Genomic DNA, 115,343 nt, shown 5'->3' with positions numbered 1-115,343 from the left:
AATGCAAAAATACTGCCGATAAAATGCTGATAAATTACGCTGATAACAGCAACCAGCGTGACGACTAAGGCCTTTTTTGCATCTAATAATAAAGATGCAGAAAAGATGGTAATCACAAACAGCAGCCCGATTTGCAGATTAGGACCGTCGCTCGCCAAAGTCAGCAAACTTAAAATGCAGACATCGCTAAAGAAAATCATGACCAGCTGCGGCTGGATCAGTCGTCTGATCCATTTCAGCGCAAACAGCTGTACGGTATTGATCGCAACCCCGATTCCCAGCGCATAATAATACAGCTGCGGGTATTGATAATCGGTGGTGAGTTCAGGGTAGGTTAGCAGAAAAATCAGCAGCAGGCCGGTGCTGATTAGCAGGCGATAGGCGCTATACCAGATACCAAGATGATATTGATTGAGTGCAGAATAACTGGATTGTTGTGCCATATGCACCGCGACTCGTCAAAGGCTAAGGTTTAATGAGTCCATAGCGCATCGCCAGATGAGTCAGTTTGACATCGCTATCGATATTCAGTTTTTCAAAAATACGGTAACGATAAGTATTCACGGTTTTAACACTCACAAAGAGCTTGTCGGCAATTTCCTGGGCGCTGATACAATTCACCACCATCATCGCCACTTGCATTTCACGTTCTGACAATGCATCAAAAGGGGATTGTTGTGTATCAGAAAGGTAAGAGCTGGCTAACTGTTCCGCAATGTCGGCGCTGAAATATTTGCCGCCTTGCATGACTTTATTAATCGCACGGACCATTTCCGAAATCGGGGCCCCTTTGGTGATATAACCTTTGGCACCGGCTTTCAATAACAGGGACGGATAAGGTTCTTCTGCCAGACCGCTGACCGCTAGAACTTTGGTTTCCGGCGCACTCTGAAGTAGACGGCGCGTGGTTTCTACGCCGCCAATGCCCGGCATATTTACATCTAACAAAACTACATTAGGATGATGTTGACGAACCAGAGAGATCGCTTCTTCACCAGATTCAGCTTGTCCAATTACCTGAACCTCCGCATGGTCTTCTAGCATTCTGCAAATTCCAGTACGAACTAATTCATGGTCGTCCACAACTAAAACTGTGATCACCTACGCTCTCCCTCTGTTAAAAAAATCATTTTTTTGTTACATAAAGCAAAATAAGCTTGCAATGAAAGTACAAAATTAGCAATCCTATTCGCAAGATTAAATCTGAAACTTATCACACAGTGTCAAGAACAAAAAATGTTCGGCATTGTGTTTAAATGTAAGGCATATTAGAGGTAATACGCAAATCAATCTTACCTCTGTTAGTTGAGTGAAGGAATAGTGAAGAAAATAAACAAGTCTTTAAGGCATCTACTCGGCCTGTCCGTGTTAATCAGCATGAGCACGACAAGTTTTGCTGAAATCATTATGAATTCTGGCACGGCAGAGGGCGGTTCCAGCATTAGTTGGTCTTCTGAAGAAGTTAACCAGTTAATGAGCGATGATTTTAATGCGTCAGCCAATGAGCCTTCGCCACCCGGGTCTGCAACAGTGACCACCACTTTGCGTCAGGCCGGCACAGCAGCGCCAGCAGTAATCAAACCTGCTTATACTGCGCCGCAGATTATTGATACCAATCATTTTAGTAATCAACCTTCTGTCAATGCACGGGCTGCACTGGTCATGGATGCGCAAACCGGTGAAGTGCTGTTTAGCAAAAATACCAATACTGCCTATCCGATTGCATCGATTACCAAGCTGATGACAGCGGTGGTGATTTCTGATGCACGTCTGAATATGTCGGAAAAAATCACCCTGCAACAGGCTGATTTTTCCTGTTCAGGCTGTAAAAGCTCAAGCTCGACTTTAAGAGCAGGGGACAGCATGAACCGTGCTGAAGCTTTACTGTTTGCTCTGATGAAGTCCGAGAATCCGGCTGCAGCCGCTTTGGCACGGACCTATCCCGGTGGTCGATCAGCGTTTATTGCCAAAATGAATGCAAAAGCTAAAGAGCTGGGAATGAACTCCACTCGCTTTATGGAATCAACAGGTTTGCATCCGGGTAACGTGGCATCAGCTCGTGACTTGGGAATCTTGGTAAATACGGCCTCTCAATACGGCCTGATTCGTCAGTTCTCGACCACGCCAAGCTATGACTTTAACTTGGGTTATCGTGTATTGAAATCGAATAATACCAATGCCTTGGTACGTAATGGCGGATGGAATATCAATATTTCTAAAACCGGTTTTATTAATGAAGCAGGGCGCTGTGTGGTGATGCACACCACTCTGAATAACCGTCCTGTGGCAGTGGTACTTTTAGGTGCAAACAGCTCACAGGCGCGTACCAATGATGCGACCCGTTTAATGAGTTGGGTTAGCCAGCAACCTAAACGAATCTAATTGATTGGTTCATAAAAAAAAACCCTGCACTTGCAGGGTTTTTTTAATTCTGGCCGAAATTACATATTCAACAGAATAGAGTCTTTAACTTGAGTCATGGTCGCATCAATCGACAGCATCACAGCATCAGCACATTGCTTGATGGCAGTGTCTGGATCTTTCAGACCGTTACCCGTTACGGTACATACGATCACTGAACCTTCAGCAATTTTACCCGCTTTAATGTCACGGATCGCACCGCCGACAGACGCAGCAGACGCAGGCTCTACGAATACACCTTCATACATAGAAAGCAGACGTTGAGCTTCAAGAATTTCCGCATCAGTCAGTTCATCAAACCAGCCGTTTGAATCACGAACAACCGCTTTAGCATGATTGAAGCTTTGCGGATTGCCGATACGAATCGCAGTTGCAACAGTTTCCGGGTTTTCTACTGGACCGCCACGAAGGAACGGTGCAGCACCAGAGGCTTGGTAACCTGCCATGATTGGCAAGCCAGCCGGTTTAGGACCAGTGAAAGCATCAGTTTCAGCATCGTAAACGACTTGCTCAAATTCTTCTTTCGACTGGTTAGCCACCGCTTCGGTATAACCCATCCAGTGTGCAGTGATGTTACCCGCGTTACCTACAGGCAGGCAGTGATAATCCGGTGCACGACCTAAAGCTTCAACGATCTCGTAAGCAATGGTTTTTTGACCTTGCAGGCGGTACGGGTTGATTGAGTTTACAATCGTCACCGGTGCCTGATCGGCAACTTCTTTAACCAGACGCATACCGTCATCGAAGTTACCGCGAATTTGCATGGTGATCGCACCATACATCATCGCTTGAGCCATTTTACCCATGGCAATTTTGCCTTCAGGGATGAGCACGAATGCTTTGATGCCAGCACGCGCAGCATATGCCGCCGCCGCCGCAGAGGTGTTACCAGTAGATGCGCAGATGATGGCTTTAGAGCCTTCTTCAACGGCTTTGGTCACCGCCATAGTCATACCGCGGTCTTTAAATGAACCAGTCGGGTTTAAGCCCTCGTACTTCACATAAATTTCAACATCTTTACCAATAATGCGTGGAATATTCTCAAGCTTGATCAGTGGAGTATTACCTTCACCCAAAGAGATCGCACGAGTAGTTGCAGACACTGGTAAACGGTCGCGATAGCGGTCAACTAAACCAGTATAACGATTGGCATTCGACATGATGATGTTCCAATTGTGTGTAGAGCTTGGCAAGGGGAATCCTCCCCTCAACCCGATTAATTATCAAGCGATTCTAAACGAATTCGTACAATTTCGCCATGAATGACGGGTAATGCTTGAATTTGTGAAAGCGCTGCATCCATTTTTGATTCGACGATAGGATCGGTCAGAATCACGATAGGAATAAGGTCTTTGGATAAACGCGGTTGCTGCATGATTGCATCAATACTGATGCCGGCACGACTAAGAATCGTGGTGACATCAGCAAGCACGCCCATCTGATCTTCGGCATTAATACGGATGTAATAGCCGGTGGTCATTTGTTCACGACTCAAGATCGGTAAATCACTGAGCGCTTCAAAGGCCAGTTGTGGAATGGTACCTGCGCCGTCTTCTGTGTAAATGATGTCACGAACAATATCGACCACATCGGCAACAACCGCAGAAGCCGTTGGTCCTGCACCTGCGCCAGCGCCATAGTAGAGTGTTGGGCCGACCGCATTGGCTTGTACCAGAACCGCATTTTTTACACCATTCACATTGGCAATCAGCTGGTCATCTGGAATCAGGGTCGGGTGTACACGGAGTTCAATCCCGGCATCGGTACGGCGTGCAATACCCAAGTGTTTAATCCGGAAACCGAGGTCTTCTGCATATTTCACATCTTGTGCAGTGATTTTGCCAATGCCTTCAGTAAAGACTTTGTCAAACTGTAGTGGAATACCAAAGGCACATGAGGCCAGAATGGTGAGCTTGTGAGCCGCATCAATGCCTTCCACGTCAAAAGTTGGATCGGCTTCGGCATAGCCCAGTTCTTGAGCTTCTTTCAGCACATCTTCAAAAGCGCGGCCTTTTTCACGCATTTCACTGAGAATGAAGTTACCCGTGCCGTTAATAATACCGGCCAGCCATTCAATCTTGTTAGCTGCCAGACCTTCACGAATCACTTTAATAATCGGAATGCCACCAGCCACTGCGGCTTCATAAGCAATCTGTACGGCATTGTCTTCAGCCGCTTTAAACAGTTCGTTGCCGTGTTCAGCCAAGAGCGCTTTGTTGGCCGTTACAATATGTTTGCCATGTTTCATGGCTTCCATAATAATTTCAAAAGCAGGATGAATTCCGCCCATGACTTCAACCACGACGTCTACATCAGGTTGACGTACAATGTCCATCAAGTCGGCACTTTGTTTAACCGATTCTGGTAGATCCAGATCAGGACGTGGACGACGGGTGCCTACATGGGTAATTTCAATTTCACGACCGGTGCGACGTTTGATCTCAGCAGCATTTTCTTTTAATAGTTTCAAGGCACCACCACCTACAGTACCAAGACCGAGGATTGCCAGACGAACTGGTTTCACGTCACACTCCAAATTAAACAGTTTTTTACAAGAGCCTAGATCATAGCTAAAAAACCCGCCTGACTCTAGGGTCAATTCAGAATATCTTTATCTATAAAATAAAGTTAAATAACTTATTAAAATGAGTTATTTAAGCCGATTCAATAATTCCGATGTAGACAGGTAACCGCCTAGATAAGTACCTGCTGAATTATAAATGGCAGGGGTGCCATTCACGCCCATATTCAGACCCATTTGATATTGATCTTGAACAGGATTTTCACACTTCTCTGCACTAATCTGTGCGCCTGAAATCGCCTGGTCAAAGGCACTACGGCGGTCAGCACTGCACCAGATCGCTTCCATGGCCGGCATATGCTGTTCACCACGCGGCCAGGCGATATAACGCACTTCAATGCCTTTGGCATTCATCTCATCCATTTGCTCATGGAATTTATGGCAATACGGACAGCTGACATCGGTAAACACATAGACCACATGCTTGGCTTTGCCTTTGGCTGGATAGACCAGCAAGTCTGCTGGCTTGAGTTCAGCAAAGAGTTTATTGTTGATGCCTGCCTGCAGGTTTTCGCTGACATTGTGTAGCTGTTTGTCACCGAGACGGATCACATCGCCCTGAATCAGGTATTTACCGTCACTGGTGACATAGACCGCAGACATGCCTTCCAGACTCACCCAGTACAGGTTTGGCACTTCAGTGGCTTTAATGTCGGTAATTTTGGCACTGATGCCAGCAGTTTTGAAATGCTTTTCCAGCGTAGAAGCCAGACGCTGTTCTGCATTGCGTTCGGTTAGGGTAGAGGCTTCGCCCGTCGCCGGTGCGCTTGCAGTCAACTCTTGCTTTTTATCGTTGTTAGTGGAATTGGAACACGCAGTCAGACCCAAACCAGCAGCAAGTGTGCAAGCCATAAAAATTTTTGAGCGGGCAAATGTCATAAAAAACCCTTTTCTTCTTGGATTAAAAACAGAGCATTAGCATAACAAAAAAAAATACCCACACGTCAAACTTCTCAGTTTATTCCATCCGGATATGTTTTAAGCTCGTGGATGATGGGTTGCATGCAGTTGTTGCATTCGCACTTGCGCCACATGGGTGTAAATCTGCGTAGTGGACAGATCGCTGTGGCCCAGAAGCATCTGCACCACGCGTAAGTCTGCGCCATGATTGAGTAAATGCGTCGCAAATGCATGACGTAAGGTATGCGGTGACAGTTCGGACTGGATTCCTGCCTGCAAGGCATAACGCTTAATGGCATACCAGAAATTCTGCCGGCTCATGATCCCGCCATGCTGGGTTAAAAACAGATAATCGGTCGAAGTCTTATAGAGTTGCGGACGGGCTTCGTTCAGATATTTTTCTACCCATTCACAGGCCATTTGTCCCATCGGAACCAGGCGTTCTTTATTGCCCTTACCGACGATACGTAAATACCCCTGTTTTAAGTTGATCAGTTCCAGACGTAAGTTAATCAGTTCGGTCACCCGGAGTCCGCAGGCATACAGCACTTCGAACATGGCGCGATCGCGCAGCCCTAATGCCGTGTTGATATCCGGGGCGTGAATCAGGGCTTCGACATCAGCTTCGGACAAATCTTTAGGTAAGGCCCGGCCCAGTTTTGGGGTTCTATGTGCAGCCACCGGATTGTCACTACGCAGTTTCTGCTCACGTAAAAATTTATAAAATGAACGCAAGGCAGACAGGCAGCGGGCAATCGAACGTGGACTTTTTTGCTGTTTGGTCAGTGCAATCAGCACATCGGAAATATCATCATGATTCCATTCCGGCAGAGGCTTGCTCAGGCATTCTGCACATTGCACCAGGTCGGACAAATAGGCATTGCGGGTATGCGGGCTGACCGTTTGTGCAATCAGATAATCACGAAAACCCTGTAAATAACTGAACGCATCAGGAATCTGGACAGGGGCAGGAATACGGGGTTTTTTATTCAGCATAAGGTGAAAGGATCTGATCTGAAAAAGCGATAATCGGGATTGGTATTCTCCACTGTAGTTTAATTTTATGACGGTGTCGATGTGGTATAAGGCTAAATCGAAATGTAATTAATCTTATTTGTTAATTATTCTCATTTGTTTGTATACTGTACAAAATAGTTTAGGAATTTCACGGTGCGTTTGTCTGATTTAAAAGCAAAACAAATTGCCATCATTCGAAAAGTGAGTCGAACAGCTGATGGTGAAAGTGCTCTACACGATGTCGTCGCGAGTCGTTTGGAAACTTTAGGCTTTGTACCAGGTACAAAGGTACAGGTCATTACTAAAGGTATTTTTGGTGGAGATCCCATTTTGATTCAAGTTGGATTCACACGTTTTGCTTTGCGTAAATCAGAAGCAGCCAAAATTGAAATCGAACAGGCGGTGTCGGCATGAGTGATACATTACGTATTGCCCTTGTCGGTAACCCTAACTGCGGTAAAACTTCATTATTCAACCACTTAACCGGAACACGCCAAAAAGTCGGTAACTATGCGGGTGTCACGGTTGAACGTAAAGTCGGTACCTTTCAGCTTGCTTCAGGCAAAGCGGTACGGGTACTGGATTTGCCGGGGACTTATAGTCTGGATGCGACCAGTCCGGATGAAGAGATTACTCGCAACGTCGTACAAGGTAAAATTGCGGAAGAGCAGGAGCAGGATGCATTTTTGTGTGTGGTAGATGCCACCAATCTGAAATTACATCTGGGTCTGGTGCTGGAAATGATTCAGCTGGGTCGTCCGGTGCTGGTTGTGCTGAACATGATGGATGAAGCACGCCGTCGTGGCATGCAGATCAATACCCAGAAGCTGTCTGAGCGACTGGGCGTACCTGTGGTAGAAACGGTGGCTGTGCGCAATTCAGGGATTGAAAACCTGAAAAATGCGCTAGATCAAGGCAAGTATTCTTTACCACAGACCGAACTCAGCGGCTTGAAAGGTGACAGTTACCAGCGCGTGGAAAATATTCTGAATGACGTGGTCAATTTCGTCGATCAGGAAGATAAACGTACCGACTTCCTCGACAAGATTTTTCTACATCCGGTATTGGGTTTACTCAGCTTAGCCGTAATGATGTTCGTGATTTTCCAGGCGGTATTTGCTTGGGCTGCGCCGTTTATGGATGGGATTGAAACTTTCTTCGGCTGGCTGGGTGAATTCCTCGGTGAATATATTTCGCACCCATTACTGAATAGCCTGGTGGTGGACGGGATTATTGCCGGTGCAGGCGGAGTAGTCGTATTCCTGCCACAGATTCTGATTCTGTTCTTTTTTATTTTGGTCCTAGAAGAATCGGGTTATTTACCGCGTGCAGCATTCTTGCTCGATAAGCTGATGTTTAAAGCAGGCTTGTCGGGCCGTGCCTTTATTCCGTTATTGTCCAGCTTTGCCTGTGCAATCCCGGGGATTATGGCATCGCGGACCATCAGTGATCCGCGAGATCGTTTAACCACGATTTTTGTTGCACCTTTAATGACCTGTTCGGCACGCTTGCCAGTTTATGCCTTGCTGATTGCGGCATTTGTACCGGCACAAACCGTCTGGGGTTTCCTGAATCTGCAAGGTCTGGTGCTTTTCGGTTTGTATATGGCAGGTATCGTGAGTGCCTTGCTGGTGTCTTTTATACTAAAATTCTTCCACAAAGATAAATCACAGCACATGTTATTGATGGAACTGCCAAGCTACCGTTTTCCGGACTTGAAAAACGTCTGGATCGGCTTGTTGGATCGCGGCAAAATCTTCTTGAAACGTGTCGGTGGTATCATCTTCGCCTTATCGATTGTACTGTGGTTCCTGTGTACTTTCCCGCAGCCGCCAGAAGGCGCAACCCTGCCGGCCATTGATTATTCATTGGCAGGGATGCTCGGTCATCTGATGCAGCCGATCTTTGCACCGCTCGGTTTTAACTGGCAGATCTGTATTGCCCTGATTCCGGCGATGGCAGCGCGTGAAGTGGTCGTTGCAGCACTGGGTACAGTCTATGCGATGTCTGCAGTTGATGAAGATGCGATGTCTGAAGGTCTGGCTGCGCTAATCAGTGGTGGAGGCGATCTAGGCTGGTCAGTGGCGACAGGTTTGTCTTTGCTGGTGTGGTTTATTTATGCACCACATTGTCTGGCGACTCTGGCAACGGTTAAACGTGAAACCGGTTCCTGGAAAACTGTCAGTATCATGACTATTTACCTGTTTGGTCTGGCATATTTCATGTCATTCCTGACTTATCAAATTGCTTCATATTATTTGGGCTAAATCTCAACTTGGCCTTGGCCAATTGAATTTGCTGCATTGTATATGTATGGGAGATTGAGATGATTGAAATTCTAATTGTGACAGCACTGGTGCTTTGGAGCATGCTGGTTGTCTTTAAAAAGGTGTTTCCGAACACCTCTAACTCAGTCTTCCAGAAGCTGTCTGATGCCTGTGCAGCCAAGGGCTGGCAGCGTCTGGCCAAATGGCTGCAACCGGGTATGGCAGCAGGCTGCGGTGGCAACTGTGCCTGTCCGGTTTCAGAAAAAGGTTCAGACGTAAAGCCGGCTCAACAAGCGGTGAAATGGAAATAATTTCCTTTTCTGGCTAAATTTCAAAAACCGTCATGATCATGACGGTTTTTTTACGCATGGACACAAAAAAAATGTGCAGAAAAGCCAATCAGAAAAGGCATTCAAAACAGCAAAGTGCTACCATTTCGTCAGTTTCAAAATAGACCAAAATATGGGGCGAAAATGTTAATACAACGTGGTGGGTTAAAAGTCGTTGCAGGACTCGGAATATCAGGTGTTGCAGCAGTCAATTTCTTGCATAGTCAGGGCTACCGCGTTGCAGTAACAGATTCAAGAGCTAACCCGCCAGGGCATGACCAGATACCTGCTGAGGTTCAGACCAGTTTTGGTCAGTTTGACGCCGAACTGTTACTTTCTGCAGAAGAAATCGTGATTAGCCCCGGGCTTGATCCTAAACTTCCTGAAATTCAGGCAGCGATTAACAAGGGTATTTCGGTAGTCAGTGAAATCCAGATTTTACGCCGTGCTACGGATAAGCCTATTGTGGCGATTACCGGTTCTAATGCCAAAAGTACCGTGACTACCTTGATTGGCCTGATGGCAGCGGATGCAGGCAAAAAAGTTGCCGTCGGTGGTAACTTAGGCCGTCCTGCGCTAGACCTAACCAAAGATGATCCTGAGCTGTATATACTCGAGCTGTCCAGTTTTCAGCTGGAAACCACCTCAAATCTGGCGGCTGAAGTCGCGGTGGTGTTGAACATGAGTGAAGATCATCTGGATCGTCATGGCGATATGATGGGTTATCACACGGCGAAACACCAGATTTTCCAGGGTGTAAAAAAAGTCGTCTATAACCGTGATGACTCTTTGACCCGTCCTCTGGTGCCAGACGTAACACCGATACAAAGCTTTGGTCTAAATGCACCGGATATGAACCAGTACGGTATTCTCAAGGATACGGATGGCAGCATCTGGCTGGCGCGTGGTCGTGAGCGTCTGCTGAAAAGTACCGAGATGTATATGCAGGGCACGCATAATGTTGCCAATGCCTTAGCCTGTCTGGCGCTGGGTGAAGCGATTGGCCTGCCACTGGAAAGCATGTTGAATACCTTAAAGACCTTTAAAGGTCTGGAACATCGCTGTGAATTCGTTAAAGAAGTGCAAGGCGTACGTTATTATAACGACTCCAAAGGTACCAATATCGGCGCAACCTTGGCAGCACTGGACGGTCTCGGCATGGCCATTGAAGCCCAAGGCGGTAAAGTCGCGATTATTCTCGGTGGTCAGGGCAAAGGGCAGGACTTTAAAGCCTTGCGTGAATCATTAAGCAAATATGCCAAAGTAGCGGTATTAATCGGTGAAGATCGTCCCGTCATTGAAGCAGCGATTGCGGGTACGACTGAACTGATTCATGCGGACAGCTTGCAGCAGGCAGTAGAAATCTGCCAAAAGCACACTCAGGCACATGATGTCGTGCTATTGTCTCCTGCATGCGCAAGTTTTGATATGTTCTCGGGTTATCCTGAGCGTGGTCGCAAGTTTGTTGCGTATGTGAATGAACTCAATTAAGAATAACAAGGATTCGTGATATGGCTGGGTTTGCTCAGACTACGATCAATAAATTAAATCAATTTTATACGCAGTGGATACCTAGAATACCTGCTGAAGTGAATCCACGGAATGTATTGATTTTCTGTGTGTTGGCTTTGCTCTGCATTGGTTCGATCATGGTGGCATCGGCCTCGATGCCCTATGCAGAACGTATGCATGAAAATCCGTTTCACTATATTAGCCGACATGGGATTTCGATTTTTGTCGCTGCCGTAGCAGCTTTTCTGGCTTATAAAATCCCCTTAAAAGTCTGGTTTAATAACACTTTCTTTTTGTGGATTATTACCATCGTACTTTTGGTGGCCGTGCTATTTGTCGGGACGGAAGTCAATGGTTCCAAACGCTGGATTCGGATCGCAGGCTTTACCTTACAGGCTTCGGAAGTCGCCAAAGTGATGATGGCAATTTTTACTGCAGACTACGTGGTGCGCCGTGCGGAAGAAGTACGGAATAATATCAAGGGTCTGGTCCGTTTAAGTGCCATCATGGGTGCTACCGTCGGTTTGATTATTCTCGAGCCTGACTTGGGTGCAACCGTGGTAATTACCTTAACCATGCTTGGCGTGTTCTTTCTGGCGGGTGCGCCGTGGATTCAGTTCGGTGTGGCTTTTATGACCTTGGTCGGCGCATTTGCTGCCGCGATTCTGTTGGAACCGTATCGTCTGCAACGTCTGCTGTCTTTTTCGAATCCTTGGGAAGATCCCTTAGGCACCGGTTATCAGCTCTCTAATGCCCTTATGGCCTTTGGCCGTGGGGAATGGGCAGGGGTAGGCTTGGGGCATAGTATCCAGAAAATGTCTTATTTGCCTGAGGCGCATACCGATTTCATGCTGGCAATTTTGGGTGAAGAATTTGGCTTTTTAGGCATTTCAACCATCCTGATCTTGTCCTTCACCATGCTGGTTTGCTGTATCCGCATTGGACACCGCGCCTTGCAGCATCAATATTTGCGTGCCGGCTATCTGGCTTATGGCATCAGTATCATTTTCCTGTTACAGATTCTGGTGAATGCCGGTATGAATATGGGCATGTTGCCGACCAAGGGTTTGACCTTGCCATTTATTAGTTATGGCGGTTCATCCCTGATTATCTGTGCGGTCATGATCAGTCTGATTCTGAAAATTGATTCGACCACGCGTCAGGTCAATCCAAGCCGCGAAGAATCAAGCTTCTAGATTGGAGTTTCGTCCTGGCTCTGGCTGAGCATGGTCCAGTACCGTGCTCGGCATTGCGGTTCCACAATTGGAACAGGTCACAAAAGCAGATTTAGGCTTGGAAAGTGGAATCAAGGGTATAAAAAATAAAGAAAAATAATTACGCTGCTGTTTTAGCTCATAGCCCGAACGAGTACGGCAGACCGGACACAGAAACTGGCTTTTCTCAATGGTTTTGGTTTTAGGGCCGACGCCAAAAATAAAAAACATACTCTTCTTCCTATTAATTTTTCATTCTAGAAGTCTAGCTTAAGTGAAAAGCTGTTTTTATAAATAGTGACCTTGTAGCTCAGTTGTATGTGGAATCCGCTCAATGTCCCATTGTACTACCGCCTGTTGCAGCATCCGATCGGGAGTGTCCAAATCAACTTCAGCCTGATGCAAAGCCTGAAGTGCCTGTTTTAATAATTGGGGTGCCTGAGTTAAATCCAGTGCTTGGGCCAGATTCTGTTTTGACAGTTTTTGCCCCTGATCATTCATTGCCAGCGGTAGATGCATATAGCTCAGACGCGGATAACCGAGTAACTGTCCCAGATAGATTTGCCGTTCGGTATTATCTAAAAGATCAGCTCCACGTACCGCATGAGTCATACCTTGCAGATAGTCATCGACTACTACAGCCAGCTGGTAATTCATAATGCCGTCACGACGTTTTAAGACAAAATCGCCCAGATCTTTCTTCAATTCTGAACAGTGCCGACCTTGCAAGCGGTCTTCAAAGCAGATTTCAACATCTGCAACTTTTAAGCGAATGGCCTGATGTTCAAAAGCTAAACCTAAATCACGGCAGGTATCTTGATAGATATGATTGGAACCAAGCATTTTACGGGTGCATTGGCAGGCATAAACCAAGCCTTGCTGACGTAATTGCTGGATAACGTCTTCATAAATGTCTAAGCGGTCTTTCTGGAAAATGATTTCGGCATCAGGCTCAAGCTGAAAGGCATCCATGGCACGCAAAATATGTTCTTCGCTGCCGGGATAAATGCGGGGAATATCGGTGTCTTCAACCCGAACCAGCCATTTACCATGATTGGCTTTGGCATCGCAGTAACTGGCGACTGCGGTAATCAGGGAGCCAAAATGCAAAGGGCCGGTTGGCGATGGCGCGAACCGACCCACGTAATTCACTTCAGCTTTCCCTCCCTTTATTAAAGGGAGGGTCAGGGAGGGATTACTCAATGACATAATTAACCGTTATTTTGCTTCTCTTTGATCTCTGCAAGGGTTTTGCAGTCAATACATAAAGTAGCGGTTGGACGTGCTTCTAAACGACGCAAGCCAATCTCGATACCACAAGTTTCACAGAAACCATAGTCATCATTCTGGATCGCTTCGATTGACTGTTCGATTTTACGAATCAGTTTACGTTCACGGTCACGGGTACGTAACTCAATCGCAAACTCTTCTTCCTGAGTGGCACGGTCATTCACATCTGGAAGAGCAGTATTTTCGTCTTGCATCGTATTCAGGGTACGATCCACTTCTGACATCAACTCAGCTTTCCAAGCCAGCAAGATTTGGCGGAAATGCTGAAGCTGACCTTCAGACATGTATTCTTCATTTTTTTTAGGTTGATAAGGTTCAATACCAAATAAGCTAGCAGTAGAACCACCGTCAGTCGTTTTAGGCTTAGATTTGCGTACGCGCTTTGCAGCTTTCTCTTCTACAACATCAGTTTGATTGTCTAAGACTTGATTTTGGTTGTCATTCGCCATTTAGGGCATTCCTCATCTATGCGTATGATTGCTACGCAAAAAATATGGTGATATGCAGTTTTCTATCCACCCTGTAGAAAGATTATCCTCCTATGGGGGCCGTCATCATATAGACTTTTTATGCTTATTGATAGTCTTTGATGTCTGGACTATGCATATCACATTTCCTTTGGTTGCAATAAAGTAATGCAAAAAAAACAAATTGAAAAGTTAATAACCTGAAATTTCGGTATTAATATTTTGCTGGCTCAATGCCACCCGTTCAATATAGGTATCAAACTCACCATTTTGTTGCAAATGTAATACACGATAACCTGGTGCCGCCTGATCTAGCGCGAAATCTTCACTTTTAGGTTTAAACTGCACACTGGTCGATGGCGTGGATAAAAAGTAGATACCATGCCATTCGTTACAGGAATCCTGATGCACATGACCAAATAGTACCAGTTTGATATTCTGATGCCGAGCCAGTACATCTTTCAGATCTTCAGCATTTTTCAGCCGGTGCTGATCAATCCAGTGCGATTTCATCGCAAAAGGATGATGATGGCAAGCCACAATGACATGCTGATGTTTAAATTCAAGCAATAATTGGTCCAATTGATCAAGTTGAGCTTGTTCCACCCAGCCATCGATCTTGCCTTGAACGGCACTATTTAACAGGATCATGGTCCAGGTGCCAAAATGAATGGCATGTACCTGATTCGCATTCTGGTGAAAAGGGAACACCTGAGAATCGTCATGGTTACCTGGAATCTGATAATACGGCACGTTTAAAGACTGAATATATTCTAGATAGCGCTGATAAGTCTGTTCGACCGGCACCTGTGCCAGATCACCGGTATGAATCAATGCATCCATTTGGGGAAAGCGCTGTTGGATCTGCTGCATTACCTCATGAAAACTCTGCTCGGGATTCATCCTGGCAAATTCCAGCTCTTCCCGATCCATCAAATGGGTATCAGAAATCTGGATAATGGTCCAATCCGGCTGTGTGCTTGTGCTTGACTGCTGAAAACTCATGTCTTTCCCCTTAGACATATTCCTGCAGTATGAATATGTTGTTGCAACCATTGCAAGGCCATAATGACAGGCGCATTTCTTAAGCGACCATTCGTGAGCAAGAACGGAATATCGGCATAATCCAGAATATGCAGCTGGATATTTTCCCCTTCATCCGGCATGCCAAAAACACCACCCTGTTCAGGTAATTCGGTCTGGGCCACATATAAATGAAATAATTCGGAACATGCTCCGGCGGAAGGATAGAAGCTGAAAATGTGCTGTAGCTCATCCAGGGTACAGCCTGATTCTTCAAGTGCCTCGCGGCGGATGCACGCTTCAGGCGCTTCATTGCCATCCAGAACGCCAGCAATCACTTCGAGTTGCCAAGGAGAATCGATATCGTCCAGTCCACCAATCCGGAACTGTTCAATCAGGCCGAATTTCTGCTGTTGATGGTTGTACATCAGCACACCCGCTGCTTCTGGCCGGTGAATCAGCTCACGTTGCAAAACAGGGGTTGAGCTTTCCTGATTAAATAAACGGTGTTTCAGGCTGACTTGTTCTACCTGAATAAATCCCCGGTACAAGAACTCACGTGCCTCTACGCTAAAGTCTTTTTTATTATAAGAGGCCTGTTTAATAATATTCATATGCTCAGATAGAATGAATTGATTTATTTTCATCCTATCTGAGTTTTTTTTGAAGACAACTGTTTTTTTTACAGTTTTATAGTTTTTGGTATAAATTTTGACCAGATTTGTGGAAGCTGGCTTTCATCTGATCCATACCCGCTTCAATTTCGGCCTGAGAGCTTGCTGGCTGATCAGGATTAGCCTGTTGACTGGCATAATCACGAACATTCTGGCTAATCTTCATTGAACAGAACTTCGGTCCGCACATGGAACAAAAGTGCGCAGATTTATGCGCCGCTTTCGGCATGGTTTCATCATGCATGCTGCGCGCCGTGTCCGGATCCAGACTCAAGTTAAACTGGTCTTCCCAGCGGAACTCAAAACGGGCTTTGGACAGGGCATTATCCCGCGCTTGTGCACCCGGATGACCTTTGGCCAGATCGGCTGCATGCGCGGCAATCTTGTAGGTAATAATGCCGTCTTTGACATCCTTTTTATTGGGTAAACCGAGATGCTCTTTAGGTGTGACATAACACAGCATTGCGGTACCGTACCAGCCAATCATCGCAGCGCCGATGGCTGAAGTAATATGGTCATAACCCGGTGCGATATCGGTGGTGAGTGGCCCCAAGGTATAAAAGGGTGCTTCTTTACAGACTTCCAGTTGCAGATCCATATTTTCCTTGATCATATGCATCGGGACATGGCCCGGGCCTTCAATCATCACCTGAACATCATGCTCCCAGGCACGGTGGGTCAGTTCGCCCAAAGTTCGAAGTTCGGCAAATTGCGCTTCGTCATTGGCATCCTGCACACAGCCCGGACGTAGGCCATCGCCGAGACTAAACGATACGTCATAAGCTTTCATGATCTCGCAGATTTCATCGAAATGGGTATACAAGAAGTTTTCCTGATGATGTGCCAGACACCACTGCGCCATGATCGAACCGCCACGCGATACGATACCGGTCAAACGGTTGGCAGTCAGCGGTACATATCTTAAAAGCACGCCGGCATGAATGGTGAAATAGTCCACACCTTGTTCAGCCTGTTCAATCAGGGTGTCTTTAAAGATCTCCCAGGTCAGGTCTTCGGCCACACCATTGACTTTTTCCAGTGCCTGATAGATCGGTACGGTTCCAATTGGTACAGGAGAGTTGCGGATAATCCATTCACGGGTTTCATGAATATTCTGGCCGGTCGAGAGGTCCATAATCGTATCTGCGCCCCAACGTGTCGCCCAGGTCATTTTCGAGACTTCTTCTTCGATACTTGAACCGAGTGCAGAATTACCAATATTGGCATTGATTTTGACCAGAAAATTACGCCCGATGATCATCGGTTCCAGTTCCGGATGATTGATATTGGCCGGAATAATCGCGCGTCCTGCGGCGACTTCCTGACGCACAAATTCTGGCGTAATTTCAGTCAGGTTTTTTGCACCAAAATTCTGGCCCGGATGCTGGCGCATATCGACACCATCGAGTTGGCGCAGGTTTTCACGAATGGCGATGTATTCCATTTCCGGAGTGATGATGCCTTGTTTGGCATAATGCATCTGGGTGATATTGCGGCCACGTTTGGCTTTACGTGGTTTTTGGATATGCGCGAAACGGATCGCGGCGGTGCGGATATCACGTAAACGCTGGCGACCAAATTCAGAACTGAGCTGATCCAGAATTTCGCTATCGTTGCGCTGTTCAATCCAGCTTTCACGAACATTCGGCAGACCTTTGTTCAGGTCAATCGTCACGTTGGGGTCGGTATACACACCCGAAGTGTCATAGACCATCAAAGGTGGATTATGTTCGCCGCCCAGACTGGTCGGGGTTTCACTTAAGGAAATTTCCCGCATGGGTACCTGAATATCAGGACGGGAACCTTGCAGATAGACTTTACGTGAAGCGGGTAGAATTCGCGTTAAATCGCGTGCTTCCTGTTCATGAGCGGAGAGAGAAGTTTCAGAAGAAAGATTCGTTAACTGGTTCATGGCTATGATCCTTATGAATGACATCAACGAATCAAGCACGACCAAAAACGTAGGCAGATTTATCCTGAACAGATAAAGCAAGGGCTGGGTTTTTAGCTGGCTTGATTCCTACGCAGGTATTAACCTGATCAGGTTCAACGGTACTCATGCTCAATTCCTGATAATGATAAAAGGAATCACATAATCTCAGCGAGAAATTACTCGCGCTCCGTCAAGCGAGGCTAAAGCTTAGCTCAGTTTAGGCAGAATAGACAGGTCTAAATCGCTCAACTTTAAGCGGAGAGCGATTCAGGATGTTATATTGATTGAAGGTGAAACTGATCCCAACTAGATACAGATGGCATCGGTAAAGCAGTCTTTATCATATTTTTGTGAGGGCGGACTGATCTGGGCATAGTACAGAATCTGTTCTGCTTCCGAACGGTTTCTATAATCGGCAGGCAAGGCTTGCTGGCGCTGTTCCGGAGTCATGTCCAGAAATTCCAGAAATAAGCGTGCCTGTGTGGATAGTGTTGATTTCTGGCCGCTCGACAGTTCAATAATAGTTTCCAGATGACTGGTATCGACCGCATAACGGTCGCGATAGTCTTCCGACACTGGTGATTGTTCGGTACCTCTAAACAGAAAATAGGTATATTGCTTCAGCAGATATTCGGCATCGCGTTTATAACTGCTATTCGGATAAGTCTTGAGATAGTCTTCCCAAAGCAGGCTGCGGGCTGCAATATCAGCGGCTTCAATCTGCAGGCGTTTTTCCACCAGTACTGGTTCCATATTCTGTTCCGCCAGATTTTCAATAAAGGCTTTTTCAGCGGCCGGTAAATAAGGAGCAAAAATACGCGCTAGATATTCCGGACTGCGGCGATAATGTAAAGTGCCATCTCCCAGATCCAGGAGTTCTACATAAGCCTGCCCCTTGTGTTTTAACAGATACTGGTCACGTGAGGTAAGCTGTTGAAAATGCGCATGCTGAATGGTCGGATGCTGGGCCATTTCCAGTGCATACTGCTCAAAGGCGCGTTGCTGAAATTCGGTGCGATCTACCTTTAAAAAGCGCTGATACATTTCGGTAGAGCGCTGCATCAGGTGCTTCTGCTCAGCCAAGTCCATCAACGGCAGGCACACTTTAAGATCTTGATTAATCTGCTCCAGCGCAAACGTCGTGCGCTGGTCATTAATCTGGGACATATTTTTTTCAATATTCTGGCACATGAGGCTAAAGTCACTGACTGGACTTTGCGTTTGCTTCGCCTCAGTCTGTTCGACCTGGATCTGTGGATCTGAGGGCTGTTGGCAGCCCCCAAGAAGCAGCACGCTACCAGCAAACAAACAGGCTTTGAATATCGACGGGAATGGCATTAACACTATGCTTCAGGACTCTGTATATATAGGTGAATTCAGAAAATAACGGCCTTACTGGGAGATATTGTATAGATCAAACTAAAATACTATGTTTAGTATTGTGAATTGCTTTGTTACATTGCCGGTATGGGAGCCAGAAAATTGAATTAAAGATGGATAAAGATTGATCTTTATATTAAAAAATTAATAAAAATCATACGTAAAAATTCAAGAGATCTCTTTAGTATGGCTGAGCTTAAAGCGCCAGAATTTTTTGATCTGAATGGCTGTTAGGGGTTAACACTATAAAATGAAATTAAAACTCAGTGTCATGACCGGTTTATTGCTATTAATTAGTCCGGCGATTTTTGCCCTAGATTTACAAGAAGCCTATGCACGCGCCCAGCAAAATGATCCAAATTGGCAGGCGAATGTGTTGCAGTACCAATCCGATCAGCTCAATCTGGGGATTGCCAGCGGAAATTTGCTGCCGACCGTGACTTTATCTGGGAATGTGACCCGTAAAAACCAGTCGACCGATACACCGGCCGATCCACAATTTGCCAGTTTGACTACCTCAAGTACTACAACCCGTCAGGTGGCGGTTACTGCACGTCAGCCTTTATTTCGCTGGGATGCCTGGCAAGGTTATAAGCAGGTTAAAACCTCGGTCGAACTCAGTGAAGTCAATCTGCGTCTGCAAAAACAGCTGCATATTTTACAGGTGGCCGAAGCCTATTTTAATGTCTTGCGGCAGCAGTCTTTGACTACGGCTTATTTACAGGAAGAGCAGGCGCTGTCTGAACAGTTACGCATGATGAATGCTAAGCTGAAAGAAGGTTTGGTGGCGCGTAGTGAGGTCAGTGAAGCCAATGCCCAGTATCAAAGTGCCCAAGCCAACCGGATTTCGACTCAAGTTCAGCTGGTACTGGCCCAAGAACAGCTGGCACAGTTAATCGGCCCTTATCAGGAAAATCTGGCGGTATTACGCAACGATTTCCAGTTTCAGAAACCGGTTCCAAGTGATATGCAGTCCTGGACCGAATTGGCACAAAGCCAGAATCTGAATGTTCTGCAAGCGCGTCTGCAAAAGCGCTATTCTGAAGATGCCAAACGGGTCGAACAGGCTGCACTCTATCCGCAGGTCGAAGCGGTCGGAACTTATGGTTATTTAAAACAAAGTCCGGCCACGATTATGTCCAGCAATGGAGATTTCGACCAGATTGGGGTGGAAGTGAACTGGAATGTATTTAGCGGTGGACGCACACAAAAAAGTATCCGTCAGGCCGGCGTTAATGTGCAAAAAAGTGAAGCGCAACTGGATGCGGCCATCCGTAAAGCCAATACCGATGTGAAACAGTCTTTCATGCAGGTGGAAACCGATCAGACCAAACTGAATGCACGTAAAGCCGCGATGGATTCTTCGGAAATTGTCTCACAAGCGTCCAGAGCCCAATATCAGGAAGGCTTAAAGACTATGGTTGATGTATTGCTGGCACAACGTAATGCCTTTTCTGCCAAGACTGATTATTTAAATGCCAAATATGATTATCTGCTACATGTGCTGCAATTACAGGCTTCGGTCGGGCAGTTGACCGAAAAGGAGCTGGCAGAGCTGAATGCCTGGCTGATTGAGTATGATTCGCCTCAGTCTCTATGACACTACTATTGTCATCAAACTTTCATCATAGATATGCTTTAATATGATTTATTATTGATCATTGTCCTCTATCGTTCGGGAGTAGCTTTCCTTGTGTCCAAATAATCCTGTATTAAGTCATCACATTTCTTCGCAATTTAATGAAGAATTGCAGGACGTAAATACCAAATTCATGACGATGGGCGGACTGGTAGAACAGCAGGTGGCCAATGCCATTCATGCCTTATTGGACACAAATGTCTCAATGGCAGTAGATGTGCAGTTTCAAGATAATGTCGTCAATCAGATGGAACGAGATATCGATGAAGCGCTGACCCTGATTCTGGCGCGTCGTCATCCTGCTGCGATTGATTTACGTATGGTGCTTGCCATGTCCAAGGCCAATACCGATCTGGAGCGGATTGGTGATGAAGCCTCAAAAATAGGCCGGATTGCACAAAGCTTGTGTGAAGAGGGCAGCTCACCGCGCGGTTATATGGAAACCCGGCATATTGGCAACCAGGTGCGGGTGATGATTCATGATGCACTGGATGCTTTTGCGCGTCTGGATGTGGATCAGGCATTGAAGGTGATGTTAGCAGATGCGGATATCGACCGGGAATATCAGTCAGCCACACGTACCCTCATGACTTATATGATTGAAGATCCGCGGCATATCAGTCGTGTCATCAATGTATTGTGGGTGCTGCGTTCACTCGAAAGAATTGGCGATCATGCCCGGAATATTTCGGAACAGGTGATTTATATGGTTAAAGGTTTTGATGTGCGTCATACCAGTGTCGAAGAAATTGAACAGAAAGTTCAGCGTTAAATCTTAAAAAATTAAAATAAAAAGCCTGCAATTCGCAGGCTTTTTTAGCTCTAATTAAATGTTTTTTATCAAATCGGAAGCAAAATAGGTTTTAAAATAATCAAAATTTTTACCGATGAAATTTACAAAAAATGTGATTTAGTTATCAAAAAATATACAAAACGTATATATAATTATAAAATATGCAGGTTTTTTAAACAAAATAGAGTTTTTTCCCAGAGAAATTATCAGATGGATACATGTGGCGATGTGTATCTAAAGTGATCATCAACTGTTTTTAGTTATCCCATTTTAGGCAAGATAAACCTGCACAAGTTTTGTGAAATATCATATGTAAGAGAACATTTATGATTATTGATGAAAGTAAGAAAGAAGTTTCTCAAATTTACTTTTCTGTGCAGTTCAAGTTTGTTTTAGCTTTTATGGGAGCCTGTTTTTGGACCGTATTCTCGATTTGGATCGCTCAAGACTGGCTGCATGAGCTCAGCACATATATTGGCTATTTTATGGCTGTGTTTCTGATTTATGGCATTGCCATTATTCCAGGATTTATGAATTCGTTTGCGGCTTTAAGCCTGATGATAGATAGAAGACCGAAAAGGCAAGCATTAGCTACTTATCCTGGCCTGACTATATTGATCGCCGCCTATAATGAAGCTGTTTCCATAGAAGATACTTTAGTCAGTATTAGTGTGCAAAAATATCCTGGAAAATTGCAAGTTATTGTTATTAATGATGGTTCTCAAGATGACACTGCTGATATTGTCCGAAAAGCGGAATCGAGATTTCCCTGGCTGACCTTGCTGGATTTAAAGCAAAATGCAGGTAAAGCACACGCCTTAAATGAAGGCTTAAAGCTTGCGGAACATGATCTGGTGATTACCGTCGATGCAGATTCTTATTTACATCGTGTTGCCTTAATCAATATTGTGGAACGCTATGTAGCGGATCCACCCAATACACGTGCAGTTGCGGGTAAAATTCTGGTACGCAATTCTCGTGAAAACATGTTAACCAAAACTCAGGAATGGGACTATTTTCTCGGTATTTCCGCGACCAAGCGTATGCAGTCCCTATATCAGGGAACCTTAGTGGCCCAAGGTGCTTTCTCTATTTATGATCGAAACGCCCTGATTGAAGTGGGTGGATGGCCTGAATGTGTGGGCGAAGACATCGTACTTACATGGGCATTATTGAATGCAGGCTATCGTGTTGGACATTGTGAGGATGCCTGTCTATTTACCAATGCACCGACCACACTTAAGGTTTTTATCAAACAGCGTCAGCGTTGGGCACGTGGCATGATTGAGGCATTTATTCAACATCCCACTATTCTAATTAAGCCAAGACTGTCTACGTTTTTTATTTACTGGAATCTGCTTTTCCCTTGGTTGGATATTGCCTTTACCTTTGGCTTTATACCTGGACTCATTCTGGCATGTTTTGGACACTACTGGATCGCGGGTATTATGACCCTAGCTTTATTACCTATGGCATTCTTACTGGGGCTATTAAATTATTCAATTGAACGCAGAATGTTTGATGATCTGGAGCTCAGGGTACGGAAAAACTTCAGTGGTTTTTTCTTGTATGTTCTTGCCTATAGTTTCTTATTGCAACCTGCCAGTATTTTAGGATATTTGGATGAAGTACTGAGAACACGAAAAACATGGGGAACAAAATGAAAAATAACAAAATTGGGATCTATGCGGTTGTTCCTTTGCTTATAGGTATGAATGCAAGCAGCCTGGCCAAGGGATTAGAAGAAAACCTGGCCCAAAGTGAACGTGCGCTTGGAACAGAGTTTTTCTTTAGTGATGATAGTGAAGGCTTTCAAACCCGTAAATTATCAGCGGAATTTTTGCCTCAATATGAACATGCTGATGATTATCTAGGTATACGTGGCAGTGCTTATCAGTATAAAGCTGATGACTGGAGTCGAGATGGTCAAAAGATTTCATTGATTGGACGTAATATTGATTCTGCTACAGCGAATGGCTGGGCTTTGGAGGCAGGTATAGTTGATCAAGGAGATCATACATTATTCACCTTTGATGGTAGTTATCGTACGCCACTTGCAGAAAAAACAGCATTAGAAGTTTTTGCCAATCGGGATTGGGTTGAAACTCAGCCTGCTTTGGAGCAGGGAACGAATTTTACCTTTATTGGTGCTGCCTTGGATCAGGGTTTAGGTGAGCATGTCACAGTGGTGGGTGTTGCAGGATCGCAATTTTTTTCAGACGATAATCGCCGTGATCATGGTCGTATCAGACTGATCTATCAGCCTTCTCTGGACTTGGGATTGACGCTTCAGGCCCGATATCGCACCTACCAAAGTAGTGAAGAAGATGTAGGCAGGGAATATTTTAACCCTCAGGATTATCAAGAATCGATGCTGGCCTTAGGTTGGCGTCAGCGTTTTTCCGGCTGGTCAGCTGGTTTAACTGCTGGTTTTGGACGTGAAAAAATTAATCAGGATTCAAGTCAGACCACCCGGGTATTTGAACTGAACTTGCAAAGTCCTGTTCGCGGCTCGCAGTTTCTACGTATGAATGCTGGATATAATCGCAGTGCTTCCTTCTATGGGCCGGATTATGATTATCGTTATATCAGGGGTGAATGGATTGTGCAGTTTTAAATCTGGAAGATGAATCTTAATATTGAGCGGTCTTAAAAGACCGCTTTTCTTGTGTAGCAAATTTTTGATTCAGAGAAAGATAATTAATCCATATTAACTATGAGTTTCTTCCTCAGCATCCTCTTCAAAAGTTTTGGCAATTTTTTCAATATTCAGGCTTTTGGCCATCGCATCAAAGATTTCCTTATATACGCCTTGCTGATGATAAAGCTGGTCGTGTTCACCATGTTCGGCAATCGTTCCTTCTTTCATTACATAGGTATAATCTGCATCAATAATCTGCGACAGGCTATGCGAAATGATGATCACGGTACGGCCTTGCTTGATCTGGTCCAGACTTTGTTTGATCTGTTCCGTGGCAATTGCATCCAGACTCGCCGTCGGTTCATCCAGAAAAATGATCGGTGGATTTTTCAGGAACATCCGTGCCAAGGCAATCCGTTGCTGCTGGCCGCCAGACAGCATCAAGGCATCGCTGTTATAGCCATCCGGTAACTGTAAAATCTGCTCATGAATCGAGGCTTTTTCTGCCGCCTCAATTACATCTTCCATTGAGGCAGTAGTTTTGCCGTAACGGATATTGTCAAAGATGGTGCCCTGAAAAATATGGTTTTTTTGTAAGACCAGACCAATATGATCGCGTAGATATTGGGTGTCATAATCTTTCAGGTCAATGCCATCCAGTTTGATCTGGCCTTGCTGTGGTTCATAAAATTTATCCAGCAAACTGATCAGGGTGGATTTTCCGGCACCCGATAAGCCCACCAAGGCGGTAATTTTATTGGGACGAATTTCCATATCAATATCTTTCAGGGCATGGTGGCCATTTGGATAATAAAAATTCACGCCACTCAGTTCAAATTTTCCTTGGACAATCGGTTTCTGCTGACCGCTTTGTTCAATTTCATCATCGGCTTCCAGAATCTTGAAAAAGCTTTCTGAATAGATCATGGCGTCATTTACTTCATCATAAATCCGGTGCAGGGATCGGATTGGGGCAGAGACATTATTAAATAGCAACACATGAAACATGATCATGCCAATACTCATCTGACCATCCAGCACAAAGTAGGAGGTTAGAATAATGATCAGTACAATCCCGATCTGTTCCAGAAAAGTTTTCAGGCCATCAAACAGGAAACTGGTCTGGCGGGTTTTCATCTGATTGTCGGTCAGTTCACGCTGTAAACCGAGCTGCTTTTCCGATTCAATCGATTCGCGGTTAAAGGATTTGATCACAGTAATCGAGTTGATGATGCTGAGAATGCCCTGACTCTTTTTCTCCCGACCATCGCGAAGACTGCGGCGCCAGCCCCCCAGCTTTTGCGCCTGTTTATAGGTCAACCAGAAATAGATCGGGACAATGGCAGTCGCGACCAGACCGACATAAACATTGGCATAATACATTAACCCCAAAGCCACAATGGCACTGGTAAATAACGGTAAAATATCAATAAAGAAGATCTGAACGAGACGGGTCAGTGAACCAATACCACGGTCAATCCGGGTCTGTAATTTACCGGCCTGATTATTTTCCTGATTAAAAAATTCCAAACGATATTTTAAAAACTTTTCAATAATCCCTTGGGCCAGATCCTGAGAGACAAAAATTCGCAGTTTCTCTCCATAGAACTTCTGCCCGAACTGGACAAAGGCATTAATAATTTCTTTGCCGAGCAAAATTGCCGAAATCGTGATCAGAATATGCCAGCCTTGCTCCAATCCTTGACCGGCTTCGAGTAGCGAATTGATGCTGTCGACCGCATATTGCAAGGTAATGGCATTGACCTGTGCGGTGAATGAGCCAATCAGGGTCAGAATCAGCGTGGCAATCACCAGCAACCGGTAAGGCTGAACAAAGGGACGAAGTTTCTGAAACAGCTGCCATAAGTTCATAAAAGGATTATTTTTATTGTGAAAGTTGAATTCAGTCTAGGCAGGAATCATGCCAGCCACAAGCATAAATGTTGTAGTCATTTGTGAAGAGCAGTTGTAATCCTTTAGGTCGAATGTCAGTATTTTCATGTGGATACTGGATCTGATGGATATGACTTTCGATTTATTTGCACCCCAGCCGCAAGCCAATGTATTACCTTTTGATGGGGTAGTGGAGGATTATGGCTTGATTTTGGATGAGGAACAAAGCCAGCAGTATCTACAGCATTTTCTCAGTCAGCTGGCCTGGCAATATGATGAAGTGCATTTATTTGGCAAGCACCATGTCACCGGTCGCCAGGTGGTCTGGTATGGCGATGAACATTATCAGTATCGTTATTCTGGTACGCTTAAACAAGCTCAGGTATGGACACCCGGATTATTCCGTTTAAAGCAACATATTGAAATTCTGGTCGGTCATCCCTTTAATTCCTGTCTGGCCAATTTGTATGAAGATGGTTCGCAAGGCTTGGGTTGGCATAGTGATGATGAGCCGGCTTTATATACAGGTACTTCTCGGGAAAATGTCATCGCTTCTCTGAGTCTGGGAGCCACCCGCAAAATGAGCTTTAAGCATAAAATTCGCAGTGATAAAGTCGATGTGCTGTTACACAGTGGACAGTTGATTGTGATGCGTGGCGCGACACAGCAACACTGGAAGCACAGTATTAGCAAAACCAGCAAAGTTTTGACACCACGAATTAACCTGACCTTTCGTTATTTTTATCCTTAAGAAGCATTTTGGAGCATAAAAAAGCACCCTGAAGGATGCTGTTTTAAAAAATTTTCAAAACAGATTAAGGCGTGATCCCGGCAGGATGACGATACCAGCTTTCAATCAACAAGGCAGCCGCAATACTGTCGGCAGAGAGTTTCTTGCCGCGACCTTGCGCCTGATAATGATCCAGCTCATCGCGTGCTTCACGGGTGGTCAGACGTTCATCCACCATCCAGGTTTCAATATTGGTCTGATGACGTAAACGGCGGGCAAATTTTCGCGCCCGTGTCGACAGCTCGGATTCACTATCATCCATGTTCAATGGCAAACCGACCAGAAATAAATTCGGTTGATGGCTTTTCACGATTTTGAGCAGTTCATCCCAGTTGGGGATACCATCTTTCATGGGAAATAAGGGCAGGGGATTGGCACTTGCAATCAGGGATTGTCCAACTGACATTCCCATTTTTTGTGTACCAAAATCAAACGCCATAATGGTTTGTTGCACGTTTACATCAGGCATGTCCAATCTCGGAAGATAACCAGTTGCGGTCTACACCCATTTTTTTATAGGCAGCATCCCAACGGTCGTTATAAGGTAAGTTAAAAATCAGATCCATATCGGAATCACAAATCAGCCAGTCACCACGGGCAATTTCCTGTTCCAGCTGGTGTTTGCCCCAACTGGCATAACCGAGGGCAATCTGATAGCGACCGACACCTTCATTATGTGCAATGGCATCCAGAATATCTTTGGAGGTAGTAATGCAGACATTTTCACCCACGGCGATGGAGGAGTGCCAGGTCGGCTGACCGGTATGCAAGACAAAGCCGGCTTCAGGGCGCAAAGGGCCACCTTGCAATACCTCATGCGGATTGACATTATCTGCTTCAATATCCAGATCATTCAGCAATTCTTTAATTTGAATGCCGGCAGGTCGATTGATAATGATGCCTTGGGCACCATCTTCATCATGACGCGCGAGATAAATGACCGTCTGGGCAAAAAAATCATCATTCGCATGCGGCGGTGCAATCAGACAACGATGTGTCAGAAACTGTTTGGTCACCTGAGCAGTTCTCCCAAAGTCAGTATGCTATGCAGTCTGAAAAAGTGAAGCATGGCCTACGGGCCTAATTGTAATCACTCAAACAGCGGCTTTCTTCCTGCTAGTTATCCCATAAAATGCTTAGGCTGACAACTTGGATATGGGGTAAATCAGGCATGAACAGGTTAAGGCCGGGCGAATTCAAACATGAGGTGCGACAGTTTCAAAAGCCATATGATAATCAACAAGCTGAGCAAATTTCTCTAATGGTGTAAGCCAATCTAACGCCTTTCTAGGACGAGTATTCAGTGACATGGCAACTTGATTTAAATAATGCTGATCTGCCTGATTTAAATCAATCCCTTTAGGTAAATATTGCCTAATTAAACCATTCATATTTTCGCATGTGCCTTTTTGCCAAGGTGAATGTGGGTCACAGAAATATACATCTATGCCTAAATCTTCTTCGAGTATTTTATGTTCTGACATCTCGCGTCCACGGTCATAGGTCAACGTTTTACGCAGTTCTGCAGGTAAATATTTCAGAGCTTCAGTTAAAGCCTTGCGCACTGATTCTGCCTTTGCATCAGGTAATGTTGCCAAGATACAGAGCCGTGTATTTCGTTCAATAAGTGTTGCTATCGAACTTTTATTGTCTTTACCTTTAATTAAATCAGCTTCCCAATGACCCGGTATTTTTCTTTCTTGAACTTCGGCTGGGCGCTCATGAATAGTTTTAATATCCTGTAATATAGAATCTTTTTTAGGTTCACCGTTAGCTTTTCGCTTTTTATTTTCATGACGCAGACAGGATAATAAGTCTTTTTTCAACTCACCCTTGGGTAATGCTCGTATCGTTGAATAAATCGTTGTATGGCTTACATTCATTGTTTGATCCAAATCAGGAAATGTCTTTAAACGCTTTGCTATTTGCTGAGGAGACCATAAACAACGGATCGCTTCAACAATAAATTTCCAGAGGATTGAATCGATTTTGAGTTTTCTGTGACCACGTCTACGTCTAGCGAAGGTGTTATCAGAAGCATATCGAGCTTGATAAACGTCATTGATGCTATTTCTTTTAAGCTCACGATAGATCGTACTAGGATGTCTTTTAATGAGTTCAGCAAATTTTCTGGCTGAAAAGCCTTCTTTTCTTGACTCAAGCATTAATGCAGTACGATCTTCAAAGTTAAGATGATGGTATGACAATTTTATATACTCCATAAACCCTTTAAATTAATTAGGTGGTTTATGTCGCACTTCAAGTTTTACTCTGCCCCGGTTTTAAAATTCCTTTTAAAAAGACCTTCAGTGATTTTATTTAAATGATGGGAGGTAGTTTTAAGCGTTTTTTATTTATGCTAAAACAGCCAGATAAACCGAGTAAAAACTTACTTAAATTTTAATAAAAAATATTAAATATATTGTGGTGGAATGATAAATAATAACAATAGATCATTCATGGTTAAAAGTAGACTATATATAGTTTCTTGCTTTTAAATAGAATTTATCTGAAAACTAAAGGCAAGTTATTACAATCTCAGCTCATTAATTAAGCTCTAACTATATTTCGATACATAGTTTCTAGTGATTAAAAAATGGTCAATATTAGATAACAAACTATAATATTTGTTTATTTATGTAATAAATTTGCGATATATTGTACAGAATATTTCAATTATTATACAAAATATACATATTGAAACCATATTGCTTTGTTCGTAGAATGCAGAAATTTTCATCTTTAATTTATTTTTTTAATGGGGTTGTTATGCATCATATTTTAAAAGGGACTTTAATTTCTGCGCTATTTTCTGTGTCAGTCACTTCACAGGCAGCAGTATTTAGTAGTTATAATGAAGAAGGTAGTTTTTTCCGTAGTCATTTGAATAGCGCTTTATCTGAAAACCTCATTACTCAGTTTAAGGACAAAGCTGATTCAAAGGATGGAGTTTTATATTTACTTGAACAAGCCCGCTTATTACAAGTTAACCATCAATATGAAGAAAGCCGAGATTATTATAAGCAAGCCTTTACGCTGTTAGAAAAACAAAAAAATCGGGCCAAAATTAGTGTGTCCCGAATGGGGTTTAAGGCTCTTGCCATGGTCAGCAATGATTCTGTAGTGCCTTATCTGGTACCAGCACATGAGCAGGTGCTGGCGCATATTTCCCAAGCTAAAAACTATATTTTCTTAAAGGATCTGGAAGCTGCTGCGGTAGAAATGCGCGTGGCTCAGGGCCTCCAGCGTGAAATCGAATTGTTGCACCAAAAAGAACTAGAAAAGAAAAAAGACAAAGTAGCTAAAAACACGGAAGCAGAGAAGAATCTAAGTGTGCTGGATGAAGCTTTTGTCGGTCTGGACCCCATAGCCGGCAAGATTAAGAACAGCTATCAGAATGCCTACGCTTTTTATATGGCAGCCAATTTATGGGAAACCTTGGGTGAATACAATGATGCCTTGGTTGATTATAAGAAAGCTTATGAGTTACAACCAGATAAGCAAATTTCCGAAGACGTGAAACGTCTGGATCAACTGGTCACACAGCATAAGAAGGGTAGTGTTCCGGTGATTGTATTTATCGAACAGGGAATTGTACCGCAAAAGGTGGAAAATAAAATTGATGTCCCTACACCGGGCGGTTTAATCAATATTGCTTTTGCGACCTATGAACCAAGTACCTATGTGATACCAACTAGCCTGAAAGTGAAAGTCAATAATAAAGCTTTACAAGACAGTTATGTGATTAGTGATATTGGTGCTTTGGCCGTCAAGGACCTCAAAGAAAAAATTATGGCGAATGTGAGCAGTCAGGTGCTGCGCGCCACTGCAAAATATGCCGCACAAAAAGAACTTGGTAACCAGTTTGGTGTGTTTGGTCAACTTGCCGGTAACGTCTTAAATATGGCGACTGAGCGTGCTGACTTGCGTGGCTGGAGTACCTTGCCGAGTAATGCCCAGATTGCGCGCTTAAATTTAACGCCGGGCAAACATAATTTACAACTTTCTAGCGGGAGTGTATCTAGCTCTCCGGTCACCCTAGATGTGAAAGCCAATCAAACAGTGTTTGTCTATGCCCATCATGTTAATGACAAAATTACGGCTAGTGTAAGCACCATTCCACATTAATCATAAATAAGGGAACAATATGAAACGTCAATTTAGCTTTGCTGTACTTGGTTTAGGGGCGCTGTTCATGGTGGGTTGTACCGCACCGAATGCCTTATCTACCCAAACCAATGCCAATAATGAAATGAGTATCCGCACCATTACCAATAATCCGGTATTAACTACGGAAGTCTTTGTGGAACGTGTGAATATGAGCTTGGTTGGTGATTTAAAGCGTGCTTCAATCGCGATCAAAAACCGCCGTTTTAACAATAAAGATTTTAGCTACAAGATTGTTTGGGTGGATGCACAAGGTGTGGAAGTTAATCCTGAAGGTGCCATCTGGAAGCCGATCCAGTTAACCGGACGTGAAACCAAAGGTGTGCAGTCCTTGGCGCCAAATCCATCTGCTGTTGATGTTGTTGTGTATTTGAAAAAATAAGAGAGACTTGAAATGAACGCAAAATTGATTTTCGCCGCATTGGCAACTACGACACTGCTTAGTGGCTGTGCCTCTACTGGTTCAGTAAGTTATGGTGATGCCCAAGCAGTCGAAACCTTAACCACAGACTTTGGTTCAACTGACTTGCAAATGATTGCAGCCAAAATGGTGGATGACATGTTGATGTTCCCGCCAGTGGTGCAAATGACCCAAAACCGCCGTCCGGTCATTGTCCTTGATCGGATTCATAACAAAACCCAGGAACATATCGATACCGAATCGATTACTGACAGTATTCAGAACAAACTAATCAATTCTGGAAAATTTCGTTTTGTTGATATGAAATCGGTGAATGCGGTGGCACAGCAGCTAGCTTATCAAAAGCAAAGCGGTATGGTGAACCAGTCAACAGCAGTACGTGCCGGTGGTCATATTGGTGCCGAATTTATGCTAAATGGCAACTTGTCGAGTATTGTGAAGAATGCCGGTGGCAAGAGTGATGTGTATTACAAGTTCACTTTTAAATTGCAAAACCTGCAAACTGGTATCGTAGAGTGGACTGGCGAGAAAGAAATCCGTAAGGCAGGCAAACGCTCGACTTTTGGTCTGTAATTTCAATGAAGGTCACTGTGCTTTTGGCACAGTGACTGTAGAAGAATATAATATGAAAAAAATATTACTTGCAGGCCTGTTGTCTGGATTGTTGAGCGCTCCGGCCTTTGCAGCCATTAAAGAAGTGGTTAAAGAAGCCAGTGGAAGTGGTCCAACTCAACACCAGGCGATTTCTGAAGCTTTATTAATTGCTGTGCAATCGTTAAATGGTGCTTCAGTTTCTTCCCAAATGAATTATGAAGAGACTGTTTCTGTATCGGTGAATAATCAGGGCTGGAGTTATAACGGTAAAGTTTCACCAGTTTTTAGTGTGGCAAATCAAGGTTCAGGTTCAGTGACCAAGTTTCAGGTGCTGAGTGTGACGGGTGCAAAAAATAATTACCGTGCCAAAGTTCGCGCACATGTGGTGAAGTTTGAATCGACTGTACAAGACCAGCATTTGCGCAGGATTGCAGTATTGCCATTCCAGATGGCCGAGAAAAATAACCGACTGGCCAATGACACATCTGCCTATGAGTTTAGTCAGGAATTATCCGATACTTTAGGAAATTATCTGGCTCAAAGCGGACAGTTGAGTGTGGTAGATCGTCATTATCTGGATGAAATGCAGTCTGAAAATGCATTCCTGTATTGGGATGGTGCACCGCATGAGCTGGCGCGTATCGGTCAGAAAGTTGGAGCAGACTATTTACTGGTGGGACGAATTAATGATCTGTCTAGTGCCAGCCATCAGCAAATGTATGGTTTGAATGCCGGCGCTGAACAAGTGCGTTTAAGCTGGCGTGTCATTGAAGCCAATACCAGTAAAGTGGTAGCAGCGGGCACTTTCAATCGAACTCTGTCTAATTTAATGACACAGAATATTCTGACCAATAGTTTAAATGACAGTACGGCGGATAAAATTGCTCAGGGCTTAAACCCGGAAATTTTACAGGGCTTAAAATTACAGCCTGTACAGTCTCAGACTGGTCAATCTTATGATTCATCACCGGGCTATGAAATGACGCCAGGTTCAAGCGATCAACCTGTAAAATGGTAAGTTAATATTAGTTCGAATGATTTTTAACACATAAAAAATCTCTGACCTAAATGCAGGGATTTTTTATGTGTCGCTTTACAAGTAGCTCAAGCCTGCTGAAATTTCAGCTGACGTAACTGGCGGGCATGTTGCAAGGTGGTTTCACTAATCTCTACACCGCCTGTCATTCTTGCAAGCTCCTGAATAATTTCATTTTCCTCAAGGTCAATGATTGTGCTGCTGGCAGGATCAGTCTGCTGTTTTTTTACCAGTAGATGCTGATCAGATTGTGCTGCCACTTGTGCCTGATGGGTAATACACAGAATCTGTACATGCTGGGCCAGATCGGCCAGTAAACGCCCGACAATCTCTGCGGTACCACCACTAATCCCGACATCAATTTCATCAAAGACCAGCACTTCAGCTTCGGTTTTTTCCGCATTCATAACTTGCATCACTAGCGCAATACGCGAGAGTTCACCGCCTGATGCAACCCGGGCCAAAGGCTGTGCCGGAATGCCTTTATTGGCAGTAAACAGCAATTGAATAAAGCTGAGACCTTCACTAGAGGGATGCTCCAAAGGCTCAAACTTGAACTCAAAATGTGCTTCAGGCAATGCCAGTTGTTTGACCTGCTCAGTGAGCTGCTTGGCCAACGGTGCTGCGGCTTCACGGCGAATCTGATCCAGATGTTGGGCTTTATCCAGAAACTCCTGATAAGAAACCGCGACCTGTTCAGCCAGTGTTTCCGGATCTTCCAGTTGATGCAGCTGTTCTAATTCGGTTTGCCAGGCTTCATATTCTTCTTTGAGTAATTCTGGCTGGGTACGATATTTACGTGCCAGACGATGGAAGATTTCTAGCGTTGAATTCAATACTTCCATGCGTTCCGGATCAAAACTTTGCCGATCCATAAACTGGCGTAAATTCGCTGCGGCATCTTCAAGTTCGCTTTGTGCATTCAGCAGGGAAGTATAAATCCCGGAGAGCTGCTCACTGCGTCCGGCATGTGACTCAACCCGACGCATAATTGATGCCAGTTCCTGGGTGATATTCTGTTCAGCTTCATCCAGCACATTCAGGCTATAGACACAGTCTTGCATAATAGCTTCATGATGCGAGAGCCGATCAAATTCCTGCTCAATTTCAGGATAATCCGTCTGAACAATTTCTTCCAGTTCTTCGAGTTGCAGCTCAAGGGTTTCCAGACGCTGCTTGCGTGTCGCTTGTGCATCCAAAGCTGCCTGATGCTGGCGAATATTTTTTTGCCAAGTGCTGTACGCATCACGTACGGTTTGGGCCGGCGCATAAAAATGATAATAATGATCCAGCCAATGCTTTGGATAAGGCGGTTCTAATAATTGTTGCTGGCTATGCTGGCTATAGAGCTGTACTAGTAAACGCCCAATTTCTTTCAGTTCAGACAGGCTGCTCGGACGTCCATTGATCCAGGCCTTGCTGCGGCCAGTGGCAAAAATCACCCGGCGTAAATGAATTTCACCTGACTCATCATCCAGTTCATGTTCTTTTAACCAAGCGGCTTCAGGACTGTGTTCCTGATAGCTAAAACTGGCAGTGACATCGGCTTTTTCTGAGCCATAACGCACATAATTGGTATCGGTTCGCTCACCCAAACAAGCAGACAATGCATCCAGTAAGAGGGATTTACCTGCACCGGTTTCACCGGTTAAAACGTTAAAACCTTTATCAATATCAATAGCAAGATGTTCAGCTAAAGCAAAATTGATCAGAGTTAAATGTGTCAGCATAAACGCATCCGGGCTGCGAAAAGTTTGATTGAAATAGCCTGATGTCGGATTGGGGTCGCAACATGGCTGTGATTATTATAAATCAGGACGAATCAATTTCATTCTATCTTAAATTTTAACGATTCATATATGCTTATTTCACTGTATTTTCGCAAGAAGCTGACTCAGAAGTATGTTAATTCACTGCTGATTTTCATATTTTTGACATCCCCAATCTTTAAATTAATGACTTAATTGAGCCTGTTTCACAAAAGAATGCACAAATCGAAATTGAAGCCCATCTACCAGCAAAATACAGGCCAAAACATGCTGAAAATAGCAGAGGTTTAGACGATACAGAATATTTCATCGGCGTCGATAAACTTCGATTGATTAGTTGGGGGTGCACATTTAAACTACAGCAATCAAAATATTACAAAATGCTTTATCTGGAGAAATCGCATGTCAGCTCAGTTTGATCATGTATCGGTACTTAAAAAATCTAATGTATATTTCGGCGGGTTGTGTATTAGTCACATTGTACAATTTGAAGACGGGACCAAGAAAACGTTGGGTGTCATTCTGCCATCAGAAAATGCCTTGACCTTTGAAACACATGTTCCTGAGCGCATGGAAATTGTTTCTGGTGAATGCCGTGTTCAGATTGGTGATAGCGAAGAAAGTGAGCTGTTCCGTGCCGGTCAGTCTTTCTATGTGCCGGGCAATAGCCGTTTTAAAATCGAAACCGACGATGTGCTGGACTATGTCTGCCATTTTGAAGGTTAAGTCCAGATTCAAGATCAGTGTAAACCGGGCAAGAAATTTCAGTGCGAATCGGTTAAACTAATCAGCTATAGAAATCCTGTGAAGTCAGCTTTACGGGATTTTTCTTTTGTATATACAACTAATCTAGAGGTCGTTCATGGCAAAACCTGAATATTTTTATGGCGTACATTCAGTGGAGTCATTGTTAGAGCTTGAGCCTGAACGTGTCTTGACATTATTCACTCTCAAAGGACGCGATGATCAGCGTTTAAAGCGTGTACTGGAACTGGCTGAACCGTTTGGGATCAGTGTGCAGCAAGCCAGCCGTGACAAACTAGAAAAATTGGCCGGTCAGCCGTTTCATCAGGGGGTCGTAGCCGCAGTTCGTGCTCATCCGACCCTGAATGAAAAAGATCTTGAATCATTGTTGAGCGCAAATCCTCAAGCGTTGTTATTGGCCCTGGATCATATTACCGATCCGCATAATCTCGGTGCCTGTATCCGTACAGCCGCTGCAATGGGTGTGGAAGCGGTGATTGCGCCACGTGATCGTTCAGCTACCCTAACTCCGACAGCACGTAAAGTGGCTGCAGGTGGTGCGGACAAAGTCAAATTCATTCAGGTGACCAATCTGGCGCGTACTTTGGGTCAAATCAAAGAAGATTTTAATGTTCGTGTGGTTGGTACCATGCTGGATGAAAAAGCGCTGCCGATTCAGAATTTTGATTTTACCGGTACCGGGGTTTGTGTGGTGATGGGTGCGGAAGATACCGGCCTACGTCCAATTACCCAAAGCCAATGTGATCAGACCGTGTATATCCCGATGGCAGGTAATCTGCAAAGTCTGAATGTCAGTGTGGCTACAGGTATGGCACTGTATGAAGCCTGCCGTCAGCGTAACCTTTAATTGATGATGGCATTGTCAGACCGTACCCAAGGCTATGTTTTTTTAGTTGTTACCATGTGCATCTGGGGCGGTTTTACCTTAACGGCCCGCCTGAATGCACTTTGGCAGATCAGTGCCTGGGATATTGTGGCCTTGCGTTTTTCTCTGGCCTTCCTGATTCTGATGCCGATCTTGCTCTATCGTAAAGAGGCCGCTTTTTTACTGAAAAAAGAGCCTTTTATTTTAGCGATGATTGGTGGGGTGATTTACTGCCTGTTTGCCTATAGCGCTTTTCACTACGCACCTACCGCCCATGCTGCAATTTTCTTGAATGGCTGTATTCCAATCTGTACCGCGATTATGGCTTTTTTTCTGATGGGGCAGGCTTTTGATAAACATACCTGGGCCAGCCTGATCATTATGATCGTAGTACTATGTCTCATGAGTATGCTGATGTATAGGGAAACTGGTGTGGCCTTTGGGGCAGGGGACGGACTGTTTTTTATCAGTGCCATACTTTGGGCGATTTTTACTGTTTTATTGCGTAAATATCAGCTAACTGCATGGCAGGCAATGTGTGGTGTCGCGATCTGGTCGGCAGTGATATATGTGCCGATTTATCTGCTATTTTTACCGAAAAATTTGAGTGTGCCTGAACCCAAGCATTTACTGTTTCAGACCATTTTTCACGGCATATTTGTGGTGATTATTGCCACTTTAAGCTATGTAGAAGCCATCAAGCGTCTTGGTGCATTTAAGGCAGGCAGTATTACCAATCTTGCACCTTTTATTGCGGCAATTCTGGCTGTACCTTTATTAAATGAAACTTTAAGTCTGGCCATGGTGTGTGGCCTGATGGGTATGGCAGTCGGGGCCTTACAGCCGTGGCGCTGGTTACAGCATCAGGACAGTCTGAGCCGAAAATTAGCAGAACAAAAAAAGCAGTCTTAATCAGACTGCTTTTTTTATGCTTCAGCTGGCTGCCATGTTTAAATATTTTTGATGTAATGGTCTGAGATGAGCATAGAGATGATCCAGATGACCATCATTTAGGACAATATCATCGGCCATGGTCTGCTTTTGTTCGCGGGACATTTGGGCGGCAATAATATTGCGAATTTGTTCGATATTCTGGCCATCACGTTGTGAGGCCCGCTCAATTTGCAGTTCGATTGTGGCATCAATCAGTAAGGTATGCTGAGTCAGTTCATGCTGATTAGTTTCAAACAGCAGTGGTGAAACTAGAATAGCGTAGGGACTTTGCGCAGCATGTAGTTGCTGGATAATGGAAGTGCGAATTGCCGGATGGGTAATACTTTCCAGGGTCTTGCGTGCTTCAGGAGACTGGAAGATATGTTCACGCAAGGCACGACGATTCAGTGAGCCATCGGCAAGCAGTACCCAATCGCCAAAAGCCTGCTGGATCTGGGTAAGTGCAGGCTGACCAATTTCGACCACTTCACGTGCTACCACATCGGCATCGACTACCGTTATCCCTTGTGCTTCAAACCACTGACTGGCAGCAGACTTACCACTGCCAATCCCACCAGTTAAACCGAGTACAAATTTCAATTTATTGACCTAAATACACTTTCATAATTTGTTCACCCCAAAGAAAAGCAATCCAGCCGGCAATCGCGATATAGGGACCAAAGGCAAAAGGCTGATTTTCCTTGCGGACTTTTAGCAGAATGATGCCAATAATCGCACCTACCAGGGAAGACAGCAGCACAATTAAAGGCAGTAATAACGGACCCATCCAGGCACCCAAAGCGGCTAGCAATTTAAAATCGCCATAACCCATGCCTTCCTTGCCGGTAATGATTTTAAACAGGTAATACACTATCCATAGACACAAAAAACCAATGATATAGCCCCAGATGGCAGAGCTTGGGGAGGTATAGAGTGCATAACTATTTACCCCTAAACCTAGCGCGGCCAAGGGCAGTGTATAACGGTCAGGCAATAACTGAGTATCAAAATCGATAAAGGTTAGGGCAATCAGCACATAAGTGAGAATCAGGCCAAACAGCATTTGTGCAGTCGGACCAAATACTGCTACGACCATCAGTGCACAGACTGCTGTTAAAATCTCAACTAAAGGATAGCGTATGCTGATGGGATTCAGGCAGTTCGCACACTTGCCGCACAAGATCAGCCAGCTGATAATTGGAATATTCTGGTACCAGCGGATTGGCTGATGACATTTAGGACAAGTCGAAGCGGGTTTGCTCAGGCTAAGTTTACTTTTATCAATCACCGGCTGTTCCGGATGCAAGAACATCTGACAATCGGTACGCCATTCCTGTTCCATCATCTTGGGCGTACGGTAAATCACTACATTCAGAAAGCTGCCTATACATAAACTAAAAAGCCCAACTGCGATATACAGCGCCGTTGGGTTTTGAGTAAAATATTGAATAAGATCTTGCATTAAACCACAGAACCCATTTGGAAAATTGGAAGGTACATGGCGATCACTAGACCACCGACAAGCACACCAAGAACAGCCATAATTAACGGCTCCATCATCGAAGTTAAGCCGTCAACTGCATTGTCGACTTCATTTTCATAATGCGTGGCTACTTTGTCCAGCATGGCATCTAGCGCACCTGACTCTTCACCAATTGCGACCATTTGTATGGCCATGGAAGGAAACTTATTGGTAACCCGCATGGCAAACTGTAGCTGTTGACCAGTAGCGACATCTTCACGGATTTTCATCACGGCATCTTCATACACGACGTTATTGGTAGCGCCGGCAGTGGATTCCAGCGCATCAATCAAGGGTACACCTGCTGCGAAAGTCGTGGCGAGGGTACGGCTATAACGTGCAATAATCGCTTTATACACCAAATCTCCAAAAATCGGTGCTTTGAGTGCGGCCTTATCCAGAAAATCGCGGAATTTTTTGCTACGTTTTTTGGCTTCAAGAAAAGCGGTAATGATGGCGCCAATGGCAATAATCAGCAGGAACCAATATTTTTGCATCCATTCCGACATATTCACTACCATTTTGGTGAAAGCAGGCAGGTCGGCGCCAAATGAAGAGAATAAGTCCTGGAAAACCGGGACCACTTTAACCATCAAGATAATGGTAACAATCAGGGCGACTACAACAACTGTAGCTGGATACTTCATCGCTTTTTTGATTTTTTGCTTGAGCAGTTCGCTTTTTTCTTTATAAATTGCGACACGATCGAGCATAGTTTCAAGAGCACCCGACTGTTCACCTGATTCAACTAAAGAGCAAAATAAATTATCAAAATACTGTGGATATTTACGCAGTGCTCCAGCGAAAGTGTTACCCCCCTCGACTTCACCTTTAATTCCCAGTACAACTTCACGCATGGATGGATTTTCCAGACCTTCTGCGACAATCTCAAAGCCTTGTACCAGTGGTACCCCGGCTTTCATCATGGTCGCCAACTGTCGGGTAAAAATTGTAATATCCAGTGTTGAGACTTTTTTCTTCATCAAGCCTTCGAGAATATTTTTTTTCTTTTCCCGAATGGTCTTGATGCTGATACCTTGTTTTCGAAGGGTGACCTTGGCCAAAGCCATATTTTTTGCTGGCAATTCCCCCTTGATCTTTGCCCCTTTGCGATCAATTCCTTCATAGCTGAAGATCGGCATCATCTGGCCTTTCTTTACTGCTGCCATACCTTTATCCTTATTTTAGATCAGCGCCCGATCATTCGCTGGTGACACGATTGACTTCCTGTAAAGAAGTTACCCCCTGCATCACCTTGATTAAACCTGACCGGCGTAAATTATTAAAACCTGCACGTGCGGAAGCATCGGCAATTTCAAGTGCATTGCCGTCCTCCATAATAATTCTGGAAATTTCGGGTGTTACTTTCATGACTTCATAAATACCCACACGACCTTTATAGCCTTCACGACATTCATTGCAACCTACTGGTTCATAGATTTGGAATTCTGGTTGCTGCAGATCAGTTTCGGTAAAGCCCATTTCCAATAAGCTTTGTTTCGGAATATCGGCAGGTTTTTTGCACTGTGAACACAGGCGACGCGCCAACCGTTGTGCAATGACCAGGTTGACTGAAGTGGCAATATTGAAAGAAGGCACCCCCATATTGCGTAAACGGGTCAAAGTCTCAGGCGCACTATTGGTATGTAAGGTCGACATCACCATATGGCCGGTCTGGGCCGCTTTAATCGCAATCTCTGCAGTTTCCAGATCCCGAATCTCACCGACCATCACGATATCCGGATCTTGACGTAAGAAGGACTTCAGGGCGGCAGAGAAGGTCAGACCAACTTTATTGTTGACATTGACCTGATTAATCCCTTGCAAGTTAATCTCGACCGGATCTTCCGCTGTCGAAATATTGGTATCTTCACGATTGAGGATATTCAGACCGGTATACAGTGAAACGGTTTTACCGGAACCCGTCGGGCCGGTAATCAGCAGCATCCCTTGTGGTTTGTCCAGTGCTTGCATAAACAGTTCTTTTTGTTCCGGTTCATAACCCAGTGCATCAATACCGAGCATCGCGCTGGAGGGATCCAGAATACGCAGTACCAGCTTCTCGCCAAACAGAGTAGGGAGAGAGTTGACACGGAAATCAATGGCTTTATTTTTGGATAATTTTAGCTTGATTCGGCCATCTTGCGGGACCCGTTTTTCAGAAATGTCCATTTGCGACATAACTTTAAGACGTGAAGACAAACGATTTGCCAGCTGTAAGGGCGGGGTTGCAATCTGACGTAGAACACCATCGACCCGGTAACGTACCCGATAGATTTTTTCATAAGGTTCAAAGTGTAGATCTGAAGCGCCCATACGGATCGCATCAATCAGCAATTTATTAATATATTTGACAATCGGTGCTTCTTCACCCTTGTTACTGTCATCCTCTTCTTTATTTGGATCAGCAGATTCAACATCAACATCCAGATCAAAGTCTTCATCAAACTCAAAGGTGCTTTCTTCAGTAAAATTCTGCTCGATCAGTTTTTCAAGTTTATTGTGTTCAACAATAATGGTTTCAATATTGAGTTTAGTCGAAAAACGGACTGCATCAATTGCTTCGATGTTGGTCGGGTTGCTAGTTGCAACATATAAAATACTGGAATTTTTAAAAATCGGCAGGATGCGATGCTTGGTAATCAGCTTTTCATCAATCGCATCCCGCAAAATTTGGGCAGGATCATAGGCACTGATATCAAACAGCGGTTCGCCAAATTCAACTGAAATCGTTTCAGCAATGAGGGTCGGAGAAAGCTGCTGCTGATTAATTAACTCAGCCACAATATCGACTTTTTCCTGCTTGGCATGCGCCAACGCACTGCGCATATCTTCAGCCGAGATGACGCCTTCCTCGACCAAACGACGAATAAATCCGGTAAATCTTGGCGACCCCTGTAATGCTGTCATGCTATAAATGCCTATTCATGAAATTCTTTTAATTGCTATACTAAAATTATACGTTTGTTACGTAAAAATACCATAGCCAAGAGTGCTGCTCGCTTCCTCATCTCCAGTAAAAGCATGAACTGGTTAGAAAAAGTCCCCATTTTTTTAAGTGATAACAAAAAATAACCATTTTGGATAGTCTAAACCGAGAATGAGTGATAAGAAAACTATTCTTTTAATTTTCCAATTCCGTGTAGAATGTGCCCAATTCAAAATATGTAAATGAAATAGGTTAATTATGTCGGTTTCGACGATTACCCCTTGGGTGATAGGTAACTGGAAAATGAATCCGGTGCAGGAAGAGGCATTGAGCTTGGTGCGTGGTATTAAGAATTTGTTGGAAACTGCACCGATTGCTGAAGATCAATGTCATTTGGGTGTGGCACCGATTGCCATTGCCTTAAGCCAGATTCAGGCAGAGCTGTCATCTGCGGTTCGTCCGATTTATACCGTAGCACAAGATGTTTCACGTATTTCAGGAACGGGTGCCTATACCGGTGAAGTCAGTGCTGAATTGTTGGCCGATAGTCAAATTCACTATGTACTAGTGGGTCATTCTGAGCGCCGTGAAATATTTACAGAAAATACTGATATTTTAAATGCTAAAATCAAGAATGCCTTAAGTGCCGGTTTAACGGTAATTTATTGTGTCGGTGAAAGTCTGGAACAGCGTGAAGCAGGGCAGGCAGAAGCTATCGTATTGCAACAAATTTGTGATATCGCTGCTGTGGTTGAAGCGGAGCAATGGAAAAATATCGTAATTGCCTATGAACCGATCTGGGCAATTGGAACTGGTAAAACTGCTTCTCCTGAAGATGCGCAAGCCATGCATGCACAAATCCGTCAAGGTTTAAGCCAGATTACGGGCTATGGCGAGACTATGGCGATTTTATATGGTGGTAGTGTCAAGCCGGAAAATGCAGTAGAGTTAGCAGCCTGCCCAGATATCAATGGGGCATTGGTCGGTGGTGCATCACTCAATGCTGAGTCGTTCCATAAAATTGCTCATGCATTTGCAAATACACAATAATTAGGAGTTCAGCATGCAAACTTTTGTGCTGGTAGTACATATTATCTTAGCTGTTTTGATGATTGTCTTGATTTTGGTTCAGCATGGTAAAGGTGCAGATGCTGGTGCCTCTTTCGGTGGCGGTGGTGCAGCGACAGTATTCGGAGCATCGGGTTCGGGTAATTTTATGACCCGTTTGACTGCGATTTTTACTGCACTGTTTTTCGTGACCAGTCTGACTTTGGCGATTTTAGCCAAGCAACAAACCTCGAATGCGTATAGTTTGGGATCGGTTCAGTCTGCTCCGACCATACCTGTACAATCGAATGAAACTTCACCAACTGCACCAGAAACGACCGAATAGTTTTAATTAGCCCTTTCTTTTTTTCAGTGATGCGACTAGAATGCGTCACAGCTGCGGTGGTGGTGGAATTGGTAGACACGCTACCTTGAGGTGGTAGTGCTTTCGGGCGTGGGGGTTCAAGTCCCCCCTTCCGCACCAACTTATAATCCAGAAATTTAAGTTGGTGTATGCAGCTGAAAAAACTTCTGTTGATGCGGGATGGAGCAGTCTGGTAGCTCGTCGGGCTCATAACCCGAAGGTCGTTGGTTCAAATCCAGCTCCCGCTACCAATCAATCCTTTTTAAAGACGCAAAATTTCAAGAGGCAGCTTAAACAGGTTTTAAGTTGAGAAAATTAATTTGCATGTTGTTGCGGGATGGAGCAGTCTGGTAGCTCGTCGGGCTCATAACCCGAAGGTCGTTGGTTCAAATCCAGCTCCCGCTACCAATCTTTTAAAGATGCAAACTTTAAAAGCAGTTTAAGTACTTTAGACTGAAAGTTATTTGTACGCTGATGCGGGATGGAGCAGTCTGGTAGCTCGTCGGGCTCATAACCCGAAGGTCGTTGGTTCAAATCCAGCTCCCGCTACCACTTTTTTAGCGACAGATGACAAATATGCAGAATGATGTGGTTTTGATTGAAAAGTTCTCATCTTTTGTATATAATTTTTGCACGTTGATGCGGGATGGAGCAGTCTGGTAGCTCGTCGGGCTCATAACCCGAAGGTCGTTGGTTCAAATCCAGCTCCCGCTACCAAGTTTCTAAAAAGAGGCTCACAACAAGGTGGGCCTTTTTGCACAGTGGGATTTGAAAAAATCTTAAATTGTGCATTAATTGGGGCGATTTACGCCCTTTTTTATTGGCTATCGTGTAGTGTCGACATTATTTGGTCAAATCTCCATGTTTCACTACTACTATAGTTTGTATTGGTTTGTAGTGGTCAAATAGATCATAAAATCGCACCAGATGACGAGAGTAAATGAAGCTATCAAATAAAACTCAAGCACTTCAGGACTTGATTGCACCAGCAGTTGAAGCCTGTAATGTAAACCTTTGGGGGATTGAATTCCTGCCACAGGGTAAATGTTCGTTATTACGTATCTACATCGACAAGCCAGTCGATGAGAGCGTTGCACCAGCAATCAATGAAGATGGTGAAGAAGAGCAGGGGCGTGGTATTGGTGTTCAGGATTGTGTGCGTGTCACGCAGCAAGTGGGCGCAATGCTGGATGTTCATGATCCGATCTCGGGTGAATATTCACTTGAAGTATCTTCGCCAGGCTGGGACCGTCCATTCTTCCAACTCGAGCAGATGTCAGGCTATATCGGTCATACCGTAGCACTACGTTTGATCAGTGCGGTAGATAACCGTCGTAAATTCCAGGCCAAACTGGTTGCTGTCGATCTTGAAAATGAAATGATTCAGGTTGAAGTAGAAAAGCAACAGGTATTGGAGATCGACAGTCACAATATCGATAAAGCAAATTTGGTCTTCCAAGATTAATTGAATAAATAAAAATTTAACGAATAGGTGACGTATGGCACGTGAAATTCTGACCGTCGTTGAAACGGTTAGTAACGAAAAAGGTGTACCTCGTGAAGCGATCTTTGAAGCGCTTGAGCAAGCTTTAGTTGCTGCGACAAAGAAAAAATTCTACGAAGGAACACATTCGGAAGAAGCACGTTTACGTGTGGAAATCGATCGCAAAACAGGTGACTATCGTACTTTCCGTCAGTGGGAAGTGGTTGCAGACGAAGACCATGAAATGCCAGCTTGTCAGGATGCCATCTCTGATGTCGATCCGGCAAAATGGTCGATTGGTGACATTCGTGAGCTGGAAGTTGAGTCAATTGACTTCGGTCGTATTGCAGCGCAAATTGCCAAGCAAGTGATTGTACAGAAGATCCGTGAAGCAGAACGTGCGCTCGTAGCCGATGCTTACGAATCTAAAGTCGGCGAGCTGATTTACGGTGAAGTGAAAAAACAAACCAAAGACGGTTTTATCATTGACCTAGGGGACAATGCTGAAGCGTATCTTGCTCGTGAAGAAATGATTCCGAAAGAAATCCTTCGTCCGAAGCAACGCGTGAATGCGATTCTCTTCAATGTCAACCGTGAAGGTCGTGGTGCGCAGTTACAACTGTCACGTGCTAAACCGGATATGCTGATTGCATTGATGAAGAAAGAAATCCCTGAGATTTCTGAAGAAATCATTGAAATTAAAGCGGCGGCTCGCCAACCAGGTGTTCGTGCTAAAATTGCAGTGAAAACCAATGACCACCGTATTGACCCGGTGGGTGCTTGTATTGGTATGCGTGGTACTCGTATTCAGGCTGTACAGCAAGAGCTCAATGGCGAGCGTATTGATGTGGTAGTTTGGTCGGATGATCCTGCGCAATATATCGCAAGTGCATTGGAACCAGCAGATGTATCGAGTATTGTCATCGATGAAGATGCACGTACTGCAGACATCATTTTCGCAACCAGCGACCAGCTGGCACGTGCGATTGGTTCACAAGGTCAGAACGTTCGTCTGGCATCTGAATTGACTGGCTACAAGCTGGACATGATGCTGGAAGAGGAATACTACGCCCGTCAACAAAACGAAGCGCAACAATATTTAGACATGTTTGTTACCCGTCTGGATATCGCGGAAGATTTGGCGATGGCATTGGTAGAAATGGGCTTCACCTCGCTTGAAGAAATTGCTTATGTCCCTGCAGAAACGTTTGATGAAATCGAACTGGATGCGGAACTGGTTGAACTACTGCAAAGCCGTGCGAAAGAAATTGCACTTGCTGATGCATTACAACAGCAAGAGAACATACAAGCGCCAAGTGAAGAACTTGTTGCAATGGAAGGCATGACAGTAGAGATCGCGCAAGCGCTAGCAGCTCGTGGTGTGGTAACAGTGGATGATTTAGCAGATCAGGCGACTGACGATATCGAAGATATTGAAGGTTTGGGTGCTGAGAAAGCAGGTCAACTCATTATGAAAGCGCGCGAATCATGGTTTAACTAGGAGGTAGTATATGACGGACAAGTCGATTAAAGAGTTAGCCCTCAATGTGGGTCGTCCAGTTGAGAAGCTCCTAGAGCAGGTTCGTGAGGCAGGTTTACCACAGCGTAAAGCTGACGATATTATTACCACCGAACAACAAGACAGCTTGATGAGTCATGTGAAAAAGTCACAGGGTTCAGAAAGCCAAGCAGGGCAAATCACGTTGAAACGTAAAACGACTAGTACGGCTAAAGTAGCCAGTACTTCAGGTAAGGCGAAAACGATTAATGTAGAAGTTCGCAAGAAGCATACATTTGTTAAGCCGGATCCAGAACAGATCAAAGCAGAAGCATTGGCGAAAGCCAAGGCTGAGCAACAGGCCAAAGCTGCGCCTGATCAGAATACAGCGCAAGCTTCTGCTGAAGCTCCAACAACTGGCGTAAATAACGCCAATAAAGCTCTAGAAGCGATGCGTGCTGCTGCAAAGCAAACCAGCGACAAGCAAGAAGTTTCTAAAGCGGCAGTTGTGGTAAAACGCAAATCAACCAACAAGCCGATTGTGAAGCAAGTTGTTAAACCAACTGAAACTGCTGAACAGAAGAAGGCGCGTGAAGCAGAAGCAGCAAAATTGAAAGCTGTTGAAGAAGCTGCACGTCGTAAAGCGGCTGAAGAAGCGCAGCAACGTACGCTTGAACAGATGCGTCAAATGGCGTCTAAGTACACCGCGGAAGATACCACTGCAACCATTCGTGTTGTGGATGATTCTCCTTTGGCTGCCGGTCTGGTTGGCCAGGCATATGAAGACTCATTTGCCAAAGAAGACCGCGAAATCAAACGTGGTACGAATACGCCGAGCGCACGTGCACCGAAAAAAGGTGGTCGTCGTGGTCAGGAAGAGCAAAGCTTCAGCAAACAGCCTAAGCGTGGTTTAAAAACCAGCCAGGGCAACAAGCACGGCTTCGAAAAACCTGTGAAAAAACAGGTTTATGATGTTGAAATCGGTGAAACGATTGTGGTTGCTGACTTGGCTGCGAAAATGGCAGTTAAGGTTCGTGAAGTAATCAAATCACTCATGAAAATGGGTGAGCTAGTGACTCAGAACCAGGCAATTGATCAAGAAATTGCTGCTCTTGTGGTTGAAGAAATGGGCCATAATCCGGTACTGGTTTCTGATACACAAGCTGAAGATAACTTGCTTGAAGCAGCTGAAGAAGCACGTGGTGCACAAACCACTCGTGCGCCTGTTGTTACCATTATGGGTCACGTTGACCATGGTAAAACATCACTGCTTGACCGTATTCGCCGTGCCAAAGTGGCTCAAGGTGAAGCGGGCGGTATTACCCAGCATATTGGTGCTTATCATGTAACAACTGATAAAGGTATCATTACTTTCCTAGATACTCCGGGACACGCAGCATTTACTGCTATGCGTTCACGCGGTGCGAAAGCAACAGATATCGTGGTTCTAGTTGTTGCAGCAGATGATGGTGTAATGCCACAAACTGCAGAAGCAATTGACCATGCACGTGCTGCAGGTACACCAATCATTGTTGCAATCAACAAGATGGATAAAGAATCTGCTGATCCAGATCGCGTATTGAATGAATTGACTGTGAAAGAAATCGTGCCAGAACAATGGGGTGGTGACGTTCCAGTGGCAATGGTTTCTGCACATACTGGTCAAGGTATTGATGAACTTCTTGATATTATTTCGATTCAAGCTGAACTTCTAGAGCTTAAAGCATCGGAAGAAGGCGCTGCACAAGGTGTCGTAATTGAAGCACGTGTAGACAACAGCCGTGGTGCGGTAACGTCTATTCTGGTTCAAAACGGTACATTGAAAGTAGGTGATCTCGTTCTTGCCGGTTCATCTTATGGTCGCGTTCGTGCGATGACGGATGAAAATGGTCAGCGTATCAAATCTGCAGGTCCTTCGATTCCAGTGGAAATTCTGGGTCTTCCAGAAGCGCCAATGGCTGGTGACGAAGTTCTTGTGGTGAGCGACGAGAAGAAAGCACGTGAAGTTGCCGATGCGCGTATGGATCGTGAACGTCAAAAACGTCTTGAGCGTCAATCTGCAATGCGTCTTGAAAACATCATGGCGTCTATGGGCAAGAAAGATGTACCTATCGTGAACGTTGTGTTGAAAACTGACGTACGCGGTACCTTGGAAGCATTACACGTTGCACTTGCTGAGCTTGCGACTGACGAAGTTAAAGTACGTATCATCGGTTCTGGTGTAGGTGCGATTACTGAGTCTGACGTGACACTGGCTGAATCTTCAGAAGCAGTTCTACTCGGCTTTAACGTACGTGCGGACAATGCTGCGCGTCAAAAAGCAGATGCAGACAGTATCGACATTCGTTATTACTCAATCATCTATCAATTGATTGATGATGTGAAAGCAGCAATGAGCGGTAAGCTTGCACCAGAACATCGTGAAACGATTCTGGGTGTTGCACAAGTACGTGAAGTATTCCACTCAAGTAAGTTTGGTGCGGCTGCAGGCTGTATGGTACTTGAAGGCGTATTGCATCGTAACAAACCGATTCGCGTATTACGTGATGACGTGGTTGTGTTCCAGGGCGAGCTTGAATCTCTTCGTCGCTACAAAGAAGTGGTTGAAGAAGTTCGTGCCGGTATGGAATGTGGTCTTGCGGTGAAAGGCTATAAAGACATCAAAGCACTTGATAAGATCGAAGTGTACGATGTTCAACTGATTAAACGGAGTCTTTAATGGCGGGTAGTCAACGTCTGAAGCGTATGGCGGATACAGTACAACGCGAGTTGTCCGAACTGATCCGTCAGGAGCTGAAAGATCCACGCTTAGGTGGTCTCGTGACCATCTCTGCGGTGAAGGTGAGCCCAGACCTGGGATATGCGGAAGTTTATGTCACTGTGATGGGACGTGAACTTGGCGATGAGCAAAGCCAAGAAGCCAATAAAGAAACTTTGGATGTGTTGAACAAAGCATCTGGTTTCTTGCGCCACGAGCTGAGTCGTCGTATCAAAACCCGTATTACGCCTCGTCTACGTTTCCATTACGATAAGACCAATGCATATGGTAACTATATGTTTGGTCTGATCGCTGAAGCAGTGAAGGACTTACCTGAAGCTGAAGCAAAAAAAGATGATGAATAAGTCTTAGGACTAAAAAAGCCACCTTCGGGTGGCTTTTTTTATCTCTCTATTTTGAGATTTGAGAGAACTGGAATCGCTTGCTCAATTAATCTAAATCATCATTGCGATTGATTTTCTTTTCATAAAAGGTACGACGGCGTGAACGCTGCCAAGGCAGGGGGCGTTCTAGCGTTTCCGGTACTTCACCACTCAAAGAACGTAAACGCAAATGTAATGCAGCCTGTGCCATCAGATTGGCAGATACTGGCGCAGTGATAAAGGCGAACAGGGTAATCAGCACTTCAGCAAAACCGAAACGGCCATACATGGCAGAGAAAATCATCGCCGCAATTAAAAAACTGCCGAGGCCCAAAGTACTGGATTTGGTCGGTGCATGCAGACGCATGAACAGATCGGGCAAACGCACCATCCCAATTCCGCCGACCAGCATAAAGAAAGCACCAATCAATAGAAAAATCGACACCAGTATTTCTAAAATTAAAGACATTTAAAAACTCCTAGTCGATGACATGGCCAGTAGTGAAATAACGCGCCAAGGCTGCGGTCGAGACAAAGCCTAGCATCGCGACCAAGAGAGCGCCTTCAAACAGAAATGTGCTGCTCCAGTAAATGCCTAAAATCACCACCAGACAGGTAGCATTCAAAAACAGGGTGTCCAGTGCCAGCAGGCGGTCCACAATAGAGGGGCCGGTAATCAGCCGGATCAGACACAGTAACATGGAGATGGTTACCGCACCCAGACAAATCAATAATGCATAAGGTAGAATCGTCATGCTTTTTCTCCTGATCGTGCATTAAAAATCTCAATGAGCGGGCGTTCATAGCGCTGCTTAATCAGTTCGATTTCGGCCGCTTCATCATCTGTGCTTAAGGCATGCACCAGAATGTCACCACGATCCTGGTCAATCCCTGCAGATACCGTGCCCGGTGTGGTGGTAATAATCATCGCCAGCAAGGTGTTGACTTCTTCATGTTCGGTGTCTAAAGGCACTCTGAACCATTTCGGATGCAGGTTCTTGGTTGGTCCCAGTACCAGTTTGGCCACTTTAATATTGGCTACTACAATATCCCAAACTACGACAAAGAACAGGTGCAGGGCAGGAGTCCACTGGATATCGGGGGTATAGTCAATAAAGGGTTCGACCATACGTGGAATGATGACTGCGAGTAGCAAGGCCATCAGCAGGGTTCCAGCGTCCATGCTGTGTGCCAGTAAAATCCAGCTCAGTCCTACAATTACAGAAACCAGTGGATGCGGGAACCAGCGTTGAAATAAGGATTCAGCCATTAAGGTCCCTCCGCCGGTTTAAGTTGATTATCATCATATTCGGTCTGTTCAATGTGCTGTTGGTCAATCTGGCGTTGCTTGAATTCAGAAATATGTTCACCCTTCAAGGTCGCTTCTGAAATCACATAAGGAATCAGATGCGCATTGGGATCTATCACCTCACCACCATATTTGGTTTCTGGTAAATACTTCGGATCGAATGGCTGGACGCTAATAAACTGACCTTCTGCATCCGGTTTTAACAGCGCAGCTTCATAGACAGAATTGTTTTTGATCTGTTCCGCAGTCTGATAATTATATTGATAGATTGGTCCTGCAAACACCACGTAGGCGGTTAAGCTCGCAAGCAATATATAAATCACCCGGTCATTGCGTGCCGGCGCTTTACTCGGCAGGGCTTCATATTTATGAAACTCTTCAGAATCAAGATCATCTTCAGGTCTGCTCGAACGCCAGAACAGGATAAAACCGACCCGGGTAAAAGCCAGAATACTGAGAAAACTTACCAGCAAAATGGTCAGGATAATAATCATCTGATAATCTGAATTAGCAGAAGCCTGCAAAATAAAGATTTTACCGAAGAATCCACTAAACGGTGGCAGGCCTGCCATCATCAAGGCGATGATGAAATAGACAATCGAAACCAGCTTGTTCTGTTTCATCAGTGGGGCGATTTTAAAATGATCTTTAAATTCGCCACGCTGTGAGGTAATCCAACCCGACAGAATATAAAATGCGGCCGCAATCAGGGTGCTGTGTACCAGGTAATATAGCGCACCCGCCCAAGCCGCAGTATTATTCAGGCCAATGGCCACCAAAATCGTTCCGACTGAAGACAGCACCATAAAACCGACAAAACGGCGCAGACGTTCGGTGCCAATCGCACAGATCACCCCATAGACGGATGTGACCAGGCCAATCACTAGCAGACAGTTCATCAGAATCTGATGGCTATATTCATCATCAAAAACCGTGCCGTTGATCCGCAAAATCGCATAAACCCCGACTTTGGTCATGATGGTAAAGAGCGCGGCAACAGGAGTCGTGGCTACTGCATAGGTTTTGGGTAACCAGAAACCCACCGGCAGCATTGCTGCTTTGATTCCAAACACCACAAACAGCATCAAGCCACCAGCAACCGCCAGTTTATGCTGATCTTCTGCAAGGGTTGGCAGCAAACGGGCCACATCGGCCATATTCAGGCTGCCGACACTGCCATAAATCATCCCGAGTCCAATCAGGAACAGCGCAGACGCCAGCAGGTTAATGGTGACGTAATGAATTCCAAGCTGAAAACGTGCCTTACCTTGTCCATGCAACAGTAGTACATAGGACGCCATCAGCAAAATTTCAAAGAACACGAACAGGTTGAACAAGTCACCGGTTAGGAATGCCCCAGTCAAGCCCATCAGCAGGAAATGCACCATGGCATGGAAATAACGGCCGCGTAAGTCCCATTCTTTGCTGGCATACCAGACCACAGGCAAGGCGAGCGCATAGGTCAACACCAGCATCATGGCCGAGAGCTGATCCAGGACCAGCACGATTCCAAATGGTGCTGCCCATTCGCTGAGGGTGTATACGCTGATTTGGCCCTCGCTGCTGTTTATCAGATAGCTAACGGCAATGATCAGGCCCAAGATTCCCGAGAGATGGCTGATACCACGACGCCAGGGTTGACGCCAGTCCGTGATCAGAGAGCCTGCACCCGGATTGCCTAAAAGTACAAGGGCAAAAGCGGTAAAGGCCGGTAAAAGAATACTGAAAATAGGGGTGTGCTGAGTCCAGAAATTGAGAAGATCAGTCATTAAGGCTCATCCTCACGTGGATCAATCTGGGGGATATCTTCTTTTGAGTCAACGTGGTCTGTTCCTGATTCGTAGCGGCTACGCAGTGCCAGTTGGACAATAAAGGCAGTGGTGGCAAAGCCAATCACGATGGCCGTCAGCACCAGTGCCTGAGGAAGAGGATCGGTCACATTCGAAGCTTCGGTTAATACTGCAGGCGAATTCATCTGAATCCGGCCCATGGCAAATAAAAACAAGTTGACCGCATAACCAATCATGGCCAAGCCCAACACCACCGGGAAGGTACGCGCCCGCAGGATCAGATAGATGCCTGTGGCTGTCAGCAGGCCAATCGCGGAGGCTAATAAAAATTCTAAACTGATCATTCTATTATCCTCTTGGTACTGGGCCAGACATGCTTGAGTGACGTGAATCGCCCAAGACAGAAATCATCAGCATGGTGGCACCGACGACAGTGACATAGACGCCGACATCGAATAGCGCAGCCGAAGCTAAATGCATTTCTCCAATAATGGGCGGAGAGACATAAATATGTGCACTGGTCAGGAATGGACGTGACCAGAACCAGGCTGCGATTCCAGTCAATCCTGCAATCGTTAAGCCGACTCCAATCCAGATTTCATACAGGCGACCGGATTTGGCGCCAAGCAACTGTTCGGTTTTGTCCTGTCCCACTGCGATATATTGAATAATAAGTGCCAGTGAAGTCACTAGTCCGGCAATAAAACCACCGCCCGGCAGGTTATGGCCACGCATAAAGATATACAGGCTGACTACCAGCGCGACCGGCAAAATCCAGGATGCGGTAATACGCAACATCAGCGGGGATGGGTTAAAACGATAGGTCAGGCCCTGAGTCATGGTGGTACCATGCGCACGCATGCCATCCATCAGGCTCAGAACACCAATCGCCGCAATGCCGAGTACAGTAATTTCGCCGAAGGTATCGAAACCACGGAAATCGACCAGAATCACATTCACCACATTGGTGCCGCCGCCCAGAGGAATGGACTGTTGCAGGAAGAACCATGAAATGGAATTGTGATCACGGGTCATGATCAGCCAGGCAATTGCCGCAATCCCGAGACCGCCGCCCAAGGCAATAATGGCATCACGCCAGCGACGGGTCGGACTCGATTCATACGGTGTTAACTGAGGCAGTAAAGATAAACTCATCAGTAGTAGAACCGTGGTGACCACATCGACCGTAATCTGGGTCAATGCCAGATCGGGAGCCGAGAAGCCGATAAAGACCATGGTGACGACCAGGCCGACTGCACCGCTAATCAGTACCGCTTTAATCCGCTCATGATGGAACCACAGCAGCATCCAGCAGGCAGAGAACAGCAGTAACCACAAGATAATCGCCAGGGCAGGGGCATGGGTCAGCTCGCGTGTACCCGTACCCACTGCATTGCTGAGTAATGGGAACCCCACCAGCCCGACGGTAAAAATTACAATCCACAATAAATAGCTTTGCAATTTGCCATTTTCAGTGGCACGGCGGAAACGGCGTGAATTCAGCAGCAAATTTTTCAAAAACAGGTCGAACAGCACTCGGCCCTGTAAGCGGCCCAGTTTTGGATCCAGGTCGATTTCACGTAAGGCGCCACCTTTGGCGAGAGAAAAGTAAAAGATTATTCCGCCGAGCAGAGCAATCACACTCATCAGCAGGGGCAGGTTGAAACCATGCCAAAGCGCCAGATGAGTACCTTCAAAATCAAAATTTTGGGTCGTCGCTTGAGTGGTGCTATTGACAATTTTTTCCACCAGAAGAGCGGGCAATAGACCGACTAAAATACATAAAATTGCTAACAAAGTGGCCGGTGCGCGCATACCAAACGCAGGTTCATGTGCATCTTTATTCGGGACCTGCTTGCCTAACGGACCATCGAAAAAGACTCCATGCACCAGTCGAATGGAATAAGCCACCGCAAAAATCCCGGCCAGTGTCGCGACAATAGCGGAGCCGACCATAAGTGGGCCACTTAAACTGGCGACCAGTTCGGTAAAGAACATTTCCTTGGACAGGAAACCATTGGTCAACGGTACACCCGCCATGGATGCTGCCGTGATCATGGTCAATGTTGCGGTAAAGGGCAATAATTGCCATAGGCCAGACAGTTTACGTAAGTCACGAGTCCCGGATTCATGATCGATGATTCCGGCAATCATAAACAGTGCTGCTTTAAAGGTGGCATGGTTAATAATATGGAAAATCGCTGCTGCAACAGCCAATGGTGAACCAATCCCGAGCAGACACATGATCAGACCTAAATGGCTGATAGTTGAATAGGCGAGCAAGCCTTTCAGGTCTTCCTTAAAAATGGCAAAGAAGGCGGCCATGCACAGGGTAAACAGACCGACAAAGGTCACAATATTATGAAACAGTGCAGCACCGGCAAAGATCGGGAGCAAACGTGCTACCAGGAATAAACCGGCTTTGACCATGGTGGCCGAGTGCAAATAGGCAGAGACCGGTGTCGGTGCAGCCATGGCATTCGGCAACCAGAAGTGGAACGGGAACTGCGCACTTTTGGTAAAGGCACCAAGTAAAATCAGCAACAAGGTTGGAACAAATAAATGATGGGACTGAATCTGCTCAGTCATCGTCAGGATTTGGTCAAGCTGATAAGTGCCGGTAATTTGACCAAGCAGGACAAAACCGCCCAGCATCGCCAGACCACCCATTCCGGTAATGGTCAGAGCCATACGCGAACCACGTTGCGCCGCTTCGTAATTGCTCCAGTAACCTACCAGCAAGAAGGATGAAATACTGGTCAGTTCCCAGAAAACCAATAAGATAATCAGGTTATTCGACAATGAAATTCCGAGCATCGCCGCCATAAACAGCATCAGCAGGAGATACAGTTTGCTCAGTGAATTTTTTGGATTGAGATAATAATAGGCATAAATATAAATCAGGGTGCCAATTCCGCTGATCAGCAAGGCAAACAGCAATCCCAGAGAATCCAGGCGAAAACTGAAATCAATGCCGAGCTGGGGCAGCCAGGACCAGGTCTGGGTCATCACTGCACCATCAAAGATGGCAGGCGCCTGACTCAATAATAATAAGAAACTGCTGAGGCTGACACCAATTGCCCCTAAAGCCGTTACCCCGCGCGAAAATTGCTTCAGCCACGAGACAAGGGTTGTGCCTAATACTAACGGTAACAATATAATAATCGGCAGCACACTCGTATCCATTGTCATGATTTAGGTTTTGACTAACCTAAGGTGAATCTTTATCTTTCAAGGACTACAGGACCACAAGGAGCGACCCAAACTTCTCAATCTTGAAAGCCAAAAGAATATTCAAAAAGAATATAAAACAGTTGTATTGCGCAACTTATAAACGATAGCAAATTCCGATTTTACAATGAAATTCGCAAATAAAACCGATCATATTACAGGATAACAACAACATCAACGTTTTTATGTAGAACTTATAAATTATACGCCGGCTCGGATTTAACAGGCGCTGCATGCTTAAACAGATCATCCAGAAGTGACCGAAAATTAAGATTAAATTGCAGGCATTGATTGTAAATTTGACTCAAAACAGTTCAATCCTGGCAAAAACAGAATGCTGGAAAAGGCTCCCTTATTGACTCAAACAATCGCGCTTATTTTTGAATCTGTTTAGAGCGACTGAGGTAGCGTCGGATGATGCTCTTGAGTAAGTAAGACTCGTAGTTCCTGCTGCTGTTCCGGATTTAACTGTTGCTGGATCATTTGCAATACAGCAAGCGGTGTGACGGGTTCGGTGACCGTTTCCAATAAAGTATCTTCGGAAGATAGGTCTTTATTTCGCTGCAATTCCAGCTCTGCGTAGATCTGATCAAACTGGGTTTTCATACTTTCAAGATGAATGGGGTGCAGCTGTTTATTTTCCAGTTTCAGACATTGAAAGCCGTGCGCCTGTTCCAGTAATTCAGGCCGGTTGCCGGTCGCAATAATCTGCAAGTTGGGAAAAGCCTGATGTAGGCGTGACAGGATCATTGCTGCCATCTCCTGATCCAGTTGATGATCAATCGCATCAATCAGTAAAACACCTGTGCCTTCCTGACACGGAAATAAACTATTGGGATTCAACAGACAAAGCCGCCGTACAATATCGCCCACCAGTGCAATCCAGTTGCGGATACTGTTGGGCAGTTGCTGAAAACTAAAGGTCTGTTGCTGATAGGTCACCATCAGTTGCAGCTTGGGCTGATATTTTAAATACATCTGGCTGACTTCTGGCAAGATCAGCGATAGGGCCTGTTTTAAAGCGGTGAGATTCGGTGCATGCAGATGTGCCTGGGCTTTCTCGATCTGCCGGGCCAGTTCATTTCCTCGAATGTTCTCAGGCTGCTGCAAGGCACGCGCCAAAATCTGATCCATAATCTTGGCACTTTGCGCATTTTCAATATCACTGATTTCACGAAACCATTCAAAAAAACGGGCAAAAGTGGTGAAAGGAATCGCAGCTATTTCATAAGCATGTGCAGACTGGAGAATGACCGGGTTATTTTTGCTGAGCAGATTGACTTCATTGGTAAAGCGTTCAGCCGGATAATAGGCAATTAGCGGCAAACCGAGCAGGGGATCGTGCAAGCGGGCTTTGTGATACAGGCTGAGCACGCTTTCAAGCTGTGAGGTTTCTGCTTTGCTAAAGCCCAGACCCTGACTGTTTAGGGTCTTGTAGATTTGCCATGAACAGCTTTGTAGGTTCGTAGGCTCGGACGGACTGGATTCTGGCAAGCTGCCCATCTCTTCAGGAAAACCAATCCGGATATCGATTTTGGATTGCAGCCGGGTTTGCATGATGTCCTGATCTTGCATCACCAGACCCGCAGCACGGCTGTCGCGATAACGGGCTGCAAACCAGGTCAGTGCCTGATAGCTAAAACGTAAAAGCGTAGTTTTGCCAGTTCCCTGATTGCCCAGAATCAAGGTGACCGGGCATTGCGGATAATTAAACTGGAGCTGAATGTCGGAAAAATGCAGGGTATGTTTCAGTTGAAGCGCTTGGATGTGCATAGATTACCTGTCCTATGATATTTACATCCATGCCATGCACTTTAACCGACTGCCTGCCGAAGCGACTGCGGCATTTTGATCTTCAGTTGCTGAATCAGGTCATAAATGTGATGAATATTTAAACTCACTTTAGCACGTGTACAGGCCACGTAAAGTAATCTTAATTCTTCATCACTAATTTTATGGTCTTTTTCATTCAGTTTAAACTGATAGTCATCTTCAATATGAACCCGATCCCATTCCAGACCTTTGGCCTTGTGTGCCGTGGAAATAATATAGTCGGCCTGGGCAATTGGGGTGATTTTAGCCAGAGCTTTTTTCAACGGATCGGTGCCATGTTCGTCCACCAGTTTGACCAGTGGCTTGATGTCACTGCCTTCATTAGTTTCACAGTATTCATGGACATCATGCCAGGAGTTGAACCAGGCCAGTTCCGGCACATCAACCACACGTTTGCCCTGTTTCAGCATGGCAGCCGCATCGACAAAACGATTCAGTTTGACGTGATCGGCTTGCAGACTGACTTTATCCCCACGAACTAAACCTGCTAACAACAGTTCCATGGCGCGGGCATTAGTCCGGCATAAAATTGCATCCCGCATTTTGGTATGCTGTTTATTCACGACTTTAGAATCTAACAACGGATTGCCGAGTAAAGGCACAGTTTCATTTAAGGCACCTAAAATGGCATTGGCATTCAGGGCAATTTCAGGACCGAAACGAAATGAGGTGGTCAGACGTGATTCAGGTAAAGGTAGTTGCTGCATGGCATTGACTGCGCCACGCCAGGCATAAATCTGCTGATGCGCGTCTCCGACATAAATCACCTGGGTGCTGCGCTGTTTCAGTAGAATTCCCAGCATTAAGGGATCGGCATCCTGAGCTTCATCGAATAGTACATAATCGGCCGGGATATTTGGCTCGGACAGCGCCCAGAGCTTCAGATAAATGTCATGACCGATGCCGGCCTGATGATTTGGATCAATCGACTCTAGCCAGCGTCGTTCGACTGCCGGATAAAGTTTCTTCTGTAAAGTCTCGATATCATCCGGATGCAACCAGCTCGGCGCCTGAATATGCCGTGGGGCAGGGTATTGCGAACTGGTCGAGCAGAAATAGCCGACCGCATTGGCAACCAAACTTGCCAGACGCGAAGGCATCAAGACATATTTTTCATAACGCCCACCCATCATACGGCGCATGGTCATCGGTTCAAGCCGGTATTCTTTGGCAATAAAACTTGGACTCAAGCGTGGCAAGCGCAGTTTGTCGGTGACTCCACGTGGAACACTGCGAAACGCCAGCGAGTGAAAAGTACGGCAATCGACACCCCGGTGAAACTTGGCCTGTGCTTCACTGGCAATGGCCTTGTTAAAAGCCAGATACATGCCACGTCTTTGTGGCATGGCATCACTGATCATTTGCAGGGTCGTGGTTTTACCTGTGCCTGCATAGGCAATCACTTTAAAGGATTTGCCCAGACGTGCGTTATCAATGGCAGTGGCCTGCTCATAGGTCGCGGTCGGTTTTTTTAAATCAGACACAGATGAATTCAAGGCTTAATGCTGACGGTTGGCTTTTTCGACCAGACCGGACAAGCCTTGGCGGCGTGCCAGTTCATTTAATACCAATTGCACATCCAGGTCGAAATAACCCAGCATCACGATGGTATGGAACCACAGATCTGCCACTTCATAGATCAGATCATTTTTATGGTCTGCCGAAGCATCCTGATCAAAGTCTTTGGCTGCCAGCACGGTTTCAAAGCTTTCTTCACCGACTTTTTCCAGAATCTTGTTTAAACCTTTATGGTAGAGCTTGGCCACATAAGAGGAGTCCGGATCGGCCTGTTTGCGTTCTGCCATCATCTGACCCAGATAAGACAAGACTTCAACCTGTTCAGATTGAGCGGTTGAGGCTTCCATTGCCAGCGTATGCGGATTCGTAGATTTTTCGCCATAAATCGCAGATGGATCTTTCAACTGTGCATCGACAATTTCCCAGCCATTTGGCGTAAGCTTGCGATAGAAGCATGATTCACGGCCGGTATGACAGGCAATGCCACCATGCTGTTCAATTTGCAGTACAATCACGTCGGCATCACAGTCCAGACGGATTTCATGTACGGTCTGAAAATGTCCTGATTCTTCGCCCTTATGCCATAACTTGCTGCGTGAACGAGAGAAATACACTGCCTGATTTTTTTCGGCAGTTAAAGCCAAGGCTTCACGGTTCATCCAGGCCACCATCAACACACGTCCGCTTTGATGATGCTGGGCAATGGCAGGGACTAATCCTTGTTCGTTAAATTTTACTTCATCGAGCCATTGCACGTTGTTCATAAGGGTTTCCATCATTTCAATCAAAATATAAAAATACGGATAGGAAATATCCGCTGATAGTGTACGTGATCTCGCAGCATTTGCGGCAAAAATCTGTGTTGATCAGGACAGGCTGTGTCGTGGTTTTTTAAACCAGTCCACTTTATTCCAGATCGTGCAAAACTGAGACATAGAAAAGCCGCCCGGTCGGCGGCTCGTATTTCCATTAAATTATCCGTATGAAAACCGTATAAAAAATTACCAGTGTTCGCCCGGGAACAGACGCGCATATGCTTTTTGCACCAAGTTCAGTTTTTGCGGTTGGCCCACAGATGCAGTTGAACTTGGGAACAGGTTATAACCAATCGACATCAAGACATTGTTGATATCCGGTGCAATGGAATAGGTAATGGAAGCCAGACGGCCCAAACCGGTCGCCACTTTCTTCGGGCGTTTCACAATCGCATAGGCAATCAGGTCAGCCGCCTGTTCTGGAGAAAGCGTTGGAACATATTTATAAATTTTGGTTGGCGCAATCATCGGAGTACGCACCAAAGGCATATAGATCGACGTGATTGCGATTTTATGTGAATGCACTTCTGCAGACAGGCAGCGGCTAAAGGCATCCAGTGCAGCTTTTGATGCGACATAGGCCGAAAAACGGGTGGCATTGGCCAGTACGCCAATTGAGCTGATGTTAATAATGTGACCCGCACGACGAATCATCATTTGCGGCAGGATATTCATTACCAGACGCACCGCGCCGAAATAGTTCAGCTGCATGGTCCGTTCAAAATCATGAAAACGATCTACCGATTCATGTACGGCACGGCGAATCGAACGGCCCGCATTATTAATCAGAATATCAATATGATCGACTGAGGCAATAATCTGTTTGGAAACTTCATCAATCGCTTCCATATTGTTTAAATCACATGGAAAGATTGAGGCTTTGCCGCCTTTGGCTTCAATTTCTGATTTTACTTGTTCTAGGGTTTCCTGAGTACGGGCTACCAGTAAAACATGGGCACCTGCATCCGCCAGTTGATGTGCTGTCGTTAAACCAATACCGCTGGATGCACCGGTAATCAGGACGGTTTTACCTGCAACACGTTTTTCCAGTTGTTTGTGTAGTCTAGTTTTCACGTTTGTTATCCCTAATTTGAAGTCAGCGTTCAAATTATTTTTATTAAAGGTCTATGGCGCTCTAACAGAAGATGAGAGCGAAGGTGAGTCCAGATATGATAACCAATTCTTCAGGAAAATCTATAAATTAAAGTATTGAAATTAAAATAAAAATTAGAGTAATTGCTCTATTTGTGTTCACTCTTTCATTTAACTTTTAACATGAAAATAAAAAGTAAAGCAAGTGGCTGTTTTAGAAAATAAATAAAAAAACCTCACCAAAATGATGAGGTTTCGAAGCGGCTCGGGCACTTTTTAAACGGCCGCCAGCGCCTGTTCCAGATCGGCAATCAGGTCATCACTATGTTCAATCCCAATAGATAAACGCACCATATCCTCACTGACGCCTGCCGATTTTAACTCTTCGGCATTGAGCTGACGATGCGTAGTAGTCGCCGGATGGCAGGCCAGACTTTTAGCGTCGCCGATATTGACCAGACGTGTAAACAGTTGCAGGGCATCAATAAAACGTGTGCCGCCTTCGAGACCATGTTCTACCCCAAAGGTCAGAATGGCAGACGGTTTACCTTTCACATATTTCTGTGCCAAGGCATGCTGTGGGTGATCTTTCAGGCCGGCGTAATTAACCCATTTCACTTTAGGATGTTTTTGCAGATATTCAGCGACTTTCAGTGCGTTTTCGGTATGACGTTCCATACGCAAGCTTAAAGTTTCCAGACCTTGCAGAATCAGAAACACATTCTGCGGGCTGATCGCAGCGCCGGTATTACGCAGTGGCACTACACGCGCACGGGCGATATAAGCTGCTTCTCCCAAAACTTCGACATAGTTCACGCCATGGTAGCTTGGGTCAGGCGTATTCAGGGCAGGGAAACGTTCAGGGTATTTACCCCACGGGAATTTACCGCTATCCACAATAATGCCGCCAATTGAATTGCCATGCCCGCCGATATATTTGGTCAGAGAATGCACGATAATATCTGCGCCGAAATCGAAAGATTTTTGAAGTACTGGGGTGGCAACAGTATTGTCGACAATTACCGGTACGCCATATTCATGTGCAATTTTAGCAATGGCTTCCAGATCAATAATATTACCCAGTGGATTGCCAATCGATTCGACAAAGACCAGTTTGGTTTTTTCATCAATCAAGTCACGCAGACTTTCCGGCTTTTCATAATCAAAGAAACGGACTTCAATGCCCTGTTTTGGTAGGGTATGGGCAAAGAGGTTATAGGTACCGCCATATAGCGTTGACACAGAAGCAATGTTGTCACCCGCTTCCGCAATGGTCTGAATCGCATAAGTAATCGCAGCCATGCCAGAGGCCAAAGCCAGCGCGCCAATTCCACCTTCCAGTGCTGCGACACGTTGTTCCAGAACCGCAGTGGTCGGGTTCATAATTCGGGTATAGATATTGCCCTGAACCTTTAAATCAAAGAGATCGGCCCCATGTTGAGTATTGTCAAAGGCATAAGACGTGGTTTGGTAAATCGGCACTGCAACAGCTTTGGTGGTTGCTTCTGGGGTATAACCTGCATGAATCGCAAGGGTTTCTGCTTTATAACTCATTCTGTTTGATCTTCTTGTTTAAGTTTATGGCTTGAGTGTAGCATTTTCACATATGAGTAAAAGTGCAATTTTATTGAAATAAATATATGAAATATTCATATATCGACCTGGATTTGAGTCGTTTATTTTACTGAAAACAACTGTTTAAAAAAACATCATCAATAAACTTGTAACAATGCATTGAAGTTCATGGCAATGGCTTATGTTTTCGCAGCTTTCTGCGTATAATAGCCGATTATTTTTTCGCTCATTTTTGAGCTGGGGTGGTTGTTTTAACCCCATTTGGTTTTTCAGTTGAGGAGTCCTACGTGGCCCAATATATTTACACGATGAACCGAGTGTCGAAGATGGTTCCGCCTAAGCGCGAAATCCTGAAAGACATCTCCTTATCATTTTTCCCAGGCGCTAAAATTGGTGTGCTTGGTTTAAACGGTGCAGGTAAATCTACCTTGCTTCGTATTATGGCGGGCGTAGATAAAGATTTCTCTGGTGAAGCGCGTGCACAGCCGGGTACAAAAATCGGTTATCTTGAGCAAGAACCACCTTTAGATGAAACTAAAGACGTTCGTGGTAACGTCGAAGATGGTTTACGTGAACCGCTTGATGCCTTGGCACGTCTGGATGAAGTCTTTGCTGAATATGCAGCAGAAGATGCGGATTTTGATGCACTTGCGAAAGAGCAAGAGAAGCTTGAAGCGATTATCCAGACTTGGGATGCGCATAACCTTGCGAACCAGATGGATCAAGCAGCTGCAGCATTGAACTTGCCTGCTTGGGATGCAGATGTATCTAAGCTTTCAGGTGGTGAACGTCGTCGTGTGGCGCTGTGCCGATTACTTCTGTCTAAACCAGATATGTTACTTCTAGACGAACCAACGAACCATTTAGATGCTTCATCTGTATCTTGGTTGGAACGTTTCTTGAAAGACTTCCCGGGTACCATCGTCGCTATTACGCATGACCGTTACTTCTTGGATAACGTTGCTGAATGGATTCTGGAGCTTGACCGTGGTATGGGCATTCCGTATCAAGGTAACTACTCTTCTTGGCTTGAGCAGAAAAATGCCCGTTTAGAGCAAGAGAACAAGCAGGAAGAATCTTTTGCTAAAGCATTGAAAAAAGAACTTGAATGGGTTCGTTCTAATGCCAAAGGTCAGCAAAAGAAAAACAAAGCGCGTATGGAGCGTTTTGAAGAGCTTAACTCGCGCGAATTCCAGCAACGTAACGAAACTTCTGAAATCTACATTCCACCTGGCCCACGTCTGGGCAACAAGGTTGTAGAAGTTGAAGGCATCAGTAAATCGTTTGGTGATCGCTTACTGTACAAAGATTTAACGTTCACAGTACCACCTGCTGCAATTGTGGGTATCGTGGGTGAGAACGGTGCGGGTAAAACCACGCTATTCCGTATGATGACTGGCGAACAGCAACCAGATACCGGTACGGTAACGCTGGGTGAATCGGTTAAAGTGGCTTATGTCGGTCAGATCCGTGACACCTTAGATAACAACAAAACCGTTTGGGAAGAAGTTTCTGGCGGTTTAGATATCTTGAAGATTGGTGATTACGAAATTGCATCTCGTGCGTATATCGGTCGCTTTAACTTTAAAGGTCAGGATCAGCAAAAGCGTGTAGGTCAATTATCAGGTGGTGAGCGTAACCGTTTACAACTTGCGAAAATCCTGCAAATGGGCGCAAACGTGATTTTGCTGGATGAACCATCGAACGACTTGGACATCGAAACCTTGCGTGCACTTGAGGATGCCATTTTGGTATTCCCAGGTACTGTGATGGTGATCTCGCATGACCGTTGGTTCCTGGACCGTATTGCAACGCACATCTTGTCATTTGAAGGTGAAACACCTGAATTCTTCACCGGTAACTATGCTGAATTCGAAGAATATCGCCGTAAGCGTGATGGTGATGATCTTGTCGCGAAGCGTCAAAAATATCGCAAAATCGGTGTTTAATCATCTCCGACTTTTGTAAATAAAAAACCAGCCTCAGGACTGGTTTTTTTTATGTTTATTATATGGTGGAGGGTAAATTAGATTTCCCACTCATGGTTACATTCACGGCATTTCCATTTCTTTTGTGTTTGCATGAATGCCTGCATTGAAATTTTAAAATCAGGTAAGTCCTTATAGAACATAAAGCCTGCGATCAAAGAAAGAATAAAAACGATCACAGTTGCTGTCTGTAAAGTCGTACCTGCACCATCGCCAAAAATCCACATCGCAATGCTAATAATCACCAGCAATAACAGCAGGAATAGGGCGGGTACCAGAAACATTAGGCTTTTAGGAACCACGGGACGTGGAGCTGCTTGACCTGGCTGGGCCACCGGCATGATTTTCGGGCTTTGACACTTAGGGCAACGATATTGCATTACAACTCCAAAATTCTAAATTACTGATTATTTTATCGGAAGATGCGAAGAAACCGAAATATTGCCCAACATAAAATATACAGGCAATAAAAAACCCAAGTCGTAATGCTTGGGTTTTTTATAAGATGACCATAATATATTATGGTCATCTTGAATATGGCGTCCCTACGGGGATTCGAACCCCGGTTACCGCCGTGAAAGGGCGATGTCCTAGGCCTCTAGACGATAGGGACAATTGAGGCAAATAACACAGCTAAAGCAAGACTTGATTTGGTGGAGTCAAGGAGGATCGAACTCCTGACCTCTACAATGCCATTGTAGCGCTCTACCAACTGAGCTATGACCCCAGTCTGTGTGAGCGCTATATTAGGGATATCGCGCTCACACGTCAACACAAAAATTAATTAAGCTTGATCAACTGCTTCATTTTTCGGCAACTTTAAGCTTTCATTGAGTTTTTCCCAGACTTTCAGCTCTTTTTTGCTTGGACCACCGACAATTTCCAGCGCATGACGTAAACGTGCAAAGGTTAAATCAGGACCAATGGTCACCATCGTTTGCATCACGGGTGTAGACGCAGTCGAACCGGCGATCGCAATAAAGAACGCAGGCATGAAATCACGTAACTTGATTTCCATCTGTGTCGCCAAGTCCATCAAGGTCTGGCTCACCGTGTCGTTATTCCAAGTAAACAGGCTTTCTAAACGCCAAATTGCGAATTGAAGACTTTGACGTACCTGTTCATCCGACAGTTTCTTGCTTTCAAACTGTTCTTTAGACAGGGTCGGGAAATGGTTGAAATAATGTGCAGACCAGTTCACAGCTTCAGACAGCAGGTTAATACGCGGTTGAATCGCAGCTGCAATTTCTTCTAATTTGGCACGATCTGCTTTCCAGGCCAATAAGGTGTCTAGAAGTTCAGCCGGGCTGAGTGCCTTGATCCATTGACCATTTAACCAGTTCAATTTCTCAACATCAAAGATCGGACCACCGAGGGATACACGTTTGATATCAAAATGCTCAATCATTTCAGCCAAAGTGAATTTTTCACTTTCATCTGGCATTGACCAGCCCATACGACCCAAGTAGTTCAACAAGGCTTCAGGCAGTACACCGATGTCTCTGTAATAGTTAATTGAGGTCGGGTTTTTACGTTTAGACAGCTTAGATTTATCCGGGTTACGCAGCAGTGGCATGTGGCATAGTATCGGCATTTCCCAACCAAAATATTGATACAGCAACTGATGTTTCGGCGCAGATGGAATCCATTCTTCACCACGAATTACGTGGGTGATTTGCATCAAATGATCATCTACTACGTTAGCCAAGTGGTAGGTTGGTAGGCCATCGGTTTTCAGCAGGATTTGCATGTCTACTTGCGCCCATGGAATTTCCACTTCGCCACGCAGCATGTCATTGAATTTACATACGCCTTCAGTCGGTACTTTCATGCGAATCACATGTGGTTCACCAGCGGCCAAACGACGCTCCACTTCTTCTTCAGAAAGATTTAGACCACGACCATCATAACGTGGCGACTCTCCACGTGCCTGCTGTTCTGCACGCATTTGATCCAGTTCTTCTGCAGTTGCGAAACAGTAGAAGGCATGACCTTTCTCTACCAGTTCCAAGGCATAATTTTTATAGATATCCATACGTTCTGACTGGCGGTACGGCGCATGCGGGCCACCGACATCAGGACCTTCAGACCAGTTCAGACCCAACCAGCGCAATGAATCCAGGATCATTTTTTCAGATTCAGGCGTTGAGCGCAGTTGGTCAGTATCTTCAATACGAAGAATGAATTCACCGCCATGCTGTTTAGCAAAACATAAGTTAAACAAGGCGATATAGGCAGTACCTACATGCGGAAAACCAGTAGGAGAAGGTGCAATACGAGTACGAACAGTCATAGCCGGATCTAATCTTAGATATAAAATTGCAGCTATTATAGCGAAAAAGCCACATCACTTAATGCTTTATTCAACATTGAATGATGTGGCTTTTAAATCCGGGAATATTCAGCGCTGTTGAGGCTGATTAAGAATGAGCGCTCGAAAAAATACTTTGGACAAAGCGGGTGAAGCGGTAATTCTGTTCTGCAAAGAAATTTTGCGAAGGTGCGACTTTAAATGCAGTCAAGACTTTTAGATTATCTTCTGTTTGAAGTGTTTTTTCAGTTTTTTGTTGCTGAATCGCTTTTTCAATCGGCGAAGTCTTGCTTTCAACAGTGCTTACTGTAGGCTTCGGCAAATCTGTCTTCACAACAACGGCATGACCGAGTTGAATCGAGAACAACATAATCAGGCTTAGGATGCTGGCTGTGAATAATGTAAATTTCATATCCAAACTTCCTCCTTACTTCTGGTTGGTTTTATTTTGTTAAAAATGTTTTTTTAATACTCTGTCTACAATTTAATCACAGTTGATCATAAAGAAGTAGAACCAAGTCACATTTTTTACAAAAGAAATAATATAACTCTGTGGAAAATTACCAAAAATCGTAATTTCCTGTTTTGGTGGCCTATTTTTAACAGACAACTGTGAAGAGAACGTGAAGAACTGTCTTATATTGTAGCAGAAGATTACTTTTCTAGCAGAATATGTATCCGGATTTAATTGTTAGAAGATATCTCAAAATCAGAAATAGATTGTAGATATTGTTATAAATATATGATTGTTATGTTTATTTTTGATTTGTATAGTGCAGGTCATATAAACAATGAGTTACATCAAATGAAAAAAATAATAGCATCCGCAATCTTGACAATTTTAGTGGGAACAGCAGTACAGAATTCCATTGCCAAAGATTTCCTGAATGTCTCTTATGACCCGACCCGTGAATTTTATCAGGAATATAATGAAGAATTTGGCAAATTTTGGAAGCAGAAAACCGGACAAACGGTTAATTTTAAACAGTCGCATGGTGGCTCAGGCAAGCAGGCGCGTTCAGTGGTCGATGGTTTGCAGGCCGATGTGGTGACTTTGGCTTTGGCCAATGATATCGAAGAAATCGTCAATGCAGGTTTAATCGCGAAAGGCTGGCAAAAAGAGTTTCCGAGTAATTCGGCACCTTATACGTCTACGATTGTATTCTTGGTGCGTAAAGGGAATCCAAAGCAAATCAAAGACTGGAATGATCTGACCAAAGCGGGTGTGGACATTATTACCCCAAACCCGAAAACCGGTGGTGCACCTCGTTGGATCTACCTGTCTGCTTGGGGTTATGCACTGAAACAACCGGGCGGTAATGATGCGAAAGCCAGAGAGCTGGTGAAAAAACTTTATCAAAATGTCAAAGTACTCGACTCCGGTGCGCGTGGTTCACTGACGACGTTTGCCGAGCGCGGTATTGGTGATGTGCTTTTATCCTGGGAAAATGAAGCCTTGCTGGCGACCCAAGGTCTGGGTAAAGATAAGTACGATATCGTCTATCCATCCATTTCAATTCTGGCCGAGCCATCGGTAGCGATTGTCGATAAGAACGTGAATAAAAATGGTAATACCCATCTGGCAAAAGGCTATTTGAACTATTTATATTCACCGAAAGGGCAGGAGCTTGCTGCGAAATATTTCTTCCGTCCGCGGGATGCCAAAGTCGCTAACAAATATTCGGCTCAGTTCCCGAAAATCCAGACCTTTACTATTGATAAAGTCTTTGGTGGTTGGGCCAAAGCGCAAAAAACACATTTTGTGAATGGGGCGATTTATGACCAGATTTACAATGAAAAAAGATAAGTAAGCGGTCGTCTAAATATAATAAAGAAAATGGCTAAAGTGTTATCCATATTCTTTATATCTAATGCATAAAATTCTATATATTAGATATAAGTAGAATAATAAATAGTATTTTTCTTTTAAAAACAAAATATTAATGCAGAAAAACCTTTCATTTTATCGTGTTGTGATGTTGTAGGGTGAATTGCGATAAATGATTTTATTTCATATAGTTATATCTAATGAAGATAAACTCTGTGCTGCCATGAAAATTCAATTAAAATCGTTATTTAGTGCTGCCTTATTGGCGACTGGTTTAGGCATGACCGCGACTGCTTCACAAGCAGCAGACCGTCAGTTTCTGAATGTATCCTATGATGCTACGCGTGAGTTCTATGATGAATTTAACAAATCATTTGGCGCTTACTGGAAAAACCGCACCGGTCTGGATGTGAATTTCAAGCAGTCACATGGCGGTTCGGGCAAACAAGCACGTTCTGTGGTCGATGGTCTGAAAGGTGATGTGGTGACTTTGGCGCTGGCCAATGACATCGAAGAAATTGTGAAATCTGGTCAGATTCAGCCGGGCTGGCAAAAGGAATTCCCACACAACTCGGCACCTTATACCTCGACGATCGTATTCATGGTACGTAAAGGCAATCCGAAAGGCATCAAGGACTGGAATGACTTAACCAAACCAGGCGTGCAAATTATTACGCCTAACCCGAAAACGGGTGGTTTGCCGCGTTGGGTGTATCTGTCTGCATGGGGTTATGCCGAGAAACAGCCAGGCGGTAATAAAGCCAAAGCACAGGACTTTGTCGGCAAACTTTATAAGAACGTGAAAGTGATGGATTCTGCTGCACGTGCTTCAATGACCACCTTTGCCGAGCGTGGGATTGGCGATGTATTGCTGACTTGGGAAAATGAAGCTTTAGTAACGCAAAAAACCTTGGGTAAAAACAAGTTTGATATCGTTTATCCATCAATTACGATTTTGACTGAACCGTCAGTGGCGATTGTGGATCGTACGGTAGAGAAAAATGGCAATAAATGGTTAGCAACAGGTTATATCAATTACCTGTATTCACCATTGGGTCAGGAAATGGCAGCTAAACATTTCTATCGTCCACGTAATGAAAAAGTATTAGCGAAATATTCGGCACAGTTCCCTAAAATCAAAACCTTTACCATTGATGAAGTCTTTGGTGGTTGGGCCAATGCACAGAAAACCCATTTTGTGAATGGTGCAATTTTCGACCAGATTTATAACAGCAAACGTTAATTGATCTGCGAAGTTATCTAGATTGAAAAAAGCCTCCAAAACTGGAGGCTTTTTTGTATGAGAAAAATGCTAAAACGGTTTTCTCTATGGAAAGTAATATTTATCTACAAAAAGTCGTTTGGAGCTTTGCCTAAACAGGGTGATAATGTGCAGTTAAATTTTTCCCCCTATTGATTGAGTTTTTATGTCACATATTTCTGTATTACTTCACGAAACGATTGATGCCTTGTTGGCGGGTCGCAATACGGGAACTTATGTGGATGGGACCTTTGGCCGTGGTGGACATACGCGTTTATTGCTGTCCAAATTAGATGAAAATGCACGCGTCTATGCCTTTGATAAAGATCCACAAGCACTGGCTGTAGCAGCTGAACTCGAACAAGAAGATTCACGTTTCAAAATTATTCATGCCAGCTTTGCTGATCTGAAAGATGCCTTGGCTGAAGTGGGCATTGAACAGGTCGATGGGGTGATGGCTGACTTAGGTGTTTCTTCACCGCAGCTGGATCAGGCTGAACGTGGTTTTAGTTTTATGAAAGATGGCCCGCTGGATATGCGTATGGACAACTCGCAAGGTCCGACCGCAGCAGAATGGCTGACGCAGATTGAAGAAGAAGCACTGGCGAATATCATTTTTAAATATGGTGAAGAGCGTTATAGTCGCCGTATTGCCAAGGCAATTAAGGCTGCCGGATATATTGATACCACGGCAAAGCTGGCTGAGATTGTAAAAGTAGCACACCCGAAATGGGAAAAAAATAAGCATGCTGCGACCCGTACTTTCCAGGCGATTCGTATTGCTATTAATAAGGAATTAGAAGATATTGAAATCTTCTTGCCTCAGGCCGTTGAAATATTGAAACCTGAAGCACGTTTGGCGGTAATTAGCTTCCATTCACTGGAAGACCGTTTGATTAAACAATTTATTCAAAAAGAGTCAACGCTTGAAGAAGATTCAGGCTGGGGAATGCCACAACAACAGAAAGATACGCGACGTTTAAAGAAAGTTTCTCGTGTTAAAGCCAGTGATGAGGAGGTCAAAGCCAATCCTCGTTCACGTAGCGCATGGCTGCGGGTAGCAGAACGTTTAGCTTAATAGGCAGATCATGAAAACGGAAGTGGTTGATAAAAAAACAGAAAAATTGTGGCTGAAAAAAGTTACAATCTATCTCATGCTGATACTGATGGTCTTCATCAGTGCAGTATTTGTGGTATTTCAGGTATTTGAATACCGTCAGGATAACAGAAAGCTGAGTACCTATCTGCGTGAAAGGGATGACCTGAATGCAGAGTGGGGGCGTTTGCTGATTGAGCAGCAAACTTTCGGCGCGACGGCACAGATCGGTACGCGTGCAGTGACACAGCTGCGTATGTATTCACCTCCGGTTTCACAAAGTGTCGTGATTTCCTTACCACAAACTTCAGATGAGAAAAAATAAGGCTAGCGTTCCGACATGGTAGACAAGAGAAAGAAGCAACCGGTACGTAAAAAACAATCGGTCACCGACAAAAATGCCTCAAATGTTTATATCAATCGTTTTTACATCATGTGGGCGGTGGTGCTGCTGTGTTTTGTGACACTGATTTGCCGTGCTTTCTATGTACAGATTATTAATAAAGATTTTTTGCAAAATAAAGCCAATGCCAATATTTTAAGAACCAATACCATCAAGGCGATGCGTGGCGTGATTTATGATCGTAATGGCATTCCATTGGCGATCAGTACTCCGATCATGAAAATTGTGATTGATCCACGTGATTATTTTGACAATAAAAAACTCTATGACGAGACCATGCTGGCGCTGGAAAAAGAACCGAATAGCCGCAAGCTCAAACGTCAGTTACCCGATAAAAACCTGAATCTGGATGAGCTGGCTGATGCAGTCGGTATGGATCGGGCAGAACTGCGCAAAAAAATGGAAGAACGTCCGCGTTCACGTTATCTGATCCTGAAAAAAGAAGTTCCGCCACAACAGGCCGAACTGATCATTAAACGTAATTTTCAGGGCGTATATACCGAGAAAAACTATAAACGTTATTATCCGCAGCCACAGCCGAACTCTCAGATTATTGGCCTGACCAATAGCGAAGGCAGCGGCATTGAAGGTCTGGAAATGCAGCTGAATAGCCGTCTTTCCGGAAAGGATGGCGAGCAGCAGATCATTCGCGATAAAAAAGGTAACCGGGTCAAAGAACCGGAAGTGATTAAAGAAGTTGAACCGGGCGAAAATATTACCTTAAGTATCGACTCGCGTCTGCAATATATTATGTACCGTGAGCTGACGGCTGCCGGTGTCGCCAATAATGCCCGTTCAGCGACTGCGATCGCTGTTGATGTCAAAACCGGTGAAATTCTGGCGCTGTCCTCATGGCCATCGTATAATCCGAATGATAAAAACAGCCTGCTCAACAAGGATGCCATGCGTAACCGTGGTGCAGTCGATTCTTTCGAGCCGGGTTCGACCATGAAGCCGCTCACTGTAGCGATGGCGCTGGAAAGTGGCAAATATACGGCGAATTCAGTCGTGAATACTACACCAGGCAGTATGCGGGTCGGCAATCATACCATTCGTGATACGCATAACTATGGTCAGTTGACACTCGGGGGCATTCTGCAGAAATCCTCTAACGTTGGTGTAGCGAAACTGGCCTTGTCATTGCCTTATGAAACCTTACCAACCTTCTATAAACGTCTGGGTTTTGGTCAGCGTTCAGCAGTGAAATTCCCAGGTGAAAGTGCCGGTTTGATTCTTCCACCAAGTAAATGGAATGTGTCAGAAGTGGCAACCATGTCCTATGGTTATGGTCTGAATGCGACGGTACTACAGCTGGCTGATGCCTATGCCATGCTGGCCAATAAAGGCGTGAAAATGCCACTGAGCCTGTATAAGCTGGAAGAACAGCCCCAGGGTGAGCAGATGATCGATGCCAATATTGCCGATCAGGTCCTGCTGATGATGGAAACCGCAACCTTACCAGGTGGTACGGCAACTCGCGCCACCATCCCAGGTTATCGCGTGGCAGGTAAAACCGGTACTGCACATAAGTTGCGTGCCGACCGTAAAGGTTATTCGACCAGTGAATACCGGGCTTTATTTGCCGGCGTAGCACCAGTCAGTGATCCACGGATTGCCATGGTGGTGGTGGTAGAAAATCCACAAGGCACCTACTATGGCGGTACGGTATCTGCACCAGTCTTTGCCCGCGTGATGCAGGAATCCTTGCGTCTGCTGAATGTCCCTCTGGACAAACCTTTAGAACCTCCCAAAGTCCAGTAAATAGGTGATCAATGTCTATTACATTTCAAGATCTCTACACCCCTCACGATGTCGCTGACTGGATGAAGCAATCCTTTCAGGGCTTCGAGCTGGATAGTCGTAAAGTTAAACCGGGACAAATTTTTATTGCCCTGACCAGTCTGTCACAACCGGAAAAAACTACTCAATTTGCCCAGAAAGCTTTGGACCAGGGTGCATTGGCTGTGATTTCAGAAACTGAACTGGATGTATCTCCAAATTTGGTGTTAGCAGATGTACGCCATCTAATGGGACAATGGCAAAAGCAGTATTTGCAAGCAACCCAACCCGTCACTGCTGCGCGTATTCTTGCAGTCACCGGCACCAATGGTAAAACCACGATTTCTCGCTTGGTGGCTGAATTCATCATGCTGCAAGGTAAAGCCTGTGCGGTGATGGGCACAACAGGTAATGGAATTTTACCGAACCTAGAAGCATCTTCGCATACCACCCTGGATGCCTTGCAACTGCAAAATGCCTTGCATGGCTATGCGCAGGCCGGTGCGGAGTTTGCCTCGATTGAAGCCAGTTCGCATGGTCTGGAACAAGGCCGCTTGAATGGTTGTGATATCGAGATTGCGGGCTACAGCAATTTGAGTCGTGACCATCTGGATTATCATGGAACGCTACAAGCTTATGCAGAAGCAAAGTCTGGTTTATTCCGATTTAAATCTTTAAAAGTGGCTGTCATCAATATCGATGATGAACATGCACAGATCATGCTGGATGCTGCACAAACTAATCCGGCACAGCCTAAAATTTTGACTTATTCCACCCAGCAAAAAGCGGATTATCAGGTTCAGGATATTCAGTACAGCATTTCAGGGGCGACCTTTAAACTAAAATCTGCTTCTGCTGAATATATGGTTAACAGTCCATTGCTGGGCCATTTCAATATTGAAAATCTGGTCGCCAGTCTGATTATGGCGGAACAGGTCGGATTTGACTTGAACAGTTTGATTGCAACTGTTCCACAGCTTAAAGGTGCGCCAGGTCGCATGCAGGTGCTACGTGATGGTGAGCGCCTGTTTGTAGTGGATTATGCGCATACTCCGGATGCTCTGACTCAGGTTCTGGTGACCTTGAAGCGTCATGTTTCACAAAATCTCTGGACTGTTTTCGGCTGTGGCGGTGATCGTGACCGTGGTAAACGTCCACTGATGACTCAAGCTGCTTTAGATGGTTCAGATATCGCAGTACTCACTTCTGATAATCCACGGACCGAAGATCCGGCACAAATCTTTGCGGATATGAAAAACGGCATCGATTTTTCCGGCAAAACCTATCATGAAATTCATGACCGTCGTGAAGCGATCAAGTTTGCGGTTAAACACGCGCAGGTGGGTGATATTGTCGTGATCGCAGGAAAAGGGCACGAAAATTATCAGGAAATTGATGGTGTACGTCACTGGTTTGATGACGTGATCGAAGTACAAGCTGCCATTGATGCCCAGCATTGCAGTACAGATTCAGCCTATTCAGCGCATTAGGATTCAGATATGCATACCTCAACAACAAGTACTGCGGCGCTGGAGCCGTGGAGCATAGAACAATTACAACAGGCTACTCAAGGCTACTGGTTGAATGATAAAAAGCCTGCAGGCCAGATCAAGCGGATTTTGACTGATTCACGTGATGCAGAATCAGGTGATGCTTTTCTTGCGCTGAAAGGTGAGCGTTTTGACGCGCACGACTTTATTGCTCAGGTGGCCGCTCAAGGTTGTGAAATTGCCATTGTCAGCCGTCCGGTGGATGCTGATATTTGCCAGTTGGTGGTGGAAGATACCCGTTTGGCATTGGGACAGTTAGGTGCTTATCGCCGTCAGCAGAATCCTCAACTCAAAGTCATTGCCTTGACCGGCAGTAGTGGCAAGACCACGACTAAAGAAATGCTGGGAAGCATTCTGTCGCGTCTGGCACCGACCTTGGTTACGCGTGGTAATTTGAATAATGACCTCGGCGTGCCGGTAATGTTGCTTGAGCTGCGTCCTGAACATCAATATGCGGTGATGGAACTCGGTGCGAGTCATCAGGGTGAAATTGATTACACCTCGAAAATGGTGCAGCCGCATGTGGCTGGGATCATTAATATTGGGACGGCACATTTAGGTGAATTTGGCGGTCGTGACGGAATTTGCCGTGCAAAATCCGAGATTTATGCGCATATCTCTGAAACCTCAATTATTCCCGCTGCCGATGATTTTGCTGAAACCATTCGTGCTGCAGTAAAAACCGAAAAAAGCTTAAGTTTTGGTGCTGGCGGTGAAGTCTATGCCAGCGATATTGTGCTTGAAGCTCAATCTTCAAGCTTTACACTGAATACACCACAAGGCTCGAAAACAGTTCAGTTGCCGTTTGCCGGTGAGCATAATGTCGAAAATGCGACCGCAGCAGCAGCTTTCGCCTTAGCGATCGGTATTAATCTTTATGATATCGTGGCTGGCCTGGAACAGGCCGTGGGTGCGAAAGGTCGTCTGAACTTTATTCTGCACAAAGACTATTTATTTATTGATGATACCTACAATGCCAATCCGGGTTCGATGCGTGCAGCGGCTGAAGTTCTGGCGCAGCAGCAGGGCATCCGGGTGATGGTCACCGGCGATATTGGTGAACTCGGTTCATCTGCCGCAATCGAGCATTACAAGCTCGGTCGGGATCTGGTCTCGGTGAAAGGCATTAATTTTGTGGTGGCTGTAGGTGAATTTGCGCCTGCCGCACAAGAAGGTGCTCGTAGTACACAATATGGTAAAAAAATGCAGGCTTTCCTGAATCAGGAGCAGGCATTACCGTTTTTAATTCGTTTGATTGAAACACATCAACCTCAGCCGATGTCATTCCTGTTTAAAGGGTCGCGTTTTACCCATATGGAAACATTGATGGCTGCATTGATGGAGAAACTCTAAATGCTGTTATGGCTCTTTGAACATTTGGCGGGCTTTGACAGCACGTTTCAGGTGGTTCGTTATTTAACTTTACGTGCTTTGCTCAGTGTCTTGACGGCATTGACCATCGGTCTGGTGCTCGGTCCTGTAATGATTCGCAAGCTTCAGGCGCTGAAATATGGTCAGGCAGTCAGCTCGTATGCCCCTGAAAACCATGCTAAGAAAATGGGCACGCCGACCATGGGCGGGGTGCTGATCCTGCTTTCGATTGGTATCTCAACTCTACTCTGGGCAGATCTTTCCAATCCTTATGTCTGGATTGTGCTGGGTGTGATGGTGATTTTCGGTGCCGTTGGCTGGGCCGATGACTGGATTAAAATCCGTTATAAAGACAATGCGGGTTTGCCTGCGAAGAAAAAATTCTTCTGGACTTCAGTTGGTTCTTTGGGTGCTGGTATTGCTTTGTATGTCATTGCACAGCAACAGACCAATCCGGTGCATACCGCGAATATGCTGGATCTGCTGATTCCATTCTTTAAAGACCTAAGCATTCCATTATCGATGATCCCATTGGGCATTGGTTTTATTATCTTTACCTATTTCGTGATTAACGGTGCCTCCAATGCCGTGAACTTGACTGATGGTCTGGATGGTCTGGCAATCATGCCAATCGTGCTGGTTGCTACAGGTTTGGGCGTATTTGCCTATTTGGCCGGTGACGTGCGCTTTGCCAATTATCTGCATATTCCTTATGTAAAATATTCGTCTGAACTGGTGGTGGTCTGTGCTGCCATGATCGGAGCGGGTCTGGCTTTCCTTTGGTATAACGCCCATCCAGCCCAAGTATTTATGGGGGATGTCGGTGCTTTATCTCTCGGTGCAATGCTCGGTACGATTGCCGTCATGGTGCGTCAGGAAATCGTATTTGCGATTATGGCCGGTGTCTTTGTGGTGGAAGCGGTTTCAGTGTTCTTGCAGATTGGTTCATTAAGAATGCGCAATAAACGTGTATTCCTGATGGCACCGCTACATCATCATTATGAAAAGAAAGGCTGGCGTGAAACCCAGGTGGTGATCCGTTTCTGGATTATTACGATTATGCTGGTAGTTTTGGGTCTAATGACCTTAAAATTGCGCTAAGAAATGCATTGGAAAAAGTCGGCGCATGCCGGCTTTTTTGTTTTGGAGAAAATGATGAATTTACTCATGTGCCCAGTCTGTCGCCAGCAGTTGAGCTTAAATGAAAGAACATGGCGCTGTGAGAATCATCATAGTTACGATGTCGCCAAACAGGGCTATGTGAACCTGCATGTGGTTCAGCACAAGCACAGCAAAAACCCGGGAGATACGCCTGAGTCTGTGCAGGCACGTCGCGCATTTCTGAGTGCAGGTTATTATGCGCCTTTGCAACAGGCTGTTGTAGAAAAGATTCGCGAGTTGCGGATTGAAAACCTTTTAGATATTGGCTGTGGCGAAGGCTACTATACCGATGCCATGCAGGCCGAAGTGCTGCAATGTGTGGGGGTCGATATTGCCAAGAATGCGGTTCAGGTCGCAGCCAAACTGAATAAAGAGGTGACTTGGGTCGTAGGAACCGGAGCGACTTTACCAGTATTAGATGAGTTGATTGATCTGTGTACCAGCTTGTTTAGTCCAATTCCTAAACAGGAAATCCTGCGAGTTCTAAAACCAAAATCTTATTTGATGGTGGTGACACCGGCACCGCAACATTTATACTCGATGCGTGAAGCTCTATTTGAAGAAGTGAAACCACACGAGCCGCAGAAGTTTGTTGAGCAGTTGCAAGATGAATTTAATCTGGTTAGTGAGCAGGTGATTGATGCGCCAATGGTTTTGCCACAGGCTGATTTAAAAAACCTGATTGCGATGACGCCATATGCTTATAAGGCCAAACCTGAACGTCGTTTAGCACTTGAACAGCAGGATCAGTTTGAATTACTGGCGCAATATCAGATTTACCTGTTTCAGAAAAAATAAAAAATGCATATAAAAAAGCCCTCAACTGAGGGCTTTTTTATATCAGTCAGATTACTGGACTTCTTCAATCAGATTTTCCAGAGAATCTACCCGGTTCGGCTGAAGAGGCTGTTCTTGTGGTGCAGAACTTTCATCATCTGGTAAACGAATCGGTTGATCTGGTAAATCTTCAAAGTCAGTTTCTGTGCGTTTCGGGACGACCACAGGTGCAGGACGGTAAAGTGCTGTCGCCAGAGGCGGAGAAGATGGATCATTCTGTGCTTCATCAGCCTGAACCCCCTTGTTGCGATTTACCGGCGCCTTGGCATTGCGGTCTAAACGTACCCATGCTTCTGGCTGGCCTTTTAATGCCTTGCCCATAAAATCGGTCCAGATCGGTAGAGCTGCCACACCACCATATTCACGGCGACCTAAGGTGGTCGGCTGGTCAAAGCCTACCCAAGTCACGGTGACTAACTTACCATTAAAGCCAGCAAACCAGGCATCTTTGGCATCATTGGTGGTACCGGTCTTCCCGCCGATATCACTACGACCAATTCTTAATGCCGCACGACCGGTACCATGCTGAATTACATCACGCAAAATGTTGGCCATGTCATAGGCAGAGCTAGATTTTAAAATACGCTGTGCCTGACGATAATTACTGTCTTCGGCAGAGACTTTAGGTGCAGCCTGTTTTTGCTCTAAAGTTGTATTGTTGATTGCAATTGCTTCGTCATCTGCGGTAATAGGGTCAGTGGCTTGAACTGTTTCTTCTTTTTCATTAATACATGAAATGCAGGCATATTCAGGCTTGGCTTCAAAGATGGTATTGCCGTAGGCATCTTCAATGCGGGTAATAAAGTGAGGTTGGATTCGGTAACCGCCATTGGCAAAGGTGGCATAACCAGTCGCCATCTGAATCGGTAGGACCTGCGGGGTGCCTAAGGCAATGGTATAGTTACGTGGAATCTGACTGTCTTGTAAACCAAAATCCATAAATAACTGGCGTGTACGTTCAATCCCAACGGCCTGTAATAAGCGCACTGAGACTGTATTACGTGACAGATAAAGTGCACGACGTAGCGGGATCATGCCCAGATAACGGCCATCCGAGTTACGTGGCGTCCATTTGCCAATGGTAATGGGTGCATCATTGACCATAGTATGCGGCGTCATGCCACGTTCTAAAGCCAGGGCATAAACAAAAGGCTTAATGGTAGAGCCGGGTTGACGCCAGCCTTGGATTGCACGGTTAAATTTCGACTGATAAAAGTTATATCCCCCGACAATGGCTTCAATCGCACCATTATTTGGGTTGATGGCAATCAATTGTCCTTGCACATTGGGGATCTGCACCAATGACCACGAGGTTTTATTTTCATTGGGTCTTAAACGAACAATATCTTTGACTTTGACAATCTCGGACGCTTTGCTCGGTGCACCACCTACACTGTTGACGTTACGAAAGCGACGCGCCCAGGACATACCTGACCAGGGCACGGTCACGCTGCTTCCGTCCTGCATGAGTGCTTCAAAACTGGAATTACTCACCTGAGTTACTTGCGCAGGATAGGTGTTGGCATAGGCACGGAACTTATCGAGGGGTTGATCATGTGCTTCAGCACCACGCCAGCCATGTCGACGGTCATAGGCTTCTAAACCTTCCTGTACGGCTTGCTCCGCATAGGCCTGACGTTCACTATGGATGGTGGTATAGACTTTATAACCAGAATCTACCGCCTGTTCACCAAAGTTTTGTACCAGTTCAGAACGTACCATTTCGCCGACATACGGGAATTTATTACGGGTACTCCGATCAGGCATATCTAAATTTACCGGTTCAGCAATGGCTTGCTGATACTGGCTCTGATTTAAATAGCCCAGTTGCAGCATACGGCCCAGAATCCAGTTACGACGTTCCAGGGCGCGCTTGGGATTGGCGACCGGATTATATCGAGAAGGTGCTTTAGGCAGGCCAGAGATCATGGCCATTTGTGCAATTGAAAGCTCTTCTAAACTCTTATTATAGTAAATTTTAGCTGCTGCTGCGATGCCGTAAGCATTTTTCCCCAGGAAAATTTTATTGACATACAAGGTCAGAATTTCTTCTTTAGTTAAGTTTTGCTCAATTTTACGGGCCAGAAAAATTTCCGTCAGTTTGCGCTTCAGCGTCCGTTCAGGACTAAGGTAATAGTTTTTTGCCACTTGCATGGTAATGGTCGAACCGCCGGTCTGTACATCCGAGCCAGTCACCGTCTCACTGAGTGCGCGTCCCAAGCTTTTAAAGCTGATTCCGCTATGCTCAAAAAAGCTGGAATCTTCAGCGGCGAGGAAAGCATGAATAAATTCGGGTGGAATTTGTTCATATTTCACGGGAACAGAAAGCTTGCCTCCATATTCAGCAATTAATTCATTATCTGAACTAAAAACTTGTAAAGGCTTTAATAAAGGTGCCTTTTTAAGCGTAGACATTTCAGGCAAAGATGGGGCAATATAGAGATACATGCCATAGAAACCCATCGGAATTGAGATCAGTATAATGATAATGATCAAAAAAAATGGATGAACAAGGCCTGAACAAGATAGCTTTTTCATAACAAGTAAGTTTTAATAAGAGCTAATGGCGAACTAATTACCGGTCAGTATATCCTGTCGATATCCATATTGTTAGATGAGTTATTGTATCTATATAAAATTATAGACTGGACCAATTGGTAAGTTAGATTAAATTGGGGACAAAAAAATAATAGGAAGTATATTGTGCGCAGGTTATATCGTAAACCAAATAAGGGTTTAATAGGAGTCGATATTAGTTCGACTTCTGTTAAGGTTTTAGAACTTTCTGTAAAAAGTGGCCGTTACTGGGTAGAGAGCTATGCTTTGATCCCATTATCGGAAAACAGTGTTGTTGAAAAAAACATCTTAAACCCAGAAGCTGTCGCTGATGCCCTTGGGCGTGCAATTAATTTGGGTAATACCCAGTCGAATCAGGCCGCTTTTGCGATTCCAACTTCAATGGTCATTACCAAAATCATTGAGATGGATGCAGACATGTCGGATGACGAACGTGAAGTTCAGATTCGTGAAGATGCGGAACAATACATTCCTTTCCCACTCGATGAAGCGAGTCTGGACTTTGAAGTTCTGCCAGACCGTCTTACTAATCCAAACCGGGTCAATGTGCTATTGGTCGCTACCCGAATTGAAAATGTCGAAGCACGTTCTGAAGTTTTGGAAATTTCTGGTCTAACGCCTAAGATTGCAGATGTAGAAAGTTTTGCGCTGGAAAATGCCTTCAAAGTATTTTCGGATACTTTGCCGATGGGGGTCAATACGGTTGGTATCTTAGATATTGGTCATAGTATGACGACCTTGTCGGTGATGCAGAACAACAAGATTATTTATACCCGTGAGCAGGTGTTTGGCGGCAAGCAATTGACTCAGGAAATTCAGAATCGCTATGGATTATCCTTTGAAGAAGCTGGACGTGCTAAAAAAACCCGTGCTTTACCGGATGATTATGATATTGAAGTGCTAGAGCCATTCCTGGATGCCGTGGTACAACAGGCAGCCCGTTCATTGCAATTCTTCTTTTCATCTTCTCAGTTTAATGAGATTGACCATATTTTACTGGCCGGCGGGAATGCCAATATTCCAGGTCTGGCAAAATTATTACAACAAAAACTCGGTTACCGTGTCACGATCGCGAATCCATTTTTGCAAATGGGCTTTTCTCCTCAAATTGATATTAAAAAAATTGAAAATGACGCGTCATCACTCATGGTTGCATGCGGTTTGGCATTAAGGAGTTTTGATTAATGGCAAGAATTAACTTACTTCCTTGGCGTGATGAGCTAAGAATTAAAAGAAATAATGAATTCGTGGCAATCTGCGTGGGGGCGCTTTTCTTGGGATTAGCGGCAGCGGGTTCAACCTGGTTTTATTATGATCACAAGCTTCAAGATCAGGAGCAGGCCAATCAGCTGATTCAAAGTACTAACCAGAATCTGGATGTGCAGTTAAAGGCGCTTGAAGGTTTACAAGAACAGCGTAATGCGATTGTTGAACGGATGAAACTGATTCAGGGTCTACAAACTCAGCGTCCGATTGCGGTGCATTTGATTGATGAAATTGTACGGGTGACCCCAAGCAATATGTATATCACCAAATTCCAGCGTACCGGTGACAAGTTTACTATTGAAGGTCGAGCTGAGAGTCCAAATACGGTCGCAGAACTGCTCCGTAATCTGGAAGCTTCATCTTGGTATCGAAATGCCTTTATGAACGCTTTCCTAGTGGCTGAAGAAGCAAAAGAAAAGGCACCTAGCTCGATTATTCCACGTGTGGAAGAGTCCTATGGCAGTTTTACCGTGACGGTAGATCTGGATCAAATCGCTCAGCCAGTACTTAACGAAGAACAACAAGCAGTCGCTACAACTACGGGGGCATCATCATGAGTAATGAAGAATTCGATGAGTTCAGCCAGGATGTCGTCGCTGTACCCAAAAACAAAATGACTGTTGAAAAGTTTTTTCAGCAATTCAATACATTAGATCCAAACAATTATGGTAGCTGGCCTTTGTCGGTCAAAATTACCTGCTGGATCTTCATTGCTGCATTGGCATTTGCGGTGATTTACTTTGTCATGATCAGAAGCACGATTGAATCGATTTCACAAGCCAGTGCTCAGGAACAAAACCTGCTGAATGAATTTCGTGAAAAAGAATCCAAATTACGCAACTTACAACAATATCAAATCCAGCTTCAGGAAATGGAAGCTCGTTTTAACCAGCAGTTAGAACAGTTACCGAAAGAAACTGAGATTCCGGGTCTGGTTGAAGATATTAACCTGAGCGGTGTGAATTCAGGCCTGAAGTTTAAAAATATCCGTCTGGAACCTGAAATTAAACAAGAATTCTTTATTGAACAGCCGATTGCAATTGAAGCGACTGGGGATTATCACGCTTTTGGTTCTTTTGTCAGCAGTATTGCCGGCTTGTCGCGTATTGTCACACTGCATGATTTCACCATTACCGGTACTGAAAACAAAGAGAAAAAATCTGAAATTCCGGTCATTGATTATGTGGTGAAAGCCAAAACTTATCGTTATGTCGGTAATGCGGAAAGCGCTGCAGCTAATAGCACTACTCAGGGGGCGCAGTAATGAAGAACATTAAGATTACTTCGGCTTTAACACTTGGGTTTTTATTATTGGGATGCGATTCACGCATTGATGCTGTCAATCAGGAAATGGCCAATATTCGTAATCAGCCGCCTTTGCCGATTGAACCGGCTCCTGATTTTATGCCAGTTGAAACCTTCAGCTATGCAGCACATCAGATTAAAAGTCCTTTTTTACCAAGCTCTCTGGCGGCTGAACTGAAAATTATGGCGGGGAAACGGGTTTATCCAAACCTATCACGTCAACTGCAACCGCTAGAAAGTTATCCGCTCGAAACGTTGACCATGAAAGGCAGTATGCGCAATCAGGCAGGACAGATTCTGGCTTTAATCCAGACGCCTGATGGTGAGGTTGAGCGGATCCAACGTGGTAGCTATATGGGACTTAATCATGGTCGTGTGGTTGGAATTACACCAACACAGATCGATTTGATTGAGATTATTCCAGATGGCCGTGAAGGATATGTGGAACGTCCGCGAAGTCTGGTTCTTATCGGGCCGGCGCCATGAGTTTTAAAGGAATAACAATGAATAAGAGTATTAAAGAATTTATTTTTGGGGATGTTAATACAATGAATCGTGTGTTTCGTCAGTTTTCCATGGGTGCTGTTGCGATTGCAGTGATGCAAGCGGCCAGTGCGCAGGTTTCAATGACCAATGTAGTACCCATGCAGCTTCCTGGACAAGGAACTGAGATTCGGGTGATGTTCAATGGTTTGCCACCACAACCACAAGCCTACCAATTAGAATCACCGTCACGTTTGATTCTGGACTTTGACAAGGCCCAACAGAATTTAAAACAAAGCAAAATTCCGGTCGCAACGCGTGAAGCCAGTTCAGTGGAGGTCACTTCGGATGCACAGCGTGCCCGTTTGACGGTTAATCTGACAGATGCAGGTGCCTTTACCACTCGAGTAGAAGGCAATACTTTTATTCTTAAAATTAATTCGGCAACTCCTGTAGCCATAGCTCAACCTGTGCAGCAACAGTCGGCTCAGGGTATTAGCAATATTGGTTTCCAGCGCGGTGCGCAAGGTGAAGGCCAGGTCGTTATTGATCTATTAGGGAATAATACTCCTGTTGATGTACAGCAGCAGGGTACCAAGGTTATTGTGCGCACTTTAGGTTCCAAGATTCCGGCTCATTTGACCCGCCGTCTTAATGTGACTGATTTTGCGACTCCGGTATCAAGTGTGGATGCTGTGAATCAAAATGGTTCAGGAGTCATTACGATTCAGTCTGCGGAAAGTTATGAATATATGGCTTATCAGACTGATAACAAGCTGACCATCAGCTTGAAACGTCCGGAAGCTAAGAGCCCATTACGTCCTAAAACTGTGGCTTATACCGGCAAGAAAATTTCCTTAGATTTCCAGGATATCGAAGTCCGTCGTGTTTTACAGCTTTTAGCTGACTTCACTGATATTAATATGGTGGCCGCAGACAGTGTACAAGGCAATATTACTTTGCGCTTGAAAGAGGTACCTTGGGATCAGGCGCTGGATATTGTGCTGAAAACCAAAAATCTGGATAAACGGCGCAATGGCAATGTGATCTGGATCGCACCAGTTACAGAGCTGATAAAGGCTGAAGAGGAAGAAGCTAAGGCGATTAAGCAGAGTGTTGCACTTGCGCCTATCCAAACGGAATATATGCAGCTCAGTTATGCCAAAGCCGCTGATATTGAGAAACTGATTACGCAGAATAAAGGCGCATCTAGTTCAGGTAGTTCGAGTAACACTACAAATAATGATGAGAGAGAAAGCTTATTGAGTTCACGTGGCTCTGTGTCTATTGATGCACGAACCAATACTATTATTGTGAATGATACCCAGCTCTTTATTGATAAAATCCGGAATATGGTAGACTTGCTCGATGTACAGGTCAAGCAGGTGATGGTCGAAGCACGTATTGTGCGAGCTACCACTGACTTCACCAAAGAAATGGGAGTGAAGTGGGGGATTCTATCTCAAGGGATTACCAACAATGATAGCCTTCTGGTCGGTGGTAGTGACACGACGTTATGGGATCTCAGAGATCCCCAAGAAAGTGATTTAGGTGGATATACTTATGAGATTCAACGTCCACAAAACCTTAATGTAGACTTGGGTGTAACCAGTCCGGGTGCAAGTCGTATTGCTTTTGGTCTAATCAGTCTATCGGATTTTATGCTGGATCTTGAGCTTTCTGCACTTCAGGCAGATGGCTATGGTGAGGTGATTTCTACCCCTAAAGTACTGACTGCGGATAAGCAGAAAGCAACTGTTGCCTCTGGTTCACAAATTCCGTATCAATCTGCTGAAGGTGGAGGTGCTAATGCTGTGTCCACTACTGAGTTTATTGATGCCACCTTAAGTCTGGATGTGACGCCAAGTATTACGCCAGATGGTAAAGTGCAGATGGAACTCAATATTACCAGTGATTCGCCGGGTAATCCGACACCGACTGGACAGCTTACTATTAACAAAAACCAGATCAATACCAATGTCTTGGTTGATAATGGTGAAACAGTAGTTCTAGGTGGTATTTTTGAGCAGGAAACCCGTAATGCACAAACCAAGGTGCCATTCTTGGGGGATATTCCTTATGTAGGACGTTTATTCCGTAAAGATTTAAAATCGGATAACAAGCGTGAGTTGCTGATTTTCGTTACACCTCGAATTGTTAATGACAGTGTTTCAAGAAATCATTAATATATTTTGAATTTAACAAAACGAATAGGTGACTCCTTGCCAAGCAAAGAGTTTGAAACCCTACCAAATCTTTATTTGGTAGGGCCGATGGGGGCCGGTAAAACAACAGTAGGACGACATCTCGCAGAATTGTTAGGACGCGAATTTCTAGATAGCGATCATGAAATTGAACGTAAAACAGGTGCGACGATTCCCTGGATTTTTGAGAAAGAAGGGGAACAGGGTTTTCGTGACCGTGAAACTGCTGTAATTAATGAACTGACTTCACGCCCCCATTTAGTTTTAGCCACTGGCGGTGGTGCCATTACTCAGGTCTTGAATCGGGACTATCTGAAACAGCGCGGAATCGTTGTTTATCTTTATACGCCGGTTGAAATTCAACTGCAGCGTACCTATCGCGATAAAAATCGTCCACTCCTCCAAGTCGAAAATCCGGAACAAAAGTTACGTGATTTATTGGCAGTTCGTGATCCCTTGTATCGGGAAGTGGCACATCATATCATTGAGACCAATCAGGGTGCGGCACGAGATCTGGCGCAGCGGATTCTCAATCTCATTACTTCCAAAAACTAAGTTCATTGAATAAAGTGGTTAATCAAACATGCAAACCTTATATGTAGAACTCGGAGAACGTCGTTACCCTATTTTTATCGGGAGCGATCTTGATCCACAGGCCTTATTGGCTCCCTATATTCATGGCAAGCAAGTGATGATTGTGAGCAATACCACGGTTGCACCACTTTATTTGCAGCATTATCAAACTGCGATTGCAGCTTTAGACAAGCATGTTGCGACCTGTATTTTGCCCGATGGTGAAAAATATAAGGATAGCCAGCATCTGAATCTGATCTTTGATGCATTGCTTGAAGCTGGTTTTAACCGGGACTGTACGGTGCTTGCGCTCGGTGGTGGTGTGATTGGCGATATGGCCGGTTTTGCTTCGGCATGTTTCCAGCGTGGCGTGTATTTCATTCAGGTACCGACGACTTTACTGTCTCAAGTCGATTCCAGTGTCGGTGGAAAAACCGGGATTAATCATCCACAGGGTAAAAACATGATTGGTGCGTTCCAGCAACCGCAAGTGGTGCTGGCCGATATGTCGCAACTTTCTACTTTACCCGATCGTGAACTTGCGGCGGGTTTGGCTGAAGTGATTAAATATGCGCTACTCGGTGATGAATCATTTCTGCTCTGGCTTGAAGAGAATATGGATGCTCTGGTCAGTCGTGATGAGAAACTACTGGCTGAGGCCGTTTATCGTTCCTGTGCGCACAAGGCCCGGATTGTCGCCAATGATGAAAAAGAGCAAGGGGAACGTGCTCTATTGAATCTGGGGCATACTTTTGGACATGCGATTGAATCTTATCTGGGGTATGGTGTCTGGCTACATGGCGAGGCTGTTGCCACCGGTATGGTGATGGCTGCGGATCTGTCACAGCGTATGGGTTGGATTTCTCAAGAAGATTTAGAACGTACAAAAAAAATCATTTCTCGTGCCAAACTTCCTGTGGTTTGTCCTAAAATCCCTCTGGATGATTTTCTGGCCTATATGGCCCATGACAAAAAAGTCTTAAATGGACAATTGCGTCTGGTGTTATTAAAGCAATTAGGCGAAGCAGTGATTACCCGAGACTTTGATCTCGAGTTAATGAAACAGGCAATTTTAGCCAGTCAGGCATAGGTTTAGTTTTATGGCAGCATTACATACTCCTTGGCAAAAGATTCAGCATTATTTCTGGCTGGTCTGTGGTGTATGCTGCCTATTTGCTGCCTTGGTCTTTTGGGCGGTGACTGATTCAGATGATGTCGTCGAAATTGAAAAAAAGCCTGAAACTGAAGTTCAGTTGCAGATTCAACCAGAAAAAGTCGCCACAATGACCCATCTTGGTGCACTTTTTCAGGAAGTGAAACCACTGGACCTAAATACGCGTACCGTCGTGAATGCCAGTCATGAGCCGGAATTCCGTGGTACCAAATTTGTCAATGAAGCGAAAAACCAGCACGCCATTGAATTATTTCGTGTGACCAATGAAGCCATTTTAAAAAGTTTTCTTAAAAAACAGTCCGATCGTAAACCTTTTATTTATTTAAGAATCTCGGGTGAAAATCAGCCAGAACAATATGTATTGTTATATGGTCAATATAAGACGGCGGCGCAAGCCAATCAGGCTTTATCTACACTGAAGTTAAATTTACCGGCCTCAGTCAAGCCTGAAGTTGTAGCAATGCAGCAATATGTTAGTCTGGTCAATAATCTGGGTTCAGAGGAATTGGCTAGTAATCAAAAGCTTTACGAAATTCGTTTGAAAAATGTGCCTTTGCCGAAAGTAGATGAATCGGTACGACTTAGACAGCAGCAAACCCAAACTGAGTCCAAGCCGCGTAGCTCTGATGCTGCGACTACCAGTACCACAATTGTGCGCCGTGATTCATCGGGAAATGTGGTCGATGTACAGAAATCTGAAAGTGCTGTAGAAGGCACGCCTCAACCGCAAAATAACAATAATCGACCTGCTCAGGGCAGTAATCCTCGTCCTCAAAATAATGAGATTAGTGATCCATTTAATTAGTCCGGTCTAAAATAGCGCATCCAAAAAATTACAGAATTAAAAATGAGCGCTTTTGGTGCAAAAAATGCACATTAAAATTAACCCTTAGAGTGCTGTTCTGCGCTAAATCTTTGTCATCTGTATTGTTTTAATTTATGCGCTGTTTGTTGGCATGGAATTTGCTTTATTGGTGCATGAATTGAATTAATCTCCCTGTTTTAGCGCGAAAAATGATTCGATGACACCATATGAATGTCATATTTATTCCAGATTTTTATGTTATTCATGAGCAGAATAAACTTTATTTGTTATGCATTTAGTCTAAAAAAGGACTAGTCTGAAGAAATAAAGAAAAATAGTTTTGCTCTACCAAGACGGTCTTCGAAAGTCCATTAGACGCCAGCGCAGAGAAAAATTTAGATTGTTTAACAGCCTGTTGAGGCTTCGTGAAAGAAGGGTACGCTATGCACATGCCATCGCCTAACAATGTAGCTCCCGCTCAAGGTTTATACCAACCGGATGAGTTTAAAGATAACTGTGGTTTCGGTTTGATCGCCCATATGCAGGGTGATGCTAGCCATGATCTCGTCAAGACCGCGATTCATAGTTTGAGTTGTATGACCCACCGTGGTGGTATTGCCGCGGATGGCAAAACCGGGGATGGTTGTGGCTTGCTCTTGGCGATGCCGAAAAAATTCTTCCGTGAAGAAGCGAAACGCTTAAGTGATACCACCTTAAGTGAAGTGTTTGCTGTGGGTTCGGTGTTTCTAAATCTTGATCCGGCACTTGCTGCACATGCCAAACAGGTTTTAAACAAAGAGATTGAAGCTGAAGGTTTAATCGTTCTGGCTTGGCGTGTAATTCCGACCAATGTCGATGCACTGGGTGAAATTGCATTGCAATCGATGCCGGCATTTGAACAGATTATTGTTAACTGTCCAATGGGTGTGACTGAGGTTGAATTTAACCGTAAGTTATTCCTGGCACGTCGTCGTACAGAACAATTGTTGGTGAATGATACGTCTTTCTATGTCACTACTTTATGTTCAACAGTGATCAGCTATAAAGGCTTGATGATGCCAGAAGCGATTGCAGATTTTTATACAGATCTGGCTGATCCACGTTTGGAATCACATATTGTGGTTTTCCATCAGCGCTTCTCGACCAATACCTTGCCACGCTGGCCGTTGGCACAACCGTTCCGTTACCTGGCGCACAATGGTGAAATCAACACTATTACCGCGAACCGTAACTGGGCCATGGCGCGTGTGCCGAAATTTGAAAATCCATTATTGCCAGGTTTAACTGAACTAAATCCAATTGTGAACCGTACCGGTTCAGATTCTTCAAGCCTGGACAACATGCTGGAGATTCTGGTTGGCGGTGGCATGGATCTGTTCCGTGCACTCCGTATGCTGGTTCCGCCTGCCTGGCAGAACGTGGAAACGCTTGATGCTGATCTTCGTGCTTTCTACGAATTCAACTCAAAACACATGGAAGCCTGGGATGGTCCTGCAGGTTTGGTGATTCAGGATGGGCGTCATGCGATCTGTATGCTGGATCGTAACGGTCTGCGTCCTGCGCGTTGGGTGATTACCAAAAATGGTTATATCACGCTGGCTTCTGAAATTGGCGTATGGGGTTACCAACCTGAAGATGTGATTTCTAAAGGCCGTGTCGGCCCAGGCCAGATGCTAGTCATCGACACGCAGACTGGCAAGGTACTGGATACGCAAGATGTCAATAATCATCTGAAACGTATGCGTCCATACCGTGAATGGTTACGTGAAAATTCTGTGCGTTTGCAAGGCAGTCCAGAGCTGGAAGAATATTTATGTGATCAAGGCTTAAAAGGTGATGGCCTGAAAGCGGCACAAAAAATGTTCATGGTGACCTTTGAAGAGCGTGACCAGTTATTGCGTCCGATTGCTGAAAGCGGTCAGGAAGCTGTAGGTTCAATGGGTGATGATACCCCAATGGCAGTATTGTCTCGTCAGGTGCGCCATGTGTCGGATTATTTCCGCCAGCAGTTTGCACAGGTGACCAACCCGCCGATCGATCCGCTACGTGAATCGATTGTGATGTCACTGGAAACCTGTTTAGGTCGTGAACAAAACGTCTTTGAGCAAGGGTCTGAGCATGCAGACCGCTTGATCATTTCCAGTCCTGTACTTTCTAATTCGAAAATGCATCAGATCCGTACGCTGGGTCGTGCCGGTTATGAAATTGCAGATATTGACTTGAACTATGCTGAAACCGAAGGTCTGGAAGCAGCGATTACGCGTATTTGTGAAGAATCTGCACAAGCCATTCGTGATGGTAAAACCTTACTAGTGCTTTCCGACAAGAAAATCCGTGAAGGTTACTTGCCTGCCAATGCCTTTATGATCACCGGTGCGGTGCATCATCACCTGATCAAGACTGGTTTGCGTACCGATGCCAACCTGATTGTTGAAACCGGTTTTGCCCGTGATCCACATCAGTTTGCCGTGCTACTTGGTTTTGGTGCGACAGCCATCTACCCGTACCTGGCTTATGACGTGATCAATGATCTGGTCGCGAAAGGTGAATTATTGGGTGACCCGATTTATGCGCAAAACAACTTCCGTAAGGGTATTGAAAAAGGCTTGCTGAAAGTCCTGTCTAAGATGGGTATTTCAACAGTTGCCTCTTACCGTGGCGGTCAGCTGTTTGAAGCAGTGGGCTTATCCAATGAAGTAGTGGATAAATGCTTCATCGGTGTACCAAGCCGTATTCAGGGTGCAACCTTTATTGATCTTGAAAATGATCAGAAACAGTTGGCGGATATTGCCTGGAAAAATCGTAAGCCAATTGATCAGGGCGGTCTGCTGAAATTTGTATTCGGCAAGGAATACCATGCCTTTAACCCAGACGTGATCAACTCACTGCATAAAGCAGTACGTTCTGGGAACTACGCAGATTTTAAAGAATATGCAGAATTGGTGAACAATCGTCCGATCGCCACGATTCGTGACCTGTTCAAACTAAAAACAGATAATTCGATTCCAGTCGAACAAGTGGAATCTGTGGAAAAGATCCTGCCTCGCTTTGACTCTGCCGGCATGTCTTTGGGTGCACTGTCCCCTGAAGCACATGAAGCGATTGCGATTGCCATGAACACGATTGGTGGTCGCTCGAACTCAGGTGAGGGCGGTGAAGATCCAGCGCGTTACGGTACTATCCGCAACTCGAAAATCAAACAAATTGCATCGGGCCGTTTTGGTGTAACGCCTGCTTATTTAACATCAGCAGAAGTTCTCCAGATTAAAGTCGCGCAAGGTGCAAAACCAGGTGAAGGTGGTCAGTTGCCGGGTGGTAAAGTGAATGGTCTCATTGCCCGTTTACGTTACTCTGTACCGGGCGTTACCCTGATTTCGCCACCTCCGCATCACGACATCTATTCAATTGAAGATTTATCACAGTTGATCTTTGATTTAAAACAGGTTAACCCACAGGCGATGGTGTCAGTTAAGCTGGTTTCTGAACCAGGTGTCGGTACGATTGCGGCAGGTGTGGCGAAAGCGTATGCCGATTTCATTACCATTTCTGGTTATGATGGTGGTACAGCGGCTTCTCCACTTTCTTCAATTCATCATGCAGGTTCACCGTGGGAACTGGGGCTTTCTGAGGCGCATCAGGCCCTTCGTGTGAATGACCTGCGTGGTAAAGTTCGCGTACAGACAGATGGCGGTCTGAAAACCGGTCTGGATGTTGTCAAAGCAGCAATTTTGGGTGCAGAAAGCTTCGGCTTTGGTTCAACCCCAATGATTGCCTTGGGTTGTAAATACCTGCGTATCTGCCACTTGAATAACTGTGCAACCGGTGTAGCAACCCAGCAAGATCATTTACGTCAAGAGCATTATATTGGCGAGCCACAAATGCTGATCAACTTCTTCACCTTTATTGCTGAAGAAACCCGTGAATGGCTGGCAGCACTTGGGGTATCGAGTCTGAAAGACCTGATTGGCCGTACGGATCTGCTGGAAGTTTTGCCGGGTGAAACTGAAAAGCATGCACATCTTGATTTAAGCAAATTGCTGGAGTCGCATCCTGCTGCAGAAGGTAAAGCACAGTACTGCGAAGTACAGGGCAATGCGCCATTTGATAAAGGCATTCTGGCTGAAAAGATGGTAGATGAGATTCTGCCTGCGATTGAAGCGGGAACTGGCGGTGAATATAGCTTTACGATCGGTAACTGTGACCGTTCGATTGGTGCCCGTCTATCTGGTGAAATTGCGAAACGCTATGGCAACCTGAGCATGGAAGCCCATCCGGTGAAAGTTCACCTGAATGGTACTGCGGGTCAGTCGCTGGGGGTCTGGAATGCTGGTGGTCTACATATCAGCCTAGAAGGCGATGCCAATGACTATGTCGGTAAAGGCATGGCTGGCGGTCGCATCTCGATCTTCCCGCCAAAAGGTTCGCCATTCCAAACCCAAAATACCGCGATTATTGGGAATACCTGTTTGTACGGTGCGACTGGCGGTAAGTTATATGCAGCGGGTACAGCGGGCGAGCGTTTCGCGGTGCGTAACTCGGGTGCATTTGCCGTGATTGAAGGTGCAGGTGATCACTGCTGTGAATATATGACCGGTGGTATTGTGACAGTGCTGGGTAAGGTTGGGCATAACTTCGGTGCAGGTATGACTGGTGGTTTTGCTTATGTACTTGATCTGGATAATGACTTCGTTGATCATTATAACCACGAGCTGATTGAGCTGAATCGTATTTCTACGGAAGCGATGGAAGAGCATAAAGCCTTCCTGGGTCGTATCCTGGATGAACATATTAAAGAAACGGGTAGTGCTTGGGCGTACAAGATCCGCCATGAGTTTGACTTCTACAGCCGCAAGTTCTGGTTGGTAAAACCAAAAGCAGCCAATTTGCAAACGCTGTTAAAAACAACTCAAGCTGATCCACAATAATTCCACTACTGCAGAAACATAGGCAGATGTAAGGCAACTGTGAACCCCCTTACATCTCCCCACGGAGAGAGACATGGCAGAACGCCTGAATAATGACTTTCAATTCCTGGATGTCGCACGCCAAGATCCAGAGAAAAAAGAGATTGATGTCCGCAAAGCAGAATTTGTGGAAATTTATAAGCCTTATACCGCGGAAATTGCAGCCAATCAGACACATCGCTGTCTAGGCTGTGGTAACCCTTACTGTGAGTGGAAATGTCCGGTACATAACTATATTCCAAACTGGTTAAAACTGGTGTCTGAAGGCCGGTTGTTTCAGGCGGCTGAACTGTGTCACCAGACCAACACCTTGCCAGAAGTTTGTGGTCGTGTTTGTCCGCAAGACCGTCTGTGTGAAGGGGCGTGTACCCTGAATGATGGTTTTGGTGCGGTAACGATTGGTAATGCAGAAAAATATATTAATGACACTGCTTTTGCATTGGGCTGGCGTCCAGATATGTCTTCAGTAAAATGGACTGATAAAAAAGTTGCCATCATTGGCGCGGGTCCTGCAGGCTTAGGCTGCGCAGACATTCTGGTACGTAATGGCGTTAAACCAGTGGTATTCGACAAACGTCCTGAAATCGGTGGTCTGCTGACTTTCGGTATTCCAGAATTCAAGATGGAAAAAGACGTGATGAAACGCCGTCGTGAAATCTTTACAGGTATGGGTGTTGAATTCCGTCTGAATACTGAAATTGGTACAGATGTGACGATTGACCAATTACTGGCTGACTACGATGCTGTATTCATGGGTATGGGCACCTATACTTATATGAAAGGTGGTTTTGCCGGTGAAGATCTGGATGGTGTGTATGATGCACTAGATTTCCTGATTGCCAATGTCAATCGTTGCCAAGGCTGGGAAAAAAATCCGTCTGAATATATCAGTGTTGAAGGCAAGAAAGTCATCGTTTTAGGCGGTGGTGATACAGCTATGGACTGTAACCGTACCTCAATTCGTCAGGGTGCTGAGTCTGTTGTATGTGCTTACCGTCGTGATGAAGAAAATATGCCGGGTTCACGTCGTGAAGTAAAAAATGCGCGTGAAGAAGGGGTGGAATTCCAGTTTAACCGTCAGCCAATCGAAATCGTGGGTGAAAATGGTAAAGTGACGGGGGTGAAATTCGTTACGACTCAGTTGAGTGAGCCAGATAGCCGTGGTCGCCGTAGCCCGGAACCAATTCCAGGTTCAGAAGAAATTTTGCCTGCGGATGCTGTATTGCTTGCCTTTGGTTTCCGTACCAGCCCAGCGGACTGGTTTGCAGATGTCGAGATTAATCTGGATGGTTCAGGTCGTGTCGTTGCCGCTGAGCAGCAACAATACAAATTCCAGACCTCGAATCCAAAAATCTTTGCTGGTGGTGACATGGTTCGCGGTTCTGATCTGGTGGTAACCGCAATCTGGGAAGGCCGTCAGGCAGCTGAAGGGATTCTGGATTATCTGGATGTTTAACAGTTGAAAATTCACTGAAGTCATTCAAACAACCCGCTACGGCGGGTTTTTTATTTTTGGATATTGTCTAACTTAAAGAGAGGCCCTTAAAAAGATTATAAAAAGTAACAAAACTTTAGAAAATACTGTTTAAAATCAAATTAATTATATAAATATTAATAAAGAATTGAGGACAAGATATCATGCGTGTATTTAAACAATCTCTTATCGCCTTAATGCTAGCCAGTACCTTGACCCTGAGTGGTTGCGGCTATAACACCTTACAAGTCAAAGATGAAGCCGTAACGGCAGCCTGGTCTGAAGTGCAGAACCAGTATCAGCGCCGTGCCGATTTGGTGCCTAATCTGGTCAATGTGGTCAAAGGCTATGCCTCGCATGAAGAGCAGGTCTTAACAGAAGTGACCCAAGCACGTGCCAATGTTGCCGGCCTGAAAGTAGATCGTGAAGTACTAGAAGATCCTGAACTATTCCAACGCTATCAGGAAGCACAGGCCCAGATGACCAGTGCCTTGTCTCGTCTTTTAGCCGTCACTGAGAATTATCCAGATTTGAAAGCGAACCAGCAGTTCCGTGATTTACAGGTGCAGCTAGAAGGAACTGAAAACCGGATTGCAGTGGCACGTAACCGTTATATTACGACAGTACAGGACTTCAACTCTTATGCGCGCCAGTTCCCGCAAGTCATGACCGCCAAAGTGATTGGTATGGACACCAAACCGAACTTTAGCGCCGAGCAAAGTGCACAGAAAGCACCAACGGTTTCCTTTGAATAAGTAATATCTGTAGATAAGTGAGAGATCAGATGCCTGAAATACTGCTGAAATACTGTGCTAGTTTGATTCTTATGTTGGGCATGGGAATGACAACACTTGTTTCAGCAGAAACGGCGACGGCTACAGATACTGAAGAAGTCATCGTAGCCCGTGAAATCTTACAGCCTAAAAATAATCAAAATACTCCAGCCCAAAATACAGAAACTGCAGCAGCATCACAGCCGCAAATTGCCAATGACATGGCGGAAGGGCAGTTTCAGCGCGACTTACCAAGCCTGAATGAACCGGTCATTGATCAGGCAAATTTACTTAGTCCCGCTGAAAAACAGCAACTCAGTCAGCGTATTTTGAAACTTTATAATGAAGGCAAAGGGCAAATAGGTGTAGTCATTGTTCCGACCACAGGGCAAGAAGATATTTTTGATTATTCCATGCGCGTGGCTGACGCCTGGCAACTCGGTTCAGCCAAACGCGATAATGGTTTATTGATGACCATTGCTATTAATGATCGCCGTATTCAAATTTTGACCGGTTATGGCTTGGAGGGGATTCTACCCGATATTGTAGCTGGCCGTATTATTCATGACAAAATTACGCCATTTTTTAAGCAAGGTCAGTATGCACAAGGCATTGATTCCGGACTAACCGAAATTGAACGTATTTTAAATTTAGATCCTGAAATTGCTGCACAGGCAGCGGATGAAATCAAAGAGCGCCAGGAGCAAGCTTATCAAGCTCAAAAAGCATCGCAAGCTACTTTTGGGAGTGTCATCTTCATTATTATTGCGGGTGTCATGGGTTCCATGATTTTTGGCAGAAAACTCAGTGCTGCGACTGCCGCAGTTGCAGGGACAGCTGCCGGTCTGGTCAATGGCATGGGTTTAATTGCCAGTTTAATGATTGGTGCCGGGGTATTCTTTTTATTGGTCACCTCGCTTGCCCAGCTGATTTTACATGCCTTTATGGCAGGTGGTGGCCGCGGCGGTAGTGGTCGTGGTGGTTTTGGGGGCGGCGGCTTCGGCGGTGGCGGTGGTGGATTTGGCGGGGGAGGAGCATCAGGCTCATGGTAACAACTACAGATACAACAGAAATTGTCACGCGGCCGAAGTTGGAAGAACATGCGCAGCCGAGTATTAAGCGCTGGTTAAAACATTTCTTTTATATGCCGGCAACCAAGCGTTTTTTTTCCAAGCAGGATCAGCATGCGATTGCAGTGGCGGTTGAAGAGGCCGAGCATGGACATGTGGGGGAGATTCAGGTGGTGATTGAAGGCTGTCTACCTTCACGATCTGCTTATTATCAGGATACACTTTGTCGTGCCCGTCAGTTATTTGCTGAAATTGGGGTTTGGGATACCGAATATAACAGTGGGGTACTCCTGTATTTGAACCTCTGCGAGCACAAGGTTGAAATTGTGATTGATCGGGGAATTAAGAATGCGACAACCCAGCAGGTCTGGGATGAAATCTGTCAAAGCATCATTCAAAATCTGGCTCAGCAGAAGTTTAAAGAGGGTGTAATTGAAGGGGTAAAGCAAATTGGAGAGGTGTTAGATCAGTACTATGATCGAAAAATAGATGATTTAAAGAATGAATTAGGGAATAAACCGATTATTCTGGGGTGATTTTAGTCAATTAACTGACATTTTTTGTCAGTTAGTTACACAAAATAAAACATAAAAATTACAAAAATAAAAATATTTTTTTAAAGTGCTGTTTTTTCTGTTAATTTTATTATAATAAAACTTGGCACACTTCGTGCTAAATATAAAATTAAGCTAAATGAGCTTTTTCTTTAGGCTTATAAATAAACAAAAAACATTTGTGGAGAATGTTATGAATACAGTACAAAAGGGTTTTACCCTTATTGAATTAATGATTGTTGTAGCGATTATCGGTATTTTGGCTGCGGTAGCGATTCCTGCTTATCAAGATTATACAGTACGTGCCAAAATTTCTGAAGTAGTTGTAGCAGGTGCATCTGCTAAATCTGCAATTAGTGAAGGTTTTCAAACTAATGGTATGGTTGGTGTAGCATCTGCCGCAACAGCTGTAACTCAAGGCTCAGCAACAGCTCCCGTAAGCAAATATTTACAGTCTATTGCAGCTGCACCTCTTACAGGTACATTAACTCTAACTACGACTGCTGATACTAGTTTACCGACAGATGCACGTCAAAAAACAATTGTAATGGCGCCTTATATTAAAGCTACGGCTGGTAGTACAGCTGGCGCAGCATTAGCTGCAGGGCTTTCAGGCTCAGTACAATGGGCTTGTATGTCTTCTACTACTGGACAAGCAACTGCTCGAGGCTTTGCTAAAGGTGCTCCTGCTGCTGCTACTGCTTTACCAGCTAAATATGCTCCTTCAGAGTGTCGTTAATTTTTAGTTTTTAACTAGAGATTAAATAAAAGACTGGTTCGCCAGTCTTTTTAATTAATTATTTTAAAATAAATAGGAGAAAAATAATTAGAAAAGAATTATATCTATATCAGGGACTAAATTTTGAGATTAAAACTATTTCTAAAGCCAATTCTGTTGAAGATAGTGACTTAATTGTTGTTTTAAAACATAGTGAAAAATTATTAGAATTTTATCATGCTCACTCTGAAGTCGTAGGGGATTTTAAACACCAAAATAAAGCTGATTTAGAAGATCTTTTGTATGAAATTACAAAATCTGAAATTAAATCAAAGTTTTTTGAAATGCTAAGTACACAGTAGCAAGGTTGTAATTTGATCATATCTAAACGTATTCGATTCTTTCTTAGTCATTTGGGAATTTCCATATTTATTGTACTAGCAGTAATTGGATTAGTTTTTGGAGTCTGGTATCCACAGCCGTTAGCAACTGCAGTTGGTGTTACACAAATATTTTTGATGTTAATTCTAATTGATATTATTGTCGGACCTCTACTTGGACTTTTGGTTTATAGGGAAGGCAAAAAATCACTAAAATTTGATTTAAGTGTCGTTATTCTTTTGCAAATATCAGCATTGGTATATGGATTGTATAATCTAGAACAAGGTCGTCCTGCATGGTTGGTTTATAATGTAGATCGCTTTGAACTTGTACGCAAAAATGAATTAGTTGATATTAATATTCAGCAAGCCCAGCCACAATTCCAACAACCTTCATGGTTTAAACCGCAATATGTTTCTACTGAATTTGCAAAAGATACACAACAACGCAATAATGAAATGTTTGCAGAAATATTTGATGGTATTTCTGTTGCTCAACGTCCAGAACGCTATGTAGAACTGACTCAAGCCAAAACTCAAATTCAACAACGTGCATTGCCCCTTAAAGAATTGGAACAGTACAACTCAAAAACAGAAGTTGAAAAAACTTTAGCAAAATATCCAAATGCAGATGCTTGGGTACCGCTAAAAGCTAGTGCAGTCGATATGGTGGTTTTAATTAAGAAAGAAACAGCCGAAGTGATCAAAATCGTTAACCTCCGCCCATGGAACTAACTTATGTGTGAAGGATCAAAAAGCAGATTAACCCTTAATCTGCTTTTTTGTTTATCATGTGCCAAACTTCTACCGCCTGATATTTCCATGAAATTCACGCTTGCCCTTATCGCAGCAATCCTCATCTCCCTCGCATGGCTCATGCCGATCCATTACCGCCCTTGGGTGACTTATACGGGTGAATTGTATGCCTTCTTTGCGTTATTCACTCTTGCAGCTATCTGTCTAAAAGAAAAACTAAAAGTCCCAACTATTAGCTTACCTTTATTACTACTTGCCTGTGTACCATTTATACATTTTCTGGCAGGGCAGGTGTTCTTTTTTAGTATCGCCATGATGGGCTATATTTTCGTCTTAAGCTTTTGGCTGGCAAGTGTACTCGGTTATAACTTATCAACAGGAAACTATAACCGAGAAGAAACTTTCGCTAATCTGAGTTATGTGTTTCTGGCTTCAGGTACTGTCACGGGCATCATTGCACTTTGCCAGTGGACAAATCTGGATGCAACTTTACCGGGGATGGTGAATATCAGTGGTACTCAACGGCCCTATGCCAACTTCGCCCAGCCCAATAATATGGCGACTTTTCTCGTCATGGCATTGATGAGCTGTCTGTACCTTTATGAAAAGAAAAAAATCCAGACCAAATGGCTATTTGCCTGCGCTGCTGTGATTGTTATGGGAGTGGCTTTAAGCCAGTCACGTACTGCTTGGGTCGCTGCGATTGCGATTATGCTTTATCTGGCTTTTTATCAATTTAAAGGTATTATTCGCCTGAAATGGTATTACAGTATCGCTTGGTTTATCTTCTTTGTTGCTTGTATTGGTGCTTTTCCATTACTCAGTCAGCTCGCTGCACAGGCGATGGATACGGACGTGGTACAAAGCCGGGATGTGGTGTCGCGTGCCACCGGAGATATGTCACGACTTGCCATCTGGCAGCAAATGCTAGCGGCAATTCAGGCGCAACCATGGTTTGGCTATGGTTGGTATCAGACCAGTATCGCTTTTGTCTCGATTAGCGATACAGTACAAGGCCCGGTCTGGATTCGTAGCGCGCATAATTTTATTCTGGACTTTTTACTCTGGAATGGGTTGATCATCGGTCTGCCGTTTTTGGCGTACTTTGGTTATTTGGGTTATCAGTTGCAGCGCTGGGTCAACACGCCAGAGTCTGTCATCGGGATCTTGATGATCGGGGCTTTTGTGACGCATGCCATGTTTGAGTTTCCACAGCATTATGCCTATTTCCTGTTACCGGTGGGTTTTATTCTGGGTACAGTTCTGGCACAAAATCCAAAAATTAAAATAATAGTTATGCCATCAATCGGCATGAAATTCATTTTTGCTGTCGGATTGCTTTTATTGATTGTGATTTATCGGGATTATGACGTTGTAGTACCAAAACTTGGACAAAGTATTCGTTATGAAAAACAGCCGGAAAAAATCACCAATGAAAAACCAATTTATTTGCTGACCGAGTTTAATCATCGCATTGCCTGGATTCGTCTGAATCCTTATAGCAAGGCATCTGCTGATCAGATTCTGGAAGGTGAACAAATGGTCTTGAGTTATCCGACTAAATATAACCTGATCAAATATGCCAAACTTTTAGCTTTTAATGGATATGAGGCGGAAGCCAAGCACCAGCTGCAACGCTTAAAGACCATTCAGAAAACTGAAATGAGTTATGAAGAATTAACGCAGGATGTACCTCGCTAAATACAAAAAAGCCAGTAGATGCTGGCTTTTTCTTGTCTTAATTTTGAGTTTAGAGCTGACTTTGAATATAGTTTTCAATGCCAATGCTTTCGATCAGATCAATTTGTGTCGTTGTCCAATCCAGATAATTTTCTTCTTTCTCTAGAATTTCCTGAACCAGATCACGCGTCACATAATCCATTTGGGTTTCAGCCAGTGCGACAGCTTTCTGGATGGCTTCAATATTCTCTTTGACTTTGCGCACATCACAATGCAGCACTTCTTGAGTATGCTGACCGATATACAGTTTGCCCAGATTTTGTAAATTTGGCAGACCTTCCAAAAATAAAATACGTTCAATAATTTTATCAGCATGTTTCATCTGAACAATGGATTCTTTATATTCTGCCGAGCCCAGTTTCTCAATGCCCCAGTCATTAAACATGCGCGAATGCAGGAAATACTGGTTAATGGCAGTTAAGTGGTGATACAACACCTGATTGAGCTGATTAATCACATCACGATTGCCTTTCATCGCATAACTCCATTTGGACCTGTTTTATCTTTCTAAGAAAGCGCTCTAATCCTGATAGTAAAGCAAGTCAGGGGCAAATGGCGAGTAATTTATGGAACAGCAAATGAAAATCGACATCGAATCGATCCAGACTCAGATGAGTGGCAATAAAAACCCGCCAGAGTCAAAGGCGGGGGAGGAGTAATGATCGAAGATCATTGTTTTTCATTATGCTTATAAGGAGAAATATTTTTAATTTATGCTGCAACTGCCAGCCGTGCTGCAATTTGTGAAACTTCATCACTGATGATCATACGGGCTTCTGGTGCACAGCGGCCACAGCAAGTTCCCAAGTCCAACATATCGCGGACATCACGATAACTTTCAGCGCCATTTGCAATAGCATCTTTAATGTCTTGATCTGTAATGCCACGGCATAGACAAACGTACATAGGACACAACCACAGTGATTAAATAAGATAAGTAATATTATTGATAATTGTTATCGTTTGTCAATAAAAATCATTTGAAATAGCTTTTATCACGATTGATGATTTAGATAAAAAGTGACCATCTGAGCGGAAATCCAAGTGCTGCTCGGATTTCCACACAAAAGTGATTCGTGATTTAGAATGAGATATTGTGGGTAGATATTGAGTGATTTTTATAACTTATTGATTAATGATGACAATACCATCCATTTCAACCAAAGCATCTTTAGGCAGGCTTGCGACACCTAAAGCAGCACGTGCTGGATAGGGTTGGGCAAAATACTCACCCATAATTTGATTGACCAGTTGAAAGTGCGATAAATCGGTCAGGAAAATATTCAGTTTGGCGATATCTGCCAAAGAACCACCAGCGGCTTCACAGACTGCTTTTAAGTTATCAAACACCCGGCGAATTTGCGCTTCAATGCCTTCAACCAGTTCCATACTATAAGGATCCAGGCCAATTTGACCTGATAGATATAAGGTATCACCCACTAAAATGGCTTGCGAATAAGTACCAATCGCAGCAGGGGCATTTTCAGTATGGATTACTTGGCGGGACATTAATTTCTCCTTTTATCATCGACATACATCATATTCGATCAATTCGGCCGATAAAAGCACTATCGTTTTAAATGATCAACTCGCTTTAGAGGCTTCACTGAAAACGACGGGCTGAGCCAGACGGATAATTCGTGGGAAACCGAAATACATGCGTAAATCCCGGATAATCTGTGCAATCTGTTTACGGTTATGCACCACGATATTGACATAGGTTTTGTCATCCTGAGTACGCACCATTTCCACCCCGGAATGCGCTTTACGGCATTGGTAAATCAGGTCGGAAATCTGCTCGTCATTCATGTCCAAGTCAATGCTGAGATAGGCAGTAAAGCTGATATCTTCTAGATCATCAGAGGTCCACTGCAATAACATGATATTTTCTGGATGCTGATGCTGTTCGTGCAATAGGTTATGACAGCGCGCACGATGCACAATCAGACCACGACGGGTCAAATGACCCTGAATCGGATCACCCAGCACAGGATTGCAGCAATGTGCATATTTGACATCGACACCTTCCGTTCCCTGAATCAGACGATCTGAACTGGCAATATTCTGATGCTGATCTTGGGCAAATAAATGATTGGCCACCAGTTGTGGTAATAAATCACCGACTGCAATCTGTTCAAAGAGCTGTTCTTTGCTGGAAACATGGCGCCATTCCAAGAGGTTTTTCCAGTCTGCTTCAGTCAGATCGCGAATCGAACGATGAAACAGTTTTAGTGCACGATTGAGAGCCTGTTGTCCGACCAGACGCTGTTCGTCTGGGTCCTGATCACGCAGAATATTCTGAATAGCACGACGAGCTTTCTGGGTATTAATAAAACTGAGCCAATCTGGGTTCGGAGTCGCAAGGACATCGGTAATAATTTCGACCACCTGACCACTGACTAGAGGAGTCGACAGTGGTTTGGTCTCATTATTAATTTTTGCACCCACCGCATGGTTGCCCAGGAATAAACTCGCGGCATAAGCAAAGTCGACCGCCGTGGCACCTTGCGGCAATTCATGTAAATGGCCGTGCGGAGTATAGACCCAGATTTTTTCTTGGTGCAGATAATCCAGTAGTTCACTGAAAGTGGTTTTGGCACATTCACCATCGACCAGAACATTCAGATTTTGCATCGAGGCCTGAATCGCAGAGCGGCAGGCTTGCGGCGCACTTTCACCGAGTACAACGCCAAAACGTGCCGCTTTACGCATGAGTTCGGTTTGAATAGTCAAAGACAAAGTGGTCTTTTCGCCTTTCAGGCGCATCATCAAGGACTGGTTGCCTCCCGGTAATGGGCGGCGGATATGATCTTCATAACTCTGGATTTTAAAACTTTGTGTCAGGATTTCTGCCAGTCGGTCACAGTCCGCGATGCTCTGTAAAATAATTTCAAAAGCATGGCTATGAGTTAATTCTTGTAGATCGATATCATTTTTAACGAAGTGGCGCAGTAGCTCAATATTATTATTCTTCTTCTTAATCCGGCCCTGAATGGCATTCTGTTGCAGCAGTTCAGTCAGGTTCTTTTCCCATTTGGCCTGATATTCACAGCGTTTTGGCTTGGTTTCCAGCAGGGCGGCCTGCACATTGTTATACATATCCAGATCTAGATTCTGATAACAAAGATGTTCCAGGTTATCGGCCATTTCATTCATGCCGACAATACGCGCCATCGGAACAAAAATTTCAAAGGTTTCGCGGGCAATACGTGCCCGTTTGTCAGGGCGCAGTGCGTCCAAAGTGGTCATGTTGTGATAACGGTCGGCCAGTTTTACGATAATGACACGTGGATCTTGTAGCGTCGCTTGCAGGATTTTCCGGAAAGAAGCCGCTTTATTATATTCTTTATCACTGGAATGACTGAGTTTGGTGACACCATCGACCAGTTCAGCGACGGTAAAACCAAAAATCTTGCTAATATCATCTTTGTTAAATTCGGTATCTTCAATCACATCGTGCAGCAGGGCGGCCATTAAGGTTTCAGTGTCCAAACGCATATGCGCCAGAATACAGCTGACTGCAATCGGATGCAGAATATAAGGTTCACCACTTTTGCGCACAATCCCATCATGCGCCATATCTGCATAATCACAGGCCGCAAGCACACGTTCGACATCGCTTTCACTTAAATACGCATCGATAATGATCTCTAACTGCTGCTTGGCTTGACTGACCTGTGGGCCTGGCATAAAACACCTTTAAAACTGAAATTCTTACAAATAAAACATGAAAGCATTCTAGAAATGTAAATTTCGTGGCTTGATGGTTATTGGCGCTATAGAGCAAAAAACCCATACAAACTTGATAGCTACCCCTTATGTTATAACCGTTCTGGCATAAATATAAAAGTCACATAACAAAAAAAGCCTAGTTTAGAACTAGGCTTTTTGAGTGACGATCTCTTATTGGAAAGAAAAACCGTCTAAGTTTAGATTATTTGCAGAAAGTGCAAGATCCAGACTTGATGTTTGATAGTCTTGATCACGTTGTTTCAAAATGTCTTTTGATACATGACCTGAAGCGATTTCACGTAAAGCAACAACAGTCGGTTTATCATTGTCCCATTCTACAGTTGGTTCAATACCTTGACGTGCCAATTGACGCGCGCGCTTGCTTGCCACTAGTACAAGCTCAAAGCGGTTGTCTACATGGTCTAAACAATCTTCAACGGTGACGCGTGCCATAAGAATTCTCGTTTGAATAATAAATTTTAACAGACTGCACAGTATAAAAGGCTTTGTCTATAGACTCAAGTTTTAATCACTGCTCAGTCGGCGTTATCAGTTTCTGAATTAGTTTTTCATGACGGTTGGCTTGCTGAGACAAGACCAAACGATTGGCGATAATCACCGCTTCCAGGTCATGCAGTGCTTTATTAAAGTCGTCATTGATAATAATATAGTCAAAGTTGCTATATTGTTGCATATCTTCTACCGCGCAGCTGAGACGATGTTCGATCACATCCACCGTGTCGGTGCCGCGGTTAGACAGGCGTTCACGCAGGTCAAACTGGCTTGGTGGCAGAATAAAGATTTGTTTTGATTCAGGAAATAAGCGACGGACCTGCTGTGCACCCTGCCAGTCAATCTCGAGCAGGACATCATGACCTTTAGCCAGTTGTTCTTTTACAGTCGCTTGCGCAGTACCATAATAGTTACCAAAGACTTCAGCATATTCAATAAAGCCACCTTCATTGACCAGATTGAGAAAATCTTCTTTGGTAGAGAAGTGGTAATGCACACCATCGAGTTCGCCAGGTCGTTGACCGCGTGTCGTATGAGAAACAGAAACATGAAGATTGTTGACACGTTCAAGTAATGCTTTAACGAGGGATGTTTTGCCTGTTCCAGACGCAGCAGAAACGACAAACAAGAGACCCGACATGATATTTTTCCTGATATGATAAAATATCTTCTCTATTTTAGAGTAGAGCGACTTTAAACTAAATAGTTGTACGTCGATTGTTTTACATTTATTTCAATTGAACCGCTAAAAATGGTGTGAGTATTGAGGATTCTATGGAAATTGTTTTAGCCAATCCGCGTGGTTTTTGTGCTGGTGTAGATCGTGCCATTGCGATCGTGAACCGTGCCCTAGAATGCTTTAACCCACCGATTTATGTGCGTCATGAAGTGGTGCACAACAAATTTGTCGTAGATGACTTACGCCAGCGCGGTGCAATTTTTGTTGATGAACTCGATGAAGTCCCTGACAACAATATTGTGATTTTTAGCGCACATGGGGTTTCGAAAGCGGTACAGCTTGAAGCTGAGCGTCGTGGTTTAAAAGTCTTCGATGCGACCTGTCCGTTGGTGACCAAGGTGCATATCGAAGTGACTAAATATGCCCGTGAAGGTGTAGAGGCCATTCTGATTGGTCATGAAGGCCATCCAGAAGTTGAAGGCACCATGGGGCAATATGACAAGAAAAATGGTGGTGAGATTTATCTGGTTGAAGATGAAGAAGACGTTGCTGCTTTAACTGTGCGAAATCCTGAAAAAGTTGCCTTTGTCACGCAAACGACCTTATCGATTGACGATACGGCGAAAGTGATTGATGCCTTGCGTCAAAAATTCCCGCTAATTCAAGGTCCACGTAAAGACGATATTTGTTATGCTACGCAGAACCGTCAGGATGCAGTGCGTGACTTGGCAGAACGTTGTGATGTGGTACTTGTTGTGGGTTCACCCAATTCCTCTAATTCAAACCGTTTGCGTGAACTGGCTGAACGTATGGGGAAAGCTGCTTATCTGGTGGATAATGCTGATCAACTCAAACAGGAGTGGTTTGCAGAAAATGCCCAGATTGGGGTAACTGCAGGAGCCTCTGCACCGGAAATTTTAATTAAGCAGGTCATTCAGCGTTTACAGGATTGGGGTGCACAAGCGCCCAAAGAGTTGGATGGCCGAGAAGAAAATATTACCTTTAGTTTACCTAAAGAGTTACGTATTCCGGTAACTCAAGCCTAAAGTGTTAAGCATTTAACATTCTGAATTTTTTATGAATTGACAGATAATTGCTTTTTGGCAATTATCTGTTTTTTTATACCTTTTATCTGTTGTGTGTAGTTTTTGTAATTTTAATAAGTAATAGTTTACATGGGTCAGTCTAAGGCCTAGGGGAGGGGGGAATATGCGTAAAATTCAGGGGTTTACCTTAATTGAGTTAATGGTGACGATTGCTGTGGTGGCGATTATTGCGACGATGGCTGCTCCTTCGTTTGGGAATTTAGTTGCTCGTAAACAATTGGATTTGACAACGAAAGAATTTGCTTTGCTATTTGGTGAGACTCGAGGGCAAGCAATTGTATTAAGAAAACCTATTACTCTTAAGTTGGAGTGTCCTAGTGATGGAGCAGGTAAACCAAACTGCCCCCAAAATACTTCTACAGAACTTTATTGGGTTTCACCAAATGAAGCAATACAACTTACAAGTGATCCTATAGATGTCATATTTTCAGGGCTAGGTACTGCAAAGCAAAGGGAAAAGTTGGTTGATAATCCAGTTTGTAATCCTACACCACCAATCTCACCAACGCTTTGTGATACAAAGCCAGACGAGAATCCACGGAAAATTCCTCAAGCTGTACCATTAGAATTTACTTTATGTAATAAGAAAATTGGTGAAAGTCGAACAATCCATGTATCAAAAGTTGGAACAGTTGATGCAATAACTACAGGAACTTGCTCATGATGAATAAGTCCGCACAAAAGGGCGTAGGTTTAATGGAGGTCTTAGTAGCCTTATTGATACTTGCCATTGGTGTTTTAGGATTTGCGGCTCTTCAATTTAGAGCAATGGACGCAGCTCAGGAAGCAACAGAAAACACTGTTGCGATGAATGTTGCACGGGACTTAGCTGAGCGAATACGAATAAATCGTACAGCTTTGTCTGAATATAAATCAGCAATTAATAATAAAGCTACTAATGACACATGTTTGGGTGCTAATGATATTTCTACCCCTAAAATGCTGGCGATTCCAAAGTGCAACTCAACTGCTATGGCGCAATTCGATGCAAAGGAAATATTAGAAAAGACATCTCAGAGTGGTCAATCAATTATTGTTGCTGACTGTGTGAAAAGTAGTTTGAATTGTATTTATATTGCTTGGGGAAAAACTAAGATTACTAGTGATGATTTAAGTAATTGTATTGATTCAAGTACGGGCACATATGTGGTTGATTCCAAATGTTTAGTGATGGAGGCATTTTAATGAGAACTTCTACTAAACAAGGTGGTTTTACGCTAATTGAGTTAATGATTGCACTTGTTTTAGGTTTACTGGTGAGTGCGATAGCTGTTCAATTGTTTTTAACTAGTCAGCGTAGTGTGGCTGTGCAGCAAGCTATGATGAATTTACAAAATTCTTCAATTTTTGGTTTGGGGTCAGTTGTGGATTCGATTCGACTGGCAAATTTAAATTCATCTCAACCTTATATAAATGACAAAGTTTTATATGGTGGGGTTGTTCTAAGTGCAAATAATATTTCAAATAATATAGGTGCAGATGGGAGTCTGGATTTTGAAATAAATGAAGACTTTTTGACCCGCGGCGCAATAGGTGAATCAAATCTAAAAGATCAAAACAGTGATCAATTGGTGATTCAATATAAAGTGAATACCCCAAATCAATTTGACTGCGAAGGCACAGGACTTACCGTAAGTGATTACGTTGTAGAACGTTATTTTTTAAGAAAAGATACAAACCGCAATGATCCAAACGAACCACTTGCATTTGCTTGCAAAGCTACACGTTACACTGAAGAGTCAGCAAAAACAAATACGTCTTTAAGTGGTTTAGCTGGTAATGGAGAAATAATTATTCCACGAGTTGATCACTTTAGTGTGCGTTTAGGTGTTGCTTATGATGGTGCAAATGATAGTTGTTCTGCCATTACGACCACCATTAAGGATGCTGAAGATAAAGAGGTGATATCTGGAATTGAGGCAGACTCTAAACTTGACTGCTTTAGCTATATGAATATTGAAGAGTATCGAGCCCTTACAGGTGAAAAACCACAAATTGTCTCGGTGCAAATTGGATTGTTGGTCCGTTCTACGGACAGTGTGAATAATAATAAATTCTTTGATAACGAAGATAAATTTAATGTTTTAAATGTAAATTCTAAATTGTCCGAAGATGATCGAAACGCTTTGTATTTTAGGACAGTCGTTACTCAAACCATCGCTCTTAGAAATGGTTTTGGGATTGAGTGAGGATAAGATATGAAAGCTAATAATCTCAAATGGTCACAACAAGGTTCAGTATTAATCGTTGTTTTAATCATGCTTGTATTAATTACATTAATTGGAACTTGGGCTATACGGGGAAGCATTACTTCCTTGAAAATCTCTACGAATGCACAAGCACAAGCATTGCTTAAGCAGACTAGTGATGCAGTGTTTGTGACCATAGAAAATAAAACTGATGATGATTTGTCTTTAGCCAATATGCGAATTGGTGACGGGATGTTGAATTACACGTTAAGACCTGAAAACAAAGGGAAAGAACTAGTCTTTTGTATACGAGGGGAAACCGCGGATAATTTTGAAGGCAGCCGGTTAGCCAGTGTTGTTTATTGGGAAGGCTCTTTAATTAAGAATAGTGATATGGGTACAAATGGATTTTGTAAGTTGGATCGCTTGACTGATTTTATAAGTGGTCGAAATGCAGTTTTAACTCAAGTGACAGTACGCGCAGCTGAAAATAGTCGAGATTGGGAGCACATGATGGAAGGCGATGACAAGGAAAGCTCGAAAAGTACCGGTATCCAGAAAGTTGTAATTACAGCAACATCAATTCTTCCAAATCTGAGCGAGAGTTCAAAGACAGAAATTAATACATGCCTGAAAAGCTTCACAAGTTTTGTGGATGATGTAATTGATAATGAGACAGTAACAGACTGTTTATCTTCTAAAAATGTTCCATATAGTACGCAGGAAATGGAATATACCATGAAGCCTGTTCGTGCATCGTAATGGGAGAATAAATCATGAAAAAGTATGAAATGAAAAAATCTGACCTAGATGCACTCGAGCAAAAAGTGCAATTTAAAAAAGGGCTAAATCAATTTAAGGTTGGTACAATTGCTGCTGCAATTACATCTTTAGTTTGTGTCAGTATCCCTGCTTTTGCAGCTGATTTAGAAATTTATGTTCCTGGGAATAGTTCGCAAGGAGCAACAACAATTATGTTTTTGCTTGATATCTCTGGTTCAATGGATACACGTTCTATTGAACAGGACTATGGAAATATCTGTACTAAAGACCGTAGGGGAAATGCTACTTTTGAAGGAAATACTACAGATGGTGAATATTGTGTTGCTTCAGGTAACGAAATCACAAACCAGATAATTAAAGATTGTAACAAGTCTGGGAGTGAATATAAATGTTATGACCGTATTTCAAGGTTAAGACAAGGGATGTTAGCGGTTTTAGAGGGTGATACGGCTAAAGGAGTAAAAAAATTAGATGATGATCTGGTCATTGGACTCTCTACTTTAGGTGCATATACAACGACTTACCACGAGGCTGGGGCAGTTAAGGTTCCAGCTCGAGCATTGAACGAAACTGTATCAGGTACTTCAAAAACACAACGTGAAATTCTAATAGAGGAAGTTAAAAAACTTCGTGGTCAAACCAATACACCAACAACTCGTTCTTATGCTGAAGTAGTTGCATATTTGATGGGTAAAACAACACAAATAACTGGTGGTGAGTGGTATTTTGGAGGGGTTTATGATAGGCGAAATATTTATTCAGAATGTTTGAGTATGTCTGGAACAGGTACTTGTTTAACTTGGGGGCAGGTATATTATGGGTCAGTACCTAGTGGATTTACTCGAGGCGCTAGCAAGACTGTTGGTGGGTATCCTGGTAATGTTTATACTGCAAATAATGCTTATAGTGGTTTTGGCTATTCTAGTGACCTTACAAAAAATACTGGTAAAACAGCTTATGCAGCACCCACTACAATCTCCAGACAAATTAGCTATACCGATGATCAGAAAAAATGTAGTGGACAAGGGGTATATGTACTGACAGATGGTAGACCAAACTATGGTAATGGTACTTCGGGTCTAATACGTAAAGCATTGGGAGATAAAAGTGCAGGTTTTGAATGTACTGATAGTGAGGCTGGTTGGAATTGTACTTTAAATCTAGCATCAGCTCTTCTTGACTCTACTAAGAACCCCGCAAATATAAGTTTTAAAACAGCTGTGGTTGGTTTTGGAAGTGACTTTAATACAATCCCTTCATCTGTCCAAACTGAAGCGGGTGTTGATGCTTTGACGAATATTAGTGATGATATCAAACAAGCTGCAAAATGGGGCATACGTGGGAAAGGTGGCTGGTACTCAGGTTCAAATGCAAAAGATGTTGCAACCAGCATAGCTGATTTTGTAGATAAATCAGGTGGAGAAATTCCAAGTATCAGCACTGGATCATCTACAGTACCTATGGATGCATTAAACCCTGAAATTATTCAAAAATATGCTTATTTCCCACAGTTTGAACCAAAAGTTAAGTCAAGTGATAGTATTCAATTATGGTTTGGTAACTTAAAAAAATATTTTGTGGTGAAAGGGGGAGTTTATGCTGATGAAGATGGTAGTGCGAGTCAAACTGTTGTCTTAAAAAGTAAATTACAGGATTTACCAGATCAGTGGGCAAAATCAGGTATTACCTATCCTAAAAATGCACCTGTGTTTTCGAAAGGCGGTGCACTAAGCCAGTTGGCTTTAGGCATTAAGACAACGACAGATAATAATGGTGATTCTATAACGACTGCAGGACGGAAATTGTTAACGAATTATGATTATGATGGTTCTAAAGCCGAAGATGAACGAATTGGGCAAAGTTTTGATTTAAATCGCATCGATTATACCTACACAACGGATACTAAAACCAAAACTGATAATGCAGCACGAGTTAGAGGTTTGATGACATTACTTGGCTATAATATTAGTACAGAAACTGCAACTGAGGGTCTGGATCTTACAAGTGCAATAGCCAGTATTCGACAAATGGGTAGTGTTTATCATTCATTGCCAGTTTTATTGACCCAAGAGGGCAAGGCTGTCGCAACACGAAATGCTATAACCCAAAAGGTAGAAATTAGCTCTGTTGACCGAAAAGATTATGTCATGTTTGGTACAACTCAAGGCTTATTGAGCGTTGTAGATGCTGTAACTGGTATTGAAGAGTTTAGCTTTGTTCCAAAAGAGATGATTGAAAAGCAAGCTGAAACTTTTAGAGCGAATGCGGGTAATCTTACTGGTGGTAAGGATGCTTTGTATTACGGAATTGATGGAGAGTGGACAGCTCATACAGTTTATGTGACTAAATCCGATGGTACTCTAACGGTAAATCGAGCTGTACGTAATGTTATTGGTGGCTCTAAAGATGATGTTGAAAATCTGAATGGAAAACAATGGGTCTATGGCGGTTTACGCATGGGGGGGCGTAGTTATTATTCTCTTGACTTAACAGATTTAGCTAGTCCAAAACTGAAATTCCATATTGATCCAACGACAGGGAAAGTGTATTCGAAAGCTAATGCAAGTGGAAAAGCTTTTAAGGCCATTGAAAATATGGCGCAAAGCTGGTCTAAACCTAAACTGGATTATGTGAACTGGAAAGGGCAACGTAAACTCGTGATGTTTGTTGGTGGTGGTTACGATGCGGGTGGTGATCATGGTGATGGTTTATATGCTGATGACATTCGTACCGGTTATGCGGGTTATGAGCACTATAATTATGAACAAGATAACAAAAAAGGCTCTGGCGTTTATATGTTTGATGCTGACAATGGCGACCTACTTTGGTATGCGGACTCTTCAGATGAATCTGCAGACGAAGGGGTGCAACATTCAAAGAATACAAATTTAAAATACAGTGTAGCTAGTGACATCAAAACGATTGATCGAAATAATGATGGTATCGTTGATCATATTTACTTTGGTGATTTGGCTGGTCAAGCATTCCGAGTAGATTTTCAAAATGATGGAGATGCTACGAATTTTTCATCTCAAGTTACTCAAATTTTAGATTTACACCAAACTAACGGTACCAGCCCTAGATTTTATATGTCACCTGTTTTTACAGCACACCATAGTGCTGGTAAAAAAGAAGGTGCGAATATTGTTGTTGTTAGTTTTGTTTCTGGAAATAAAAGTTCGCCTTTATTAGCGACAGATGATTCTCCTGCCACTACAGGAAAAAAAGATTCTTTAGGGCTGCAGTATGATGCTGTTTATGCTGTTTATGACTATGATATTCATCCGGATGGTAGTTTTTCCCCACAATCGCATATTGGTGCTCGTACATTAGCAACAGAAGATAGTGAGAATGCGTCGCTTAGCCAATTGAAATTTATTGATAATGAAAATGTAGTGCGTAGTGATAGTACCGAAGATCTTATATTAGGTGCAAATGCAAATTCATCTACAGGATGGGGGGGGTGGTACTACCCATTTAAGAAGAAATTTAGTGCTACGCTTGAAGATAGAGAGGATGCTGGTGCGAGCATTATTAAAGGATTGACTCCACTCATTGCTATGGAGGGAAGTCTATATGTTACTCAATATGATGCTTCGAATAAAGGTACATCCTCAACTTGTGGGGCTGGGGTAAAAGGGCACAGCTTTACACAACGACTTTGTTTACCAACGGGTGTATGCCCACAAAATGCTAATTATGTTTACAATTTAGGAGCGGGAATTGTAAATTTAAATGTGGGACCTTATGGGGATTCAGGTAAAAAATCTATAGTAGTTCCAGATCCAGCTGATATCGGTGTTGGTTGTATTGGTGATGATTGTAATAATGATAATAAGTTTATTACTGCTGGAGGTTCTATAAGATTTATCCCTAATCGTTGGTTTGAACGTTATGCAAAAGCGGATTAAGCCTATGATTAAGCTTTGTAAAAAAAAATTAAAACTGAATCAGTTCAATCAAGGTTTTACCTTGATTGAACTGATGGTAGTAGTTGTTATCATCGCAATTCTTGCTGCAATCGCCATTCCAAGTTATCAACATTTTGTACGTCGGGGTGTTGCAGCTCAAGCACAGCAAGAAATGCAAAAGATAGCTGAACAGTTAGAACGCCATAAATCTCGAAATTTTAGTTATCGTGGATTTAATGCAAGCTATTTGTACCCAACACCGAGTGCACCTAAAGTATCTTCATTTGATGCTAGTAAACAATTGTTGACACTGCCATTAGAAAGTTCAACGATCAAATATACATTATCTCTTGTTGATAGCATGACAGGTAACCCACTTTTAATATCTAGCACTTCTACTGGACAAGGTTGGGCTATTAAAGCTGTAAGTGAAGATCCTCAAAATTTTAATTTTTTACTTACGAGCACAGGGGTGCGTTGTAAGCAAAAAGCTACCATAACGGGTTATGCGTCTTGTTCTGCGGGGGATAATTGGTGATGTATAAAACTGGTTTTACATTAATTGAGCTTATGATTGTTGTTGCAATTATTGGAATTTTGGCTGCAATTGCTTATCCATCATATCAAAATTATAAAGTTCGTACTCATCGCACAGATGCTCAAGCTGAAATGATCACTATTGGTAAAACTTTAATGCAATTTAAAGTAACTAAAGGAAATTATTTAAATGCAAACATTACAAATATATATGGAGCAGCGGTAACACCTATATCTGGAGCTGCTTTATATGATTTAACATTAGAGACGAATGCTTCTACTTGGACACTAATTGCAAAACCTATATCAGGAACGATTCAAGCTGATAATGGTTGGATTTGCTTTAATGAACAAGGACAGCGTTCTTGGGAAAAAGGCGTAAACAATTGTAATGGGCTCTCAGCCACCTCTAACTGGGACGGCCGCTAACTAAATCCAAAATTGTAGCTAACCTATTTTTCATCTTTCATTCAGGGCAAAGTTCAAGTAAAATACTGCCCTCTATGAAAGGGGTTTGAAATGTATCGGTGGTCGGTACAGGGATAATCCGTAAAAACTATAAGGTTCTATCATGGTTGTTATTCGTCTTGCACGCGGTGGTGCTAAAAAACGTCCGTTCTATCAAATCATTGTGACTGATAGCCGTAATGCACGTGACGGTCGTTTCATCGAACGTATCGGTTTCTTCAACCCTACAGCTCAAGGTAAAGCAGAAAAACTTCGTTTAGATGCTGACCGTTTTGCTCACTGGGTTTCTCAAGGTGCTCAACCTTCTGATCGTGTTGCTTCTTTAGCTGCTCAAGCTAAAAAAGCTGCAGTTGCTGCATAATTTTTATATAAATTAGGTAGTAGCTTGCCCATGACACCAACACAGAATGTTCCCGAAGATCGTATTCAGATTGGACAGTTGCGTTCAGCATATGGATTAAATGGGTGGCTCTGGGTCTATTCCAATACAGAACCTATGAGCAACATATTTGACTATCTGCCTTGGTACATTGAGACCAAAGCAGGTTGGCAAATTGTCGATG

General features: G+C 44.2%; 103 protein-coding genes, 7 tRNA genes and 1 riboswitch (2 of these 111 cut by a window edge). Of the genes, 65 read left to right on the top strand and 45 right to left on the bottom strand.

The genetic code is table 11. From position 1 onward, the window contains the following. On the bottom strand, positions 1 to 443 hold the 5' portion of the coding sequence (locus tag J7649_RS09325) for a sensor histidine kinase (protein WP_219310093.1). Its footprint begins 1,123 nt before the window's first position; the window shows 443 of its 1,566 coding nt (coding positions 1–443); it begins with the start codon at positions 441 to 443; the stop codon falls past the left edge of the window. A gap of 22 nt (positions 444 to 465) precedes the next feature. After that, complete coding sequence (gene gacA / locus J7649_RS09320) at positions 466 to 1,101, bottom strand: response regulator transcription factor GacA (RefSeq protein WP_005108454.1); 636 nt, start codon at positions 1,099 to 1,101, stop codon at positions 466 to 468. Between the two features lie 219 nt (positions 1,102 to 1,320). Here gacA and J7649_RS09315 point away from each other — a divergent pair, with 219 nt between their 5' ends. Further along, on the top strand, positions 1,321 to 2,382 hold the full coding sequence (locus J7649_RS09315; protein ID WP_005249689.1) for a serine hydrolase: 1,062 nt from the start codon (positions 1,321 to 1,323) through the stop codon (positions 2,380 to 2,382). 59 nt (positions 2,383 to 2,441) lie between these two features. Here the strand turns inward: J7649_RS09315 and thrC are convergent, their stop codons facing one another. From thrC to xerD, 4 genes are all read right to left on the bottom strand, one after another. Then, positions 2,442 to 3,581 (bottom strand): threonine synthase, encoded by a 1,140-nt coding sequence (gene thrC / locus J7649_RS09310; protein ID WP_219307581.1) that lies wholly within the window; start codon positions 3,579 to 3,581, stop codon positions 2,442 to 2,444. Positions 3,582 to 3,637: 56 nt separating this feature from the next. Beyond that, a complete protein-coding gene (locus J7649_RS09305; protein WP_180037291.1) occupies positions 3,638 to 4,945 on the bottom strand; it encodes a homoserine dehydrogenase in 1,308 nt (435 codons plus the stop codon). A gap of 126 nt (positions 4,946 to 5,071) precedes the next feature. Continuing rightward, entirely contained in the window at positions 5,072 to 5,881 is an 810-nt protein-coding gene (locus J7649_RS09300) for a DsbC family protein (protein ID WP_005101478.1), read from the bottom strand. Positions 5,882 to 5,980: 99 nt separating this feature from the next. Continuing rightward, positions 5,981 to 6,898, bottom strand: a complete 918-nt coding sequence (xerD, locus tag J7649_RS09295; RefSeq protein WP_005248421.1) for a site-specific tyrosine recombinase XerD — start codon at positions 6,896 to 6,898, stop codon at positions 5,981 to 5,983. A gap of 174 nt (positions 6,899 to 7,072) precedes the next feature. Between xerD and J7649_RS09290 the strand changes: the two genes are divergently transcribed. The 5 genes from J7649_RS09290 to ftsW all read left to right on the top strand — a co-directional run bounded on the left by J7649_RS09290 (position 7,073) and on the right by ftsW (position 12,223). Then, positions 7,073 to 7,333, top strand: coding sequence for a FeoA family protein (locus J7649_RS09290; protein WP_005101473.1), 261 nt, complete (start codon positions 7,073 to 7,075; stop codon positions 7,331 to 7,333). Further along, a complete protein-coding gene (feoB, locus tag J7649_RS09285; RefSeq protein ID WP_219307579.1) occupies positions 7,330 to 9,186 on the top strand; it encodes a ferrous iron transporter B in 1,857 nt (618 codons plus the stop codon). The genes J7649_RS09290 and feoB overlap by 4 nt, the downstream gene beginning before the upstream one ends. Positions 9,187 to 9,245: 59 nt before the next feature. Then, the gene (locus J7649_RS09280) at positions 9,246 to 9,497 is read left to right on the top strand and encodes a DUF6587 family protein (RefSeq protein ID WP_005101469.1); all 252 of its coding nucleotides are present in this window, start codon (positions 9,246 to 9,248) and stop codon (positions 9,495 to 9,497) included. Positions 9,498 to 9,659: 162 nt separating this feature from the next. After that, positions 9,660 to 11,006, top strand: a complete 1,347-nt coding sequence (murD, locus tag J7649_RS09275; RefSeq protein WP_219307576.1) for a UDP-N-acetylmuramoyl-L-alanine--D-glutamate ligase — start codon at positions 9,660 to 9,662, stop codon at positions 11,004 to 11,006. Between the two features lie 20 nt (positions 11,007 to 11,026). After that, on the top strand, positions 11,027 to 12,223 hold the full coding sequence (gene ftsW / locus J7649_RS09270; RefSeq protein WP_004281069.1) for a putative lipid II flippase FtsW: 1,197 nt from the start codon (positions 11,027 to 11,029) through the stop codon (positions 12,221 to 12,223). On the opposite strand, the gene J7649_RS09265 is transcribed toward ftsW, so the two are convergent. The 7 genes from J7649_RS09265 to J7649_RS09235 form a co-directional block, all read right to left on the bottom strand. Next, positions 12,212 to 12,472, bottom strand: coding sequence for a zinc ribbon domain-containing protein (locus J7649_RS09265; protein WP_004281070.1), 261 nt, complete (start codon positions 12,470 to 12,472; stop codon positions 12,212 to 12,214). The two genes, ftsW and J7649_RS09265, sit on opposite strands and share 12 nt — an antisense overlap. A gap of 57 nt (positions 12,473 to 12,529) precedes the next feature. Next, positions 12,530 to 13,450, bottom strand: a complete 921-nt coding sequence (gluQRS, locus tag J7649_RS09260) for a tRNA glutamyl-Q(34) synthetase GluQRS (protein WP_228738637.1) — start codon at positions 13,448 to 13,450, stop codon at positions 12,530 to 12,532. A gap of 2 nt (positions 13,451 to 13,452) precedes the next feature. Continuing rightward, a complete protein-coding gene (gene dksA, locus J7649_RS09255) occupies positions 13,453 to 13,980 on the bottom strand; it encodes an RNA polymerase-binding protein DksA (RefSeq protein WP_004281072.1) in 528 nt (175 codons plus the stop codon). A gap of 210 nt (positions 13,981 to 14,190) precedes the next feature. After that, entirely contained in the window at positions 14,191 to 15,003 is an 813-nt protein-coding gene (gene cpdA, locus J7649_RS09250) for a 3',5'-cyclic-AMP phosphodiesterase (protein WP_180180655.1), read from the bottom strand. Continuing rightward, positions 15,000 to 15,635, bottom strand: coding sequence for an NUDIX domain-containing protein (locus tag J7649_RS09245; protein WP_180180654.1), 636 nt, complete (start codon positions 15,633 to 15,635; stop codon positions 15,000 to 15,002). Before J7649_RS09245 ends, cpdA begins: the two co-directional genes overlap by 4 nt. Before the next feature lie 76 nt (positions 15,636 to 15,711). Next, positions 15,712 to 17,607 (bottom strand): phosphomethylpyrimidine synthase ThiC, encoded by a 1,896-nt coding sequence (gene thiC / locus J7649_RS09240; protein ID WP_219307554.1) that lies wholly within the window; start codon positions 17,605 to 17,607, stop codon positions 15,712 to 15,714. An 88-nt stretch (positions 17,608 to 17,695) separates the two neighbouring features. Then, positions 17,696 to 17,828, bottom strand: a riboswitch (TPP riboswitch). A 106-nt stretch (positions 17,829 to 17,934) separates the two neighbouring features. Then, on the bottom strand, positions 17,935 to 18,966 hold the full coding sequence (locus J7649_RS09235; RefSeq protein WP_219307552.1) for a hypothetical protein: 1,032 nt from the start codon (positions 18,964 to 18,966) through the stop codon (positions 17,935 to 17,937). 292 nt (positions 18,967 to 19,258) lie between these two features. Here J7649_RS09235 and abuO point away from each other — a divergent pair, with 292 nt between their 5' ends. The 4 genes from abuO (at position 19,259) to J7649_RS09215 (ending at position 24,057) form a co-directional block, all read left to right on the top strand. Further along, complete coding sequence (gene abuO, locus J7649_RS09230; RefSeq protein ID WP_219307550.1) at positions 19,259 to 20,608, top strand: multidrug efflux outer membrane protein AbuO; 1,350 nt, start codon at positions 19,259 to 19,261, stop codon at positions 20,606 to 20,608. A 91-nt stretch (positions 20,609 to 20,699) separates the two neighbouring features. Then, on the top strand, positions 20,700 to 21,419 hold the full coding sequence (phoU, locus tag J7649_RS09225; RefSeq protein ID WP_148334355.1) for a phosphate signaling complex protein PhoU: 720 nt from the start codon (positions 20,700 to 20,702) through the stop codon (positions 21,417 to 21,419). Positions 21,420 to 21,766: 347 nt separating this feature from the next. Further along, positions 21,767 to 23,104, top strand: a complete 1,338-nt coding sequence (locus J7649_RS09220; protein WP_228738636.1) for a glycosyltransferase family 2 protein — start codon at positions 21,767 to 21,769, stop codon at positions 23,102 to 23,104. Beyond that, positions 23,101 to 24,057, top strand: coding sequence for a hypothetical protein (locus J7649_RS09215; protein ID WP_219307542.1), 957 nt, complete (start codon positions 23,101 to 23,103; stop codon positions 24,055 to 24,057). Before J7649_RS09220 ends, J7649_RS09215 begins: the two co-directional genes overlap by 4 nt. A 93-nt stretch (positions 24,058 to 24,150) precedes the next feature. Here the strand turns inward: J7649_RS09215 and J7649_RS09210 are convergent, their stop codons facing one another. Continuing rightward, the gene (locus tag J7649_RS09210) at positions 24,151 to 25,953 is read right to left on the bottom strand and encodes an ABC transporter ATP-binding protein (protein WP_219307540.1); all 1,803 of its coding nucleotides are present in this window, start codon (positions 25,951 to 25,953) and stop codon (positions 24,151 to 24,153) included. 151 nt (positions 25,954 to 26,104) lie between these two features. Here J7649_RS09210 and J7649_RS09205 point away from each other — a divergent pair, with 151 nt between their 5' ends. Beyond that, positions 26,105 to 26,725 (top strand): alpha-ketoglutarate-dependent dioxygenase AlkB family protein, encoded by a 621-nt coding sequence (locus tag J7649_RS09205; protein ID WP_219307538.1) that lies wholly within the window; start codon positions 26,105 to 26,107, stop codon positions 26,723 to 26,725. A gap of 64 nt (positions 26,726 to 26,789) precedes the next feature. Here the strand turns inward: J7649_RS09205 and ruvX are convergent, their stop codons facing one another. From ruvX to J7649_RS09190, 3 genes are all read right to left on the bottom strand, one after another. Continuing rightward, entirely contained in the window at positions 26,790 to 27,233 is a 444-nt protein-coding gene (gene ruvX, locus J7649_RS09200; RefSeq protein ID WP_219307536.1) for a Holliday junction resolvase RuvX, read from the bottom strand. Next, positions 27,226 to 27,780, bottom strand: coding sequence for a YqgE/AlgH family protein (locus tag J7649_RS09195; RefSeq protein WP_004281085.1), 555 nt, complete (start codon positions 27,778 to 27,780; stop codon positions 27,226 to 27,228). Before J7649_RS09195 ends, ruvX begins: the two co-directional genes overlap by 8 nt. Before the next feature lie 180 nt (positions 27,781 to 27,960). Beyond that, positions 27,961 to 28,986, bottom strand: a complete 1,026-nt coding sequence (locus J7649_RS09190) for an IS30-like element ISAba125 family transposase (RefSeq protein WP_004994718.1) — start codon at positions 28,984 to 28,986, stop codon at positions 27,961 to 27,963. A gap of 547 nt (positions 28,987 to 29,533) precedes the next feature. Here J7649_RS09190 and J7649_RS09185 point away from each other — a divergent pair. From J7649_RS09185 to J7649_RS09170, 4 genes are read left to right on the top strand one after another with little or no spacing between them, the layout of a single operon-like run. Beyond that, complete coding sequence (locus tag J7649_RS09185) at positions 29,534 to 30,892, top strand: COG3014 family protein (RefSeq protein ID WP_034438391.1); 1,359 nt, start codon at positions 29,534 to 29,536, stop codon at positions 30,890 to 30,892. A gap of 19 nt (positions 30,893 to 30,911) precedes the next feature. Continuing rightward, a complete protein-coding gene (locus tag J7649_RS09180) occupies positions 30,912 to 31,313 on the top strand; it encodes a YcfL family putative periplasmic lipoprotein (RefSeq protein ID WP_005248406.1) in 402 nt (133 codons plus the stop codon). 12 nt (positions 31,314 to 31,325) lie between these two features. Then, complete coding sequence (gene lpoB, locus J7649_RS09175) at positions 31,326 to 31,925, top strand: penicillin-binding protein activator LpoB (protein ID WP_005108476.1); 600 nt, start codon at positions 31,326 to 31,328, stop codon at positions 31,923 to 31,925. Between the two features lie 52 nt (positions 31,926 to 31,977). Continuing rightward, on the top strand, positions 31,978 to 32,964 hold the full coding sequence (locus J7649_RS09170) for a CsgG/HfaB family protein (RefSeq protein WP_219307534.1): 987 nt from the start codon (positions 31,978 to 31,980) through the stop codon (positions 32,962 to 32,964). 86 nt (positions 32,965 to 33,050) lie between these two features. On the opposite strand, the gene recN is transcribed toward J7649_RS09170, so the two are convergent. Further along, positions 33,051 to 34,712, bottom strand: a complete 1,662-nt coding sequence (gene recN, locus J7649_RS09165; protein ID WP_219307532.1) for a DNA repair protein RecN — start codon at positions 34,710 to 34,712, stop codon at positions 33,051 to 33,053. A 441-nt stretch (positions 34,713 to 35,153) separates the two neighbouring features. Here recN and ppnP point away from each other — a divergent pair, with 441 nt between their 5' ends. The 3 genes from ppnP (at position 35,154) to J7649_RS09150 (ending at position 37,293) form a co-directional block, all read left to right on the top strand. After that, positions 35,154 to 35,477, top strand: coding sequence for a pyrimidine/purine nucleoside phosphorylase (gene ppnP, locus J7649_RS09160; protein WP_004281089.1), 324 nt, complete (start codon positions 35,154 to 35,156; stop codon positions 35,475 to 35,477). 136 nt (positions 35,478 to 35,613) lie between these two features. Further along, the gene (gene rlmB / locus J7649_RS09155) at positions 35,614 to 36,363 is read left to right on the top strand and encodes a 23S rRNA (guanosine(2251)-2'-O)-methyltransferase RlmB (protein ID WP_005101440.1); all 750 of its coding nucleotides are present in this window, start codon (positions 35,614 to 35,616) and stop codon (positions 36,361 to 36,363) included. 6 nt (positions 36,364 to 36,369) lie between these two features. Next, the gene (locus tag J7649_RS09150) at positions 36,370 to 37,293 is read left to right on the top strand and encodes a DMT family transporter (RefSeq protein WP_004644926.1); all 924 of its coding nucleotides are present in this window, start codon (positions 36,370 to 36,372) and stop codon (positions 37,291 to 37,293) included. Positions 37,294 to 37,314: 21 nt separating this feature from the next. Here J7649_RS09150 and coaE read toward each other — a convergent pair whose 3' ends face one another. From coaE to pilB, 4 genes are read right to left on the bottom strand one after another with little or no spacing between them, the layout of a single operon-like run. Continuing rightward, on the bottom strand, positions 37,315 to 37,914 hold the full coding sequence (coaE, locus tag J7649_RS09145) for a dephospho-CoA kinase (RefSeq protein ID WP_219307530.1): 600 nt from the start codon (positions 37,912 to 37,914) through the stop codon (positions 37,315 to 37,317). A gap of 1 nt (position 37,915) precedes the next feature. After that, positions 37,916 to 38,776 carry a prepilin peptidase gene (locus J7649_RS16910; protein ID WP_219307528.1) on the bottom strand — a complete coding sequence of 287 codons (861 nt, stop codon included), beginning with the start codon at positions 38,774 to 38,776 and terminating at the stop codon, positions 37,916 to 37,918. Further along, positions 38,776 to 40,005, bottom strand: a complete 1,230-nt coding sequence (locus J7649_RS09135; RefSeq protein ID WP_219307525.1) for a type II secretion system F family protein — start codon at positions 40,003 to 40,005, stop codon at positions 38,776 to 38,778. Before J7649_RS09135 ends, J7649_RS16910 begins: the two co-directional genes overlap by 1 nt. Positions 40,006 to 40,036: 31 nt before the next feature. Beyond that, entirely contained in the window at positions 40,037 to 41,746 is a 1,710-nt protein-coding gene (gene pilB / locus J7649_RS09130; RefSeq protein ID WP_219307524.1) for a type IV-A pilus assembly ATPase PilB, read from the bottom strand. 277 nt (positions 41,747 to 42,023) lie between these two features. Here pilB and tpiA point away from each other — a divergent pair, with 277 nt between their 5' ends. From tpiA to J7649_RS09075, 11 genes are all read left to right on the top strand, one after another. Beyond that, complete coding sequence (gene tpiA / locus J7649_RS09125) at positions 42,024 to 42,815, top strand: triose-phosphate isomerase (RefSeq protein WP_219307522.1); 792 nt, start codon at positions 42,024 to 42,026, stop codon at positions 42,813 to 42,815. 13 nt (positions 42,816 to 42,828) lie between these two features. Beyond that, complete coding sequence (gene secG, locus J7649_RS09120; protein ID WP_219307520.1) at positions 42,829 to 43,158, top strand: preprotein translocase subunit SecG; 330 nt, start codon at positions 42,829 to 42,831, stop codon at positions 43,156 to 43,158. A 53-nt stretch (positions 43,159 to 43,211) separates the two neighbouring features. Continuing rightward, positions 43,212 to 43,296 (top strand) — tRNA-Leu (locus tag J7649_RS09115). Between the two features lie 54 nt (positions 43,297 to 43,350). Then, a tRNA-Met gene (locus J7649_RS09110) sits at positions 43,351 to 43,427 on the top strand. 80 nt (positions 43,428 to 43,507) lie between these two features. Next, positions 43,508 to 43,584, top strand: a tRNA-Met gene (locus J7649_RS09105). 67 nt (positions 43,585 to 43,651) lie between these two features. Further along, a tRNA-Met gene (locus J7649_RS09100) sits at positions 43,652 to 43,728 on the top strand. A gap of 88 nt (positions 43,729 to 43,816) precedes the next feature. Next, positions 43,817 to 43,893: transfer RNA gene (locus J7649_RS09095), tRNA-Met, on the top strand. 223 nt (positions 43,894 to 44,116) lie between these two features. Beyond that, positions 44,117 to 44,641 carry a ribosome maturation factor RimP gene (gene rimP, locus J7649_RS09090; protein ID WP_004281103.1) on the top strand — a complete coding sequence of 175 codons (525 nt, stop codon included), beginning with the start codon at positions 44,117 to 44,119 and terminating at the stop codon, positions 44,639 to 44,641. A 34-nt stretch (positions 44,642 to 44,675) separates the two neighbouring features. Further along, positions 44,676 to 46,160: a transcription termination factor NusA gene (gene nusA, locus J7649_RS09085; protein WP_004281105.1), complete on the top strand. Its 1,485-nt coding sequence runs from the start codon at positions 44,676 to 44,678 to the stop codon at positions 46,158 to 46,160. A gap of 10 nt (positions 46,161 to 46,170) precedes the next feature. Then, positions 46,171 to 48,876: a translation initiation factor IF-2 gene (gene infB, locus J7649_RS09080; RefSeq protein WP_219307517.1), complete on the top strand. Its 2,706-nt coding sequence runs from the start codon at positions 46,171 to 46,173 to the stop codon at positions 48,874 to 48,876. Next, on the top strand, positions 48,876 to 49,280 hold the full coding sequence (locus tag J7649_RS09075) for a ribosome-binding factor A (protein WP_004281108.1): 405 nt from the start codon (positions 48,876 to 48,878) through the stop codon (positions 49,278 to 49,280). Before infB ends, J7649_RS09075 begins: the two co-directional genes overlap by 1 nt. 85 nt (positions 49,281 to 49,365) lie before the next feature. Here the strand turns inward: J7649_RS09075 and J7649_RS09070 are convergent, their stop codons facing one another. The 11 genes from J7649_RS09070 to J7649_RS09020 form a co-directional block, all read right to left on the bottom strand. Beyond that, a complete protein-coding gene (locus tag J7649_RS09070) occupies positions 49,366 to 49,767 on the bottom strand; it encodes a Na+/H+ antiporter subunit G (protein WP_005108489.1) in 402 nt (133 codons plus the stop codon). 10 nt (positions 49,768 to 49,777) lie between these two features. Next, complete coding sequence (locus J7649_RS09065; protein ID WP_005108490.1) at positions 49,778 to 50,053, bottom strand: monovalent cation/H+ antiporter subunit F; 276 nt, start codon at positions 50,051 to 50,053, stop codon at positions 49,778 to 49,780. Beyond that, complete coding sequence (locus tag J7649_RS09060) at positions 50,050 to 50,568, bottom strand: Na+/H+ antiporter subunit E (RefSeq protein ID WP_219307515.1); 519 nt, start codon at positions 50,566 to 50,568, stop codon at positions 50,050 to 50,052. Before J7649_RS09060 ends, J7649_RS09065 begins: the two co-directional genes overlap by 4 nt. Beyond that, on the bottom strand, positions 50,568 to 52,376 hold the full coding sequence (locus tag J7649_RS09055) for a monovalent cation/H+ antiporter subunit D (protein WP_180086796.1): 1,809 nt from the start codon (positions 52,374 to 52,376) through the stop codon (positions 50,568 to 50,570). The genes J7649_RS09060 and J7649_RS09055 overlap by 1 nt, the downstream gene beginning before the upstream one ends. After that, positions 52,376 to 52,741 (bottom strand): Na+/H+ antiporter subunit C, encoded by a 366-nt coding sequence (locus J7649_RS09050; protein WP_219307513.1) that lies wholly within the window; start codon positions 52,739 to 52,741, stop codon positions 52,376 to 52,378. The genes J7649_RS09055 and J7649_RS09050 overlap by 1 nt, the downstream gene beginning before the upstream one ends. A 4-nt stretch (positions 52,742 to 52,745) precedes the next feature. Further along, complete coding sequence (locus J7649_RS09045) at positions 52,746 to 55,583, bottom strand: monovalent cation/H+ antiporter subunit A (RefSeq protein ID WP_219310090.1); 2,838 nt, start codon at positions 55,581 to 55,583, stop codon at positions 52,746 to 52,748. A 435-nt stretch (positions 55,584 to 56,018) separates the two neighbouring features. Continuing rightward, positions 56,019 to 57,401, bottom strand: a complete 1,383-nt coding sequence (locus tag J7649_RS09040) for an ATP-binding protein (protein ID WP_219307511.1) — start codon at positions 57,399 to 57,401, stop codon at positions 56,019 to 56,021. A 41-nt stretch (positions 57,402 to 57,442) separates the two neighbouring features. Continuing rightward, the gene (locus J7649_RS09035) at positions 57,443 to 58,945 is read right to left on the bottom strand and encodes a UvrD-helicase domain-containing protein (RefSeq protein WP_219307508.1); all 1,503 of its coding nucleotides are present in this window, start codon (positions 58,943 to 58,945) and stop codon (positions 57,443 to 57,445) included. 15 nt (positions 58,946 to 58,960) lie between these two features. Continuing rightward, positions 58,961 to 59,743 carry a bifunctional phosphoribosyl-AMP cyclohydrolase/phosphoribosyl-ATP diphosphatase HisIE gene (gene hisIE, locus J7649_RS09030; RefSeq protein ID WP_219307506.1) on the bottom strand — a complete coding sequence of 261 codons (783 nt, stop codon included), beginning with the start codon at positions 59,741 to 59,743 and terminating at the stop codon, positions 58,961 to 58,963. Between the two features lie 237 nt (positions 59,744 to 59,980). Further along, positions 59,981 to 60,868 carry an SDR family NAD(P)-dependent oxidoreductase gene (locus tag J7649_RS09025; protein ID WP_004644933.1) on the bottom strand — a complete coding sequence of 296 codons (888 nt, stop codon included), beginning with the start codon at positions 60,866 to 60,868 and terminating at the stop codon, positions 59,981 to 59,983. 294 nt (positions 60,869 to 61,162) lie between these two features. Beyond that, positions 61,163 to 62,440, bottom strand: coding sequence for an O-acetylhomoserine aminocarboxypropyltransferase/cysteine synthase family protein (locus J7649_RS09020; protein WP_219307504.1), 1,278 nt, complete (start codon positions 62,438 to 62,440; stop codon positions 61,163 to 61,165). A 308-nt stretch (positions 62,441 to 62,748) separates the two neighbouring features. Between J7649_RS09020 and ettA the strand changes: the two genes are divergently transcribed. After that, a complete protein-coding gene (ettA, locus tag J7649_RS09015; protein ID WP_004281122.1) occupies positions 62,749 to 64,410 on the top strand; it encodes an energy-dependent translational throttle protein EttA in 1,662 nt (553 codons plus the stop codon). A 77-nt stretch (positions 64,411 to 64,487) separates the two neighbouring features. Here the strand turns inward: ettA and J7649_RS09010 are convergent, their stop codons facing one another. From J7649_RS09010 to J7649_RS08990, 5 genes are all read right to left on the bottom strand, one after another. Then, positions 64,488 to 64,829: a membrane protein gene (locus J7649_RS09010; protein WP_004281123.1), complete on the bottom strand. Its 342-nt coding sequence runs from the start codon at positions 64,827 to 64,829 to the stop codon at positions 64,488 to 64,490. A gap of 157 nt (positions 64,830 to 64,986) precedes the next feature. Beyond that, positions 64,987 to 65,062, bottom strand: a tRNA-Glu gene (locus J7649_RS09005). A gap of 38 nt (positions 65,063 to 65,100) precedes the next feature. Next, positions 65,101 to 65,176: transfer RNA gene (locus J7649_RS09000), tRNA-Ala, on the bottom strand. A gap of 57 nt (positions 65,177 to 65,233) precedes the next feature. After that, positions 65,234 to 66,742, bottom strand: coding sequence for a glutamate--tRNA ligase (gene gltX / locus J7649_RS08995; RefSeq protein ID WP_219307502.1), 1,509 nt, complete (start codon positions 66,740 to 66,742; stop codon positions 65,234 to 65,236). A gap of 127 nt (positions 66,743 to 66,869) precedes the next feature. Beyond that, complete coding sequence (locus tag J7649_RS08990) at positions 66,870 to 67,172, bottom strand: hypothetical protein (protein WP_004281126.1); 303 nt, start codon at positions 67,170 to 67,172, stop codon at positions 66,870 to 66,872. A 393-nt stretch (positions 67,173 to 67,565) separates the two neighbouring features. Between J7649_RS08990 and J7649_RS08985 the strand changes: the two genes are divergently transcribed. The 9 genes from J7649_RS08985 (at position 67,566) to J7649_RS08945 (ending at position 78,007) form a co-directional block, all read left to right on the top strand. Further along, complete coding sequence (locus J7649_RS08985; RefSeq protein WP_219307492.1) at positions 67,566 to 68,567, top strand: sulfate ABC transporter substrate-binding protein; 1,002 nt, start codon at positions 67,566 to 67,568, stop codon at positions 68,565 to 68,567. Positions 68,568 to 68,811: 244 nt separating this feature from the next. Beyond that, complete coding sequence (locus J7649_RS08980) at positions 68,812 to 69,831, top strand: sulfate ABC transporter substrate-binding protein (RefSeq protein ID WP_129717172.1); 1,020 nt, start codon at positions 68,812 to 68,814, stop codon at positions 69,829 to 69,831. 184 nt (positions 69,832 to 70,015) lie between these two features. Then, positions 70,016 to 70,927, top strand: a complete 912-nt coding sequence (gene rsmH, locus J7649_RS08975) for a 16S rRNA (cytosine(1402)-N(4))-methyltransferase RsmH (RefSeq protein WP_129717174.1) — start codon at positions 70,016 to 70,018, stop codon at positions 70,925 to 70,927. Between the two features lie 76 nt (positions 70,928 to 71,003). Further along, positions 71,004 to 71,270 carry a cell division protein FtsL gene (gene ftsL, locus J7649_RS08970; RefSeq protein WP_370940785.1) on the top strand — a complete coding sequence of 89 codons (267 nt, stop codon included), beginning with the start codon at positions 71,004 to 71,006 and terminating at the stop codon, positions 71,268 to 71,270. A gap of 15 nt (positions 71,271 to 71,285) precedes the next feature. After that, positions 71,286 to 73,109 (top strand): penicillin-binding protein PBP3, encoded by a 1,824-nt coding sequence (gene ftsI, locus J7649_RS08965; protein WP_219307490.1) that lies wholly within the window; start codon positions 71,286 to 71,288, stop codon positions 73,107 to 73,109. 11 nt (positions 73,110 to 73,120) lie between these two features. After that, positions 73,121 to 74,617, top strand: coding sequence for a UDP-N-acetylmuramoyl-L-alanyl-D-glutamate--2,6-diaminopimelate ligase (locus tag J7649_RS08960; protein ID WP_219307488.1), 1,497 nt, complete (start codon positions 73,121 to 73,123; stop codon positions 74,615 to 74,617). Between the two features lie 9 nt (positions 74,618 to 74,626). Continuing rightward, the gene (locus J7649_RS08955; protein WP_219307485.1) at positions 74,627 to 76,030 is read left to right on the top strand and encodes a UDP-N-acetylmuramoyl-tripeptide--D-alanyl-D-alanine ligase; all 1,404 of its coding nucleotides are present in this window, start codon (positions 74,627 to 74,629) and stop codon (positions 76,028 to 76,030) included. Then, complete coding sequence (gene mraY, locus J7649_RS08950; RefSeq protein WP_004644946.1) at positions 76,031 to 77,149, top strand: phospho-N-acetylmuramoyl-pentapeptide-transferase; 1,119 nt, start codon at positions 76,031 to 76,033, stop codon at positions 77,147 to 77,149. Positions 77,150 to 77,203: 54 nt separating this feature from the next. Then, on the top strand, positions 77,204 to 78,007 hold the full coding sequence (locus tag J7649_RS08945; protein ID WP_219310088.1) for a putative RNA methyltransferase: 804 nt from the start codon (positions 77,204 to 77,206) through the stop codon (positions 78,005 to 78,007). A 51-nt stretch (positions 78,008 to 78,058) separates the two neighbouring features. Here J7649_RS08945 and ponA read toward each other — a convergent pair whose 3' ends face one another. Continuing rightward, a complete protein-coding gene (ponA, locus tag J7649_RS08940; protein WP_219307483.1) occupies positions 78,059 to 80,584 on the bottom strand; it encodes a penicillin-binding protein PBP1a in 2,526 nt (841 codons plus the stop codon). Positions 80,585 to 80,749: 165 nt separating this feature from the next. Here ponA and J7649_RS08935 point away from each other — a divergent pair, with 165 nt between their 5' ends. The 16 genes from J7649_RS08935 (at position 80,750) to J7649_RS08860 (ending at position 100,823) form a co-directional block, all read left to right on the top strand. Beyond that, the gene (locus tag J7649_RS08935; protein ID WP_180037253.1) at positions 80,750 to 81,808 is read left to right on the top strand and encodes a pilus assembly protein PilM; all 1,059 of its coding nucleotides are present in this window, start codon (positions 80,750 to 80,752) and stop codon (positions 81,806 to 81,808) included. Beyond that, positions 81,808 to 82,446, top strand: a complete 639-nt coding sequence (locus tag J7649_RS08930; protein WP_180180631.1) for a PilN domain-containing protein — start codon at positions 81,808 to 81,810, stop codon at positions 82,444 to 82,446. Before J7649_RS08935 ends, J7649_RS08930 begins: the two co-directional genes overlap by 1 nt. After that, on the top strand, positions 82,443 to 83,153 hold the full coding sequence (locus tag J7649_RS08925; protein ID WP_005248371.1) for a type IV pilus inner membrane component PilO: 711 nt from the start codon (positions 82,443 to 82,445) through the stop codon (positions 83,151 to 83,153). The genes J7649_RS08930 and J7649_RS08925 overlap by 4 nt, the downstream gene beginning before the upstream one ends. Then, positions 83,153 to 83,680 carry a pilus assembly protein PilP gene (locus J7649_RS08920; protein ID WP_005248368.1) on the top strand — a complete coding sequence of 176 codons (528 nt, stop codon included), beginning with the start codon at positions 83,153 to 83,155 and terminating at the stop codon, positions 83,678 to 83,680. Before J7649_RS08925 ends, J7649_RS08920 begins: the two co-directional genes overlap by 1 nt. Positions 83,681 to 83,697: 17 nt before the next feature. Next, the gene (locus J7649_RS08915) at positions 83,698 to 85,863 is read left to right on the top strand and encodes a type IV pilus secretin PilQ (RefSeq protein ID WP_219307481.1); all 2,166 of its coding nucleotides are present in this window, start codon (positions 83,698 to 83,700) and stop codon (positions 85,861 to 85,863) included. 36 nt (positions 85,864 to 85,899) lie between these two features. Further along, a complete protein-coding gene (gene aroK / locus J7649_RS08910; protein ID WP_005094320.1) occupies positions 85,900 to 86,436 on the top strand; it encodes a shikimate kinase AroK in 537 nt (178 codons plus the stop codon). A 28-nt stretch (positions 86,437 to 86,464) separates the two neighbouring features. Beyond that, positions 86,465 to 87,544: a 3-dehydroquinate synthase gene (gene aroB, locus J7649_RS08905; RefSeq protein WP_219307479.1), complete on the top strand. Its 1,080-nt coding sequence runs from the start codon at positions 86,465 to 86,467 to the stop codon at positions 87,542 to 87,544. A 10-nt stretch (positions 87,545 to 87,554) separates the two neighbouring features. Next, a complete protein-coding gene (locus J7649_RS08900; RefSeq protein WP_005108518.1) occupies positions 87,555 to 88,433 on the top strand; it encodes a hypothetical protein in 879 nt (292 codons plus the stop codon). Positions 88,434 to 88,882: 449 nt separating this feature from the next. After that, positions 88,883 to 93,358, top strand: coding sequence for a glutamate synthase large subunit (gene gltB / locus J7649_RS08895; protein WP_219307477.1), 4,476 nt, complete (start codon positions 88,883 to 88,885; stop codon positions 93,356 to 93,358). Positions 93,359 to 93,431: 73 nt separating this feature from the next. Then, positions 93,432 to 94,853, top strand: a complete 1,422-nt coding sequence (locus J7649_RS08890; RefSeq protein ID WP_219307474.1) for an FAD-dependent oxidoreductase — start codon at positions 93,432 to 93,434, stop codon at positions 94,851 to 94,853. 182 nt (positions 94,854 to 95,035) lie between these two features. Continuing rightward, positions 95,036 to 95,626 (top strand): LemA family protein, encoded by a 591-nt coding sequence (locus J7649_RS08885; RefSeq protein ID WP_005108521.1) that lies wholly within the window; start codon positions 95,036 to 95,038, stop codon positions 95,624 to 95,626. 29 nt (positions 95,627 to 95,655) lie between these two features. Continuing rightward, complete coding sequence (locus J7649_RS08880; protein WP_219307472.1) at positions 95,656 to 96,696, top strand: TPM domain-containing protein; 1,041 nt, start codon at positions 95,656 to 95,658, stop codon at positions 96,694 to 96,696. Further along, on the top strand, positions 96,690 to 97,250 hold the full coding sequence (locus J7649_RS08875) for a TPM domain-containing protein (RefSeq protein WP_219307470.1): 561 nt from the start codon (positions 96,690 to 96,692) through the stop codon (positions 97,248 to 97,250). Before J7649_RS08880 ends, J7649_RS08875 begins: the two co-directional genes overlap by 7 nt. A 211-nt stretch (positions 97,251 to 97,461) precedes the next feature. Beyond that, complete coding sequence (locus J7649_RS08870) at positions 97,462 to 98,007, top strand: pilin (protein WP_219307468.1); 546 nt, start codon at positions 97,462 to 97,464, stop codon at positions 98,005 to 98,007. Between the two features lie 359 nt (positions 98,008 to 98,366). Further along, on the top strand, positions 98,367 to 99,101 hold the full coding sequence (gene tfpZ, locus J7649_RS08865) for a TfpX/TfpZ family type IV pilin accessory protein (protein ID WP_219310086.1): 735 nt from the start codon (positions 98,367 to 98,369) through the stop codon (positions 99,099 to 99,101). Positions 99,102 to 99,188: 87 nt separating this feature from the next. Next, positions 99,189 to 100,823 (top strand): PglL family O-oligosaccharyltransferase, encoded by a 1,635-nt coding sequence (locus J7649_RS08860; protein WP_219307466.1) that lies wholly within the window; start codon positions 99,189 to 99,191, stop codon positions 100,821 to 100,823. A gap of 49 nt (positions 100,824 to 100,872) precedes the next feature. Here the strand turns inward: J7649_RS08860 and bfr are convergent, their stop codons facing one another. From bfr to gmk, 6 genes are all read right to left on the bottom strand, one after another. Further along, positions 100,873 to 101,337 (bottom strand): heteropolymeric bacterioferritin subunit Bfr, encoded by a 465-nt coding sequence (bfr, locus tag J7649_RS08855; protein ID WP_005101322.1) that lies wholly within the window; start codon positions 101,335 to 101,337, stop codon positions 100,873 to 100,875. 236 nt (positions 101,338 to 101,573) lie between these two features. Continuing rightward, positions 101,574 to 101,768, bottom strand: a complete 195-nt coding sequence (locus J7649_RS08850) for a bacterioferritin-associated ferredoxin (RefSeq protein ID WP_004644972.1) — start codon at positions 101,766 to 101,768, stop codon at positions 101,574 to 101,576. A gap of 219 nt (positions 101,769 to 101,987) precedes the next feature. Further along, positions 101,988 to 102,371: a RidA family protein gene (locus J7649_RS08845; RefSeq protein WP_004644973.1), complete on the bottom strand. Its 384-nt coding sequence runs from the start codon at positions 102,369 to 102,371 to the stop codon at positions 101,988 to 101,990. Between the two features lie 75 nt (positions 102,372 to 102,446). Then, complete coding sequence (locus J7649_RS08840) at positions 102,447 to 104,552, bottom strand: RelA/SpoT family protein (RefSeq protein ID WP_191111828.1); 2,106 nt, start codon at positions 104,550 to 104,552, stop codon at positions 102,447 to 102,449. A gap of 213 nt (positions 104,553 to 104,765) precedes the next feature. Beyond that, positions 104,766 to 105,047 carry a DNA-directed RNA polymerase subunit omega gene (gene rpoZ, locus J7649_RS08835; RefSeq protein ID WP_004281186.1) on the bottom strand — a complete coding sequence of 94 codons (282 nt, stop codon included), beginning with the start codon at positions 105,045 to 105,047 and terminating at the stop codon, positions 104,766 to 104,768. Between the two features lie 76 nt (positions 105,048 to 105,123). Next, positions 105,124 to 105,747, bottom strand: coding sequence for a guanylate kinase (gene gmk, locus J7649_RS08830; RefSeq protein WP_064094584.1), 624 nt, complete (start codon positions 105,745 to 105,747; stop codon positions 105,124 to 105,126). Between the two features lie 134 nt (positions 105,748 to 105,881). Here gmk and ispH point away from each other — a divergent pair, with 134 nt between their 5' ends. From ispH to rimM, 10 genes are all read left to right on the top strand, one after another. After that, a complete protein-coding gene (ispH, locus tag J7649_RS08825) occupies positions 105,882 to 106,832 on the top strand; it encodes a 4-hydroxy-3-methylbut-2-enyl diphosphate reductase (protein WP_219307463.1) in 951 nt (316 codons plus the stop codon). Positions 106,833 to 106,995: 163 nt separating this feature from the next. Next, complete coding sequence (locus J7649_RS08820) at positions 106,996 to 107,556, top strand: pilus assembly FimT family protein (RefSeq protein WP_219307461.1); 561 nt, start codon at positions 106,996 to 106,998, stop codon at positions 107,554 to 107,556. Beyond that, positions 107,556 to 108,077 carry a type IV pilus modification protein PilV gene (gene pilV / locus J7649_RS08815; RefSeq protein ID WP_219310085.1) on the top strand — a complete coding sequence of 174 codons (522 nt, stop codon included), beginning with the start codon at positions 107,556 to 107,558 and terminating at the stop codon, positions 108,075 to 108,077. The genes J7649_RS08820 and pilV overlap by 1 nt, the downstream gene beginning before the upstream one ends. Then, a complete protein-coding gene (locus J7649_RS08810) occupies positions 108,077 to 109,081 on the top strand; it encodes a PilW family protein (RefSeq protein WP_219307459.1) in 1,005 nt (334 codons plus the stop codon). Before pilV ends, J7649_RS08810 begins: the two co-directional genes overlap by 1 nt. A 9-nt stretch (positions 109,082 to 109,090) precedes the next feature. Next, on the top strand, positions 109,091 to 109,843 hold the full coding sequence (locus J7649_RS08805; protein WP_219307457.1) for a pilus assembly PilX family protein: 753 nt from the start codon (positions 109,091 to 109,093) through the stop codon (positions 109,841 to 109,843). Between the two features lie 14 nt (positions 109,844 to 109,857). Further along, positions 109,858 to 113,775: a pilus assembly protein gene (locus J7649_RS08800; protein WP_219307455.1), complete on the top strand. Its 3,918-nt coding sequence runs from the start codon at positions 109,858 to 109,860 to the stop codon at positions 113,773 to 113,775. A gap of 4 nt (positions 113,776 to 113,779) precedes the next feature. Further along, positions 113,780 to 114,313 carry a type IV pilin protein gene (locus J7649_RS08795; protein WP_219310084.1) on the top strand — a complete coding sequence of 178 codons (534 nt, stop codon included), beginning with the start codon at positions 113,780 to 113,782 and terminating at the stop codon, positions 114,311 to 114,313. Further along, a complete protein-coding gene (locus tag J7649_RS08790; protein ID WP_276530808.1) occupies positions 114,313 to 114,741 on the top strand; it encodes a type IV pilin protein in 429 nt (142 codons plus the stop codon). Before J7649_RS08795 ends, J7649_RS08790 begins: the two co-directional genes overlap by 1 nt. Before the next feature lie 142 nt (positions 114,742 to 114,883). Then, positions 114,884 to 115,141: a 30S ribosomal protein S16 gene (gene rpsP / locus J7649_RS08785; RefSeq protein WP_004281198.1), complete on the top strand. Its 258-nt coding sequence runs from the start codon at positions 114,884 to 114,886 to the stop codon at positions 115,139 to 115,141. Between the two features lie 30 nt (positions 115,142 to 115,171). Further along, on the top strand, positions 115,172 to 115,343 hold the 5' portion of the coding sequence (rimM, locus tag J7649_RS08780) for a ribosome maturation factor RimM (RefSeq protein ID WP_004281200.1). It continues 377 nt past the right edge of the window; 172 of the gene's 549 nt are visible here — the first part of the coding sequence; its start codon is at positions 115,172 to 115,174; the stop codon falls past the right edge of the window.

The organism is Acinetobacter lwoffii (assembly GCF_019343495.1).
GTDB classification, from domain to species: domain Bacteria; phylum Pseudomonadota; class Gammaproteobacteria; order Pseudomonadales; family Moraxellaceae; genus Acinetobacter; species Acinetobacter lwoffii_P.
Note: the sequence above shows the minus strand (reverse complement) of the source record. Positions and strands in the feature narration are given on the sequence as shown.

Excerpts from the sequence above, each read along its gene's own strand:
- gltX (WP_219307502.1), bottom strand. The coding sequence starts at position 66,742 with ATGACTGTTCGTACTCGTATTGCACCTTCTCCTACTGGTTTTCCGCAT.
- J7649_RS09075 (WP_004281108.1), top strand. The coding sequence starts at position 48,876 with ATGGCGGGTAGTCAACGTCTGAAGCGTATGGCGGATACAGTACAACGC.
- J7649_RS08960 (WP_219307488.1), top strand. The coding sequence starts at position 73,121 with ATGTCTATTACATTTCAAGATCTCTACACCCCTCACGATGTCGCTGAC.
- J7649_RS08840 (WP_191111828.1), bottom strand. The coding sequence starts at position 104,552 with ATGCCAGGCCCACAGGTCAGTCAAGCCAAGCAGCAGTTAGAGATCATT.
- recN (WP_219307532.1), bottom strand. The coding sequence starts at position 34,712 with ATGCTGACACATTTAACTCTGATCAATTTTGCTTTAGCTGAACATCTT.
- J7649_RS08820 (WP_219307461.1), top strand. The coding sequence starts at position 106,996 with ATGCGTAAAATTCAGGGGTTTACCTTAATTGAGTTAATGGTGACGATT.
- J7649_RS08955 (WP_219307485.1), top strand. The coding sequence starts at position 74,627 with ATGCATACCTCAACAACAAGTACTGCGGCGCTGGAGCCGTGGAGCATA.
- J7649_RS09280 (WP_005101469.1), top strand. The coding sequence starts at position 9,246 with ATGATTGAAATTCTAATTGTGACAGCACTGGTGCTTTGGAGCATGCTG.
- J7649_RS09170 (WP_219307534.1), top strand. The coding sequence starts at position 31,978 with ATGAAAAAAATATTACTTGCAGGCCTGTTGTCTGGATTGTTGAGCGCT.
- rsmH (WP_129717174.1), top strand. The coding sequence starts at position 70,016 with ATGTCACATATTTCTGTATTACTTCACGAAACGATTGATGCCTTGTTG.
- J7649_RS08880 (WP_219307472.1), top strand. The coding sequence starts at position 95,656 with ATGCCTGAAATACTGCTGAAATACTGTGCTAGTTTGATTCTTATGTTG.
- J7649_RS09070 (WP_005108489.1), bottom strand. The coding sequence starts at position 49,767 with ATGTCTTTAATTTTAGAAATACTGGTGTCGATTTTTCTATTGATTGGT.
- lpoB (WP_005108476.1), top strand. The coding sequence starts at position 31,326 with ATGAACGCAAAATTGATTTTCGCCGCATTGGCAACTACGACACTGCTT.
- J7649_RS08945 (WP_219310088.1), top strand. The coding sequence starts at position 77,204 with ATGAATTTACTCATGTGCCCAGTCTGTCGCCAGCAGTTGAGCTTAAAT.
- pilV (WP_219310085.1), top strand. The coding sequence starts at position 107,556 with ATGAATAAGTCCGCACAAAAGGGCGTAGGTTTAATGGAGGTCTTAGTA.
- J7649_RS08810 (WP_219307459.1), top strand. The coding sequence starts at position 108,077 with ATGAGAACTTCTACTAAACAAGGTGGTTTTACGCTAATTGAGTTAATG.
- hisIE (WP_219307506.1), bottom strand. The coding sequence starts at position 59,743 with ATGAACAACGTGCAATGGCTCGATGAAGTAAAATTTAACGAACAAGGA.
- infB (WP_219307517.1), top strand. The coding sequence starts at position 46,171 with ATGACGGACAAGTCGATTAAAGAGTTAGCCCTCAATGTGGGTCGTCCA.
- J7649_RS09190 (WP_004994718.1), bottom strand. The coding sequence starts at position 28,986 with ATGGAGTATATAAAATTGTCATACCATCATCTTAACTTTGAAGATCGT.
- J7649_RS09265 (WP_004281070.1), bottom strand. The coding sequence starts at position 12,472 with ATGTTTTTTATTTTTGGCGTCGGCCCTAAAACCAAAACCATTGAGAAA.
- secG (WP_219307520.1), top strand. The coding sequence starts at position 42,829 with ATGCAAACTTTTGTGCTGGTAGTACATATTATCTTAGCTGTTTTGATG.
- J7649_RS09055 (WP_180086796.1), bottom strand. The coding sequence starts at position 52,376 with ATGACTGATCTTCTCAATTTCTGGACTCAGCACACCCCTATTTTCAGT.
- J7649_RS09220 (WP_228738636.1), top strand. The coding sequence starts at position 21,767 with ATGATTATTGATGAAAGTAAGAAAGAAGTTTCTCAAATTTACTTTTCT.
- pilB (WP_219307524.1), bottom strand. The coding sequence starts at position 41,746 with ATGACAGCATTACAGGGGTCGCCAAGATTTACCGGATTTATTCGTCGT.
- ruvX (WP_219307536.1), bottom strand. The coding sequence starts at position 27,233 with ATGCCTGATGTAAACGTGCAACAAACCATTATGGCGTTTGATTTTGGT.
- dksA (WP_004281072.1), bottom strand. The coding sequence starts at position 13,980 with ATGGCGAATGACAACCAAAATCAAGTCTTAGACAATCAAACTGATGTT.
- nusA (WP_004281105.1), top strand. The coding sequence starts at position 44,676 with ATGGCACGTGAAATTCTGACCGTCGTTGAAACGGTTAGTAACGAAAAA.
- J7649_RS08900 (WP_005108518.1), top strand. The coding sequence starts at position 87,555 with ATGGCAGCATTACATACTCCTTGGCAAAAGATTCAGCATTATTTCTGG.
- J7649_RS08860 (WP_219307466.1), top strand. The coding sequence starts at position 99,189 with ATGAAATTCACGCTTGCCCTTATCGCAGCAATCCTCATCTCCCTCGCA.
- bfr (WP_005101322.1), bottom strand. The coding sequence starts at position 101,337 with ATGAAAGGCAATCGTGATGTGATTAATCAGCTCAATCAGGTGTTGTAT.
- J7649_RS08790 (WP_276530808.1), top strand. The coding sequence starts at position 114,313 with ATGTATAAAACTGGTTTTACATTAATTGAGCTTATGATTGTTGTTGCA.
- J7649_RS09205 (WP_219307538.1), top strand. The coding sequence starts at position 26,105 with ATGACTTTCGATTTATTTGCACCCCAGCCGCAAGCCAATGTATTACCT.
- J7649_RS16910 (WP_219307528.1), bottom strand. The coding sequence starts at position 38,776 with ATGCAAGATCTTATTCAATATTTTACTCAAAACCCAACGGCGCTGTAT.
- J7649_RS09020 (WP_219307504.1), bottom strand. The coding sequence starts at position 62,440 with ATGAGTTATAAAGCAGAAACCCTTGCGATTCATGCAGGTTATACCCCA.
- J7649_RS08980 (WP_129717172.1), top strand. The coding sequence starts at position 68,812 with ATGAAAATTCAATTAAAATCGTTATTTAGTGCTGCCTTATTGGCGACT.
- J7649_RS08920 (WP_005248368.1), top strand. The coding sequence starts at position 83,153 with ATGAAGAACATTAAGATTACTTCGGCTTTAACACTTGGGTTTTTATTA.
- ispH (WP_219307463.1), top strand. The coding sequence starts at position 105,882 with ATGGAAATTGTTTTAGCCAATCCGCGTGGTTTTTGTGCTGGTGTAGAT.
- J7649_RS08930 (WP_180180631.1), top strand. The coding sequence starts at position 81,808 with ATGGCAAGAATTAACTTACTTCCTTGGCGTGATGAGCTAAGAATTAAA.
- J7649_RS09300 (WP_005101478.1), bottom strand. The coding sequence starts at position 5,881 with ATGACATTTGCCCGCTCAAAAATTTTTATGGCTTGCACACTTGCTGCT.
- J7649_RS09040 (WP_219307511.1), bottom strand. The coding sequence starts at position 57,401 with ATGCACATCCAAGCGCTTCAACTGAAACATACCCTGCATTTTTCCGAC.
- J7649_RS09210 (WP_219307540.1), bottom strand. The coding sequence starts at position 25,953 with ATGAACTTATGGCAGCTGTTTCAGAAACTTCGTCCCTTTGTTCAGCCT.
- feoB (WP_219307579.1), top strand. The coding sequence starts at position 7,330 with ATGAGTGATACATTACGTATTGCCCTTGTCGGTAACCCTAACTGCGGT.
- J7649_RS09135 (WP_219307525.1), bottom strand. The coding sequence starts at position 40,005 with ATGGCAGCAGTAAAGAAAGGCCAGATGATGCCGATCTTCAGCTATGAA.
- J7649_RS09150 (WP_004644926.1), top strand. The coding sequence starts at position 36,370 with ATGGCATTGTCAGACCGTACCCAAGGCTATGTTTTTTTAGTTGTTACC.
- cpdA (WP_180180655.1), bottom strand. The coding sequence starts at position 15,003 with ATGAGTTTTCAGCAGTCAAGCACAAGCACACAGCCGGATTGGACCATT.
- ftsL (WP_370940785.1), top strand. The coding sequence starts at position 71,004 with ATGCTGATACTGATGGTCTTCATCAGTGCAGTATTTGTGGTATTTCAG.
- J7649_RS08805 (WP_219307457.1), top strand. The coding sequence starts at position 109,091 with ATGAAAGCTAATAATCTCAAATGGTCACAACAAGGTTCAGTATTAATC.
- rlmB (WP_005101440.1), top strand. The coding sequence starts at position 35,614 with ATGGCAAAACCTGAATATTTTTATGGCGTACATTCAGTGGAGTCATTG.
- J7649_RS08925 (WP_005248371.1), top strand. The coding sequence starts at position 82,443 with ATGAGTAATGAAGAATTCGATGAGTTCAGCCAGGATGTCGTCGCTGTA.
- J7649_RS09185 (WP_034438391.1), top strand. The coding sequence starts at position 29,534 with ATGCATCATATTTTAAAAGGGACTTTAATTTCTGCGCTATTTTCTGTG.
- J7649_RS08850 (WP_004644972.1), bottom strand. The coding sequence starts at position 101,768 with ATGTACGTTTGTCTATGCCGTGGCATTACAGATCAAGACATTAAAGAT.
- J7649_RS08990 (WP_004281126.1), bottom strand. The coding sequence starts at position 67,172 with ATGAAATTTACATTATTCACAGCCAGCATCCTAAGCCTGATTATGTTG.
- thiC (WP_219307554.1), bottom strand. The coding sequence starts at position 17,607 with ATGAACCAGTTAACGAATCTTTCTTCTGAAACTTCTCTCTCCGCTCAT.
- J7649_RS09010 (WP_004281123.1), bottom strand. The coding sequence starts at position 64,829 with ATGCAATATCGTTGCCCTAAGTGTCAAAGCCCGAAAATCATGCCGGTG.
- abuO (WP_219307550.1), top strand. The coding sequence starts at position 19,259 with ATGAAATTAAAACTCAGTGTCATGACCGGTTTATTGCTATTAATTAGT.
- J7649_RS09215 (WP_219307542.1), top strand. The coding sequence starts at position 23,101 with ATGAAAAATAACAAAATTGGGATCTATGCGGTTGTTCCTTTGCTTATA.
- J7649_RS09060 (WP_219307515.1), bottom strand. The coding sequence starts at position 50,568 with ATGGCTGAATCCTTATTTCAACGCTGGTTCCCGCATCCACTGGTTTCT.
- rpsP (WP_004281198.1), top strand. The coding sequence starts at position 114,884 with ATGGTTGTTATTCGTCTTGCACGCGGTGGTGCTAAAAAACGTCCGTTC.
- J7649_RS08800 (WP_219307455.1), top strand. The coding sequence starts at position 109,858 with ATGAAAAAGTATGAAATGAAAAAATCTGACCTAGATGCACTCGAGCAA.
- ponA (WP_219307483.1), bottom strand. The coding sequence starts at position 80,584 with ATGAAAAAGCTATCTTGTTCAGGCCTTGTTCATCCATTTTTTTTGATC.
- gmk (WP_064094584.1), bottom strand. The coding sequence starts at position 105,747 with ATGTCGGGTCTCTTGTTTGTCGTTTCTGCTGCGTCTGGAACAGGCAAA.
- J7649_RS08985 (WP_219307492.1), top strand. The coding sequence starts at position 67,566 with ATGAAAAAAATAATAGCATCCGCAATCTTGACAATTTTAGTGGGAACA.
- J7649_RS08885 (WP_005108521.1), top strand. The coding sequence starts at position 95,036 with ATGCGTGTATTTAAACAATCTCTTATCGCCTTAATGCTAGCCAGTACC.
- J7649_RS09245 (WP_180180654.1), bottom strand. The coding sequence starts at position 15,635 with ATGAATATTATTAAACAGGCCTCTTATAATAAAAAAGACTTTAGCGTA.
- ppnP (WP_004281089.1), top strand. The coding sequence starts at position 35,154 with ATGTCAGCTCAGTTTGATCATGTATCGGTACTTAAAAAATCTAATGTA.
- J7649_RS08915 (WP_219307481.1), top strand. The coding sequence starts at position 83,698 with ATGAATAAGAGTATTAAAGAATTTATTTTTGGGGATGTTAATACAATG.
- gltB (WP_219307477.1), top strand. The coding sequence starts at position 88,883 with ATGCCATCGCCTAACAATGTAGCTCCCGCTCAAGGTTTATACCAACCG.
- J7649_RS08890 (WP_219307474.1), top strand. The coding sequence starts at position 93,432 with ATGGCAGAACGCCTGAATAATGACTTTCAATTCCTGGATGTCGCACGC.
- ftsW (WP_004281069.1), top strand. The coding sequence starts at position 11,027 with ATGGCTGGGTTTGCTCAGACTACGATCAATAAATTAAATCAATTTTAT.
- J7649_RS09180 (WP_005248406.1), top strand. The coding sequence starts at position 30,912 with ATGAAACGTCAATTTAGCTTTGCTGTACTTGGTTTAGGGGCGCTGTTC.
- aroB (WP_219307479.1), top strand. The coding sequence starts at position 86,465 with ATGCAAACCTTATATGTAGAACTCGGAGAACGTCGTTACCCTATTTTT.
- J7649_RS09045 (WP_219310090.1), bottom strand. The coding sequence starts at position 55,583 with ATGGATACGAGTGTGCTGCCGATTATTATATTGTTACCGTTAGTATTA.
- J7649_RS09065 (WP_005108490.1), bottom strand. The coding sequence starts at position 50,053 with ATGACGATTCTACCTTATGCATTATTGATTTGTCTGGGTGCGGTAACC.
- J7649_RS08845 (WP_004644973.1), bottom strand. The coding sequence starts at position 102,371 with ATGTCCCGCCAAGTAATCCATACTGAAAATGCCCCTGCTGCGATTGGT.
- rpoZ (WP_004281186.1), bottom strand. The coding sequence starts at position 105,047 with ATGGCACGCGTCACCGTTGAAGATTGTTTAGACCATGTAGACAACCGC.
- J7649_RS09235 (WP_219307552.1), bottom strand. The coding sequence starts at position 18,966 with ATGCCATTCCCGTCGATATTCAAAGCCTGTTTGTTTGCTGGTAGCGTG.
- gluQRS (WP_228738637.1), bottom strand. The coding sequence starts at position 13,450 with ATGTCATTGAGTAATCCCTCCCTGACCCTCCCTTTAATAAAGGGAGGG.
- xerD (WP_005248421.1), bottom strand. The coding sequence starts at position 6,898 with ATGCTGAATAAAAAACCCCGTATTCCTGCCCCTGTCCAGATTCCTGAT.
- mraY (WP_004644946.1), top strand. The coding sequence starts at position 76,031 with ATGCTGTTATGGCTCTTTGAACATTTGGCGGGCTTTGACAGCACGTTT.
- ftsI (WP_219307490.1), top strand. The coding sequence starts at position 71,286 with ATGGTAGACAAGAGAAAGAAGCAACCGGTACGTAAAAAACAATCGGTC.
- J7649_RS09050 (WP_219307513.1), bottom strand. The coding sequence starts at position 52,741 with ATGATCAGTTTAGAATTTTTATTAGCCTCCGCGATTGGCCTGCTGACA.
- J7649_RS08875 (WP_219307470.1), top strand. The coding sequence starts at position 96,690 with ATGGTAACAACTACAGATACAACAGAAATTGTCACGCGGCCGAAGTTG.
- rimP (WP_004281103.1), top strand. The coding sequence starts at position 44,117 with ATGAAGCTATCAAATAAAACTCAAGCACTTCAGGACTTGATTGCACCA.
- tpiA (WP_219307522.1), top strand. The coding sequence starts at position 42,024 with ATGTCGGTTTCGACGATTACCCCTTGGGTGATAGGTAACTGGAAAATG.
- murD (WP_219307576.1), top strand. The coding sequence starts at position 9,660 with ATGTTAATACAACGTGGTGGGTTAAAAGTCGTTGCAGGACTCGGAATA.
- J7649_RS08795 (WP_219310084.1), top strand. The coding sequence starts at position 113,780 with ATGATTAAGCTTTGTAAAAAAAAATTAAAACTGAATCAGTTCAATCAA.
- thrC (WP_219307581.1), bottom strand. The coding sequence starts at position 3,581 with ATGTCGAATGCCAATCGTTATACTGGTTTAGTTGACCGCTATCGCGAC.
- J7649_RS08870 (WP_219307468.1), top strand. The coding sequence starts at position 97,462 with ATGAATACAGTACAAAAGGGTTTTACCCTTATTGAATTAATGATTGTT.